Origin of the sequence: Streptomyces cylindrosporus, assembly GCF_022698165.1 — a bacterium.
GTDB lineage: Bacteria > Actinomycetota > Actinomycetes > Streptomycetales > Streptomycetaceae > Streptomyces > Streptomyces cylindrosporus.
In genome coordinates, this window is record NZ_JALDAY010000011.1 from 343180 (window position 1) to 446515 (window position 103336).

Consider the following 103336-nt stretch of genomic DNA (forward strand, 5'->3'; position numbering starts at 1 on the left):
CACTGAATCGGTAATGCGAAACGGGGGCGCGCAGGCGGGCCAGCGGCCTGTCCACAAGCTGCTCTCCTCGCACCCCGACTACTACACCCGCCTGCACCACCTGCAGCCCTACCTCCAGCAGCCGCCGCGCTGACGGGCAGCGCCCGCGCACGCCGAAGGGCGGCCACCCCCGAGGGGTGACCGCCCTTCAACTCAATCTGCCCGCTTACTGGTTGTACGGACCGTAGTCGTAGTCCTCCAGCGGCACGGCCTGGCCGGAGCCCGTGCCGAACGGCGAGTAGTCGATGTCGTCGTAGCCGACGGCCGAGTACATCGCGGCCTTGGCCTCCTCGGTCGGCTCGACCCGGATGTTGCGGTAGCGGGACAGGCCCGTACCGGCCGGGATGAGCTTACCGATGATGACGTTCTCCTTGAGGCCGATGAGCGAGTCGGACTTGGCGTTGATCGCCGCGTCCGTGAGGACTCGCGTCGTCTCCTGGAAGGACGCCGCCGACAGCCAGGACTCCGTGGCCAGCGAGGCCTTGGTGATACCCATGAGCTGCGGACGACCGGAGGCCGGGTGACCGCCCTCCTGCACCACACGACGGTTCTCGGTCTCGAACTTCGAGCGCTCGACCAGCTCACCGGGCAGCAGCTCGGCATCGCCGGACTCGATGATCGTCACACGGCGCAGCATCTGCCGGATGATGATCTCGATGTGCTTGTCGTGGATCGACACACCCTGCGAGTTGTAGACCTTCTGGACCTCGCCGACCAGGTGGACCTGGACGGCACGCTGGCCCAGGATGCGCAGCACGTCGTGCGGGTTGGTGGCACCCACGGTGAGCTTCTGGCCCACCTCGACGTGCTCGCCCTCGCTGACCAGAAGACGGGCGCGCTTCGAGATCGGGTACGCCGTCTCGTCGCTGCCGTCGTCCGGCGTGATGACGATCTTCTTGGTCTTCTCGGTCTCCTCGATCCGCACGCGGCCGGAGGCCTCGGAGATCGGGGCGACACCCTTCGGGGTACGGGCCTCGAAGAGCTCGACGACACGCGGCAGACCCTGGGTGATGTCGTCACCGGCCACACCACCGGTGTGGAAGGTACGCATCGTCAGCTGGGTACCGGGCTCACCGATGGACTGGGCGGCGATGATGCCGACCGCCTCACCGATGTCGACCAGCTTGCCGGTGGCCAGCGAGCGGCCGTAGCACATGGCGCAGGTGCCGACCTGGGACTCGCAGGTCAGGATCGAGCGGGTCTTGACCTCCTCGACACCGTGGTGCACCAGCTGGTCGATCAGGACATCGCCGAGGTCGACGTTGGCCGGCGCGATCACCTTGCCGTCAATGACGACGTCCTCGGCGAGCATGCGGGCGTAGACGCTGGTCTCGACGTCGTCCGCCTTGCGCAGCACCCCGTCGGCGCCGCGGTTGGCGATCCGCAGCTTCAGACCGCGCTCGGTGCCGCAGTCCTCCTCGCGGATGATGACGTCCTGCGAGACGTCCACCAGACGACGGGTCAGGTAACCCGAGTCGGCGGTACGCAGGGCGGTGTCGGCCAGACCCTTACGGGCACCGTGGGTGGAGATGAAGTACTCCAGCACGGACAGGCCCTCACGGAAGGACGCCTTGATCGGACGCGGGATCGTCTCGTTCTTGGCGTTCGACACCAGACCACGCATACCGGCGATCTGCCGCATCTGCATCATGTTTCCTCGGGCACCCGAGTCAACCATCATGAAGATGGGGTTCGTCTTGGGGAAGTTCTCGTTCATCGCCTCGGCGACCTCGTTGGTCGCCTTGGTCCAGATCGCGATGAGCTCCTGAGTGCGCTCTTCCTTGGTGATCAGACCGCGCTCGTACTGCTTCTGGACCTTCTCGTCCTGCGCCTCGTAGCCCTTGACGATCTCCTTCTTCGCCTCGGGAACGACGACGTCGGAGATGGCCACGGTGACGCCGGAGCGGGTCGCCCAGTAGAAGCCCGCCGCCTTCAGGTTGTCGAGCGTCGCCGCCACGATGACCTTGGGGTAGCGCTCGGCCAGGTCGTTGACGATCTCGGAGAGCTGCTTCTTGCCCACCGAGTAGTCGACGAACGGGTAGTCCTCGGGCAGCAGCTCGTTGAAGAGCGCGCGGCCCAGGGTGGTGCGCAGCCGGAAGGTGTCACCGGTCTGGTACTCCGGCTCGCCCTCCTCGACGGCCGGCGGGGTCCAGCCGCGCGGCGGGATGGTGCCCACCGGGAAGCGGATGTCGATCGCCGACTGCAGCGCGAGCTCACCGGCGTCGAACGCCATGATCGCCTCGGCCGTGGAGCCGAAGGACCGGCCCTCGCCCTTGGTGTCACGCAGTTCGCCGTCGGTGGTGAGGAAGAACAGACCGAGGACCATGTCCTGGGTCGGCATCGTCACCGGACGGCCGTCGGCGGGCTTGAGGATGTTGTTCGAGGACAGCATCAGGATGCGGGCCTCGGCCTGCGCCTCCGCGGACAGCGGCAGGTGCACGGCCATCTGGTCACCGTCGAAGTCCGCGTTGAACGCGGTGCACACGAGCGGGTGGATCTGGATGGCCTTGCCCTCGACCAGCTGCGGCTCGAAGGCCTGGATGCCGAGGCGGTGCAGGGTGGGTGCACGGTTCAGCAGCACCGGGTGCTCGGCGATGACCTCTTCGAGGACGTCGTACACGACGGTGCGGCCGCGCTCCACCATGCGCTTGGCGCTCTTGATGTTCTGCGCGTGGTTGAGGTCCACGAGCCGCTTCATCACGAACGGCTTGAAGAGCTCCAGCGCCATGGCCTTGGGCAGACCGCACTGGTGCAGCTTCAGCTGCGGGCCGACGACGATGACGGAACGCGCCGAGTAGTCGACTCGCTTGCCGAGCAGGTTCTGACGGAAGCGGCCCTGCTTGCCCTTCAGCATGTCGCTGAGGGACTTCAGCGGGCGGTTGCCGGGACCGGTGACCGGACGGCCGCGACGGCCGTTGTCGAACAGCGCGTCCACGGCCTCCTGAAGCATGCGCTTCTCGTTGTTCACGATGATCTCGGGCGCACCGAGGTCGAGAAGGCGCTTCAGGCGGTTGTTGCGGTTGATCACACGGCGGTACAGGTCGTTCAGGTCGGAGGTCGCGAAGCGGCCACCGTCCAGCTGCACCATCGGGCGGAGGTCCGGCGGGATGACCGGCACGCAGTCCAGCACCATGCCCTTGGGGCTGTTGCTGGTCTGCAGGAACGCGGAGACGACCTTCAGGCGCTTCAGCGCACGGGTCTTCTTCTGGCCCTTGCCGGTACGGATGATCTCGCGGAGCTTCTCGGCCTCCTCCTCCAGGTCGAAGGACTCCAGGCGCTTCTGCAGCGCCGCGGCACCCATCGAACCGTCGAAGTACGTGCCGAAGCGGTCACGCAGCTCGCGGTAGAGCAGCTCGTCACCCTCGAGGTCCTGGACCTTGAGGTTCTTGAACCGGGTCCACACCTCGTCGAGGCGGTCGATCTCGCGCTGCGCACGGTCGCGCAGCTGCTTCATCTCGCGCTCGGCACCCTCGCGCACCTTGCGGCGCACGTCGGCCTTGGCACCCTCGGCCTCCAGCTCGGCCAGGTCGGACTCGAGCTTCTTGGCGCGGGCCTCCAGGTCGGCGTCCCGGCGGTTCTCGACCTGCTGGCGCTCCACGGAGACGTGCGCCTCCAGGGAGGGCAGGTCGCGGGTACGGCGCTCCTCGTCGACGTACGTGATCATGTACGCCGCGAAGTAGATGACCTTCTCCAGGTCCTTCGGGGCGAGGTCGAGCAGGTAGCCGAGGCGCGACGGAACGCCCTTGAAGTACCAGATGTGCGTGACGGGGGCGGCGAGCTCGATGTGGCCCATCCGCTCGCGGCGCACCTTGGCGCGGGTCACCTCGACGCCGCAGCGCTCACAGATGATGCCCTTGAAGCGGACGCGCTTGTACTTGCCGCAGTAGCACTCCCAGTCCCGGGTCGGACCGAAGATCTTCTCGCAGAAGAGTCCGTCCTTCTCGGGCTTGAGGGTGCGGTAGTTGATGGTCTCGGGCTTCTTGACCTCGCCGTGGCTCCACTGACGGATGTCGTCCGCGGTGGCCAGGCCGATCCGGAGCTCGTCGAAGAAGTTGACGTCGAGCACTATGCGTCAATCCCTCTCAGGGTTGTAAGTCTTTGGTCTGATACGGGGGTCCAGGGGCCGGCCGGAGGGTCCTCACCAGGTCCTCCGGCCGGACTCCCGTCAGACCTCTTCGACGCTGCTCGGCTCGCGCCGGGACAGGTCGATGCCGAGCTCCTCCGCCGCGCGGAAGACGTCCTCGTCGGTGTCACGCATCTCGATGGACATACCGTCGCTGGACAGCACCTCCACGTTCAGGCAGAGAGACTGCATCTCCTTGATGAGCACCTTGAAGGACTCGGGGATGCCGGGCTCGGGGATGTTCTCGCCCTTGACGATGGCCTCGTAGACCTTCACGCGGCCGGTGACGTCGTCGGACTTGATGGTCAGCAGCTCCTGGAGGGCGTAGGCGGCGCCGTAAGCCTCCAGCGCCCACACCTCCATCTCGCCGAACCGCTGGCCACCGAACTGGGCCTTACCACCCAGCGGCTGCTGGGTGATCATCGAGTACGGGCCGGTCGAGCGGGCGTGCAGCTTGTCGTCGACCAGGTGGTGCAGCTTCAGGATGTACATGTAGCCGACCGAGATCGGGTCCGGGAACGGCTCACCGCTGCGGCCGTCGAACAGCCGCGCCTTACCGGTCGGGAGCACCATGCGCTCGCCGTCCCGGTTCGGGATGGTGTGCTGCAGCAGACCCGCCAGCTCGTCCTCGCGGGCACCGTCGAAGACCGGGGTCGCGACGTTGGTGCCGGGGGCGACGGAGTCGGCGCCGATCGCCTGGAGGCGCTGCGCCCACTCCTCCGCGAGGCCGGAGACGTCCCAGCCGCGGCTGGCGAGCCAGCCGAGGTGGATCTCCAGGACCTGTCCCGGGTTCATTCGGGACGGGACACCCAGCGGGTTGAGGATGATGTCGACCGGGGTGCCGTCCTCCAGGAACGGCATGTCCTCGATCGGCAGGATCTTGGAGATGACGCCCTTGTTGCCGTGGCGGCCGGCGAGCTTGTCACCGTCGGTGATCTTGCGCTTCTGCGCGACGTAGACGCGCACCAGCTGGTTCACACCGGGGGGAAGCTCGTCGCCCTCCTCGCGGTCGAAGACGCGGACGCCGATGACCTTGCCGGTCTCGCCGTGCGGCACCTTCAGCGAGGTGTCACGGACCTCACGGGCCTTCTCACCGAAGATCGCGCGCAGCAGGCGCTCCTCGGGGGTCAGCTCGGTCTCACCCTTCGGGGTCACCTTGCCGACGAGGATGTCACCGGCGATGACCTCGGCACCGATGCGGATGATGCCCCGCTCGTCGAGGTCGGCGAGGACCTCCTCGGAGACGTTCGGGATGTCCCGGGTGATCTCCTCGGGGCCGAGCTTGGTGTCACGGGCGTCGACCTCGTGCTCCTCGATGTGGATCGAGGAGAGGACGTCGTCCTGCACGAGGCGCTGCGACAGGATGATCGCGTCCTCGTAGTTGTGACCCTCCCACGGCATGAACGCCACGAGCAGGTTCTTGCCGAGGGCCATCTCGCCGTTCTGGGTGGCCGGGCCGTCGGCGAGGACCTGGCCCTCGACGATCCGGTCGCCCTCGTTGACGATGACCTTCTGGTTGACCGAGGTGCCCTGGTTGGAGCGGGCGAACTTGGCCAGGCGGTACGTGATGTACGTGCCGTCGTCGTTGGCGGTGGTGATGTAGTCCGCGGAGACCTCCTGGACGACACCCGCCTTCTCGGCCTTGACCACGTCGCCGGCGTCGACGGCGGAGCGGTACTCCATGCCGGTGCCGACGAGCGGGGACTCGCTCTTGATCAGGGGCACGGCCTGACGCATCATGTTCGCGCCCATGAGGGCACGGTTGGCGTCGTCGTGCTCGAGGAACGGGATCATGGCGGTCGCGACCGACACCATCTGGCGCGGCGAGACGTCCATGTAGTCCACGTCGTCACCGGGGACGTAGTCGACCTCGCCGCCACGGCGGCGGACCAGGACGCGGTTCTCGGTGAAGCGCATGCCGTCGTCGAGCGTGGCGTTGGCCTGCGCGATGACGAATCGGTCCTCTTCGTCGGCCGTGAGGTAGTCGACCTCGTCGGTGACGACACCGTCGACGACCTTGCGGTACGGCGTCTCCACGAAGCCGAACGCGTTGACGCGGCCGTAGGAGGCGAGCGAGCCGATCAGACCGATGTTCGGGCCTTCGGGCGTCTCGATCGGGCACATGCGGCCGTAGTGGGACGGGTGCACGTCACGGACCTCGAAGCCGGCCCGCTCACGGGAGAGACCACCCGGGCCAAGAGCCGACAGACGGCGCTTGTGGGTGAGACCCGACAGCGGGTTGTTCTGGTCCATGAACTGCGACAGCTGGCTGGTGCCGAAGAACTCCTTGATGGAGGCGACGACCGGCCGGATGTTGATCAGGGTCTGCGGCGTGATCGCCTCGACGTCCTGGGTCGTCATGCGCTCGCGCACGACGCGCTCCATACGAGCCAGACCCGTGCGGACCTGGTTCTGGATGAGCTCGCCGACGCTGCGCAGACGACGGTTGCCGAAGTGGTCGATGTCGTCGGTCTCGACGACGATCGACGTGCCGTTGTCCCCGACCGTCTCGGTCTCGCCCGCGTGCAGCTTCACCAGGTACTTGATCGTCGAGATGATGTCCTCGACGGTCAGCACACCGGCGTCCAGCGGGGCGTCCGCGGCCAGCTTCTTGTTGACCTTGTAGCGGCCGACCTTGGCGAGGTCGTAGCGCTTCGGGTTGAAGTACAGGTTCTCGAGCAGCGTCTGCGCGGCCTCGCGGGTCGGGGGCTCGCCCGGACGCAGCTTGCGGTAGATGTCGAGCAGTGCGTCGTCCTGGCCCTGGGTGTGGTCCTTCTCCAGGGTGGCGCGCATCGACTCGTACTCGCCGAACTCCTCCAGGATCTGCTCGGTCGTCCAGCCGAGAGCCTTGAGCAGCACGGTGACCGACTGCTTGCGCTTGCGGTCGATGCGGACACCGACCATGTCGCGCTTGTCGATCTCCATCTCCAGCCAGGCACCCCGGGACGGGATGATCTTGGCGGAGAAGATGTCCTTGTCGGACGTCTTGTCGATGGAGGAGTCGAAGTAGACGCCGGGCGAGCGGACCAGCTGCGACACGACGACACGCTCGGTGCCGTTGATGACGAAGGTGCCCTTGTTGGTCATGAGCGGGAAGTCGCCCATGAAGACCGTCTGGGACTTGATCTCGCCGGTCTCGTTGTTGGTGAACTCGGCCGTCACGAAGAGCGGGGCGGCGTACGTGAAGTCGCGCTCCTTGCACTCGTCGATGCTGTTCTTCGGAGGCTCGAAACGGTGGTCGCGGAACGTCAGCGACATCGACCCGGAGAAGTCCTCGATCGGGGAGATCTCCTCGAAGATCTCCTCCAGACCGGACTTGGTGGGGACGTCCTGACCGGACTCCAGAGCCTCCTCGACCCGACTCTGCCAAGCGGTGTTGCCGAGCAGCCAGTCAAAGCTCTCGGTCTGCAGCGCGAGCAGGTTGGGAACCTCGAGAGGCTCCTTGATCTTTGCAAAGGAGATGCGCAGCGGGGCAGTGCTGGCGCCGTTGTTCATATTCGCGTTCGAGGCAGTGCGCGAGGCGGCCAAGAGGGGGTCCTTCCGAGGGCTCGGACTCACTACGCGCTCCCCGGCCCCTCACCACCGCACAACGACGAAAGTCCCAGGTCGGAGACGATCTAGTCGACAGTGCTGAGGCGAGGGCAGACCCCTGGTGACGGGCAGGGGACAGCTAACAGGCAGCGCAAAGGGTCAGTGTAGCCACTTGGCGCACTGATGTCCAGCCCCGATTTTCTGTGACCCTCGTTGTCCTCAACGCCCTTGGCATGCCTGCCCATTCAACGCACGTTGATACTGCCCTCTTCGTCGCCGATCCATGCCTCGGATTCGGACCGTTCTGGCGACGCGTCCTGAGAATTGCGCGCTGCGTGCGGTTCGTCAAGGCCCCCCAGCCCGAACCAGGGCTTTCGGGAGACACGACGAAGATCACCATACCCCTCGTGTCCGAGGCCGCAAGGCAACCGTGGCCACGCCTCCAGGAACGCCGAAGAGCGACCACCCGGATGGATGATCGCTCTTCGGTGCTTGCGCGTTACAGCCCTGGGGGCTGCGACTCACAGCCAGAGGCTGTGAGAGGTCTTACTTGACCTCGACGGAGGCACCGGCGCCCTCGAGGGACTCCTTGGCCTTGTCGGCGGCCTCCTTGTTGACCTTCTCCAGAACCGGCTTCGGCGCACCGTCGACCAGGTCCTTGGCCTCCTTGAGGCCCAGGGAGGTGAGCTCGCGCACGACCTTGATGACCTGGATCTTCTTGTCGCCGGCACCGGTGAGGATGACGTCGAACTCGTCCTTCTCCTCGGCGGCCTCGGCGGCAGCGCCACCGGCGGCACCACCGGCGACGACGACCGGGGCGGCCGCGGCGGCGGTGACGTCGAACTTCTCCTCGAACGCCTTCACGAACTCGGAGAGCTGGATGAGGGTCATGTTCTCGAACTCGGCGAGGAGCTCGTCCTGGGTGAGAGCCACGATGGCTTTCCTTCCACTAAATCGGCTGGTGCCGGATGTACATGTCTGGCGGGCGTACGTTCGGCCCGCTACGACCGTTGCCGTGAGACGGGAGGCCTCAGGCGGCGGTCATGATGCGAGCCGAGTTACTCGGCACCGCCCTGCTCGTCCTGCTTGGCGCGAAGGGCGTCCACGGTGCGGACGAGCTTCGACGGCAGCGCCTGGAAGACAGAGGCAGCCTGGGACTGCTTGCCCTTCAGAGCACCGGCCAGCTTGGAGAGCAGAACCTCGCGGGACTCGAGGTCCGCAAGCTTCTTGATCTCGTCGGCGGACAGCGCCTTGCCGTCAAGGACACCGCCCTTGATGACGAGGTTCGGGTTGTCCTTGGCGAAGTCACGAAGACCCTTCGCCGACGTCACCGGGTCACCGGTGATGAAGGCGACCGCCGTCGGACCGTTGAACAGGTCGTCGAGCGTCGAGATCCCGGCCTCGTTGGCCGCGATCTTGGTCAGCGTGTTCTTCACCACGGCGTACTGGGCGTCTTCACCGAGCGAACGGCGCAGCGTCTTCAGCTGCGCCACGGTGAGACCCCGGTACTCGGTCAGCACGGCGGCGTTCGAGCTGCGGAACTGCTCCGTCAGCTCGGCTACCGCGGCAGCCTTGTCGGGCCTTGCCATAGAGCGTCGGCCTCCTTCCGGGTGAATGACGACCGCTCGGAAGGGGCTGGGGAAAACGAAACGCCCCGGCGCAGGCGCACGGGGCGTAGCTCGACCGGGACTCGCATGCCGTACGGCAGCGGATTCCGGGAGCACTTCCACAGTCACCTGCGCGGGTCGTCCGCGGTTCAGCGGATCCTTCGGCCACCGCACCCTCTCGCGAGCGCACGGCAACGACCAGCGGTCTTTGGCTTCTGAAGAAGAGTACGGGACCGGATCGCGGTCAGGCAAATCCGCCCGTACGGCTCAGCTGCTCTGCAGTTCCTTCATCATCTCGGCGAGGTCGGCGGTGTCCTTGGCCGGCGGCGCGGTGACCTTCACCGGCTTGTTGATGTCGAGGAAGGTGATGGTCAGGTCGAGCGGGCCCTTGTCGGCCTGGCCCTTGAGCCGGAACTGCTTGGTGTGGTCGTCACCGTCGACCCACATGTCCATGGTCATCTTGTCGATGCCCATCTTCGTGTACTGGTCGAGGGCCTTCTCGCGCTGCTCGCGGACGTCCTTCTTCTCGTCCTTGAGGGAGGCCTTGAGGTCGGCGACGGTGACCGTGCCCTGGTAGTGGGTGGTCTCGACCCCGTCGACGGTCTCGGTGCCGACCTTCTTGACGTCCTTGGAGCCGGTCAGGAAGGCGGAGTCGGCGGCCGGGTTCTGGTCGGCCGTGCCGGCGCCCAGCTTGTCGGTGTCCAGCCCCGTGTCGGCGCCGGCCGCGGACATGTCGAACTTGATCCAGCTCTTGCCATCCATCTCCTTGGTCATGGCGGCGTTCCCGCCGATGTACATGGCCTTGTCGACGAGGCGGATCTCCACCGGGCCGTCGGCCCCCGCCTCCGCGGCCGTCATCTTCATGCTCATGGCCAGCGGCTTCATGCTCATGGAGGCCTCGCCGGTGACCTTGCCCTCACCCGGGACAGTGCCGGCCATCTTGTAGCGCAGGGACGTGATGTCCGCGCTGTTCTTGGCGGCCTTGGCGACGGCGGCCGCGGGCGTCATCGCGGGTGACGAACCGGAGTCGGACTTCTGACAGCCGACCGCTCCGGCGGCGAGCAGCAGAGCGGCGAGACCGGCACCCGTCGCCCCACGGCGCACCGAACCACGTACAGAAAGGACAGAGCCCATCGATTCCCCCCAAGGAACGCATGGCAGATACACAGAGATGTGCCGTGATCCTAACCCCAAGAGACGGCAAAGCTCTCCCGGTTTCTCATCCGCACCAGGAGACCCACCCGTCTCAGGAGCTGCTTCCCTGCTGCTTGAGGAGCTCCTTGAAGTCCTCGGTGTCGCTCGCCGGCGGCTTGGCCACGGAGACCTTGACGCCGTAGTCGCTGTAGTACGCGGTCTGGGTGTACTCGCCGGACGTCATCCGGCCCTTCTCGACCTTCTTGACCAGCAGGTCCTTGCCGTCGACCCAGATGTCGACCGTCTCCGTGCTCACCCCGGCCTGGGTGAGCTGCTTCTTGAGGCCGGCCAGCTGGCTCGCGGTGAGGTTGGAGTTCTTGCGGGCCAGGTCGGCGACGTCCACCGTGCCCGAGTAGTGCGTGGTGTCCACGCCGCGGACCTTCTCGGTGCCGACCTTCTTGACGTCCCCGGAGGCCAGCAGGAGCTTCACCGACTGGTTCGGGGTGGTGTTCTGCATCTGGTCCTTGAGGTAGGCGCCGGAGCTGCCGCCGAGCTCGGCGAGGTCCTCGTAGCCGTACCGGATCCAGTGCTTGCCGCCCGCCTGCGCGGCGAACTCGGCGCCCATCTTCGCGTAGTAGGCGTCGGGGAGGTAGCGCGCCTCCATGGATGTGGTGCCGAGCTGGCGCATGGTGTCGGCCATGGTGCCGCCGGTGTACTTGATGACGAGGTTGCCGGCGAGGCCGTCGGACCAGCCGAGGGCACCGTCGGCCGTCATGGACATCACGGAGCCCATGGTGGTCGTCGACTCGACCTTGGCGGAGTCCGCGCCGTCGGTGGTCTTCTCGGCGCTGCGCAGGGCCGCTATGGGGCTCAGGTGCGTCACGCCCGTGCCGGACGCCTTGTCGTCCTTGCCGGCGCCCCCGGAGTCCGAGGAACTGCAGGCGGCCGCCCCCGACAGCGCGGCCAGCACCGCCGCGCAGAGACCGATCCGGCGTACGGTCGTGTTCTTCATCCGTCCCCCACCCCTATGTGACTGCTGTGCCTGCACGCTAACGCAGTGCACTGACACTCGTACCGGGAAAGAGGACGGGCCCCGCACCTCGAAAGGTTGCGGGGCCCGTGCCGGGAAAACGCGTACGCGCGACTGCCGTCGGTGTCAGACGGCGGCCGGGTCCTCCTCGACGAGGAGGTTGCGGGTGCGGTTCGGGTCGACCGGGATGCCGGGGCCCATGGTGGTGGAGACCGCGGCCTTCTTGATGTAGCGACCCTTGGCGGCGGACGGCTTGAGACGGAGGATCTCCTCCAGCGCGGCGCCGTAGTTCTCCACCAGCTTGTCGTCGTCGAAGGACGTCTTGCCGATGATGAAGTGCAGGTTCGAGTGCTTGTCGACGCGGAACTCGATCTTGCCGCCCTTGATGTCGTTGACGGCCTTCGCCACGTCCGGGGTCACGGTGCCGGTCTTGGGGTTCGGCATGAGACCACGGGGACCGAGCACGCGGCCGAGGCGGCCGACCTTGCCCATGAGGTCCGGGGTGGCGACGACGGCGTCGAAGTCCAGGCGGCCCTTCGAGACCTCGTCGATCAGCTCGTCGGCGCCGACGATGTCGGCGCCCGCGGCACGCGCGGCCTCGGCACGGTCGCCGGTCGCGAAGACCAGGACCCGGGCGGTCTTACCGGTGCCGTGCGGAAGGTTCACGGTGCCACGGACCATCTGGTCGGCCTTGCGCGGGTCGACACCCAGACGGAAGGCGACCTCGACGGTGCCGTCGAACTTGGTCGTGGAGGTCTCCTTGGCGAGACGGACGGCCTCGAGCGGGGCGTAGAGCTTCTCCCGGTCGACCTTGGCGTCCGCAGCGCGGAGAGACTTGCTGCGCTTGCTCACTACTGCTCCTGTATGTTCTTGAGGAGTCGTGGTACGGGCCGAGCAGGCCCTTCCACTTCTACTGCTGGGGGGTTGGGACTCAGCCCTCGACCGTGATGCCCATGGAGCGGGCGGTGCCGGCGATGATCTTCGACGCGGCGTCCAGGTCGTTGGCGTTGAGGTCGGGGAGCTTGGTCTGGGCGATCTCGCGGACCTGCGCCTCGGTGATCTTGGCGACCTTGGTCTTGTGCGGCTCGCCGGAGCCCTTCTCGACACCCGCGGCCTTGAGGATCATCTTCGCGGCCGGCGGCGTCTTGGTCACGAAGGTGAAGGAGCGGTCCTCGTAGACCGTGATCTCCACCGGGATGACCCAGCCACGCTGCGACTCGGTCGCGGCGTTGTAGGCCTTGCAGAACTCCATGATGTTGACGCCGTGCTGACCCAGCGCGGGGCCGACCGGCGGGGCCGGGTTGGCCGCACCGGCGTTGATCTGGAGCTTGATGAGCCCCGTGACCTTCTTCTTCTTGGGAGGCATTACTCTCCGGGTCCTTTCGATTCGAGTGTGCCCTCGCCCCGGGTCGCGTCCCGGGAGAAGGCATACCGCACAACGATAACGGGTATAGATGCGCGGCTGAAAACCGAGCAGGTCAGGCAAGCTGCGAACAGCTCACCTGACCTGGTCGGAAGCTCTTTCCGGAAGAAGCTAGTTCTTCTGGATCTGGTCGAACGAAAGCTCGACCGGCGTCTCGCGGCCGAAGATCTCGACGAGACCCTTGACCTTCTTCGAGTCGGGGTTGATCTCGTTGATCGTCGCCTGCAGCGTGGCGAACGGGCCGTCGGTGACGGTGACCGAGTCGCCGACCTCGAAGTCCAGCACCTGGACCTCGACCTTGCGCTGCGGAGCGGGCTTGCCCTCGGCCTCGGCGGCCTCGCGGGCGGCCTTCTCCTCGGCCTCCGGGGCGAGCATCTTGACGATCTCGTCCAGGGTCAGCGGGTACGGGTCGTAGGCATTGCCGACGAAGCCGGTGACGCCGGGGGTGTTGCGGACGACGCCCCAGGACTCGTTCGTCAGGTCCATGCGGACGAGGACGTAACCCGGCAGCTTGTTCTGCTTGATCGTCTTGCGGTCGCCGTTCTTGATCTGGACGACCTCTTCCTGCGGCACCTCGGCCTGGAAGATGTAGTCCTCGACGTTCAGCGAGACGGCGCGCTGCTCCAGGTTGGTCTTCACGCGGTTCTCGTAGCCGGCGTAGGTGTGGATCACGTACCACTCGCCGGGCAGCGTGCGCAGCTCCTCGCGGAGGGCCTCGACGGGGTCGACCGGCTCGGTCTCCTCCTCGGCCTCGTCCTCGAGCGCGGCGTCGGTGTCCTCGGAGTCCTCGTCGTCCTGCGCGGAGTCCTCGTCCTCGACGTGCAGCGCGGCTTCCTCGGCCGGCTCGCCCGCCTCGGCGTCGGCAGCCTCGAACTCGTCCTCCTCGTCCGCGCCCTCGACGATGTCGAGCTCGTCATCCAGCGACTCGTCGGGCTCGATGGCGTCGTTCAGGTTCGGGTCAGACACGGTGGCTGCTTCTTCCTGGATACATAGGGGTGGAACACGCGAAAGGGGCGCCGGTAACCACGGCGCCCTTCGCAGTCGGCTCAGCCGAAGACGTACTTGGCGGCGTGGCTGAGTCCATAGTCAATCACGGTCACCAGGGCGATCATGATGACGACGAAGACAATCACCACGGTGGTGTACGTCGTCAGCTGGTTGCGCGTCGGCCAGACGACCTTGCGGAGCTCGGCGATGACCTGGCGGTAGAAAAGGGCAAGCCTCTTGAACGGACCCTTCTTGGCCCGCTTGCCGCCCTTCCGGGCCTTCTTCTTGGTCTCCTGCGCCTCGTCCTGGGCATCAGGCGTGTCGATGGAGCCCACGGCGTCCGCCATTCGTCCTCACCTGTTCCCGGGTCGTGGCCGTGCCGCGCCCGGTCTGAGCCGCACGGCGGTGCATTGCTGTACGTACATGCGCACACATCCTGGCGAAGGTGTGTGTGTTGCAGGGCCGGAGGGACTTGAACCCCCAACCGCCGGTTTTGGAGACCGGTGCTCTACCAATTGAGCTACGACCCTTTGGTGTGTCCCCCAACGTACCGCATCCGACCGGGTGCTCGGTGTGCACCACTTGCGGCGCGGCAGCTGATGGCCAACGAGGTGAGAGTGTACGTGGTCCGGAGCCCCCCGTCGAACAGAAAGCCCGCGTAGGGGGCTTGGCGGAGGAAGATCGGCGGGAAACCCGCGGAAGATCACCCAGGCCATGGCCGGATTCCGGACAGGTGTTCAGTGGCCGGCCCCCGCATGTTCAGTCTGTGAAACCCGCGTGCCCGGCACGTTTCGGGTCTGGAACGATGGGCCCCATGAGCGCTGCAACCCCTCCCACCGAGCGCCGGGTCTCCGCCCGAGTCGGCGCGATCTCCGAGTCCGCCACCCTCGCCGTGGACGCCAAGGCCAAGGCCCTCAAGGCCGCCGGGCGTCCGGTGATCGGCTTCGGCGCCGGTGAGCCGGACTTCCCGACCCCGGACTACATCGTCCAGGCGGCCGTCGAGGCCTGCTCGAACCCCAAGTACCACCGCTACACGCCGGCCGGTGGTCTGCCCGAGCTGAAGGCCGCGATCGCCGCGAAGACGCTGCGCGACTCCGGCTGGGAGCCCGACGTCTCGCAGATCCTGGTCACCAACGGCGGCAAGCAGGCCATCTACGAGGCCTTCGCCGCGATCCTCGACCCGGGCGACGAGGTCATCGTCCCGGCGCCGTACTGGACGACGTACCCGGAGTCGATCCGCCTGGCCGGCGGTGTCCCGGTGGAGGTCGTGGCCGACGAGACGACCGGTTACCGGGTCTCGGTCGAGCAGCTGGAGGCGGCCCGCACGGAGAAGACCAAGGTCGTCCTCTTCGTCTCCCCCTCGAACCCGACCGGCGCGGTGTACTCCGAGGCCGACACCGAGGCGATCGGCCGCTGGGCCGTCGAGCACGGCCTGTGGGTGCTGACCGACGAGATCTACGAGCACCTGGTGTACGGCGACGCGGTCTCCGTCTCCCTGCCGGCCCTGCTGCCCGAGCTGCGCGACAAGTGCATCGTGGTCAACGGTGTCGCCAAGACGTACGCGATGACCGGCTGGCGCGTGGGCTGGGTCATCGGCCCGAAGGACGTGGTCAAGGCGGCGACCAACCTGCAGTCGCACGCCACGTCGAACGTCTCCAACGTGGCCCAGGTGGCCGCCCTCGCCGCCGTCTCCGGCGACCTGTCCGCCGTCGAGAAGATGCGCGAGGCCTTCGACCGCCGCCGCAAGACGATCGTGCGGATGCTGAACGAGATCGACGGCGTGCTCTGCCCGGAGCCCGAGGGCGCCTTCTACGCGTACCCGTCGGTCAAGGCCCTGCTCGGCAAGGAGATCCGCGGCAAGCGCCCGCAGGACACGGTCGAGCTGGCCGCGCTGATCCTGGAGGAGGCCGAGGTCGCGGTCGTCCCGGGCGAGGCCTTCGGCACGCCGGGCTATCTGCGGCTGTCGTACGCCCTGGGTGACGAGGATCTCGTCGAGGGCGTCAGCCGGATCCAGAAGCTGCTCGCGGAGGCCCGGGACTGAGCCCGCCGCCCCCGGAAGCGCCCCCTCCCACGAGGGGGCGCTTTTTTGTGCGAGCAAGACCACTAATGGGGAATCCGCTACCGGGACGCCATGAAGGTGCGGCAGGATCCTGGAATGGAGCGTGTACGTGATGTCTCTGAGCTGCCGAAAGCCCATCTGCACCTGCACTTCACCGGCTCGATGCGCCCGGGGACGGTTCTGGAACTGGCCGACAAGTACGGCGTACGACTGCCCGAAGCGCTGACCGAGGCGCTGACCGGCGGCGAGCCGCCGCGGCTGCGGGCGACCGACGAGCGGGGCTGGTTCCGCTTCCAGCGGCTGTACGACGCCGCGCGCTCGTGCCTCAGGGAGCCGGAGGACATTCGGCGGCTGGTGCGGGAGGCGGCGGAGGAGGACGTCCGGGACGGCTCGGGCTGGCTGGAGATCCAGGTCGACCCGACGTCGTACGCGCCCCGCCTCGGCGGGCTGATCCCGGCGCTGGAGATCATCCTGGACGCGGTGGAGACGACCTCGCGGGAGACCGGGCTCGGGATGCGGGTGCTGGTCGCCGCGAACCGGATGAAGCATCCCCTGGACGCGCGCACGCTGGCCCGCCTTGCGGTGCGGTACGCGGACCGGGGTGTCGTCGGCTTCGGGCTGTCGAACGACGAACGCCGGGGTATGGCACGGGACTTCGACCGGGCCTTCCACATCGCGCGCGAGGGCGGGCTGCTGTCGGCGCCGCACGGCGGTGAGCTCACCGGGCCGGCCTCGGTGCGGGACTGCCTGGACGACCTGCACGCGAACCGGATCGGGCACGGCGTGCGGGCCGCCGAGGACCCGCGGCTGCTGAAGCGGCTCGCCGACCGGCAGGTGACGTGCGAGGTGTGTCCCGCGTCGAACGTGGCGCTGGGCGTGTACGAGAAGCCGGAGGACGTACCGCTGCGGACCCTGTTCGAGGCCGGTGTGCCGATGGCGCTCGGCGCCGACGATCCGCTGCTGTTCGGGTCGCGGCTGGCCGCGCAGTACGAGATCGCGCGCCGTCATCACGGTTTCACGGACGCGGAGCTGGCGGAGCTGGCCCGGCAGTCGGTGCGGGCTTCGGCGGCGCCGGAGGACATGAAGGCGAAGCTGCTGGCCGGGGTGGACGACTGGCTGGCGTGAGGGAATCAGAGGGCTCGGGGATCAGCCGGTGAGCCCGGCGAGCAGTGTCCGGGCCAGCCGGGCCGCGAAGTCGCCCACCGGCGGGCGGCTCTCCGCGTGCGCCTCGTACGCGAACGCCCGCTGGGCGCAGGCGCCGAGGAGGAGTGAGGCGGCGGCGAAGGTGTCGGCGTCGGGGCTGACCCGGCCGGCGGCCTGCTCGGCGCGGAGGTAGGCGGCCAGGCCCTCGATGGGCTTGTGCGGGCCCGTGCCCATCTCGCGCATCACGTCGTCGTGCCGCCGCTTGAGCTGCGTCTCGGCGTACAGGGACGCGGCGATCGGGAAGCTCTGCTCGTAGAACAGAGCGGCCTGCCGGGCGATCTCGGTGAGGTTCTCTTCGAGGCCGGCCCGGCCGGGCTCCGCGGCGAGGCTGCTGAGCAGCGGGGTGAGCTTGGGCAGGCGCTCCGACAGGACGCTGATGAACAGCTCTTCCTTGTTCGCGAAGTACTTGTACAGCGCCGCCTCGGAGCAGTCGGCCGCCCTCGCGATCTCCTTGGTGGTGGTCCTCGCCAGTCCGACGGTGAGCATCAGCTCGTGAGCGGCATCGAGGATGCGGACACGGGCCGGCTTCGTCTGCATGGGGCGTCCAATCGGGCTTGACGGGTGGGTGAGTGTTTACCCACTCTAGTGTCGAGGAGGGGTGAGTGAGTACTCACCCACCAACTTCGAGCACGGGAGTAGCCATGAAACTCACCGTTTTCGGCGCCACCGGGGGTATCGGCGGCGAGCTCGTCCGCCAGGCCCTGGACGCCGGCCACGAGGTCACCGCGGTGGTACGGGATCCCGCGCGGCTGACCGTGACGGGCGACCGCCTTGAGGTGTTCCGCGCGGACCTGACCGACCCGGAGGTGGTGCGCCCGGCGGTGGCCGGACGGGACGCGGTGCTCTCGGGGCTGGGCGCGCGGACGCGCAAGGACGCGGGGGTGGCGGCGCGCGTGACCCGTACGGTCCTGCGGGCCATGGAGGCCGAAGGGGTACGACGGGTCCTGGTGGTCAGCGCCGGGCCGGTCGGCCCCGAGCCGGCGGACGGGGTCGTGGACCGGGCCGCGCGGGGACTGGTGTCGAGGGTGCTGAAGGGCGTCTACGACGACCTGCGCGAGATGGAGGCGGAGCTGGCGCGCAGCGGCACGGACTGGACGTCGGTACGGCCGCCGCGGTTGCAGAACAAGCCGCTGACCGGCACGTACCGCACGGTCGTCGGGGGATTTCCGCCCAGGGGACGCTTCATCGCCCGGGCGGACGTGGCGCACGCGATGCTGAGGATGATCACGGACGAGGGGACGGTGAAGCAGGGCGTGGGCGTGGCCTATTGAGCGTGCGCCGAGGAGCCGCCCAGGGCCTACAGGCTCACGCCCACCGTCACCGGCTCGTTCACGAGCGTCACGCCGAACGCCTCGCGCACCCCGGCGACGACTTCCCGCGCCAGCTCCAGCAGGTCCTCGGTCGTGGCGCCGCCCCGGTTGGTCAGGGCCAGCGTGTGCTTGCCGGAGATACGGGCGGGGCCGGTGCCGTATCCCTTGCCGAACCCGGCCTTGTCGATCAGCCAGGCCGCCGAGGTCTTCGTGTGCCCCTCCCCCGCCGGGTAGGCGGGCGGCTCGGCGTCGTCGCCCAGCCGCGCCCGCACGCGCGCGTGGAACTCGGCGAACTCCGCGTCCGTGAGGATCGGGTTGGTGAAGAAGGAGCCCGCCGACCAGGTGTCGTGGTCCTCGGGGTCCAGGACCATGCCCTTGCCGGAACGCAGCTTGAGGACGGTCTCGCGGGCGGCGGCCAGGGGAACGCGGTCGCCGGGTTCGACACCGAGGGCGCGGGCGGTCTCGGCGTACTTGACGGGGGCCGAGAGACCTCCGGCGTCCTCCAGCTCGAAGCGGACGCGCAGGACGACATGGCGGTCGGGGTCGGCCTTGAAGCGGCTGTGGCGGTACGAGAAGGCGCAGTCGGCGTTCGGGATGGTGACCGTCTCGTGGGTGCGGCGGTCGTAGGCGATGACCTCGGTGATGGTGGAGGAGACCTCCTGGCCGTACGCGCCGACGTTCTGGATGGGGGTCGCGCCCGCGGAGCCGGGGATGCCGGCGAGGCATTCGATGCCGGCGAGGCCGGCCGTCACGGTGCGGGCGACGGCGTCGGTCCACACCTCGCCCGCGGCGAGTTCGAGCCGGGTGCCGGTGAGGGCGAAGCCCTTGGTGGCGATGACGAGTGCGGTGCCGGGGAAGCCCTTGTCGCCGATGACCAGGTTGGAGCCGCCGCCGATGAGAAGGAGGGGCGTACCGGAGGCGTCGGCCTCGCGGACGGCCGCGATGACCTCGTCGTCGGTGGTGGCGGTGATCAGCCGGGCCGCGGGGCCGCCCAGCCGGAAGGTGGTCAGCGGGGCGAGGGGGGCGTCGTGTCGTTCCTGCACGGGCTCAAGAGTACGGGGCGGCCGCGGCGGCCTGTGCGGATGCGCGGGGGCACGCGTCACGCACCGCACGCACCCGGTCTCGTACGAGCGCATTCGTACGTGCGAAACGGCCCCGCCCTCCCGGACGGAGCCGTTTCCCGTGGCCGGTCAGCCTGCGACCGGCTCCAGTGCCGACGCCGTGTCCGCTTGCGACTCGGCCGGCGTCGCCGTCACCGTCGCGGGGCGCCGCCTCGGGATCACCAGCGCCGCCACCGCGGCCAGCGCCACCACTGCCGAGCCGGTGACCAGCGCGGGCTGCAGGCCGTCGACGAAGCGCCGCGCGGACTCGTAGCCGCCCTGGGAGGAGAAGATCGACGACATGATCGCGATGCCCAGTGCGCCACCGACCTCGCGCAGGGCGTTGTTCGCGCCGGAGGCGATGCCCTGTTCCTTGGGGAGGACGCTCGACATGACCAGGTTGGCCGCGGGGGCGAAGTAGAGGGCCATGCCGATGCCGCTGATGATCAGGCCGGGCAGCTGGGCGGCGTACGAGACGCCGGGGGCGACGACCGAGGCCATCCACGCCAGGCCGGCGGCCTGGAAGAACAGGCCGGTGGCGACCACCGGGCGGCCGCCGATGCGGTCGGACAGGATGCCGGCGATGGGTGCGACGAGCATCGGCATGCCGGTCCAGGGGAGCATCCTGAGGCCCGCCTCGGTGGGCGAGTAGCCGAGGACGCCCTGCATGAACTGGCTCAGCAGGAAGATCGAGCCGAACATGCCCAGGAACATCAGCAGGCTGGCCGCGTTGATGCCGAAGAAGGCCCGGGAACGGAACAGCCGCATCGGGAGCATGGGGTTCTTGGCCCGGGTGCTGTAGCCGACGAAGGCCACGAGGAGGACGGTTCCGGCGAACAGGCCGGTGAGGACCAGGGGCGCGGTCCAGCCGTCGGCGGGGCCGCGGACCAGGCCGTACACGATGCCGAACAGTCCGCCGCTGGCGAGCAGGGTGCCGGGGATGTCGAGCGGCGCGCCGGTGCCGTGGGACTCCGCGAGGCGCAGGCGGGCCAGGGGCAGGAGGGCGATGCCGAGGGGGACGTTCAGCCAGAAGATCCAGTGCCAGGAGACGTGTTCGGTGAGGCTGCCGCCGATGAGCGGGCCGGAGGCGACCGCGAGGCCGTTGACGGCGCCCCAGATGCCGTATGCCATGCCGCGCTTGGCGGCGGGGACGGCCGCCGTGAGCAGGGTGAGCGTCAGGGGCATCATGATCGCCGCGCCCACGCCCTGGACGGCGCGGGCCGCGATGAGGGTGTCGATGCCGGTGGCCATGGCCGCGGCGGCGGACGCGCCGGTGAAGACGGTGAGGCCGGCCAGGAACATACGGCGACGGCCGAAGCGGTCGCCCAGGGCCGCGCCGAACATCAGCAGGACGGCGAAGGTGAGCGTGTAGGCGCTGACCGTCCATTCGAGGTCGCCCAGCGCCCCGCCGAGGTCCTTGCGGATGGAGGGCAGGGCGGTGGTGACGACGAGGTTGTCGAGGGCCGCCATGAAACCGGCGACGCTGGTGATCACGAGGGCCCAGACGGTTCCCCCGCGACGGGCTGAGGTTTCGGTTGTGGTCGCGGTTGCGGTCTGCTGTGACATCGCTCCCCCATAGGGCGATTAGTTATTGATTACTAACTTTTGCGGACATGAAAAGGCGGTTGCGGCGCCTTTCCCGACCCTCCTGCGGGCTACTTCTCCAGACGCCCCTTGAGCCGCGCCTCCGGATACAGCCCTTCCCAGACTCTGTGCTGGGGCGGAAAACCCATGGCCACCAGGCAGTTGATGAGCATCCCGTACGCCATGAACGTCGTCGTCTCCTCGATCTCGGCCCCGAGCGGCAGATGCACCGCGTCCCACAGCCGCATCCAGCCCGCCCGCACCTCCTCGCCGAGCTCGTGGTCGCCGGTTTGCTCGGCGGCGGCCACGGTGACGTACATCTGCATCTGCATCAGCAGTTGCTCGGGCTTCTCCGCGATGACCTTGGTGTACGCGTTCGCCATGGCACGCAGGGCCTCCTCGCCCTCCAGGCCCTTGGCGGCCTCCTCGAACGTACGGATGGTGTCCTCCATGCATCGCTGCGCGGTCGCGAGGAAGATCGCCTTCTTGCCCGGGAAGAGCCGGAAGAGATACGGCTGCGAGACACCCACCCGCTTGGCGATCGCCTCGGTCGAGGTGCCGTAGTACCCACCTCGCGCGAACTCCGCGGTCGCCGCCCGAATGACGCTCTCGCGCCTCTCTTCTGCACTCATCCTGGCCATGGAAGTAAGTTAGTACTCAATCACTAACTACGTCAAGGGTGTAGTGGGGCTCACTGGAACCTGCCGGGACCCGACCCGCTGGAACCCACCGCCGCGGTGAGCCGTTGGGGCCGGTAGGGGGCCGCATGCACGTAAGGGGCGCCCCACAATGGAGAACGCCCCTTACAGATCACGCAGATCCCGCCACGCGTACCCTCAGGCCAGTCGTACGACCGCCCGGGACATCCCCAGCACCTTCTGACCGGCGCTCGTCGCGGTGAGGTCCACGCGGACCGTGTTGTCGTCGAGCTTGGCCGCGACCTTGGCGCTGACCTCGATCAGGGCGCCCTGGTCGTCGTTCGGGACGACGACGGGCTTGGTGAAGCGGACGCCGTACTCGACGACCGCGCCCGGGTCGCCGACCCAGTCGGTGACCACCCGGATCGCCTCGGCCATGGTGAACATGCCGTGCGCGATGACGTCGGGCAGCCCGACCTCCTTGGCGAACTTCTCGTTCCAGTGGATCGGGTTGAAGTCCCCGGAGGCGCCGGCGTACTTGACGAGCGTGGCGCGCGTCACGGGGAAGGTCTGCGCGGGCAGTTCGGTGCCGACCTCGATGGCGTCATATGCGATCTTCGCCGTCATCTTCTTGCTCACGCCTCCTCTGCCGCGCGCGCGACGAGCTTCGTCCATGCGGTCACGACGTGCTCGCCCGCCTCGTCGTGGACCTCGCCGCGGATGTCCAGGATGTCGTTGCCCGCGAGGGACTTGATCGCCTCGATGGTCGAGGTGACGGTGAGGCGGTCACCGGCCCGCACCGGGCGGACGTACGAGAACTTCTGGTCGCCGTGGACGACGCGGCTGTAGTCCAGGCCCAGCTGCGGGTCCTCGACGACCTGTCCCGCCGCCTTGAAGGTGATCGAGAACACAAAGGTCGGCGGGGCGATCACATCGGCGTACCCGTGCGCCTTGGCGGCCTCCGGGTCGGTGTAGACCGGGTTGGCGTCCCCCACGGCCTCCGCGAACTCGCGGATCTTCTCCCGGCCGACCTCGTAGGGATCGGTGGGCGGGTAGGTCCGCCCCACGAAGGACTGGTCGAGCGCCATGGGCTCGGCACCTCCTGGCTCTGCTGGCTCTGCTGGCTCTGCGTAGTTGCTGCTCTGCCGGCTCTGCGGGTTGCTCTGCCGGCTGTACGTCGTTGCTCTACTGACCGGTACTGGTCGGCGAAACGACGCGAGGCCGCTCCCGATCTCTCGGGAACGGCCTCGCGTACGAGCCTGATTTATCGCGTCTCGCGGTGCGCGGTGTGCGCGTTGCAACGCGGGCAGTGCTTCTTCATCTCAAGACGGTCCGGGTTGTTACGCCGGTTCTTCTTGGTGATGTAGTTCCGCTCCTTGCACTCCACGCAGGCCAGCGTGATCTTCGGGCGGACGTCGGTGGCAGCCACGTGAGTGCTCCTTGACGAACGGATGGGATGGTTTAACGCATAGAAGAGTAGCCGATCGAAGGACCGACCCCACAATCGGCTACTGTCAGTAGCGGTGACCGGACTTGAACCGGTGACACAGCGATTATGAGCCGCTTGCTCTACCGACTGAGCTACACCGCTGTGATGCGATCCGTTCCCGCCTCGCGACGGGAACCTCACACACCAGAGCCCCAATACGGAATCGAACCGTAGACCTTCTCCTTACCATGGAGACGCTCTGCCGACTGAGCTATTGGGGCGAGCGATGAAGACATTACACGGTCCGCCGCCGTTCACCCAAATCCGTTTCGCGGCCCCCGTCCCGGCCTGTTCCACGGACCGTCACGGCCCGTCCGGGGGCGCCGTCGCGGCCCGCCTCCCGGCTCTCCCACGTGCCACGTAAGCCTCTTGGGTGCTACGGACCACACCGGTACGACTATTGCGCTCCTCCCCGCCGCACGCGTATCGCCACCCTAGGCTCGACTCACTCTGCGTGATCTTGCGTCCGCTGCGCAGCCCGCGCTCCGAGCGCCGGCCCTGTGCAGCCCCGAGCCCCGTGCAGTCCTGAGCCCCCATGAGCCCCCATGCAGTCCTGAGCCCCTGGAGCGCGATGCCCGACAGCCAGCCGCAGCCGCCCCACTCTTCGTCCTCGTCCTCATCCTCATCGTCGTCATCGTCATCCCCTTCTTCGTCGTCGTCCGGGTCGTCCTCGTCGGGGTCGCCGTCCGCTTCGGGGTCCACGGGGTCGTCGGAGTCCACGGGCTCTTCAGGGTCGTCAGGACCGTCGTCGGGGTCGTCGGCTGGGTCGGGGCCTTCCGCGTCCTCCGGGGCCGTCGACCCGGGCGCGCTGTTGCTGTGCGGGGCTCGGCTGACCGATGGGCGGACCGTGGACGTGCGGCTGGGTGGCGGGCGTATCGAGGCGGTCGGTACGGCGGGCAGCCTGGCGGCGGGCGGTACGCGCGCGTGCGGCGCACGCGTGGACCTCAGCGGCTATCTGCTGTTGCCGGCCCCGGCCGAACCGCACGCCCACGGCGACACCGCGCTGTCCGCCGACGGCGACGGCCCTGCCTCGCACGACCCGCAAGACGTGCAACGGCGAGCGACGGAGGCGGCGTTGCTGCAACTCGGGCACGGGGCGACCGCGTTGCGGGCACACGTGCGCGTGGGCGACGTCCAGGGGCTGGGCGCGCTGGCCGCCGTACTGCAGGCACGGCGTTCGCTGCGCGGGCTGACCGAGCTGACGGCCGTCGCGATGCCGCGCGTGCTGACCGGGGTCGCCGGGGCGGACGGGCTCGCGATGCTGCGGGACGCGGTGAAGATGGGGGCGTCGGTGGTGGGCGGCTGTCCGGACCTCGATCCCGATCCGACGGGGTACGTGGAGGCGGTCCTGGAGGTCGCCTCTGAGCACGGCTGCCCGGTCGACCTGCATACGGATGCCGCCGACCCGGCCCGCCTGGCCCGCCTCGCCGCGATGGTCGGCGGGCTGCGCCCCGGCGTGACACTCGGCCCGTGCGGCGATCTGGGCCACCTGCCCGCCGAGGCCGCCGCCCGCGTCGCCGACCAACTGGCCGCCGCCGGCGTGACGGTGGTGTGCCTGCCCCAGGGCGGCTGCGGCGGCACCGACCGACGCGGCACGGCTCCTGTACGGCTGTTGCGGGCCGCCGGGGTACGGGTGGCCGCGGGCAGTGGCGCACTCCGGGACGTGTCCAACCCCGTGGGACGCGGAGACCCCCTGGAGGCCGCCTATCTATTGGCATCCCGTTACGGCTTGCGCCCGGAGGACGCCTACGACGCCGTGAGCACCTCGGCCCGCACGGCACTCGGCCTGCCCGAGGTGCGCGTCGAGGCGGGCTTCCCCGCCGAGTTGCTGGCGGTACGCGGGGATCGGCTGGCCGGGGCGCTGTCGTTGGCGTACAGCCGGATCGTGATCCACCGGGGGCGCGTGGTGGCGCGGACCAGCGCGGTACGGGAGTACTGCAACTCGGCGGCAGCCGCAGAACTGGGGCTTCCTCGGCAGGGGCGGGGGGCGTTGAGTTGAAGGTTGCGTTGAGCGGAGCGGAGCTGGACTGAGCTGGACTGGACTGGGCTGAGTTGTGCTGGGCTGGGCTGAGCCGAGCTGAACGGGGGTTGAGGGTGGGCGCGTGTCGGCGTGAGCCCGCGCGTGCGCTTGCGGTGGGGGCGCATTGAGAGGGAGCGCGCGCTGGGCGCGCACGCTGGTGGCGAGCGCCCGGGGGCTTTTGGGGCGCGCGAGCCAAGCGTGCGCCGGTAGTGAGCGCGCGGAGCTTGCGCGTGGTGGTGCGCGCCAGGAGTGAGCTGAGGGCACGCGCGGTGGTGGTGTGGTGCGCGCCGGGAGGAGCCATGGATCCGCGCGGTGGTGGTGCGCACTGGGAGCGGTCGAGGCCTACGGGCCGGGAGAAGTCGAGGGCCTGCGCGCCGGGACCGGACGAGGACCTGCACGCAGACGAGAACCTGCACGCTGGGGCGGGTGCCCGGATTGGGCGCGCCGGAAGCTCGCATCGAGGGGCGCTCGTGCGCGTCGCGCACGCCTGGGGCGTGCACGCTCGGCTCGCACCACGTTGGCGTGCGCGCTCCGCCCGCACTACGCGAGCGCGCACCACCGGCTCGCGCGCCGGGAGCGTGCGCCATCGGCTCGCACGCCGAGCGCGCACGACCCCCTCCTGCGCGCTCAGCGCATGCGCTCATGCCACGCGCCCCCTGAGGCACCGCTCAAGCCGTGCGGCGGATGCGACCGCCCAGGCGTACGGTCGAAGACATGCGCATTGTCATCGCTGGTGGTCATGGTCAGATCGCGCTGCGGCTGGAGCGGCTGCTCGCCGCGCGCGGGGAAGAGGCAGCGGGCATCATCCGCCACGCCGAACAGGGCGACGACCTGCGGGAGGCCGGTGCTGAACCGGTCCTGCTGGATCTGGAGTCGGCCTCGCCCGAGGAGGTCGCGGCGCATCTGCAGGGCGCGGACGCGGCGGTCTTCGCGGCCGGCGCGGGCCCGGGCAGCGGGACGGCCCGCAAGGACACGGTGGACAAGGGGGCGGCGATCCTGTTCGCGGACGCGGCGGTCCGGGCGGGAGTACGACGACACGTGGTCGTTTCGTCGATGGGCGCGGATCCCGCGCACCAGGGGGACGATGTGTTCGACGTGTACCTGCGCGCGAAGGGCGCGGCCGACGCGTACATCCAGAATCTGGACGCACTGGACTGGACGATCCTGCGCCCCGGGACGCTGACGAACGACCCCGGTACCGGGCTCGTCCGGCTGGAGGCGCACACGGGCCGCGGCCGGGTCTCGCGCGACGACGTGGCCGCCGTACTGGCGGAGCTGCTTGAGACTCCCGCGACGGCCGGCCTGACGCTGGAGCTGATCGGTGGGTCGACGCCGGTGTCGGTGGCGGTGAAGTCGGTGGCCGGGAACTGAGGTGCCGGTGCGGACCGTTGGTCAGAATATTGGTCAGAACAGGGGCATCTGGCCCGGGATCTCGGGGACGACGTAGCCGTCCAAGGACGGCTGGGCGGCGCCGAGTTGGGCCTGGCGGCGGGAGCCGGGGCAGGAGACGAGTTCGCCGTTCTCGCGCGCGCCCGGCGGGTCGTGCCGGGCGAAGCGGCCGGCGACGACGGCGATCTCGCGACGGCATTCGGGGCAGCTTCTGCGACGAGTGGACATGGGGTCAGTGTGCCCCGGGTGAAGGTGTGTTGCGCGGAGTGGAGCGCGGGGTTTCGTTCGGGCGGACGGGAAGCCTCCGTGGTGGTCAGCCGATGTAGGGCGTCGTGCGGGTCGGGTCCAGGGCGTGGTCGATCCGCAGGCGCATCGTCGGGTGGATGTCCAAGGTGGGCAGGTCGGCCGGGGCGACCCAGGCGACCTGGGGCGTTTCGGCGCTCGTGCGGAGCTCGCCGCCCGTGGGGCGCGCGCGGAAGCAGAGGCTGAACTGCTGGCGGACCTCTCCGTCGTCGTAACGCATGACATGGCCGGGGTCGGTGTAGATCCCGGACAGGCCGGTGACCTCGACGTGGATGCCGGTCTCCTCCCCCACCTCGCGCACCACGGTGTCGCTGATGGACTCCCCCACGTCGTGACCGCCGCCGGGCAGCGCCCAGCGGCCGTTGTCGGAGCGGCGGATCATGAGGATGTGTCCCGTGTCGTTGCGCACGAGGGCCACGACCGAGGGCACGACCGAGTTGGCGGGCGGGGCGTCGGGGTCGTACAGGTAGTCGATGCGTGCCATGCAGTCGTACGTACCCCGGGGCGCCCGCGAGGACCCGCGCCGCCGACTGGGCTCACCCCGACCCGACTCGACTCGCCTGGCCCTACTTGCCTGGCCCGACTCGCCCGCCCTACTTGCCTGGCCCTGCTCACCCGGTCCGGCTCACCCCGCTCGACGCACCCTCCCGACCACCCCAACCCCTCCACCGGACCCCCACCGAATCCAACCCTCCTTGCTTAAGTCAATCAACTGACTTAGCGTAATCCTGTCGTGCACACCCGATGCCCCACGCCTACGGAGGGCCGACCATGTCCCACGCACTCCCCCGACCCGCCGACGACGGGGTGGTGTCCGCGGCGCCGCGGGCCAATGCCGTCGTAGCGGTCCTGGCCTTCGGCGGGATCGTGGTCTCGCTGATGCAGACCCTGGTGATCCCGATCGTCCCGGAGCTGCCGAAACTCCTGAACGCCCCGGCGTCCGACACCGCCTGGGCCGTCACCGCCACGCTGCTCGCCGCAGCCGTGGCCGTCCCGATGATGGGTCGGCTCGGCGACATGTACGGCAAGCGCCGCATGCTTCTGACCAGCCTGGTCCTGCTGATCGCCGGTTCGGTGACGGCAGCGCTCAGTGACTCGCTGGCGCCGATGATCGTCGGCCGGGTGCTGCAGGGCATGGCCGGTGGTGTGATCCCGCTCGGCATCAGCATCATGCGGGACGAACTGCCCGCCGAACGGCTCGGTTCGGCCACCGCCATGATGAGCGCCTCGCTCGGCGTCGGCGCGGCGCTCGGCCTGCCCGCGGCCGCGCTGATCGCGGACAACTTCGACTGGCACGTGCTGTTCTGGAGCTCGGCCGGGATGGGTGTCGTAGCACTGCTGCTCGTGCTGTTCGTGGTGCCCGAGTCGAAAGTGCGGACGGGCGGCCGGTTCGACGTCGTCGGCGGGATCGGGATGGCGGCGGGCCTGGTCTGCCTGCTCCTCGCCATCTCCAAGGGCGCCGACTGGGGCTGGGGCAGCGGGACGACGCTCGGCCTGTTCGGGGCGTCGGTCGTGGTCCTGCTGCTGTGGGGCTGGTACGAACTGCGTGCCGCGCAGCCGTTGGTCGACCTGCGCACGACCGCGCGCCGACAGGTCCTGGTCACCAACCTCGCCTCGATCGCCCTCGGCTTCGGCATGTTCGCGATGTCCCTGGTGCTTCCCCAGCTCTTGCAGTTGCCTGAGGCGACCGGCTACGGCCTGGGCAAGTCGCTCCTCACCGCCGGTCTGGTCATGGCCCCGTCCGGCCTGGTGATGATGGCGATCGCCCCGGTCTCCGCGGCCCTGTCCAGGGCGAGGGGCCCGAAGACGAGCCTGATGCTGGGCTCGCTGATCGTGGCCGCGGGTTACGCCCTGCAGATCGCGTTCATGTCGGAGGTCTGGCAGTTCGTCCTCGTCTCCTGCGTCATCGGTTCGGGCATCGGCTTCACGTACGGCGCGATGCCCGCGCTGATCATGGGCGCGGTGCCGCCGTCGCAGTCGGGCGCGGCGAACAGCCTGAACACGCTGATGCGTTCGATAGGTACGTCGACGGCGAGCGCCGTGGCCGGCGTGATCCTGTCCCAGATGACGACGAACCTCGGCTCGGTCGCCCTCCCCTCGGAGAACGGCTTCCGCACGGTCCTGGCGGTCGGCGGCGGCGCGGCACTGCTGGCGTTCGCGGTGGCGTCGTTCATTCCGCGGCATCGGGGGGCGAGGGCTGATGCGGCGATGGTCGGCGCCGGGGCCGATGGCGATGAAGTGCCGGCTGCGGAGGGGGTCGGGGCGGCGGTGGGCGCGAAGGTGCCTGGGGGGATTGCTTCGGGGGTGGCTGCCGGTGCGGAGGCCGGCGCTAGTGCCGGTGCCGGTATTGGCATCGGCACCGGTATCCCGGTGAGCGGGCGGGTCTTCGGCGCGGAACGCATCCCGGTGGCCGGTTCGGCGATCACTCTGATCTCGCTCGGCGGGAAGCAGCTGGGGCGGGCGGTCTCGCGGGCCGACGGTTCGTACGGCGTGGACGCGCCCGGCGCGGGTTCGTACGTCCTGATCGCCTCGGCCGACGGCTACCAACCGCAGGCCTCCACGCTCGTCGTCGCGGACACGCCGATGTCGTACGACGTCCTGCTGAGCGGCACGAGTGGGCTCGCGGGGCTGGTCAGGGGCGCGGACGGCGGGGCACCGGTCGCCGATGCGGTGGTCATCGTGACCGACGTGCGGGGCGAGGTGCTGGCCACGGCGCGGACCGACGTGCTGGGCGAGTTCCATGTCACCGACCTGGTGCCGGGCACCGTGACACTCGCCGTCAACTCCCCCAAGCACCGCCCGCTGGCCCTGCCCGTCGAGGTCGGCGGCACCGGCACCACGCGCATCGAGGTGGAACTCCGCCCCGGCGCCCACGTGCGAGGCACGGTACGCGGGTCGGGTGCCCCGCTCTCCGACGCCCGGGTGACGCTGGTGGACGCGGCGGGCAACGTGGTCGCGACGACCCGGACCGGCCTGGACGGCGCGTACGCCTTCTCCGACCTGGACAGCGGCGCGTACACGGTCATAGCGACGGGTTACCCGCCGCGGGCGGCGACGGTGTCGGTATCGGGCGGAGACGTCGACGAGCACGACATCGAACTGGCCCACAGCGGGGAGTAGTTCGCGAGGGCGGACAGCTTCGGCGCCAGGCAAGGACGGGCGCCACGGCGAGGACAGACGCCACGGCAAGGACAGGCGCGGTGCGAGACCGGGCCTGCGCGGACACCCTGAGCGGAGGGCGTCCGCGCGGGCCCACGCCTGCAATCACCGGCGCATACGAAGAGACCCCCTCCATATCGCGTCTCCGCGAAGTGGAGGGGGTCTTCCCCGAAGTGGCGGCGCCAGGATTCGAACCTGGGAAGGCTGAGTCGGCAGATTTACAGTGGGCTGGAGATCATGGCTCTGAGCTGCGCCTTCCGCTCTGATTCAGTGTCATGGCCCGTGGCTAGCCCGGATCTTGGTCCGTCAGGCCGCTTCTCCGTGTCCTCCCTGGGCATCATCTGGGCCCTCTTCCTTGGCGTGCCGGTCGCCGTCCGGGCCCTCGGCGGAGTCCTCGGAGGGCGGACCCACGCGGTCATCGATGTCGATGCGGACACGGTCAGGGGCGCTGCCGGAGTTGTGCGATGGAGCGCTCGCCTCCACGATCTTGGCGATGCGCTCGTGGAGGAGACCTGCGATCGCTCGGGTACCGAGGTCGGCGTCGGGGTCGTCCTGGACGTCACCGAGCCGGGTCAGGACGGCGACCAGGCTGGGACCTGAGACCTCGACGAGAACGGCATCCGAGGCGTCCTTCACCTCACCGGGGATGCAGAAGTGCCGGTCCCTGCTGGCGTGTTCGACGAGGAACGCCCAGGTGTCACGGTGAGCGTGGATAGTGGCTGCGGAGATGCCGGCCGCGGCCCGAAGAAGCCGGAGGCGCTCCTTGACGTCTTCGAGTTGCAGGACGTTCGCCTCCGGCTCGCCATCATCGCTGACGTCAGGCTCGGCGCTCTCGGTGGCGGGGCGCTCGTCGGAGCCAGGCAGGTCATCGGCAACAGGTTGTTCGGTTTGCTGCGCCGGCTGTGCGTTACGAGTGAGGTCACTGATGCCGCTTCGAATCGCGACGAGTTCGCCGCCGATCTGCGTGAGCGGGTCGCTGATGTTGTCGTTGGTCCGGGTGAGGCCCTCACGAATCACGGCCCGCACTTCGGTGAGTCCGGTGTTGATCGCCGCCGAGCTGTCCTGCCGGATCTGGTCGATCCCGTGCTGCTGGTCCGACATCTGCTGCCGTAATGCCGCGAGCTCGGTCAGCACCTGATGTTGCAGGTCCAGCTTCTCCAGGACCTGCGCCCTCAGGTCCCCTACCTCTCGCTTCAGGTCCAGAATCGCTTGATGTAACCCCTCGATACCAAAGATCTCTACCGCCCCCTCGTGTCGGTAACTGACCTGGTCAGGGTGCGGTCGGGTACATCCAGACAGCAAGGGCGCGATTCGGACAGTAGAGGGATGAACTACGACTGAGTTCGCCGCAGGGAGCCCTCGAACGCGCCCGGGGCCGATCTTGTTCGAAGCGGCCAGTGTTTCCTTACGGCATCAAGGCTCGCTGCGCTCGCTGGTCCGGCCTACGACGGCGCTTGCCGATCTTCGAGCCATAGGCTCCGCCCAGGCGTATCAACGGCCGCTCTGGCCCGCATACCACCGCCACCACGATCCGGCCTCAAGGATGGAAAAGATCAACAGCAGCTAGACCCCAACGCCCAAGTCTCGGGGGCCATCACGCACCCCTTTCCACCCGGTTGCCTACAGAAGTAGGTCGGATCCAACCGAGGGCCGCGCCAAGCGCGGCGGCGCCGGTCGGTCGCCGCCGCGCCGCCTCCATGTCTCCGCCACCGGCGCACGTCGCCGCCCGCCCGTCGCCGCACGCAGCGGCCAAAGTCCAACACGGGCACGGGGGGCGGATGTGATCCCCAACGGTGCAGGTCAAAGACGCTTTGTGTTACCGAAAGAGGCCGGATCGTGGTGGCGGCGGCATGCGGGCCGACGCTGCCAGATACGTAGGCGTTCGAACGGTTCGCTGATCCCGCACCAGGCCACCGGCCGGACGGCGGACGCGGCCATGTGAGGGGGAGAAACCCGCTGTGGCTGGGGCGGTCGGCTCCGCGACTTTAGCCAGCCACTTTGGCGCGAGCCTCGAAGATCATGGCCCCAACGTCGTGCTTTAACGGGCAGGTCAACAGACTGCCCGACGCGCCGGAAGCTTACGGGGCCATGATCACTCGCGCCAAAGCAGCTCCCGGCCAAAGTCGCTACACCGACCTGTCGAAAATAGCGAGACCGAGTTCACTCAGGCGCCCATTCCATATGGGTCCCGCTCTGGTGCGTTCGGGCTACCAAATGCTTCGCGGGAACCAACACGTCGTCGGGAAATGGAAACTCTGCCCAGGGGTTGTCAAACCGAAGAAGGGCTGGAACCTCTTGTGTCACTGGAAGCCATCCGCGCATGAGTACAAAAACGCAACTCAGTCGCCTGTTGCGCCCCTCAGGATGCGCCGCAGAAATCGAGAAGACGCCGTTCCGCCTACGCACCGGGGTTGCAACGCCAGGATTCGTCAAGCTTATGGCTATTGCATCATCACCATACAGGGCATTAATGACGTCTTCGGTGTCGCACAATGTGTCCCGCACGCTTATCATGATGGCGAAAGGTTTTTCACGATGCTCGTACCTACTGCCGGCCTTTTGACTCACGGCAGAGCGCAACCTGCGATCCGACGCCACGAACTTCGTCACTATAGGACCGGCCACCACGATGGGCTCCCGCTCAGTGGGTGACGTTACTCGGCGCCGTGGGACAAACGTGAATTCAATCTCGACTTCAGGAGTCGAATATATGACACACGGATAGTCACTTTGCGCCAGTCCAGGGGCCGGATCTGCAAGATTGCCGATCTCTTCGCGTAGCCACCTTGTAAGATTTTTTAGGCTGGGTTGGCGTTTCCAGTCGTTGATCTCCGGCAACACATACCATTTATCTGGGCGAACTCTACTGTCAATCCCCCTCACCAGCGCATCATTTCTTGAGATTTCGGAACTGAATTCCTTTTCCATGAAGAGCGTCAGTAGCTCCACGCCAGCAATGTAGTCTGACCTTCGGTAAAGCCGAAAGTCTGGACTGTGATCATCTTCCTCGTATCTGACCTGGCAGGTTCTTGATAGAAGGTCATGGGCATAGAGCTCATCCACGGCCTGCAGTACTCCTATATCATCCTCACCCTGAAGACGACTCAGAACCATCGAGTCACGATCACCGAATGTGGAGTACCAGTGATTGATTCTGCGCCTAGCATCATTCGCCTCGGGGGCGCCTGAGGTGCGAAACCATTGGGCCCAGCCGCCGAATGGTCCATCACTCGGCTCTTCGGGGGCAGGGAATACCTGACGTGAGCTCATCCTCCAAGACTATTGGGTCTCAGCTCCCCAGGTGCAAGGCATTTCCATATTGATCATGAGGCGCAGGGCCCGACGACAGTGTGGCGCCGCGCTCGCCCCATCGGCTGGACGCTTCACACGTAGTCCCGGGCAGGGCTCAGCGGTGACCGACTGCCTCATGGGAGCGCTCCCGGATCTCGATTGGGAATTTGACGTATCGCCGGAGTGCGACCCACATCTACCTGATCCTCAATCAAGCTGACCAAACGAACAAAAGCGACGGGAATCTCGTCCTCATCGTATTTCAATGCGGTTTGGACTTCAATCAGACAACCTCGAAGCTCAATGTCATTAACGCTCCCAGCCTGACGGATCAGATGCTCCACGTCTGACAATATTCCGCCGACATCCTCGTCAAGGTACGGAAACTGAGCATATCCCCTAGCCATAGAAGCCATGAGTTCACGAAACGGATTTGCACTAAGCATGACCTCTTCTGCGCGCCAAGATTGGTCATCCCGCCAGTGCATGAACCGAATAATCCTCCTTGGCAATGATCCTAACCATTTTCCCACTTGACGGCGGACCGCCAATACGTCGGCAGTTAGCAGTGTCTTATTCTGCGTGAACTCTGCAACCGCCGTTCCGGAGAGCACGGTAAATCCAACGCTCAGCGCCTCCGTTATGCTTAGATTGAAAACGATATCGCTGGTAATGCCAGTTACCAAACCCGCGACAACGGCCCGAGTCCAGAGCCGCCAGTTTGCATGCTTCTTCCGAATTTCCAAGTCTGGAGTAGAAGGGAGCAGTGCGCGCGTCATCTCCCAACGGGCCTGATTCCATCCTGGATTACCGTGAGGCTCCCCGAGAAGGCCAAGTATTTCCGTGGCGACGGCTACCGCAAAAATGTTAGCTCGCCGCTCAACGCGCGGGTATCCGGCGTGGTCAAGGGCAAATTGACCTTCATCACTTCTCGCTGCGCTTTCTACCCATTCTTGCAGCCTTGTAAAGAAGGTCTCTTCACTCTTCCCCGAATAGTCGGGAAATCTGACACCTCGCGTTACCTTTTCGCGACCCCACCTTGTCGCTTTATTGGATATTTCATTCAACGACTCGATCTCAATACTCGTTTGATCTAGTACGTCACAGAACTTTCTCGCACCCTCGATTACATGTGCATTGGCTAGCGGTTCATCTGCTATACCGCTTCTCAGAGCCCTGGTAACGGCCTCTCGCCTTAAATACTCAAGCCACCCCCTCTGATTCAGGATGATCCGCACGGCATGGAACGTGCGATAGATCTTCCCGACCTCCCGAAGTTCGTTCATGCTCGCCCCCCCAAGTCGAGATCGACAAAGGTACCGCTCAGCTCCTTGGGTCTAGAAGACGTGGGACGGATCTGTCACCCGATCGGTGGACTAGCCCGTGCCCTCCATAGACTGCTTCACGCCGCCTGGCCGGATCCGCGCACTTGCTGACGCTTCATGTACGTGTCACACAGTTGATAACGGGATGTCTCAGGGAGGGGGACTCTGCATGCCTGTGCTGGGCGGCACCAGCGGTGAGCCGTCGGATTGGGCCGTGGAGCGTTTCGGGCGGCATGCCGGCAGGCTCGTCATAGCGATCCCGGAGCAACTCGCCAGGGCTCATGCGCGGGCTCATGCCGTGCACCTCACCGCGAGGCTGAAGAAGCGCAGCCCTTACGGCGTCACCCTGGCCGAGGCCGTGCGCGAGAACCTCGCGGATACGGCTCGCGAGTTGGAGGAAGCCGTGCGGGACGTGCGCGGGTACGAGTACGCCGTCATCAACGACCACGCGCTCTTCCCCTTCAAGTACGCCGACCGGCCCAGGCCTCTCGAACGTGCTCGGCTGGCGGCCAACGCCTCCCCCACTCGCCGTCGGATGCTCCTGAGCCACGGGCCGGAGCCACAAGACGGGCTCTTCCCGCTTGACGACGAGCTGACGACAGAAGAGTACGAGGAGCTGCACGAGACCTTCGAGGCCTTGGGCGCCTCCACGAAGCTCGTGTGTCTGTTCTTCACGGCCGACCCAGAGAACGGCATACATGCCATCCACTGGGGAGACGCCCACCTCGAACCTGACCGCACCTTCACCTGGCTCCACAGTGAACAGCTCCGAGTGGCGGCCCAACCGCTTGAGTGAGCAGTCCCCGCGCTGGGCCGTCCCCGGGCCGTGCGAGGTAACCCGACGCCGACCGACAACGACAGAAGCCCACGGCATCTGAACTGGTCAGAGCCGTGGGCTTCTTCAGCGTCGCTGGTCAGCGAGACTCGTGATCAGTAGACCGGCTACTGATTACCCGCGGCTGCACTTGACTCGCAGTGAGACTCCGCCGACCGCGATGCCAAGATCTGGGTTCAGGAGGCGAGGAAGGCTGCGATCTGTGCTAGGAGCCCGATGGCAACGAGGAACCAACCGAGCACCTGTTCGTGTAGGCCTTCGAGGGCATCACGCTTCGCCTCTTCGTCGAGCGCCGAGATCTGCGCTCCGAGGTCCGAAGCAACTTGTTGATCTCCCTTATCTCGGACCTGCTCCTCCTGCCTCAGGTCATGTTGCACGTCCTGAGCCAACTTGTAGACGCGGTTCAGCCGACGCTCAACCTCTGCCGTGAAGGCCGCCGGCTCCTGCGTCACATCTGGCAAGGGCCCGAACTGAACGAGGCCATGGGCATTCATCGCGGCCTCCACGGACAGAGCTGTGCCGAGGGTGGCCGTGATGGTTGGAGCTGGCCGTCGAAGTGCGCGGCGAACGGCACGGGTAAGACCGGATCGCCAGCGAGTAACCATCGCAACCTGAGTCGCGAACACGCGCCTGAAGAACGGATCATCAGGGGCAGCGACGCTCTTGAACGTTCGGCGAAAGCCGTCGGCAGCATTGAGCAGCCCTAGAGCCGAGGACACAACGCTGATCAAGTTGAAGGTCGTTTCAGCGGACACGGGATCATCATGATGTTGGGTAGCAGGTCAAGTCACGCGGTCAGGGTGCCCAGACACACCGAACCCTGGGCCGTCCGACGCCCCCCGAGGCCACTCAACGACGACCGACAGTGACAGCCGAGCCGCAGCCGCCAGCCGTAAATCAGGCCCCGACGCTGCAGCACCGCAGATCAGCCTCGGAAGAAGCGGCAGATACCCTCAGCTTCCCAAGCTCATGCCCCTGATTAGCGACGCGTAGGGCGACCTGTGTGGGCACCGCCGGACCCTCGCGGTGAGCGCATGGAAGTGCCGTGAGCGCACTGCGAGTACACGTGCCCAGGGAGGGGTAGGCCCTCAAACCGGCCGTCACAGAGGACAAGCCGGAGATCAGCAAGGACCACGGGCGCGTAGGAGGAGGTGCTGGTTGAGCTCACCACGCAGCAGATCGTCTTTGAGCTCTCAAACCGCCAAGCAGGCCGAGGAGGCGATCGCCCGCTCCCTCGCCAAGGCGCCGGCGGGACAGCGGCGTCTTGCTGACGGACGTGATACCCAGGCCACGCTGGTCGGCATGGTTCGTGAGTGGTGTGAGATCAACGGGGGCAGGTTCGAGATCGGAGCCGCCGGTAGCAAGTGGGTTCAACTGTCCGACGACTCCATGGCGATGGGCGACTTCCGCCCCTTGGGTCTCAGTACTGATCTGTGCGCGGTCAGCGATCACGCGGCGGCACGGACACTTGCAGCTGGCTACCGCAAGGCGGTCTTCGGCAGTGCGCCGCCCGTGAGTTATTGGTGCACCACGGCCATTCGAGATGACGTCATACCGATCATGCTGGCCGTCCTGGACCGTGAACTCACCGGGAGCGCGGCGTGCTTGGACTGGTATCTGCAGACTTCGTGCACGCCCAGGCTGTGCCTGCACCACCCAGACGACGACAGCACACCGTTCTGCGGCTCAGCCAGCTGTGCACTGGCGGCACCAAACTCGCCGTGCGATTGCGTATGCGGGGGCGTCAATCACGGGATGGGTGAGGAGGTGTTGAAAGCGCCGCTGCCGGATACACCGGATTGGCCATCCGCCCCGGCGCCCGTCTGGCGACCAGGATCCGGCAGCGTGGAGATCGACCGCACCCATCGGTATATCGCCGGCAGAAGCCCCTACAGCCGGCACGGCACGCGCTTCCGCCCACCCTCCGTTGCATGGACAGCCTCAGATGCGCCGGAGACCGGAAGGGGCTGAAGGAGCGCCCATGGTGGAGAAGGATGCGGCGATCCGTATCGTGGCGCAATTCGCCGACCATGTGCATTGGGTGCGGGAGTGGCCGGACAAGCCGACCTGGCGCGACCGACTCCGCCGTTGGGCGTCCCCCGAGTCCTACCTCTTCGACCCGTCTGCTACCCCGCCGAAACCCTGGGTCGACCGGCCCGCCGGCCGCTATGAACGGGAAGGTTGGCGTATCCGAGCGGCCTACTATAGATCCGACCTGGCTTTCCAAGTCGAGTACGTGGTGTGCGATGAATGCAAGATCGGCTGGGTGGAAGCGCCCTACTCCTATGAGGGGTATAAGCGCTGTGGCCTCGCCTCAGCCGCTCTCCGATCTCTGCGCCGTGCGTATCCAGGCGTCCAGTGGCACACGGCAGGTGGGCACTTCCGGGAGTCCAAGCCCTTCTGGGCTGCCGTCAGCGTGCACGTTCCTGGTGGATACATCCAGCGGGCACGGTGTCATCACGTGGAACCGTGGCGAGCGCGGTGACCTGCGTCGGCAAGCCGCGGCATCCACCGGGTCGATCTCCAGCCCGGTCCGGCGGAGGCACTCCGCGACACCGGCCAGGTCGAAGACCCCACCGACCGGGCGCACGCGCCCGTAGGCCGCAACTCCCGCATGTCCTACGGCAGATAGAGGGCATGCTGATTCGTACGTCCGCGTAGGTCCCGACTCAGCGAGGTCCCATGACAGCCACGGTGCCAGACGGCAAGGTCTGCAGCCGGTGTGGAGCACGGTTAAGCCGCGCGAACTATGGGGTCATGTGCGGGCCTTGCGATCGCGCGATGCGGGAGACGCCTCCGCCGGCGGCATCCAAACCGACGCAGTGGCTGTACGAAGCCGAGGAACGGCACGCACCGCCAGACGGTTCGAACCTGCAGGGGGCGCTGCGGGCATACCGATACACGCACAAGCTGACGCAGCAGGACCTGGCCGACCTGCTCGGGTACGACCAGTCGTACGTGTCGCTGTTGGAGCGTGGGAAGCGGTCGATTCGGGACGTGGATGAACTGCGGCGGATTGCAGGCACCTTGGGGCTCCCCGAAGACGAGTTGGGTCTCCTTCCGGCGGCTATGTCCGGCCGTGACGAGCACGCGCTGCGTCCGGCGGGAGCCGACGCATCGCCCTACGAAGCCGTAGAGGATCAGCGTCGATGGCGGTTGGTGCGCCGCGAGTTGAACCGGCGTCGCAGTGAGCTCACTGCCGCCGCAGCCAGTCTCTATCCGGAGTTCGAGCGTGTGGGGAACAGCCCAGCCCTGACGCGGCCAGGCTGGATGGCGCCCGCGCCGTTCGACCTCGCGGCCGTAGAGCTGTCGTGGCTCAACCAGGTGCCGTCACCGGCCCTGGTCGGTTCGGAGCCGGAAGCCGAAGGTGTCCGGCCTCTCTCCGCCCGCGGCGGCCGATACGACCGTTACTCGCAGGCCATCCGCGCCGTGGACAAGCCGTCGCTCTTCGAGAACCGGCCCAGTTTCCGCCTCATGGACACCGCGTGGGCTGACGCCGACGCTCGGATGGCTTTCGGGTACACGACCTACTTCGACATGGTCGACGTCTGCGAGGGCGTGGCCCATGAGCTGGCCGGCGCATGGCTCGCCGCGGGCAGCGATCCAGCGTGGTTGCAGTCACCACGCTGGGAGGATCTCCCCTTCCGGTCCCTCGTCGGGGACCCGTTCGACCTTGCCCGTCGGCCTCTGCTGCCCTCCATCGACACGCTGACCATCCGGCGCGATCGTGCGGGCGACGCCTCGTTCGTCCTGCACCACCGGTCGGCCGTGAACGTGGCGCTCGCCGGCGGGATCTACCACATCATGCCCGCCGGGGTGTTCCAACCGTCGTCCGTCATGCCCTGGGACCAGTCCAACGACTTCGACCTATGGCGGAACATGCTGCGTGAGTACGCAGAGGAGTTCCTCGGCATGCCGGAGGCCGACGGAAGCAGCGGTGAGCCGATCGACTACGACGGCACCGAGCCCTTCAAGTCGCTCAGCGAGGCTCGACGGGCGGGCAAGCTTCAGGCCTTCACGTTCGGGATCGGGCTCGATCCGCTGACGCTCGCCGGCGAGATCCTGGCCGTCGTCGTGATCGACGCCGACGTGTACGACCGCGTCTTCCACACCATGGTCAGCCAGAACACCGAGGGCGCCGTCGTTTCCGCGAGTGCCGCCGACGTCGCCGCGGGCATCCCGTTCACCGAGGCCAACGTGCGGCGGCTGCTCGACTCCGAGCCTCTGGCCCCGGCCGCCGCCGCATGCCTCGATCTGGCGTGGCAGCATCGGAAGCTGATACTCCCCGGCTGAGGAGGACCCTTGCGCGTACTGGTGACGGGTGCGTACGGCTTCGTGGGCAACGCGGTCGTACGACGGCTCGCCGACGCCGGCCACGACGTGGTCGCGATGACCCATCGTCCCGTCGGCGCATCACTGCCGACCGCTCCCGTCGTCGAAGCCGTGCACGCAGACCTGCTCCATCCCGAGCAGTTGCGCCAGGCCGTCCGAGGCATCGATGCCGTGTGCCACCTGGCGGCACTCACCCGCGTCCGCGAATCCTTCGAGCGGCCCGACGAGTACGAGGCCGTCAACTTGGGTGGCACGGAGGCGCTCGTGGAGGCGTGCCTGGCGGAGGGCGCCAGCGCAGGCCGGCCGCTCCGGATCGTGCAGGCCTCGACCGCGGCCGTCTACGGCGTACCTGAGCGACAGCCCATCGATGAACAGACCCCGCCGCGGCCGACGTCGCCGTATGGCCGGACCAAGCTGGCCGCGGACGAGGCCTTGATCGGGCAAGCAGCCAGCGGGGCGGTCGGCGCCGTGGTCCTGCGGGCGTTCAACATCTCCGGCTCCGTCGCCGGCGTGGGGGACCCGGATCTCACCCGGATCATCCCGAAGGCCGTCGCGGTCGCGGCAGGGCAGGCACTGCACGTGGACATCAACGGCGACGGCTCTGCCGTACGAGACTTCGTCCATGTCGACGACCTGGCCCGCGCCTACGTGCTGGGCCTCCAGGCCTGCGAGCCCGGGACGCACGCGGTCTACAACGTCGGCGCCACCGGGGCGAGCGTCAGCGACATCGTCGCCGTGACCGAGCGAGTCACTGGCCGGCCCATCTCCGTCGTACACCACCCACCCAAGGACGAGCCGCCAACGCTGTTGGCCGACACCGCGCTGGTCCGGCGAGAACTCGGCTGGAAGCCTGAGCGATCGTCGCTGGACGAGATCATCGCCGACGCTTGGACGGCCGTCAGCGCGCCGCGAAGCTGAGGTCGATCAACTGCTGGCCAGGCCGGCTCGAAGCGGCTGCGGCAGTTGCTCGCCCGCCGCGCGCCAGGCCGCCAGGGCGTCTCGCGCCTTGGCCGTGTCCACTGGAAGCCCTTCTGCGATCTCCTGGACGACTTCAGCCAGGCCATGAGCTGCGTCGACCAGCGGCGGGGCCCACGGCGGGGGCGTGATGACGGGCGGGTACTGAGCGAAGACCGCCTTGCCCTGGTGGCCCAGGACCAGGCCCTCGGACCGCAGCACGCTGATGCCGTTCTTCACCACCGTGCTGGAGACGCCGAATTCCTTCATGAGCTCCGCCGCCGACGGCAGGGGCGCGCCGTTCGGGATCTTGCCGCTCTCGATGCGTCCCCGCAGGGTGTCGGCAAGCTGCAGGTACGCCGGCTTGCCCCGGAACTCGGTCATGCACCACACCTTCGCCTAGGCCGTCGCACCTAGTGCATCACACTGCGGCCCAATCCCATCCCGACTCAATCTCGCGAGACCTGTTGCCAGACTTTGTGCACTAGGTGCACCATGATGGAAGTCGGGTGAGAACCCTGCGAGACAACGGCCGTATGACAGGCCGTCATTGGCCTTGTCCGCAGGACAAGTTCCAACCTGGTGAGACAGAACGGCCCCGGCAGATACGGGCTGAGACGTGTTGGCCCACGTCTCTTCCCCTGCCGAGGCCGATGCATCGATTCCCGGTTAGAGGAGTAGAACGATGCTCGACGAGCGTACCGTCGCGTCGACGGTCGTATCCCGGCAGGAAGAGCCGGTTTCGTTTTCCCCGTCCCAGGCACTTCGGCGGCTTGCCGATTTCCTGGACGGCGTCCCCGGGCTTCCGGACGTGTACATCACGGTGTCCGACAACCAGCGCGTGGGACTGCAGATGACCATGCACGGTGCCGAGCCGCAGGAGCGGTCGCTGGCCGTGGCGCGGGTGGCTCAGGCCCTGGGCGTCGAGACGCGGCTGCAGCCGTGTGCGGGTGGTCAGTTCGACTTCGAGGCGCGCGGCACGGCCTTCGGCCTGGCTATGCACGTCTACGCGCCGTACGTCGGCTCCCAGGCCGAATCCACCGCCCCGGGCGTCGAGGGGCATGCGTGATGGCCTCGGTTCCGTTCTACGACGCGCGCCCGGTGTGCGCGAAGTCGCCGTGCCCGCGTTGCCGTCGTCCCGTGTTCGTCTCGCGCTGCCACGCGGCGCGTGAGGAGTGCGGTCACTGCGGCTTCGCGTGGTCGCCGGCGTCCCGGACCGAGCGGGCGGGGGTGCGCTGATGGGCACCTATCTGCGTGGCGTCCACGGCCGGCGGCGGCCGCATCTGCAGCTGGCCGCCTCGCCGGGGGACCGGCTCAGCCTGGACCTGCCCGACCTGGGCGGTGCGGCGTGCCTGGGTGAGGACCCGGAGGTGTTCTTCTCCGAGGCCGACACGAAGATGGCGTACGCGAAGTCGGTGTGCGAGCGGTGCCCGGTGCAAGTCGCCTGCCTGGCACGGGCGTTGGACCGGCGCGAGGAGCACGGGGTGTTCGGCGGTCTGACGGCCGGCGAGCGCCGTACTCTGCGCCGGCGGCAGCGGAGGGGAGCGGCAGCATGAACGACTCCCACCTCCCCGTCCCGTCACAGGCCCGACAGCAGCCGTACGTGCTGACTGATGCGTTCGGCCGTACGTACCTGTCGTCGGCCCCGCTCCCGGCGGTGCTGCCTGGGCAGGCGCCCAACGCCCTGTCCCCGTCGTGTGGTTGCTCGCATGCTCCGGCCGCGCCTTCCCGGACGGCTGGCATGTCGCCCGGCGCCCTGATCGCGGGCGGTGCGGTCGCCGCCGTGGTCCTGGGCGCGGTCCTGGTGGCGCTGCTGCTGTCGGTCGCGGTCGTCGCGGCCTCGGTCGCCGTGGTGGCCGTCTCGCTCGCGGTATGCGCGATGGTGCTGCGGTCGATGACCCGTGACAGCGCGCGCTCGCGGCGCGGCCCGCGCGGCTTCTGACCTCCCTTCTCCCCCTCAACTTCCCTTCTCCATCCGGCTGTCCGGTGCGTCCGGCCTGGCCCGGTGCTGCCTGAACGCGCCCGACAGCCACCCGATTCACGGAGGTTTCCCACCTCATGTCCACCCCTACGCTTCCGCGCCGCCCGCGGCCCACGCTCGCCTCGGTGACCGCCGCCAACGTGCAGTTGCGGCGCCAGCTGGCCGCGCTGTGGCGCGACCACGACGAGCTCCTGGCCGCCGCCCGCACCGCCGTGAGCGCGTTCTACGACGGCGCGCCGCTGCCGCTGGCCGTCTTGATCGACACCCTCGACCGGCTGGGTGCCGCGCCGGAGTACGCCCCGCAGCTGACCGAGGCCGCGCTGGCCGCCGTGGACGGCCAGGCGCCGGCGCTGTCCGGGAGGCGGATCGCATGAGCTCCCGGACCCGTTGCCGCGCCTGCGGCTGGCACCCCGCCTACCGCAGCCAGCTCGCCGGCCGCCGCGCCGCCCGCGCCCACGTCTGCCACCCCAGGTACGCCCGGAGGACCGTGCGATGACCGAGCCCACCACTGCCACCACCGCTGCCGATTCCCGGCTGCGCCGTCTGCTGCGGCTGGCCGTCGACTCCCGCAGGGCCGTCGAGCTGGAGTGGGAGCGCGAGAAGCGCGAGCGCATCGACGCCCAGCGCCGGACGGCTGCACGCGTCGCCGACGACGAGACCTACGCGGCTTTCCCCGACACGCTCGCCCAGGTAGTCGAGAGCGAGGCGTGGGTCGGCTACCCCGCGCTCTACGTCGACGGCTTCGAGGACCAGTGGGCGATCGCGCCGTGCGCGGTGACCTACCTGGACGAAGGTGTCTGGCTGCATCACACCTCCACGCCCGGGCCGGACGGTTACCCGGAGCATCGCTGGACGCTGATCGCGCCGTGCGTCTGCGGCGACTTCCGCGAGGTGCCGGTCGGTGATGACTACGTCCTGGCGCGCGAGTTGGAACACCTGGACGCGCACCGCGACGTCTGCTTCGGCCTGTGCACGCCCAGCGATCTGCCGCCGGCCGCGGCCCGGCTCGACGAACTGCTCCCCGGGCAGCAAGGGGCCGCGTGATGGACGCCTCGCCGCTGCCGACCAGCGTCACCTTCCCGGAAGTGCCGGTCATCCGCCGCCGCGCCTACCTCGCCGTCTGCGTCGGCACCCCGGGCGTCCTGGGCTGTCGCTGGCACGTCTGGCACGCGAACGGCACCTACGCCGGCTACTGCACCGACCCCGGCCTGATCGACCTGACGATCGCCACCTACGAGCGCCGCACCGGCCGATAGCCGCCCGTACCGCCCGGCGCGGTCGAGCCCGCATCCCGCGCCGGGCGGGCCCCCAGCCCCACCAACTCCCCTGCCTCGACAGCCCTGTTGAAGGAGCTCTCTCGTGTCCGCCCCCATCCTGCTCGCCGCCCCGGCCGCAGCCCCCGCGGTGACCATCTCGGTCCTGCTCCTGCTGCTCCTGGTCGCCGGGATGCTCTGCCACCTCACCGAGCACCGCTGGTCGACGCTGGTCCTGGGCGTCCTGATCGGCCTGTACCTGACCGGCGACTTCGCCGACGGCGTCAAGGGCGCCGTGTCCCAGACCGTCATCGCCATCGCCTCCGGCCTCTCCGGCTCCCTGGGGTGAGCGCGATGACCACCGAAGCTCTTGCCGACCCCGCCGCGCCCGAAGTGCCGCGCCGCGACTGGCTGTTGTACGCCGGAATGGGCGCCGTCGGCCTCGCGGCCGCCGCATCGTCGTACGCCGCCCTGCAGGACCTGGCCGTGCGTACCGGCTGGTGGCCGTGGCTGTCCTGGCTGCTGCCGCTGACCACCGACGCCTACGCCATGACCGCCGTACGGGTCTGGCTGGGCCACTCCACCCGCAACGCCAAGGCCCGCGCCTGGGCCAAGGCCAACGCCATCGGCGCGATCGTCCTGTCGGTGGCCGGCAACGCCGTCGACCACGCCATCGCCTCCCACGTGATCGCCATGTCCTGGCCGCTGATCGTCGCGGTCTCCGCCATCCCGCCCGTCGTGCTGGGCCTGCTCGTGCACATGGCGCACCTGCGCACCCAGCCCCCTGCCGACACCCCTGCCACTACGCCCGTACAGCAGACCCTGCCGCCCGCCCCCACGGCACCCCCGCCGCCGAATCCCCCGGCGCCCCCTGCCGAGCCGAAGCGACGGCAGCCCCGCCGCCCGGCCGTGGGCACGACCAAGCGGCAGGCCCTGCCCCCGGGCAAGTCCGACGAGGAGCTGATCGCGGCAGCCCGCGAGCGCGCCGCCACCGGGCAGGAGCCGTCAGCCACCTGGCTGATCAAGACGTACGGCATCGGCACCCGCCGCGCCGGACGCATCCGCGACGCCGCCCTCAACACCCCCGCGCCCGCCCCGGACGTAGTCGACACGCCCGCCGAGGAAGGCGAGTTGGCGCTCACCGGAGGCGAGGCGTGATGGGCACCGCGTACGCCAAGTGCTTCGACCCCACCGGCATCCGGTACGGGATCCCGACCTACCCCTGGCGCATGGCCCCCGACGGCCTCGCCACCCGCCGCCAGCTGCGCGCGAAGGGCCTGCGCCCCGGCGGACAGCACGTGGCCGCCCAAGTCCTCGTCTACACCCGCCACGGCCACCCGCGCGTCGCCTACCTCTACCGCGTCGCTTCCGCCAAGCCCGTACGGCCGATGACCTCGCGCAAGTGGGGCGCCCTCGCGCTGGCGATGCTCGCCCGCCGCACCTGCCCGGTCTGCCACCTGACCTACAGCTACTGCATCCCCCGCTCACTCGGCATGTGCCTGCTGTGCGCCCACCCCAACACCCCTGCCTCCGCCCCGGAGTTGACCCCGTGACCGACCCGATCACCCTGACCGCCGCCCTGCCCCTCGCGGGCTGGGCCGCCCACAGCCTGTGGATGGCGCGCCGCCTGCGCATCGCCCGCACCGACCCGCTCACCGGCCTGCCCACCCGCGACCCGTTCACCGCCCGCGCCCTGCGCACCGTCGCCCGCGGCCGCGCCAGCGTGCTGCTGCTGGACGTCGACCACTTCAAGCACGTCAACGACACCCACGGGCACGCCGCCGGCGACGCCCTGCTCGCCGCCATCGGCGGCCGCCTGCAGGAGTGGAGCAGCGAGTACGGCGGCTTCGCGGGCCGTCTCGGAGGCGACGAGTTCGCCGCCGTCGCCCACCTGGACGACCTCGCCACCCACGCCCTCGACGTCTTGGCGGACCGCCTGCAGCGCTGCGTAGACATCGACGGCCACCTCCGGCTCTCCCCGCGCGTCTCGGTCGGCGTGTGCCGCCCCGACGATCGGCCCGGCCTGCCGCTCGACGCCCGCCTGCGGGCCGCGGACGAGGCCATGTACGCGGCCAAGTCCCTGGGCAGGCGCTGGCGTTACGCCGAGCCGCAGTCCACCCACACCACCACGGCGGGCCGCCGCGCCGGCCGCCGCGGCACCCACACCTCTTTGTCCTCCCGCTGAAAGGCCCGGTCCCGTCATGCCGAATCGATCCCGCAAGGTGCCCTACGGCATCCCGCGCACGGTGCACGTGCCGCGCACCCGCCGCCGCGACGCCCAGCCGATCATCCTGGTCGTCCCCGAACGCCCCACCCTCGCCCAGCGCGCCGCCCGCGCGCTCGGCACCTGGCTGTGGGAGACCCGCCGCAGCTGGGCCCCGACCGGCATAGCCGTCGCCGCCTTGCTCACCACCGCGGTGCTGCACGGCCTGTTCTGGTGGACCGCATTCCTCCTCGCCACCGCCACGTTCGCCCCGTACGGCTGGCTGGTCTGGCTCACCTGGCGCCGCCCCGCCGACGACCGCTCGATCCACCACTGGCGCAAGGCCCTGGCCGCGCTCGCCACCCTCGCCATCGCCTGGGCCGCGCTCGCCGTGTTCTTCGGCCCGCTGGCCGGCCCCCTCGGCCTGATCTGGCTGGCCCTCGCCATCACCGCCCAGGCGCTGTGGCTGCGCACCCGCCGCGCCGCCGCCTCCGCCCCCGTTGAGGAGATCCGCTGATGACCACACCCCCGAACGGCAACGGCAACACCTGGCGTGACGACTTCGCCAACTTCCGCAACGCCACCGGCAAACAGGCCTCCAACGGCGGCGGCCGCGGTGACGGCGGCGCGCGCCGCGGTGGTGGCGACCGGCACTACCACGTCCACGTCGGCGGCAACCCGGACGCCAACGGCCAGGCCAACGCCGGTCCCGGCGGCGGGTTCTTCTCCCGCGGCGCGGGCGGCGGCAACCGGCCCGGCCACAGCCCGCTCGCCGACCCGCAGTTCTTCAACAGCACCGACGTGCGCAACTACTGCGACCAGGCCCGCAGCGTCTTCCTGCAGCTGTCCTTCGAACTCGCCGGCGCCGCCGAGGTCCTGCAGGCCGCCCTCGCCCAGGTCCCCGACCCACAGGGCCGCGGCCGGATGGGCTCCCGCTCCCGGGCCCGCAGGGTCAGCAAGAAGCTCAAGAAGACCGCCGACGACGTCCGCGACGCCGCCAAGAACGCGGTCGCCACCTACGCCGCCTTCCAGCGCGAGTTCGAGCCAGAGCTGGCCCCCTACAACGCCCGCCGCGCCGCCGGCCGCCGCCGCTTCGACTTCACCCTCTGACCCCGCAACCCGCACCTCTGATTCGCGTACGACCAGGAGGACCAGGCCGTGTCCCAGCTCACCCCCGAGCAGCTTCTCGAAGAGCAGTTGCGCGCCGCCCAGGGCGGCGGCGGTGTCGTCGAGTACCTGCTGCACCGCCTCAAGCCGCACCTGCCGCCGTGGCTGGTCGGCGCCGGGGCCGGCCTGGTCTCCTGGCCCGCCCACTGGTACTGGTCCGACAACGCCGCCGCCACCGCCGGACTCACCCTCGCCTCGGTCGCGCTCACCGGCGCGACCTGGTTCGCGGGCAAGTCCACCACCGCCCAGCGCCGCCTGCACTCCGCGATCACGGTCGCCGCGGGCACGGGATGGTTCACTGCGGCCGCCATCGCCGGGCCGAACGTGGGCCCGATGGCCGGCCTGTACTTCATCGGTGCCCCGTCCCTGGCCCTGTCCTGGAACATCCGCCAGATCCTGCGCCGCAACGACGCCACCGGCGCCGACGGCGGCATCTGGGAAAAGGTCGGCCTGGCCAAGACGCTGACCACCAGGGCCGAAGCCGCCCCGAACAAGGCGACCATCGGCTACCAGCTGCCGCGCGGCGAGCTCACCAACGACGACGTCTCCAAGGCCCTGCCCAAGCTCGCCTCCGCCCTGGACGTGCCGCCCAACGCCGTGCGCCACCTGGCCGACCCCGAGTCGGCCTCCCGCGGCCAGATCACGATCGTCCCGCACGATCTGCTCAAGAACACCGTTCCGTGCCCCGGCCCCTCGCACCCCGGCGGCTCGATCGCCGCCCCGGTCCACGTCGGGATCTACGAGGACGGCACCGAAGCCACCATGTACTTCCCCGGCGACCCGCAGGCGGCCCGCAACGCCATGCACCTGCTCGTGATGGGGATGACCGGCTCCGGCAAGTCCGAGGGCGGCCTGACCGCGCTCGCCGAGGTCCTCACCCGCCACGACGTCATCGTCTGGGCGTCCGACCCGGCCAAGGCCGACCAGACCCTCGGCCCGCTGCTGCCCGCCTTCGACTGGGCCGCCCTCGACATGCCCTCCACCAAGGCCATGGTCAAGGCCCTGCACGCGGTCATCCCGGCCCGTACGGCGTGGCTGGCCAAGTACGGCTACAAGCAGTGGGAACCGGCCTGCGCCCGCGCCCAGGCCGACGGCTCCCCCGGCATGCCCTACCTGCTCGCCTGGTTCGAGGAAGCCGCCAAGACCATCCGCGAGACCGACGAGGACGCCTTCACCGGCATCGCCCAGGAAGCCCGTTCGGCCGGTGTCTCCCTGGTCGTCTCCATGCAGCGCGCCTCCCACAACCAGATGTCCACCGACACCCGCGCCTCCCTCGGCTCGTCCTGGTGCCACGGCGTCCGCAACGACACCGACGCCGGCTTCGCCCTCGACGACGACGTCCTCGACGCCGGCGCCAAGCCCCAGGTCTGGAAGGACAAGAAGCCCGGTTACAGCTACCTGGTCGCCAACGGCATCCCCGAGACCTTCTGGGCCACCCCGCTGCGCGACTACCTCACCGGCCGCGAATACCTCGAATGGGTCGTCGTCGCGTTCGCCGACATCCGCCCGGCCGCCGATCCCGTCACCGCCCAGACCGCGGCCAAGGCCGCAGGCCGCCACTACGCCCAGCGCACCCGCCACCCGCTGCCCGGCACCACCGACCCCCAGCCCGCCCAGGAGGACCCCACCATGCCCGACCACCCCGCGCGCGGCCTCGCCCAGGACGACGACCAGGCGCCGGCCTTCACCGCGTACGACGGCTACAGCAACCCGGACGACGACTACGACGACGAGGACCTGGACGCCATCGACCCCGAGCAGGAGCTCCCGCGCCCCACCACCGTGGTGCAGTTCGCCGAACGGCCGCCCGCCCAGCCGAAGATCCAGCTCACCCCCAAGCAGGCCCGCCAGGCCATGGAAGACCTCCTGGACGAGTTCGAAGCCGAGGGCCGCACCATCCTCAGCCCCCACGACTTCATGGAGCACTGCGACCGCCACGGCCGCTCCCGCTCCTGGGTCTCCGGCCAAGTCGCCCAGTTCGTCATGGCCGGCCGCCTCGCCGAGACCGACGAGACCGGCGTCTACCGCATCGTCCGCGACGACGAGGACGAGGCCGCCTGACGGCTCTGACGCGTCAGACGCGTCTGACACCGCTGTCGCCGCCGGCCTCCAAACGCCCAGGTCACACACGCGCGCGACCCCCGTCAGACGCGTCTGACACCACCGCCCTGACACCCCTGACACCCGCCGTCCCGAACCTCGCTCGCCCCGGGTTTCTGGACTTTCTGGATCGCCCTACGCGGGCGCGCGCGTGGCGGCCCGGGCCCCTCCCCGCGGCGAGGTGTCACAAATTTCGGCGGCTGACGTTCCAAGACACGACCGCCACTGATCAAGACCGACCCGAGACGCTCTGAACCGGGCACACCTGAAGGGCCAGTCCGTGAACGAACCGCACCACCCCGCCCACGCCGCCGCGTTGGCCCACGCCCTGCGCGCCGCCGACCGCGGACTGGCGGTGATCCCCCTCAGCCGCACCAAGCTCCCCGCGGTCCGCTCCCCGCACCGCGCCGAGCCCCGCCGCATCCGCTGCCACGGCGAGTGCGGGCAGATCGGCCACGGCATCCACGACGCCACCACCGACCCCACCGCCGTACGCGCCCTCTTCGCCGCCGCCCCCTGGGCCACCGGCTACGGGATCGCCTGCGGCCGCACCCCACACCACCTGATCGGCATCGACCTGGACGTGAAGAACGACGTCGACGGCATCGCCAACTTCGAGGCCCTGGCCGTCGACCGCGGCTTCGCCGTCCCGGCCTCGATCACCGTGGCCACCCCCAGCGGCGGCCGGCACCTGTGGCTGCGCGGCCCCGCCGATCGCACGGTCCCCAACTCGGTCGGCCGCCTGGCCCCCGGCATCGACGTCCGCGGCACCGGCGGCTACCTGGTCGGCCCCGGCTCGACCACCAACCGCGGCACCTACACCCTCGCGCCCGGAACCGAGCACCAGGCGCTCGCCGCCGTACCGGACGCCCTGCTGCAGCTGCTCGCCCCACCCGCCGTAGCGTCGCACCGCTCGATGCCGGCGCTGCCGATCGCCGGACGCCAAGCCGTCGCCCTGGTGCAGTTCGTCCTCGACGCCCCCGACGGCCAGCGCAACGACCGCCTCTACTGGGCCGCCTGCCGCGCCCACGAGACCACCGACGCACCCGCGCTCGCCGCGGCACTCATCGAGGCCGCCGTACGCATCGGCCTGCCAGAGCCGGAGGCCCGTGCCACGGTCACCTCCGCCGCCCGCCGCATCTCCGCGCGAGGCGCCCGATGACCCAGCACGTCAACGGCCACACGCCGCACAGCCCCTCCGCCGCGATGGCCAAGGAGATCCTCACGGCCAACGGCGTCGACCCGGACAAGAAGGGCCCCTCCCAGGCCACCCAGCTCGTGGCCCTGGCCCGCGAACGCTACGACCTGTTCATGTCCGACGACGGCCGCCCCTACGGCGTCAAAGTCGACGGCCCCAACCTCGCCCTCCCCCTGCGCGGCAAGGCCGGCCTTCGCTCCCAACTCGCCCGCATCTACACCGACGTCAACGGCGGCACAGTGCCCTCCCAGTCGGCCCTCGCCGACGCCATGACCGTCCTCGAAGGCCTCGCCGCGAACGCCGACCCGCGCACCCCGCACCTGCGCGTCGCCCGCCGCGAGGACGACAGCATCCTGATCGACCTGGGCACCAGCGACGGCCGCTGCGTGCACGTCACCCCGGACGGCTGGCAGATACTCCCCGACTCCCCGATCGTCTTCCGCCGCTCCGGCGCCATGAAGCCCCTCCCCGTCCCGATCAGGGACGGCGACGGCCTGGCCAAACTGCGCGACCTGCTCAACACGACCGAGGAAGGCTTCCACCTCCTGGTCGCCTTCCTGCTGGCCGCGTTCATCCCGAACCTGCCGCACCCGATCCTCGCCTTCCGCGGCGAGCAGGGCACCGGCAAGTCCAAGGGCGCCGCCATGGTCATCGGCATCATCGACCCGTCGGGAGCTCCCAAGCGCACCGCGCCGCGCGACCTGAAGTCCTGGTCGGTACAGGCCTTCAACTCCTGGGCCATCTGCCTCGACAACATCTCGATCATCCCCGACTGGCTCTCGGACGCCCTGTGCCGCGCGGTCACCGGCGACGGCGTCGTCGACCGCGCCCTGTTCACCGACGACGACGTGGTCGTCCTCGAATTCCGCCGCGTCCTGGCGATGACGACCATCGACGCCGGAGCCCTCGCCGGCGACCTCGCCGAACGCCTCCTCACCATCGAGCTGCAGCTCATCCCGGACCACAGGCGGCGCGAGGAAGCCGAACTGGACCGCGCCTACGCCGACGCCCACCCGGCCATCCTCGCCTCCCTCTTCGACCTGCTCGCCCAAGTCCTCAAAGCCCTCCCCACCGTGGAGCTGACCGAGCGCCCGCGCATGGCCGACTTCGCGCGCGTCCTGGCCGCCGTCGACCACGTCACCGGCTGGCACACCCAGGCCTCCTACAAAGCCACCGCCGCCGACGCCGTAGCCGACGTCCTGGACGGCGAGCCCTTCGCCCAGGCCGTCGTCGACCTCGTCCGCGCCTCCGGCCCCGACGGCCTGACCGTCACCGCCGCCCAGCTCCTGGAGAGCGTCACCGCCCCGGAAAAGCTGCCGAAGAAGTGGCCCAAGGACCCCACCCGCGCCGCCGGCCAACTCAAGCGCCTCGCCCCCGCGCTACGCACCATCGGCATCGACGTCGACGACTCCAAACGCCAGCCCGACGGCAACCGCTCCCGCCTCTACCGCCTCACAGCATCAGAGAAGCACCGCATTCCAGCACCCGGAGCGCCCGCAGCACCCGAACCCACCCCTGACCAGCACCAATCTCCGGGCGCTAACACAAACCCCAGCACCCGCACGAGCACCCACAGCACCCGCGAACCCACGCCCCCGGGTACTGCGGGCACTGCACCGGGCGCTGCCCCACTCCCAGCACCCGGTCACCACACCACCCCTGACCAGCCCGAACACCCATCTCCGGGTGCTCCGGGCGCTCCGGGCGCTGATTTGCACCTCTTCTCTGCTCCCACGCCCACCTGCCAGGGCTGCGGCGACCCCATGGACCCCTCCCTCGCAGCCGCCGGCGAATCCACCCACCCCGGCTGCCACCCCACACCCACCACCAGGAGCTGACCCATGCGCATCCGCCTCCACGGCACCGAAGCCGAAGTGACGGCCACCGCCGACCACCTCGCCCACGTCCTGGACGTCCTCGACACAAGCCGCCTCTACCCGGACCGCCCACCAAGCCGCCTGGTCCGCCTCTACCTCACCGTCACGCCGCCCACCGCCAACTACACCAACTCCGAGATAACCAAGGGGGCCTGATCACCTTGCGCCGCGAACCCCACATGAAGCTCACCGACGTCCTGGACGAACTGGACATGTCCCGCGCCGCCTTCTACCGCATGCGCGCCCGCGGCAAGGCCCCCAAGTGCCTGAAGCTCCCCAACGGACAACTCCGCTTCCGCCGTGCCGACTTCGACGCCTGGCTGCAGAACTGCGAGGAGAACAACGCCTGATGGGCTCCAGCTACAAGGTCCACTTCTGGGCAATCCGGCAGCGCACCGGCCGTAGAAAGCCCTACGAGGTCCGCTGGCAGGTCAACTCCCGCGAGAAGTCGGAGTCCTTCACCACCAAGGGCCTCGCCGAAAGCCGACGCTCCGAGCTGATGCAAGCGGCCCGTCGTGGCGAACCCTTCGACGAGGAAACAGGCCTCCCTGCCTCCGAACTCCGGGCGCAGCTGCAGAGCATCACCTGGTACCAACACACCCGAGACTTCATCGAGAAACGCTGGGAGGGAGCGCCCGCGAAGTCCCGCCGCAACTTCGCCGACGCCCTGGCCACCATCACCCCGGCCCTCGTGAAGTCGGAGGCCGGCCGCCCCGACTCGCGCGTACTCCGACGCGCCCTCTACAGCTGGGCCTACAACAAGTCGGCATGGGACCAAGCACCACAGCCGGACTGGCACAAGGCACTCGACTGGCTGGAACGCAACTCAGTCTCCATCGTCGACCTCGAAGACCCTCAGATCCTCCGCAAGGCACTGGACGCCCTGGGCAAGAAGCTGGACGGGAAACCTGCGGCAGCGCGAACGGCACTACGCAAACGGGCCTGCCTGAGCGACGCGCTGGGGATGGCCGCGGAAGCCAAGTACTTCACGACCGCAGTGAATCCCCTCCAGTCGGTGCAGTGGACCGCCCCCCGCACAGCTGAGGAAGTCAATCCGGAAACCGTCGCCAACCCGCGCCAAGTCCGCCGCCTACTCACCGCCGTACGCGACCAGGGCGACCGAGGCGAACGCCTCGAAGCCTTCTTCAGCTGCCTCTATTACGCTGGCATGCGCCCAGCCGAGGTCATCCACTTGCAGAAGTCACAGTGCTGCCTACCCGACAAGGGATGGGGAACCCTGACCCTCCGAGGCGGCATGGTACGGGCCGGCCAAAGCTGGACGGACGACGGCAGCGCCCACGAACAGCGAAGCCTGAAGTGGCGAGCCCCCGAGGACTCGCGCCCAGTCCCCATCCCGCCGGCCTTCGTCCGCCTACTCCGCTCCCACATCGAGCAATTCGGCACAGCCCCAGACGGCCGCCTCTTCCGCACAAACCGCAACGGCCTCGTTCAAGAGAGCGGCTACGGCGAGGTCTGGGCAAAGGCCCGCGCAACCGCCCTGACGCCCGAAGAAGTCGCAACCGCCCTCGCCCGGCGCCCATACGATCTGCGCCACGCGGGCATCTCGTTCTGGCTCAGTTCCGGCGTCGACCCTGCCGAAGTAGCCCGCCGCGCCGGCCACAGCCTCCCCGTCCTCTTCCGCGTGTACGCCAAGGTCCTCGCTCAGTCACAGGACAGAGCGAACCAGCGCATCGATGCAGCACTCAAAGAATGGGCCGAGCCGCACGAACTGTGAATCGTGTCAGCCTGCCAACCGTGCTCATCGATCACCGCCGCCGAACACCAGCACAGAGCCTGGCCGGGGCGCCGTTCTCATGAGAAGGACGGCGCCCCGCATTCTCGACTCGGGTTGAGATCCTGCCAACCCACAGTGCGCTAGATGTGCCGTCTCATGAGGTTGGTGCCACAGCCGTGAATTCTAGCGCCGGGACCCGATGCTCCCTAAGCTCCTCGCGTGCCGCTCAATCCCTAACTGGCCCACTACCGATCGGTGCCCAGCGCCCTTCGGGCTGTTTCCTGGAAGGCCCGTTCAGGTACTTGCTTGGCAACGATCGCTGCCGTGAACGGGGCGTCGAACTCTTCGTAGCATCCCAGGCCGGACCTCTTTATCTCCTGAAACCAGCTCGTTCCAATCCAGTCCCACTCGCGCATCGCCTCGCGCAACTGGTCTACCGCGTCAACCGCTTCCTGCGGTCCGGCGACCGCCACAGAGGCGACTGCGCTGCTGAACTGAGCCCAAGCAGTGAGAGTTGCATCGAAGCAGACTTGGCATTCCGCCGGGGTGCTCGCCTGATCCCGGAACTGGTGTGCCGCGGCCCGCCATGCTGAAGACAATTGCTTCGTACTCGCGATGCACGCGTTGTAGGCGGCTTGGCGTATGCCATACCGCCAGCGTTCGAGCTCGCTCAGTTGCTGCTGCTGTTGCTGCCGGGACTGCCCGATCACGGACAGCCAACCACCCCCCAGTCCGCCGACCGCCCCCACCGCTGTCCCAACTACCGCCGCCAAGCCTGCGTCCATAGAAGTCCATTACAGCGCAGGACAATCGTGTCGGATAGGGCCCTCGACTGGGGGGATCGCACGCGTGCTGTCACGTCTTCGTCGGCCAAGTGCCCCGCCGCCTCCCGCCAGCAAATTTGGCCGCTGCACTTTCTGGAAACCCCGTGGCACCAACCTCATGGGATGGCACACCTAGACCATCAAAGCGACTTGCATGCCTTCAGGCAGCAGCAACGAACGGAACAGCCAGAAGACCGACCCCGGAAATCCGCATCCACAGCTGCGGAGGGTGATCCAGGTACGTGACCCCGGGGAGCGAGAATCGAACCGCTTCATTCGGTTCGAGGACGGCTTGCTCCATCACCAAACCGTCACCGGACCGACCAGGAAGCCCACGACTCATCACTGAGACCTCGATTGCCCCCTGGTCGCTCACATTCCGAAGCTCACATTCGTCATCCTGTTCAATGAGCAGCTTCAGGCGGTCTCGCGCGGCTTCCGCCCTGCGAGCGCGTCGCTCGTTCCGCACGGCGAATGCCGTAGTGACCACCAAGGTGCACAGGCTGATGGCCACAGCCAGCACGCTCGTCACTGCAACAACTGTCATGCCTCACGTAACTGAACGCACTCCCCGTGGGTACGCCACCGGCCATCAATCATCCGAACGCGGTATGACCGTCAAGCTTCCATTGACCCACTACAGTCTCGCCCGCTCTCGCATCACGGCGCATGACCACTCGATCTGGCAAGCCGAACTGCCTCATTCGCCGCCTCCTCGGCCCGCCGGGTCGCCTTCACGCTTCTGGCGGTTGCCCTACTCGCCATGCCCAGCAGAACAAGGGAAGCAACTGCGGTACTGACGGCGACTAGTACGACGATTGCACTAACTTCGCTGCCCATAGGCTCCATCCCAGTCCGTCCATGGTTACCCCCCTTAGTCCCTGCTTTTGGCAGCTAGAACGGCGGATTAACCACGCTCGTCACCCGTAAGGACTACAACGAGCCGCACCCGCAAGGGTTACGCCGTTGACTCTTCCTTGGAGCCTGCAGCAGCCATAGGGACCTTCGTGGAGCCGATCCACGGTCATATCGCCAGAGGACCTCTCCCCATAGCCGATGGGCCGAGCCGTCGCTGAACTGCGCGGGCTCGTGTGGCACTGATGGACCGACATTGCCTAGTCGTTGCGCCCTCAAGGTCTCTCAGGGATGTCCGACGCCGTTAGTTGACCTTAACGATCTGACTCACTTACACCCCACGAGACGAGGCCGGCCAAAGTCGGAGAACGGCGCCAGCCCCCAGCCCTCAGTCTGCAGCCCGCTAGGCGACGCCTACCATCGACAGCTGAGGCACGACTTCGACTGAAGATCCTCAGTTCAGAGCTTCCGAACAGGTAGGGGGCCATCTCACGCCTGGCGTCAGGGGGGACGGGGCGTTTTCCGGTGCACCGTCAGCTGACCCTCGTCCAGGTAGTACAACCGGTCGTCGTGAACGCTTTATCAGTGGAGGCGATGGTGACGGTTGCCTGCCCCTTCGATGTCCCGTTGGCGATGATGTCCTTGACCTCACCGGAGGTACTGCTCAGCCGAGCCCAGTAGCAGTCCGAGATGAGTCCACCCTGCGGACCATTGGTGCGATACGTGCCCGGCTTGATGTCCGTGCCGACCATGTATGTTCCGTCTCCAGGGATCTCCCCGGCACGGGGACGTTTGATTGCCCCAGAGTCACTGACCGAGGGGGTCTCCACGCCTGTGGACGTCACCGTTACCGTCGCCTTCGGCGTCGGAGCCTCTGTTGAGTCACCCGCTCCGGCGTAGCCAGCAACAGCTCCAATGGTGAACCCCAAGACGGCGACTCCGGCGTGCGTCAGCAAGCCTGTGCTGAGCCGCCCGTGTCGATGCGCCGAGGAGTCGCCGCCCCATCGCGCTTCTCGCCGTAGGGGGCCTTCCGGAGGCCCTGAAGGATCACCGGCGTTCATGCCCTCAGCGTGCGCCCACAGAACGCCGGCCGCATCTCGCCCGCAGAGCTTCGATGTACCGGTTGCAGACCGGACGACACTGCAGCCAACACGATCGCCGGCGTCCCAACTTGGCCCGCGTATGGCCCGAAAACCCTGACCAGCCCCGGGATCCACGCGTCACAGCGTGAGACAAGTCACCCAGTTTCGATTCCACTCGAAAGATCACCCTGGAGCACGCAGAAACCCCCTCCGCGCTGCGTTTCCGCAGTTCGGAGGGGGTCTTCCCCAAAGTGGCGGCGCCAGGATTCGAACCTGGGAAGGCTGAGCCGGCAGATTTACAGTCCCCTCAAGATCGCTCATAAGTCCGTGCCTTGACCTGCTGTTTTCCGCATCAATCGCACGAACCTACTGAATCTGGTCCACGTACCGTCCTGATCTTGGAATCGTCGACCGAACCTTGGACGTGCTATCGCCCGCCCCATGTCGTTCCCGCTTCATGGGGACTAACCCGCCCCAACTTGCCGATTCGGCAACGGGATGGAGGCCGACCCTGTAAAACAATGGCATGACAGAACCTGCCTGGCCCACCTGCCAAGCCGATACACACTGTATTGGCGTTCAGACCCCGCCGTACAACCGCTGCGTTGCCCACCTGGCGAGTCACGAACGATCCAGTTTCTTGGACGGGCTTGACACCGGGGACCCTGTTGACTTCCGAGGAGTCGAATTCACCGCTTCACTCACGGAAGAACTACAACAAGCAATCGTGCGATGCTCAGCTTTCGGTGAGGCGCTATTCACACGCTGCCACTTTCTAGCACCTATCGACTTCAAGCGCTTCGGCTTTCAGGGCGCCACCTGGTTTGATGACGCATCATTTGAATCCGCAGACTTTACCCACGCCGTTTTCCACGAATCTGCCTGCTTCCTTAGGGCTACCTTTAACTCAAGCGTGACATTTCAGTCCGCCACGCTCGGTAAGGCGGCAAATCTATCTAGGGCCCGATTCAAGGGTGAGGCGAACTTTTCCACCCTGGAAAGATGGCCGTCACTAAACTTCGATGAGTGTATTTTTGAAGACTTTGCAACCTTTGAAATGTCCAACCTCGACAATGCCTCATTCAGCAAAACGCAGTTTCAGGCGACACGATTCCGCGGGGCCGCCTTCATTAATCAGCCATATTTTCGCAACGCAAACTTCAGCGACCTCGCCAACTTCGAAGGAGTCAACTTTGCCAAGGGCGCTAACTTCCGGTACAGCAAGTTTCCAAATGGCGGCATATTCGCAGAAACCATCTTCGACGGGCTGGCAATGTTCTCCGGAGCCCGGTTCGGGAAGCTCTCTGTATTCACCGGGGTTAAGTTTCAGAACGAAGCTGATTTCAGCGGCGCCGTTTGCCAGGGTGGTATCAGTTTCAAAGGCAGCCAATTTGCTGACCTATTTCACGGGCCGATTAGCGCAAGGGACGTCAATCTGGGATACGCACACTTCGAACGTTCCGTACGTTTTGAAGTAAGTACAAGGAATCTTGTACTCGCTCGGGCAACATTCTTGGCGGCAGCGACCTTTAGCGTCCGCTTCGCTAAAGTGTTCCTTACTGACGTGCATCTAAGTTCGCCCTTGACCATCTCATCCCATCGTCACCAGTTCACACTGGGTGACCAAGTGGTTCCCGATCCTGAAGCGGGAGACTTGAACCCCCTTAGCAAGGTATTCCAACTTGCGGGGGTCAATGCGGCGCTTCTCGTTCTGAACGATGTAGACGTGAGCCAGTGCTCCTTTAGCGGGGCGTATCATTTGGATCAGATAACCCTCGAAGGGGAGTGCCGCTTCGCCACTCCACCACGCGGAATACAATGGGGTCGATCCATCGTTCCTCTCCGACGGTGGTCACCGCGTAAGACGCTTCGGGATGAGATCTATTGGCGATCGCGACGCTCAACAAAAGACCTAGAAAGGAAAGGCTGGGACGCAGGCGACGGAAACACTGACGAACCGCCCAGCGCTCAGAATGTCGCCGCAATTTATCGTCAAATTCGCAAAGCGTTTGAGGATGGTTCAAACGAGCCGGGAGCAGCAGATTTCTACTACGGCGAAATGGAGATGAGGCGGCGGAGTGAGAACGTGAGCCGAAGCGAACGTGGCCTCCTACACGCCTACTGGGCACTGTCTGGTTTCGGCCTCCGGGCATCACGCGCCGTTACTTGGCTATTGATCGCAATGACAGTCACCATAGTACTTATGATGGGGTGGGGGCTTCCTGATCACTTGGCGAAGCAAACAGCCACCGGAGTCATTTCCAGCCCTGGAAGTGAAACAACGCTAATGATCGAAGTTCCCAAGCAGCACCTATACTTGCCTTTCGATGAACGCTGGACACTGAGCCGCCTGGAAAGATCCGGCCGCGTAGTTGTGAATTCGGTTATATTTCGCTCAAGCGGCCAGGGTCTAACAGCTCCCGGTATCTGGATAGAGATGATCTCTCGCTTCACAGAACCAATCCTGCTGGGCCTCGCAATTTTGGCTATTAGAGGGCGCGTGAAACGCTCATGACCTACTATTCTCAGGTGTCAAACCTGACAACCGCTCAGCAGCTAGACTGACTGCCCTCGATCTCAAGTATGCCCACTCACTCTGTTGCTGACGTTTCCGGATCAGTGCCGCGCATTCTCTGACGAATGCGTTCAGCATGCTCCAAATCGGCCGCCGCAAGTTGCGCACGTATTTTTCTGCTCGTCGCCGAGTTTGGCTCCCGATTCGCCAGTTCCACAAGTCTCTTGCGTTGAGTGTTGAACTGCCAGTTCTTGAGACTGTCATCGAGGTAGTTTATGACGGTCGCCATCATCATTGGCAGAAATAGAACTAACCAAGGCGCTGCCCAAATGCATGCCCTCCCTGGCCAAGTATTTGCTCCTATGTTCCATCCGATGGTAACGACTAGAGTCGCAACACTTGCCCCGCTGATCTTGTCTGCCGTGATAACCGGCTTGCGTTCAGGTTTCTTTCCCTCCAGTTCTCTATTTGTCATGGTTCCGCTCCGAATTCGAATCAGAATCCGGGTTTCCGACCACCCACCACTCGTCATCTTCGTCGTCGGTTACGTCCCACATATCCTCAGGATCCTTGGGGCCAGGAGGATTGACTTCCTCCAACTGTCCCCCTAGCGCAAGTCTTCTGAGAACCACCTCGAATCTTTTCTCCCGCGAGAGATAGCGCAAGAATAGCTGTCGCGCCATGGTCGTCAGAAGGGTGGCCCCAATAACCACAACTGCAAGCCACGGCACATTGACCAAGGCATGTATGCCCGAGCTAAGGGCTTGTTGAATGTTGCGGATTAATTCTTCCACCCTCACATCGTAGCCAAGCCGTAGGGAAAATTCACCTGCCTCTCGACAGGTTGTTCCTCTTAAGCGTTATCGATCAAGGTGAGGATAGCTTTGGCGATTGGCGTCATTCGTCGTTCGAATGAAGAGCACCACCACTCGATAAGTGCAGCTCCCGCCTTGACGTGAAACAGGACATGGGTGTCCAGGCCGGGGGCGGTGCGGTGCCCACCCGCTACGCTGGTGCACACCACTGCAGAACGGAGAGTGCTCCGCGGATGGGACCGAAGACGACCAAGGTCTACGAGGCGCTTCGCGCACGGCTCGCCGCCGGCGAGTACGCCCCCGGCGACAAGTTCCCCTCGGAACGCACGCTGGTCGACGAACTCGGGATTGGCCGGACCGCTCTCCGGCAAGTGCTGACGCGGCTCGTAGTTGAAGGCGCCTTGGAGGTTCGCGGGCGAAGCTCGTACCGGGTACCGGGTGCCGTCAGTGTGAAGGCTCCTGAGGGTCTTGAGCCGTGGCAGATCCACGGCGAGCGCGACCTATACGACAACGAGTGGGTCAAGCTCCAGCTCTGGGACGTGGAGCCCCCCGGTGTCGAGCGCTTCGAGCACCACGTCGTGAAGCTGCACCACGTCGCCATCACAGCGGTGTTGGACGATCAAGACCGCGTGCTCATGATGTGGCGGTACCGCTTCGTCCCGCAGCAGTTCGGTTGGGAGCTCCCCGGCGGCATCGTGGACGAAGGGGAGGAGGCCGCGGACACGGCGCTTCGGGAAGTCGTGGAAGAGACCGGCTGGCGGCCGAAGTCACTTGAGCACGTCGTCACCTATCAGCCCATGGTCGGTATGGTCGACTCGCCTCACGAAATCTTCGTGGGTCACGGAGCTGAGCAGGTCGGTTCACCGACGGATCTCGAAGAGGCCGCGCACATCGAGTGGGTTCCGTTGGCCGACGTTCCGGGGCTCATGGCGCGCGGTGAACTGATGGGCTCCGGCACCCTGGTTGGCCTGCTTCACATCCTGGCGAGCCGCAGCAAGCCAGGCGTCACAGCCGAGCACTGAGCAAGTCGACGCGACGGCGCTGCCGTACCGAACCCGTGCGGCTCGCCAAGAGGCGAGCCTGCCTCAAGTGGGTGTGCGCGTCGTCGTACTCGGCTCGTGCCACGTGAGCTTGTGCGAGATCGGTGTGCAGACCGGCTTTTGCCCGTACGAACGTCGGATCGGCGACTTCTAGAGCGCTGTAGAGGCTGGTCACCGCGTCGTCGTCCCCCAGTAGAGCCAGGACGTTGCCCTGCCACCGCGTCAAGTGAGCGCCGTTCAAGAAGATGCTCAACATGTCCGGGTCTCGGTCCTCGGAACCGGGCGGGATGGTGGCCATGGCCGTATCGAGCGCTCGCCGGCAGTCGTCTGCCATTCCCGGGACGTGAGCGCACAGCTCAGCTTCAGCGGCGTACAGCCATGCCCGGAGGCGAGGCGATCCGTCCTGGCCAAGGGAGCGTTGGGCATCGCGAACCAGCTCCACGCCCAAGGCCGGCCGACCAGCCTCGCAGAGTACGTACGCCTGCTCTGCCATGGCATGCGCTAGGTACATCGGAGCCTCAGCGTCGTGCGCCGCACGCTTCGCCAACTCGTAGTGCCGCCATGCTCGTTCGACGGCTCCCGAGTCGATCGCCTGCCACGCAGCCAGGGTCGACGCTCCCGCGAGCGCCAGGGCCACGGGGCGACGCGTGCTCGGCAGGACTGCGAAGTTCAGTGCGTCCTCGAGTGCGGCCAGGTGGCCCGTCATCTGGTCCACCAGGCCCGCTGCGCCCAACTGCCGGTCCATGGTGCGCAGTAGCTCGGTCTGGGCGTTGAACGCCTGCACCATGGACTCGCCGACGCTGCTGGCTGAATCGATCCTGCTCAAGAGTTCGTCATACCCGTCCGCCACGGGCAGGGCGACAGCGTCCGCGCCGCCCCTCAACTCGACATCGGTGACGCCAAGGAGTCGGCGCAGGATCTCCGCGTAGCGATCCGAGATGGTGCGCTTGCCGTTCTCCCACTCGGACACGTACACCCGCAAACTCGCCGTTGAGGCCACGTCAGTGACATGCCGTCGGGCGTACTGCTCGATCTCGCGAACCAGTCGTTCCTGAGACCAGCCGCGCGCCGTTCGCGCACTTCGAAGTCCTGTGCTCACAGACCACCGTCCGGCGATACGTCCACTCACTGACTCCCCCAGGATGCCTCACATTGCCGCAGGTCAACAGGGGTTAACAGGACGGGGGTTAAGCCCTGTTGGCTACCGGATCCCCTGTCTCGAACGGTCTCCTTGAGGTGCACCGCGAGGGGCGATCGCCCTCCCGAATCGGCGAGAGCCCTTGACTCTGGTGCGCACCAGTTGCACTCTACTGGTGCGCACCAGATTTCCGAGTCGCATCGGAGCGTGGTGTGTGCAAGGCGCAATTCGATCTTTGACAACCGAAGATCTGCTGTGTCCCGCTGGTGACGACTCCGCAGTCGATGCGGAAGGTGACAGCGGCTGAGCCGGCGGATCCGCTAGGTCGGGTCCGGGGCGAGCAGGGCAGATCGGAACGGCGCTCGGGGAGGCCAGAACATCCCCGAAAACGTGGCTGGTGGCCGCTTCTGGGTGACACCGGAGCGGCCGGCCAAGCGAGCGGTTCATCCCCGTACCCGTAAGGGCAGACGGGCGCGACGACCGAGGCGAACTGGCCACGTGGCAACAAGGGCGGCACACGGACACCTGGAGAGGGTTCGTCGGAATGCCGCACCTGCGAGTGCAGACGGGAGTGATGACCCGGACTGCCGCTCGTCATGCAGGCAGGGCGCAGGCGTCACGTCGGTGGCCTGCCCGTTTGATGAGGACTTCGAGGGTCCTACCCCGCACCGCATCCGGTGCGGATCTTCCCCAAGGCACGCGCTCCGTCGAGGCAACTCCGGGGCGTTGACGGGCCGTTCCCTGTGAGGAGAGACCTCCATGAAGTGCATCGTTGCCGGTCATCAGGCCATCACCGCGACGGAGTTCGCGGAACTCGCGCTCGGCACCCCTGTTGAGTTGTGGCTCGGGGTAGAGGGCGAGACCGATGAAGAGCGGGCGGCGCGGCTGGACGCGGCGCGCGACATCCTCGCTCACCCCGAGTACCGCAACCTGCCCGATGATCTGATTCGCCTCGCCGCGCGCATCGTCGACGATCGCCCGGACCTTTTCGACGTGGTTCCGCTGGCCCGCCCTGCCCGCCACCGTGCGGCGCGCAAGGGAGTTGCGGCATGAGCGACGGTCTGACGCTGGACGACTTGTCCGTGCCGCTGCGGGCGCTGCGCCTGCTGGCTGTCGACTTCGGGCACCTGCCGGCCCCCGCGGTGCGGGTGACCACTATCTGGCCCGACCGGCTTGAGCTGGACTTCCACGAGGACTTGGCCGGCTTCGAGGCCTGGCGCGACGCGCTGGGCATCGTCCCGGACGCGGTAACCCACGACACGCAGAGCGGGGGCCGTACGCGCGTGCTGCGTACGACGACGGAGTACGCGGGCGCCACGCTCGAACTGGTCGGCTACGGCCACATCCCCACCCCCGCCCCGGCGGTGGCCGGAGCAGTGGCCTGATGTCGGGCGCGTTCGGCAAGTGCTTCGACCCGACCGGCGCCCGCCACGGCATCCCTACCTACCCCTGGCGCCTGGCCCCCGACGGCCTAGCCACCCGCCGACAGCTCCGCACCCGCGGCTTACGGCCCGGCGGCCAGCCGATCGCCGCACAGGTGATGCGGGTCAACCGGCGTGCCGGCGGGGTGCGGGTTGGCTACCTCTACCGCATCGACCGCGCCAAGCCGGTCCGCCCGATGACGTCGCGCAAGTGGGGTGCGCTCGCGCTGGCGATGCTCGCCCGACGCACCTGCCCCCGCTGCCTGCTCGATGTCGGCTACTGCATCCCGCGCTCGCACGGCATCTGCGGCATGTGCATCACCGCCGAGGAACAGCGCGACGCCTGAACTCCCCTTCGACGACAGGAAGATCCGATGTACGAGACCCGAGAACGGGCCCTGAGCTGGGGCCAGATCATCGTGTTGGGAGCCGCCGCGGTACCCATGGTCGCGTTCGGCGGCTTGGGCGCGGTCGGCACCTACAGCAACATCACCTCCGTCTTCCACCGCTCCGCCACCGCGCTCGGAGTGATCGCCGCCGGGGAGGGCGCCACCCTGGTGCTCGCGCTGGTCCTGGTGGGCCTGACCATGCTCGGACAGTCCGCCCCTGCGGCCGTCCGGCTCGGGCTGTGGACGCTGCCCGCGGTGGCCTCCCTGACCGGTGCCGCGGTCGCCAACACCGTGACGGAAGCGGTGGTGTTCGCCGTCACCCCGCTGGCCATGTGCGTGTCGGCGGAGGGCATGGGTCTGCTCGCACGGCGCATCGTGGTCTACCGCACCGGCGTGGACGTCGAGGCCCAGCGCCGCAACGCCGCGGTCGTGCAGCGCCTCGCCTACCACCGCGCCCGCGCCGCCAACCACCCCGACCAAGGCGCCCGCGAGGACTCCGAGCGCGCGTCGTGGAAGCTCGCCAAGAAGGTCGGTACCGGCGATGCCCTGCTCGGGGCGCGCTTGGTCGACGTGCAGCGCGAGCGCATGAGCGACGGCGCGGACGCGGCGCTTGCGGGCATGTTCGCCCTGCCCGTCACGGCCCCCGCCGCGGCCGTGACGGCAACCCCCGAGCGGCCCGCCGTCGAGGCCTCCGGCAAGGAAAGCGTCACACCCCCCGTGACGGCGGAAGACACGCAGGTCACGGCCGAGTTCGAGACCGTTCCGCCGCAGGCCGTCACGCCCGTGACGCCTCCGGCCAAGCCGCCCGTGACGCTGGACGAGATCGCGGGCGTGGCCGGCGTGCCCACCCCGCAGCCCGGGGAGCCGCTGGACGACGTCCAACTCGTGGTCGTGCTCCGGCACCTGCGCTACACCGACGACCCGCCGCTCTCCTACCGCCAGGCCGTCGCCGCGTTCCGCGAGGCAGGGTTCGTGGGCGGGGAACAGCGCGTGCGCAAGGCGTGGGGCTCGCTGATGTCCCACGAGGAATCCGAAGCCTGACCGTCGTCCGGCACGACGCAATGAAGGCCAGCCCAGGGCAATTGGGCTGGCCTTCGTCGCGACTGCCGGAAGCAGTCGACCGCACCAGTGAAGCAGACCCGGTGAGACCCGGTGAGCGACCCCCTCGCAGACCCGGCGCGCAGACCCGGTGAGCTGGCCCTGGTGCCCTGGCCTGGCACGAATCAAGGAGGCTCCCCCGTGGGGACCAACAACAACGCGTGGACGCCGGAGATGCTCCGTACCTCCGAGGGGCGCCGGATCCACCTTCAGCAGCGACGGCAGCAGATACAGCCGGTCGTCGACGACCTGCGCCGCCTGGCCCGTGAGCTTCAGGCGGACCTGGCGGAGGACGGGCGCCTGTTCGGCGACATGCCGTATCAGGACCGAATCCGGGCGTGGTCGACGGTCCGGCCCATTTTCCAGGCGGTTGACAGCCTGGAAAGCGCGCTGACGTCCCTGGTGACCGTCAACAAGCGATACGAGAAGAACTACGAGGCCCTGCCCGCGAAGCGCGAGGCAAAGGCCCTGGAGAAGAAGCGCGCGAAGGAGTTGAAGGCGCAGGGCGGTAAGGCGGCCCTGAATTCGGCTGACAACGTCCGCCACTTGGCTCCGGGAATGGCGCCGAATTCGGCTCCGGCGCTCCGCAACGGCGACGACGGGCCGTCGTTCATGGACTACCTATCGAGGGAGGCCTGAGCGGTGGCAGAGGGCTCGCTGCGCAGTCGCCAGCTGAAGGCGGAGCGCTGGAAGCAGCGGCAGGAAGCGGCGACGACGAACCGTCAGCGGGCCATCGTCCTGGTTGACATGGCCCGCGCCTACGTCGGCGACGACGACCCGCTGTGGGCCGCCCTGGTCCGCCTGCTGCACGAGCGGCTGTCGTCGGTCCTGGGGTAACGCTCCGCGCTCATCATCCTCACCGCCCTCCGGGTCCGTCCGGGGGCCACAGGCGCGCGTCACGCGCGCGTAAGGCATCACCTCCCATCACGTCAAGTAGTCGTAGAGAGGAGGGGACATGGCCGACGATGACGGCCCGGGGAGGGTCATTGACCTCCCCTTGGTGCGCCTGGCCGATCCCCCGTCGCCGACGCCAACGGATCCCGGCGGCGGCACCCCGGAGGGCGCGGGACCCTTCCCGGTCCTTCCGTCCACACCGGACGCCGTACCGCCATCGCATCTCTCCCTGCCCGATCCGGTAGTTCCGGGCGGGGAGGACGGCGACGGGGACGATTCGGAAGTGGATCACGCCGCGATGGTGCATTCCGTCGTCGATCCGTCGGATCGTCCGGTACGGAATGTGGCTGCCATGACGATGGTGATGGCCGCCGGTATTGCTGTGGCCGCTCTGCGGGGCGCCTTCCACATCGCCGAATATCTGAAGGCTCGCGCGGATCACCACAAGGCAATTGCCGCACAGACGCGACCGGATGACCGAAGGGAAAACCGGCGGGCCCGGATACAGTCCGGCCCCGAATTCGGCCGGTCGGTGAGAGGGAACAGCGGACGCCTGCCCGCGTTGCCGCGGGCCGCTGCCGCTCCGCGGGGAGCGGCGCCCGCATCCCGGGGCGTGCCGGCGGCCCTGCGGCCGTCCAGTACGCCGGCCCGGCGGCCCGCGGACGCTCTCGCTGGTGGCCGTAAGGGCGTCGCGAGCCCTGCGGACCACCGCCGGGCCAGGGACGCCCGCAGGGAAGCCCTCCGCAGCGCAGGGCACCGCCCGGACGCGCTCGCCCCGGCGCACCGTCGGGGGCCCGGCATCCGTGCAGCCGTCCGCGACCGCGCGGCCGACCGGATCCGTAACGGCCCCGCGCACCGGGCCGATTCGGCGGGCCGGACTCCTGCGGGTTCCGGCGGTTCCCGGCCCGATTCGGGCCGTCGTACGCTGCCGCAGGCCATCGCGAAGGAGGCCCGGCGCAGGCTCAAGAAGCGGCGCCGAAACCTGGATCCGCCGGTCATCAGCACCGCCAAGACGCCCACGGCGAAGACCGGAGCGGGCGTGGCGGTACCGGCCAAACGGGGGCCTGCGGCGGTCAGTTCGGCCAAGCGGCCCGGCAAGCCGGGAGCGGGCGGCGCGTCGTCTGTCCGTACGCCGGGCGGAGCTCCTGGCTCGCGTCCCTGGCGGGGCCGCGGCGCCCCCACGACCGGCCCGACGGCCACCGGCTCCAAGCGCCGGCGCAAGCGCAAGGGAGGCCGCAAGCGGCCCGGAACCCGGACCAGGACGCGGCGCACCAGGACCCGGCGCCCGCGGCAGCAGCCGACCGCAGGCCCCTCCGGGGCGCCCCGCTCGGGTGGCGAGTGGCTGAAGCCCCCGCCGGGGTGGGTCGTGGACTACACGGTCACCGTCGAACGGGCGGACCGGCCGTCCCCGGGGCGCACTCCGGCCGCGGTGACGACCGGCCAGCGAGCGCTTTCGGCGGCTCCCACCCCGTACACCCAACGGCCCGGCACCACGGCGCCGACACCGCGTCCAGTACCGACGGGAGGTCTCATGACCGCACCGGTCAAGCGCACGCAGTACACCGACAGTGACCTGACGGTCTATGACGTCATCGAATCCGACGCCGACATGGCACAGGAGATCCTGGCCGGCGCCGACCACGCGCGTCTCGCCGCCGAGAAGTGCGAAGCGATGTCGGACCGCCTGGAAGCCCTCTACTCCAAGATCCTGGACCTGAAGGTTCCCGGCCTCCTGGCGGGCATGGTCGTACGGCTCATAGAGAAGGCCGAGACGGTCAAGAACCGCGCCGAGGCCGTCGCCGAGACCCTGCCGCGCGCCTCCGAAGCCATCGCCGCCGCGGGGCAGAAGGCGGCGGCCGAGGACAAGCACGTGGCCGACGCCGTGAAGGACGCCGGGCACGTCGCCCCCGCCAAGCGCGAATACCACGAGGAGTAGGGCCCATGTCCGAACTCGTCCCCCGCCCACGGGGCGTCCTGGCCACGACCACGGAATACATCGGCGAGGCCGTGCGTTACACCGTCCTACTGACCCAACTCGCCGCCGCAGGCGTCGCGTTGGGTCTGCTCTCGGAGGCCGTCCGATCGGCCTACCGATACGTGGAGGGATGCGCCGCCTCCGTCGACCGGCTCGCCGACAAAGCCGCCTCCCTGCACGTGGATGGTGACGTGGTGGCCGCTCACTACGACGCGGCCAGCGTCATGCGCTCGGTTCTGGAAGAGGCCGACGCGATGGCGGAAGCCGCCTCCGACCTGTCGGTGATGTTCCAGCAGACGGCCGACGCGCACCGCGCCGACTACGGCCCGGTGGCCGACGCCATGAACTCCAAGGACGGCCAGGTGGCCGACCGCGAGTACTACAGCAACCGCTAGATCAACCAGCGCGCACGAGGACGGCCCGGAAGCAATCGGGCCGTCCTCCGCTTGTTTCCCTCCCGCGGAAGGACCGCCATGCTGCCCCTGCGCACGTACATCGCCGTCGCCCGCAACTACACGGGCCGCGCCGCCACCCTGGCCGGATCGGCGGCCCTGACCTGCGGCCTGTTCACCGACGACTTTGCCGCACCGACCGCGCTCGCCACCATCGCGGCGACCGGCGCCGGTCTGCTCTTCGCCACCGCCTTCAGCCTCGCCCACCGGTTCGTGACGATCACGGCGCGAGCCCTGTACGTGACTCCCGGCGCCGGTCTGCTGGCCATCCTCGCGGCCGAACGCATCGTTCCCGGCACCCATTGGGCCGAGGCCCTGGCGGTGGCCGCGTGGACGGCCGGCGTGTGGTTCACCCGACCCGCGCGCCTGGCCCGCTCCCTGCTCGGCAGGGAACCCGCCCCGGCCGTCGTCGCCACGGCACCCGCCGTGGTCGTCGAGGCGCACCCGTTGTCGCGGTGGTGGGCCGAGCGCGTCGGCGTCGAGGGCGGCATCGCCCCCGGAACTCGCCTGATCGACCCCAAGCAGACCGGCCCCGACTCGCTGCAAGCGGTCATCGCCGCTCCGGAGGGTCAGCCGGTACCGCCGATCTCGCTCGCGCACCTGTCCGCTCTCATGGACGTCCCCGAAGAGCTGATCGCCATCACGACCGTGCCGGGCCGCGGGGCGGGTCTCAAGCGGCTCACCGTCGGCCAGGCGCCGACATCCAGCGACCCGCATGCGGCATGGGCCGAACACATCGCCGCTCAGGTGCTGCCCGGCACGGAGTTGCTCAAGGTCACCGCGATAGACGTGGACAAGGAACTGACCTGATGGGCCAGTTGTACGAGATCGAAATCGCCACTCCCTACGGCGGGTTGGGCCGCTACGACCACATGGCATTGTGCGCGGCCCTGCGGGTGGACGACCCCGCGCGGGTCGTCGTCGAGCAGGACGGCATGAGTCGCGCCCTGGTTACCGTCTACCCCTCCAACCCGCTCGCCGCCACGCCCGCGCCGACCGACCACGACCTGACGATGGACCGCAAGGGTCGGATCGTCATCGGCCGGTACCACAACGGCCGCCCGGTCCACCTGCGGCTGTACGACATCCTCACGGGCAGCGCCCAGCGCATCGCCCTGTTCGGCACGACCGGCGCCGGCAAGAGCCGAAGCCTTCAGCTCATCCTCGCGGCCCTCAAGCGCAACGGCGCCGTCACGTGGCTCGCCGACCTGAAGTCCGGCCAGTCCGTACCGGAGGCCAAGGGGCAGGTCGACTGGCACGCCACCACGCAGGAAGAGGCCTTCCACATGCTCCGAGCGGCCGTCGCGGTCGCCGAAGAGCGGATGCGCCGCTACGCCTCCCTGGGACGCACCGCGTTCCTCAAGGACGACCCCGACCCGCTGCTGTTCGTCTGGATCGACGAAGCGAACCGCCTGCTGGAGAAGGGCGCCCCGTACCGCGACGAAGCCACTGCCCTGGTCAAGGAATTGGGGCGTACGGGCCGCTCGGTCGGCGTCGGCGCCGGCCTGGCCGCGCAAGCCTCCCACCTGGAAGAAATGGGCGGCAGCGACACTCTGCGCGGCATGCTCAAGGAAGGCGAAGTGATCCTGCTGCGCTGGTCGTCGGGCATGATGCGGCAACTCGTCTCCGACGGTCTGCTGCCGACCGGCGAACAGCTTCAGCCGATCCCGAAGTACCTCGGAGTGCGCACCCTGCGCTCGCGGCTGGACGCGGACGCCGATGATGACCGCCCCGGCACGCAGGGCATGGCCTACCACCTCACGGGCGAACACCCCACGGCCATGCTGCGTTTCTCCCGCGTCGGCTCTATCGCCCCGACCCCGGGCCTGGACCCGGAGATCGTGGAGTTGTACGGCGACGGCCCCGTGCCCGCCCTCGAAGCGACTTCCGTGGACTTGGCCGGCGAGCAGTACGCCGTACGCGGCACGGGCGTCATCCTGCCGCTCTACGACGACGAGAGCGGTGACGGGACGTCAGCACCGGCACCTTCGGGGGCCGCCTCACCGGGCCGCTCGCTGCGCCTGCCCGACCGGATCATCGCCGCACTGAGGAACGGCCCGCTGGACACGTACGGCGTGCTGGAAGCCGTCAAGACGGACGGCGGTAAGGCCGTCAAGCCCGGATCCGTCCGCAACGCGCTCGGAGATCTGAAGGCGGACGGCCGGATCACCTCCGACGGCGGCATGCACACGCTCGCCGACTAGTCCGGGGTGGCGTTCGTCGCGCCGCAGTTCCAGCAATCCCACTCCGCTGGCACTTCGACGAGATCGCAGCAGTCGCAGCCGTCGCCGTGGACGACGTTCTCTTCGCCGCAGTGCCAGCAGTCGAAGTGCAGGTGCGCCACCGGTTCCCCCCTTCCGACCAGTCCTCCACTAAACCACCGCCAACCAGCGGCAGGCAGCCCCAACAGCCCTTTCCTGCCACGCCAGATGGGAGTACGTCATGCATCCGACGGACCCGCCCGGGATCCTCGCCCCGCACATACCCGCCGATGCCTATCGCCGCGCCGAAGCCACCAGAACGCCAGTCGTCATCGTCGTCCACAGCACAGAGCGCACGGGCGTCCCGTGGCAGCGGCTCCTTGTTCCGTTCGCGGTTGCAGGCGCCGCCGCGCTCGGCACGTGGGGCGTGGTCGCCGCCCTGTGCTGGCTCATGGACGTCGCCTCGCACACCGCGACCATCATCGCCGGCGCCGCCGGACCCGTCGGCGCCGGCGGGATCACCCTCAAGCTCGCCCGCTCCAAGTAGTCCCAAGGAGAGCTGTGTTCGAGATCCGCGTGATCTGTGAGCCGGACGACGCCGACCGCATCGGCCAGACCCTGGCCGCCGCGTTCGACACCGGCCCGGCGCGCCAGTACCCCGCCCGCGATGGCAAGCGCGTCCGCCTGTACTTCACCGCCGCTGACCGACCCACCAACCCCGAAAGCGAGTGATCACCATGTCGTTCGGAGAGACCCCGATCACCATTATCGGCAACCTGACCGCCGACCCCGAGGTCAAGGTGACCGAGTCCGGCCAGGCCCTGGCCCGCTTCACCGTCGCCTCCACCCCGCGCATGTTCGACCGCGAGTCGAACCAGTGGAAGGACGGATCGTCCACGTTCTTCCGCTGCACCGCCTGGCGCGCGCTCGCCGAGCACGTCGCCGACTCCCTGACGAAGGGCTCGCGCGTGGTGCTGTCCGGGCGGATCCGGCAGCACGACTGGAAGACCCCGGAGGGCGAAAACCGCTCGATGCTCGCCGTCGAGGTCGACGAGATCGGCGCGTCCCTGCGCTTCACCACGGTCACGATCAACGGCAAGCACGGCGCGCTGCCGGATAGCGCTTGGACCGCCGAGGGCAACAGCTCAAAACCCCCGTTCTAAAGCATCTCCTCGTTCATATGACGCAACAACGGTTAACACGATGCGACGGACCAGCTCTGATCGCGGTCCCCAGGGTGGCATGGGTCTACAGCAATCGCTGAGCTTCGAGCGCCAAGGCGCTCACTGCTTGTGATCGAAGGATCTTTGCAATATTGCGCGGCTTCATGCGCCTGCACACGCATGGAGTCGTGCGAGTTTTTCCTCAGATGGCCTGCTGACCCATCACCCACGGACAGCCCAGAGCGTCGCACCGCCTGCGAGCAGGAGTTCTATTTCGTCAACGAGTAGGGCCTCCCCTCTCGTCGCGCTAGCCGCATCAAACCGGAGTCTCGCACACCCATAGGCAATGCCACGGCAGCAGTGATCCTGTTAATTATTTCACATACAGGCGCGAAGGGATGGTTCGCGCGCCCCCGGCGCACAACGCCATCTTAAATATCATGGAGATCGCCAACTAAAACGGTCGCCAACAGGGCATCATAGCGACGTGACATGCCAGTAAGAGACATATCGATACATAGTATAAAATGGAGGTAAAAGTGACTGCTCGTGGAAGCAGATACCTGGAAGGTGATGTCGGCCACCACATCCAGGCGAGACACTTGATCGATTACAGGGGTACCCATGGCCGATGTTCCTCCATCCCATCAGGAGGCGCCGGAGCCGAGTAGCGGAAACGCGAGCATCCCCCACCAGCTGGGGCAGGAACCGCCCCTTGGCGGGCCGTCGGTCCCATCAAACGGACAGGCAAATGGATCGCTTCCCGCCCCGCCCGAAGCTCCTAACGGGTCAACGACCCCGGAGCCTTCTACGTCACCAAAGAATAAGAGAGTGGCACTCGGAAAGTTAGGGATGTGGTTCGCTTTTGCAGTTCTTTTCGCCGTCCTGCCGACACTCGGAGAGTTCTTAAGTACTCGACAAAAAAACGGGCCTCACAAGTTCGACTTCTTCGAATTGGCAGCCAGGGCCGATCTCTACGTGGTAGCTATGGGACTGGCCGCATCCGCGCTCGCGCAAACCCTAATGCGCACAAAGAATTCGGTCACCCCTCCGGTGCTGAAGTTTTGCGGAGCGGTCAATATTCTCATTCTGGCACTAACAGCTCTACTTGCTGCAACATCGAATGGAAGCGACATGAACTCAAAAACTGTCGGACAGCAGTCGCTTATTCTGCTGATCACTACTCTACTGAGCTGCGGATCCAGCACCTATATCTGCGAACTGGAGAATTCGGAAGAATGAACACAACACTCTGGGTGGGAACATCCGTGGCTCTCTTAGGCGGAGTCCTCGGAGCGCTGGCTGCCATCTTCGGGAAGACCGCCAACGCTCTGTGGCAGTGGATTCTCAATCTGATGGGCGTAGCCAGCCCTTCTAGTTCCACTCACCACGCCCGAGATAAGACGCCGTCGGGTTGAACCAAGCGATCATGTGAATAGCACTGCGGCTTAGGAATTTCCCACCAAAACCTAGCCTCGCGATTCACGAAACGGACTGTCCGACGGGGTGACCATGGTGGGACCAAGCCAGATGTGATGCCGCGTTCAGCTCGGTGTCCAGCATCCGTACGGCTACTGACACACGTCGCCCTGGTTCCCGTCCCTCTAAGGATGCCGAGCGGTCAATTTCGAGCAGGAGCCAAAGCTCAGCCGACTGATTCATAGCGACGGTTCTCCCACAACGAACCGAATGCTCAACTCCTGCGTCCGCAATGGCTAATAGGTCCGACACCTCATTGAGCCACCCACGTAGCTAAGCGTCAGCCCGATGCGTGTTCCAGTGCGCCGCGAGCCACAACCGATGCTCTGGCCGCACATCGAAGACGAGCGGCTTGCCGTGCAGTTCGGCGTAGACCGGATAGGCATTCAACCCCGGGTCGGTGTCAAGCAAGCCCGTTTCCGGGTCGACGGCGATGCGCCCCTTATCAAACAGGGTGTGCAGGTCCCGGCGCAGCAGCAGGCCGCCGAAGTCGTGGTGTTCACCAGTTTCCGCGTAGCTGTACAGGTGCGCCGCTTCCAGCACTTCCGCGGGGGCAGGACCGCTGATGGCGCACTGCTCGCCCTGCTCGTCCAGCAGCGCGGCCCGAAACGCCGCCTGTCCGACCCGGGTGCGGACCTTCGCGAACCGGTGCCCGCCCACGATGGGCGTCCGCCGGTGGCGCTGGTTGGCCAGCCCGGACACGGCATCCGCGTTCAGCCGTCCGGTCGCCAGCAGCGCGTCCAGCAGCTTCTCCCAGCTGGTCGTACGCATGCTCAGCTGCGATCCCGGCGAGTCGCATAGGGCACGCAACTGCGGTCCGCCCAGCAGGCCGCGCCCGTCGACCCAGCGCCGGCCGTAGCGGGCCAGGTAGGTGGTGACCGGCTCGACCCGCTGCCCTGGTGTGTCGAAGGTGGCCTCGCACTGGTTGCAGCGGCAGGCCGGAGTCATCCGCACCCGCCGCTTGAAGTCGGCTTTCCTGCAGTGGGGGCAGAAGTACCGCGTCTTGTCCTCGGTTCCGGTCTCGATGGTGTCGATTGCCGAGACGCCGATCAGTTCTCGTTTGTCCCACAGTGCGACGACGTCTCCCACTGCCAGACGGGCGTGGTTGGGAACCGTGCTGTCCCAGCGGTAGTACTCGCGCGGGTTGTCCTCGTAGCCGTCGTTCCCGCCGTGCTGGCGGGCATCCCCCACGGCCAGCAGCAGCCACGCACTCGTCATCGTGCCCCCGTCCTCATCCCACAGACCGGGGCAGCCGCTCTCTCGGCAAAAGACCGCGGCTGCCCCACACCCCAGCTCACCAACAGAACTGGAGAGGTCAAGCATGACCCAACCCACTGACATCCGGCACCGGAGCGGCCAACTCCCGCGCCTGCTAGACGCGTTCTGCTGTCAGGGCGGTGCCGGCATGGGTTACCACCTGGCCGGCTTCGACGTCACGGGCGTCGACATCCACCCGCAGCCGCGCTACCCCTTCGCCTTCGTCCAAGCCGAAGCGGTCGCCTTCATCCGCGAGCACGGGGCCGAGTTCGACTTCATCCACGCCTCCCCGCCGTGCCAGCACCACAGCGACTGCCAGCGCATCCGCGGTAACCAGCATCCCGACCTGATCGCCCCCACCCGTGCCGCGCTGAAGTCGACGGGGCTGCCATGGGTGATCGAGAACGTCTCCGGCGCCGTACCCAAAATGCACGCCCCGGTGATGCTGTGCGGGGCCATGTACGGGCTGGCCACGTACCGACACCGGTACTTCGAGACTGGCAGCTGGCTGCTCCCGCAGCCAGAGCACCGCGCCCACCTAGTGCCGCAGGCCAAGATGGGCCGCCCCATCCCGCCCGGCCACTACGGCCAGTTCGTCGGCAACTTCTCCGGCGTCGGCCACGCACGCCGCGTGATGGGCGTGAAGTGGATGAACCGCGACGGCATCCGCGAATGTGTACCCCCCGCCTATACCCGGTGGCTCGGCACCCACGCCCTCGCGGCGCTGACCTGCGAGGCGGTGGCCACATGAGCGCGCGCGTGCTGCCGCTGAGGCGACCCAACGGCCTGCGCCTGCTGGACCTGTGCTGCGGCGCCGGGGGCCTGTCCATGGGCTACCACCTCGCCGGATTCGACGTCACCGGCGTCGACAACCGCCCGCAGCCCAACTACCCCTTCCCCTTCCACCAGACCGACGCCCTCACCTTCCCACTCGACGGCTTCGACCTGGTCCACGCCTCTTGGCCCTGCGAGCACTTCGCCAAGGTCACCGCCTGGCGCGGCAGCCGCGACAACCACCCCGACCTACTCACCCCCCGACGTGAACGATTCCAAGCCTCGGGGGTGCCGTGGGTCATCGAGAACGTGACCGAGGCTCCTCTGAGGCCGGACTACTTGCTGTGCGGCACCCAGTTCGGGCTCAGCATCCGCCGACACCGCGTCTTCGAAACGTCCTGGGGCGGCGGTGGAGATCTGATCCCGCCCTGCTGGCACCACAAGGGCCTGCTGGCGTTCGCGCACAAGGGCGAGCGCGCTTACGCGGACGCCATGGGCTGCACCTGGATGACCAACCTCGAAGCCCGCAAAGCCGTACCGCCCGCCTACTCCCACTGGATCGCCACCCAGTTCCTCGCCCTGCAAGGGAGGACCGCCGCATGACCCCATCCCCAACCCTGCTGGATGCTGCGCTGACGGCCGCCACGCGCGGCTGGCGTGTCCACCCGCTGCGCCCCGGCGGCAAGGCCTCAGCCCTGCACGGCGAACGCGCCTGCCCCCACATCGGCGAGTGCGCCGCCGACCACGTGAAGTGGGAACAGCGCGCCACCACCGACCCTGACCGCATCCGCGCCGCGTGGACGGCGGGCACGTTCAACGTCGGCATCGCTCCGGGCCCCTCCGGCCTGGTCGTCATCGACCTGGACGTGCCCAAGGAAGAGAAGCGGAAAGGCAGTTCGGCCGCGCCTGACGGCGCGACGTCCTTTTCGGCGCTCTGCGAGCGCGCCGAAGTGCCGTGGCCGACGACCTACACGGTGCGGACGCCCTCCGGCGGCCTGCACCTGTACTTCGCCACCCCGCCGGACATCCGCCTGCACAGCACCGCCCGCACCGTGGCCCCCAATATGGACACCCGCGCGTGGGGTGGCAACGTCGTCGCCGCGGGCAGCAGCACTCCGCAGGGCGCCTACATAGTGACCGACGACGTACCGGCAGCGGTTCTGCCCACCTGGCTGCTGCATCACCTCCAGACCCCTCCTCCACCGATCGTGGCAGCCGCCCCGCTCCTCATCCCGGGCCAGGCCACCCGCCGCGCCACGGCGGCCCTGGAACGCGAGACGGCCGCCGTCCGCGGCACTTCAGAGGGCGGCCGGAACAACCGGCTCTTGGCGGGCGCCCGCTCGCTGGGACGGTTCGTCGCCTGGGGCGAGATCCCCCGGGACGCGGTCGAGGAGGCTTTTCAGGCGGCCGGCGAGACGGCCGGACTGCCGACGGCCGAATGCCGCACCACCATCCGCAGCGCCCTGGACTGGTCCATCCGCACGTGCCGACCGAGGGAGGCCGTATGAGCCCCCAGCGCGGGCCTGAAAAGCCTCCCTACCTCAAGTCGGGGCGCCCGCGCCTGTCTCCGGCTGCCCCGGACGGCGGCCGTGGCACGAAGAGCGACGGCCGACAGGCCGTCCTTTCAGCCATTCCCCCCGGTCAGAACTCCAGCGATCCGTCCGCCGGTGACGGCCGGTACTTCGTGGCCTGGCTGCACATCTGCGCGCCGTACGGCGCCACGCCGACGGCCACTTCGACGTGCCTGTGTGGCCGCGACCGCAGCGCCGTCGGCCACCGCAAGGTGTTGGCCCTGATCGCTGACCACCAAACCCACCGCGACGAGTGCCCGCTCCGCACCACCCAGGAAAGGAGGAACGCCGCATGACCAGCACCACCACGCCTCCGCCGCCCATCGACGGCGCGGCCCTGCTCGATGAGGTCGAAGCGTTCCACCGCCGCTTCAACGTCTTCCCCACCGAAGCCGCGTACGTCGCCGTAGCCCTCTGGGATGCCCACGCGCACCTGATCGACGCGTTCGACGGCACCGCCCGCCTCGCGTTCCTCTCCCCTGAACCCGGATCGGGCAAGTCGCGCGCGCTGGAGATCGTGGAGACGCTCACCCCGAACGCCGCGATGACGGTCAACGCCTCCGCCAATGCGCTGTTCCGGCTGGTGGACGCCACCGAGGGCACGCCCACCCTGCTCTTCGACGAGATCGACACCGTCTTCGGCCCCAAGGCCGGCGACAACGAACCTGTGCGCGGCTTCTTGAACTCCGGCTACCGGCGCGGCGGGCAGGCGCTCCGCTGCGTCGGCGACGGCGCCAACCAGACCGCGGGATGGTTCTCGTCCTTCTGCGCCGTGGCCATGGCCGGACTCGGCTCCCTGCCCGACACGATCCTGACCCGCTCGGTCATCATCCGCATGCGCAAGCGCGCCCCCAACGAGAAGGTTGAGGGATACCGCCGCCGCACCCACGAGAAGCAGGGCCACGCGCTGCGAGACCGGCTCGCCGAGTGGGCCGACACCGTCCGCGAAGCCGTCGCAGAGGCTTGGCCGGAGATGCCGGATGGAGTCTCCGACCGCCCGGCGGACGTGTGGGAACCTCTGCTGGCCGTCGCCGATGCGGCTGGTGGGCACTGGCCCGAGCGGGCCCGCGCGGCCTGCCTTGAACTGGTCCACGCCACGCGAGGAGGCGAAGAAGCCTCACTCGGGATCCGGCTCCTGACCGACCTGCGCGACAAGGTGTTCTGCGGTGCGGACCGCATGCCGACCGCGGTCATCCTGGAATGCCTGCTGAACATGGACGACGCGCCCTGGGGCGATCTGGACGACAAGCCCATCAACTCGCGCACGCTGGCCAAGCTGTTGGGCCAGTACGTCACTTCGGCGAACAAACCGATCAAGCCCCGTGGCATCCGTACGACGTCCGGCACCTTCCCCAAGGGCTACTACGCCGAAGACCTGCACGACGCGTGGGAGCGGTACTGCCCGCCTCCCCCCGGAGAGTCCGCCACATCCGCCACGGCCGCCACAACGCAGGTCAACGACGGTGAGAGCGTGGCGGATCCGCCTTCCGACATCCGCCACACGCTCTCGGAAGCCGACACGCGCCGCTTGAAGAGCGTGGGCTGACCAGCACAGATGTCCAGTGCCGCCGCGCGACCGTGCGGCGGCATCCATCCGCCACATCACCGCCCACCGCCACGATTACAAGCCGCTGACCTGCGGTGTGGCGGTGTGGCGGACGTGGCGGATCCACAGAAGGGGCCGCAGACGGCCCCGGGAGGGGTGGCGCGGCCCCTTCCGCTGTCTGTTCCTCCTTCTGTCTTAGGAGATCTCAACATGGCCAGCCCTTCCCGTCGCCGGCGAGCGCCCAAGGACGAACTCCTGCCGCTGAGCGACGTACTGGAAGAGATCGGCATCACCCGCGCCACCTGGTACCGGTGGCGTAACCGCGGCATCGGGCCGGAAGCGCAGCGCACGCCCTCCGGCCGCATCTGTGTGCGCCGAAGTGTCCTGGACGCCTTCAAGGACGAATTGGAAGCCGCGTGACCGACTGGACCTACGACGTCAAGATCTGGACCATCCGCAAGCGTGAAGGCCGACGGAAGCCCTATCAACTCCGCTGGAAGGTGGGCGTCCGTCCGCATTCGGAGTCGTACCAGACCTCGGGCCTGGCGGACAGCCGCCGGGCCCAGCTCATCACAGCCCAGCGCGCGGGCGAGCCGTTCGACATGGACAGCGGTCTGCCGAAATCCCTGGTCGACAAGAACCGAGACATCTCGTGGTACGAGCACGCCCGGAACTACATCGAGATGAAGTGGGGTGACTCGCCCGGCAATACGAGACGGACGCTGGCGGAGGCCATGGCAACGGTGACGCCCGCGTTCGTGAAGGACACCAACGGGATGCCAGACACGAGAGCCGTCCGACGCGCCCTCTACAGCTGGGCGTTCAACAAGAACCGGTGGGATGAGGAGACCCCTGCCGACGTGGTCAAGACGCTGGATTGGTTCAAGCGCAAGTCGCTCCCCATGTCCGCGCTCTCCGACCGTCTTGTCGTACGCGCCGCTCTGAGCGCTCTGTCGAAGAAGCTGGACGGTACGACCGCAGCAGCGGGGACGATCAGTCGAAAGCGCGCGATCTTCTACAACTCTCTCGAATTCGCGGTCGACGCCGAACTGATCAGTGACAACCCGTTGGACCGGATCAAGTGGACGGCACCCGAGCAGGTCGTAGAGGAGGTGGATCCGGAGTGCGTGCCGAACCCCGCCCAAGCGGCCCAGCTCTTGGCCGCTGTGCGCGATCAGAGCCAGCGTGGTCGCCGTCTCGTGGCGTTCTTCGGATGCATGTACTACGCGGCTGCACGGCCGGCTGAAGTCATCGGACTGCGGGTCGGGGACTGCGACCTACCCCGCCGCGGGTGGGGCCTGCTCCGGCTCCGTGAGACCCGCCCGCGCTCCGGCACTGCCTGGACGGACAGCGGGGAGGCACACGAGAAGAGGGGGCTGAAGCATCGCCCACGCAAGGCAGTGCGGCGCGTGCCGATCCCCCCAGAGCTGGTGGCGCTGCTGCGATGGCATCTCACCGCGTACGGCACGGCGACCGACGGGCGGGTCTTCCAGACGATGCGCGGTGGACTGGTCCAGGACACCGGATACGGCGAGGTCTGGGCTGAGGCTCGCTCGCGGGCCCTGACCCCGACAGAGTTCGAGTCGGTGCTGGCCAAGCGGCCGTATGACCTTCGCCACGCGGCGGTGTCCACCTGGCTCAGTTCGGGAGTCGAACCTCAGCTCGTGGCTGAGCGCGCCGGCCACAGCGTGGCCGTCCTGTTCCGGGTCTACGCCAAGTTCCTCAGCGACGGAGACGAGGCCGCGAACGCCAAAATCTCGGTTCGTCTCGGACAGCAGAGCTGACGGGCCAAGATCTGGTCCACGTCTGGTCCACACGGTTCGAGATGAGGCGTTCGAACGCGAGACAGCACGAGACAGTACCTTGATCGTCAAGGCGCACGACAAAGGCCCCCGACCTGCTTAAACAGCAGGTCGGGGGCCTTTGTTTTCCGTGTGGCGGCGCCAGGATTCGAACCTGGGAAGGCTGAGCCGGCAGATTTACAGTCTGCTCCCTTTGGCCGCTCGGGCACACCGCCGGGGTTGCTGCCGTTCGAACCGCTTTTCGGCGGTGCTCCGTGGCAACGACGTAAACAATACCCGATGCCGAGGGGTGCTTCGCCACCCGATTGATCTGCGCTCGGGCGACCACGGGTAGCTAGGCTTGTCCGGATGCGGCCCGGGTTCACGCCGGGCTCGGCGGCCACCCCCACGCCCGCCGATACGCACCCCACACGCACCCCGATACAAGGAGCCACAGGACATGGCCGACTCCAGTTTCGACATCGTCTCGAAGGTCGAGCGGCAGGAGGTCGACAACGCCCTCAACCAGGCCGCCAAGGAGATCTCGCAGCGCTACGACTTCAAGGGCGTGGGTGCCTCGATCTCGTGGTCCGGTGACAAGATCCTGATGGAGGCGAACTCCGAGGACCGCGTCAAGGCCGTCCTCGACGTCTTCCAGTCCAAGCTGATCAAGCGTGGGATCTCGCTGAAGGCGCTCGACGCCGGTGAGCCGCAGCTGTCCGGCAAGGAGTACAAGATCTTCGCTTCGATCGAGGAGGGCATCTCCCAGGAGAACGCGAAGAAGGTGGCGAAGATCATCCGCGACGAGGGCCCCAAGGGCGTCAAGGCCCAGGTGCAGGGTGACGAGCTGCGCGTCAGCTCGAAGAGCCGTGACGATCTGCAGGCCGTGATCGCCCTCCTGAAGGGCAAGGACTTCGACTTCGCGCTGCAGTTCGTGAACTACCGGTAGGACGCCTGCCGACAGGCAGGACGGTCGTACGAGAAAGGGTGGGCACCCGTCGGTGCCCACCCTTCTCGCCTGCTGGCTGCGGTCCGGGGGTGTGCTCTGCCGTGCTCAGTTGCGCGAGTTGCCGAACAGGATGCGGTAGGCGACCAGGAGGACGAGCGAGCCGCCGATCGCCGCGGCCCATGTCGCTCCGTCGTAGAAGTCCTTGGTGATCGGATGGTCCAGCCAGCGGGCCGAGATCCAGCCGCCGATGAACGCGCCCGCGATGCCGATGAGCGTCGTGCCGATGAAGCCGCCCGGGTCGCGGCCCGGCAGCAGGAACTTGGCGATGGCCCCGGCCAACAGCCCCAGGATGATCCAGCTGATGATCGTCATGCCGAGAACCTGCCCCTTCACGCTGTGCTTGCACTGTCCGAACGGTGAGATTTCGGTGCGGACAGGCTGTGCATCTCTTGACGTTCGCCCGTGCTGCGCCGCGTGCGCCGTCCGGCCTGAGCTGCCTGAATCGCCTGTACTGCTCGTACGGCCCGTGCGTCGCGCGCTTGTCGTGCTCTGTTGATGGACAGGACGTCACGATGGCACTCCTCGGTTGCAGGGATCAGTAGGGTTCGGGCCATGACACAGCCCGGTTCCGCCGCCGAACTGCGCCGCACCCTGGGGGTCGGGGACGCCGTGGTCATCGGGCTCGGCTCGATGATCGGGGCAGGCATCTTCGCCGCCCTGGGTCCCGCCGCACGCGCGGCCGGCTCGGGGCTGCTGCTCGGCCTCGCGGTCGCCGCCGTGGTCGCGTACTGCAACGCCACGTCCTCGGCCCGGCTGGCCGCGCTGTATCCGGCCTCCGGCGGCACGTATGTGTACGGGCGCGAGCGGCTCGGGGCGTTCTGGGGTTATCTCGCGGGCTGGTCGTTCGTGGTCGGGAAGACGGCCTCCTGTGCGGCGATGGCGCTCACCGTGGGCGCGTACGCCTGGCCGGCTCAGGCGCACGCCGTGGCGGTCGCGGCCGTGGTGGCGCTGACCGCGGTGAACTACGGCGGAATCCAGAAGTCCGCCTGGCTGACTCGGGCGATCGTGGCGGTGGTGCTCGCTGTCCTCGCTTGCGTGGTGGTCGTGTGTCTGGGGTCCGGGGCGTCCGACGCCGGGCGCCTGGACGTCGGGACCTCGGGCGGCGTGGGCGGAGTGTTGCAGGCGGCCGGCCTGCTGTTCTTCGCCTTCGCGGGGTACGCGCGTATCGCGACCCTGGGCGAGGAGGTACGGGATCCGGCGCGCACCATCCCTCGCGCGATCCCCCTGGCTCTGGGCATCGCGTTGGCCGTGTACGTGTGTGTGGCGGTGGCTGTCCTTTCCGTGCTGGGGGCCGACGGTCTCGGGCGCGCGGGTGCTCCGCTGGCCGACGCGGTGCGGACGGCCGGGGTGCCGGGGCTGGTGCCGGTGGTGCGGGTGGGCGCTGCCGTGGCCGCGTTGGGCTCGCTGCTCGCCCTGATCCTGGGCGTCTCGCGCACGACGCTGGCCATGGCCCGCGACCGGCATCTGCCCGGCGCGCTCTCGGCCGTGCATCCGCGTTTCCAGGTGCCGCACCGGGCCGAACTGGCCGTGGGTGCGGTGGTCGCCGCCCTGGCCGCCACGGTGGACGTCCGGGGCGCGATCGGGTTCTCCTCCTTCGGTGTGCTGGCGTACTACGCCGTGGCCAACGCCTCGGCCTGGACGCTGAGTTCGGCTCCGGCCACGCGGGTGCTGCCGGCCCTGGGGCTGGCCGGGTGCCTGGTGCTGGCGTTCTCGCTGCCGGGGGTCTCGGTGGTCGTGGGGGCCGGGGTACTGGCAGTGGGTGTGTTGGCGTACGGCTTGCGGCGGTGGGTGACCGGGAGACGGCGGGCGTAGGGCGCCGTGCTCCGCGAGGCGGTCCAGCACTCCACGGGCCGGCCCGGCCGTGCCCGCCTGCACGGGCGAGCGGTAGGGCGCGACGCCGTACAACTCCGTCGCCCGCAACGCCGTACGAGATGGACCGCGTCCGTCAGGACGCCTGTGCCTGTGTCGTGCGTATGCGGAAGTCGTCCCAGGGCGGCAGGTCCATGCCCTCGTTGGTCTCCTCGTACCAGCCCGTGCCGGTTGTCCAGGTGTGCAGCCAGTCGGTGAGGCTCGGGGCGTCGACGTACCAGGCGTGGTCGGCTTGGCCCGCGTTCGGCTCGAAGAGCAGGACGGGGGCTTCCGGGGTGTGACAGTCCACGCACGCGTACATCGCGCAGCCCCAGTGGGATATCGGCAGGACTCCCTCGGGCCAGGGCCATTCGGGGTCCTGGAGGGCGTCGGCGCGGTTGGTGAGGTACTGGACGACGGCGGCGGGCTCTCCGGCGGGTGGGCTGTCCAGCAGGGGCAACAGGCCGTACTCCGGGCCGAATCCGCCGTCGCCTATCCGTAGGTACAGCTCGGCGAGCAGCGGGGGCAGGGGGAATCCCAGGGTGGCCTCGGCGCGGGCCAGGGTGGCCGCGTCGACGGGCGCGGGAAGGGAAGTCCAGCCCCATGGGCGGGTGTTGCGTGCCTTGGCGGCCACCCGTGCCAGCAACTGCTCGTTCTCGGTCATGGGTTCATGATGCAAGCCGCCACTGACAACCGGGACAGCCTGTGGACAACCGCCTGTGGACAACCCCCGCAGGGCTGGTCAGCGCGTTGCGAACGGCTGGTCCGTCGGCACGATCTCGCGGCCGAGCGGCAGCAGCGAGACCGGGATCAGCTTGAAGTTGGCGATGCCGAAGGGGATTCCGATGATCGTGATGCACAGCACGATCCCGGTGACGATGTGCGTGAGCGCCAGCCACCAGCCGGCCAGGACCAGCCACAGGACGTTGCCGATGCAGGAGGGGGCTCCGGCGTCGTGGCGCTCGACCGTCGTGTACCCGAAGGGCCACAGGGCGTAGATGCCGATGCGGAACGCCGCGATGCCGAACGGGATGCCGATGATCGTGATGCAGAGGATGACGCCCGCGGCGAGGTACCCGAGGAACAGCCAGAAGCCGCTCAGGATGAGCCAGATGATGTTCAGGATGGTTTTCACTGGGGGCGACCTGCCATCTTCTCGAGCCGGGCGATGCGTTCCGCCATCGGCGGGTGCGTCGAGAACATCTTGGACAGTCCCTGGCCGGGACGGAAGGGGTTCGCGATCATCATGTGGCTCGCGGTCTCGATGCGCGGCTCGGGCGGCAACGGGAGCTGCTTGGTGCCCGCTTCGAGCTTGCGCAGCGCGCCGGCGAGGGCGAGCGGGTCGCCCGTCAGCTGGGCGCCGGACGCGTCGGCCTCGTACTCTCTGGAACGGCTGATGGCGAGTTGGATGAGAGTCGCCGCGAGCGGGCCCAGGATCATGATGAGCAGCATGCCCAGAATTCCGGGGCCGTCATCGTCGTCGGAGCGGCCGATCGGGATCAGCCAGGCGAAGTTGACCAGGAACATGATCACGGAGGCGAGCGCGCCGGCCACCGACGAGATGAGGATGTCGCGGTTGTAGACGTGACTGAGCTCGTGACCGATGACGCCGCGCAGTTCGCGCTCGTCCAGGATGCGCAGGATGCCTTCCGTGCAGCACACGGCGGCGTTGCGCGGATTGCGGCCCGTGGCGAAGGCGTTGGGCGCCTCCGTCGGGGAGATGTACAGGCGGGGCATGGGCTGGCGGGCCTCGGTGGAGAGCTCGCGGACCATGCGGTAGAGGGCGGGGGCCTCGAATTCGCTCACCGGGCGCGCGCGCATCGCGCGTAGCGCCAGTTTGTCGCTGTTCCAGTACGCGTACGCGTTCGTGCCCAGTGCGACGAGAACCGCTACGACGAGCCCCATGCGGCCGAAGAAACTGCCGATGACGATGATGAGGGCGGACAGTCCTCCGAGGAGTACTGCGGTCCTTAGCCCGTTGTGCCGGCGGTGCACGGTACGCCCTCCAAATCGTGCAGCAGGGGAACCCTTTGCTTGCGGTCTTGCTTGCTTTCTCCGGTGCCACTGGTGCCGTGGTGTCACATCCAGTGGACCCTCCCGTACTGGTCAACGCCAGGCGAGGACCACTAGTTCCCTTGTGCGTACGGCCGCAGGGGTGGGCCGGCCGGGTGACGGGCCGGGGCGAGCGCTCAGAAGAGCCCGGTGTCGGCGAAGCGCAGGACGAGCTGGGGTGCTCCGGAGAGAGCGATGCCGGCGACACCGGTGAGCGTGATCGCCGCCGTGAGGGGCGCCGGGAGGCGGTGCGCGACGGCGTCGCCCTCGGGGGCGCGGAACAGCAGGGCGGTCCACTGGAGGTAGTAGAAGAGCGCGATCACCACATTGACGGCCATGATCACGGCCAGCCAGCCGAGGCCCGCGTCGACGGCCGCCGAGAAGACGGTGACCTTGGCGAACAGGCCGATGATGCCCGGCGGCAGTCCGGCCAGGCAGAGCAGGAAGAAGGCCATCAGGAGGGCGGCGAGCGGGTTCGTCGCGTACAGGCCGCGGTAGTCGGTGATGCGGTTCGCGGCCTTCGTACGGCCCACCAGTGCGGCCACCGCGAACGCGCCGAGGTTCACGGCGCCGTACATGAGGGCGTACGCGACCGTGGAGCCGATGGAGTGCTCGGCGTCGTCGGAGTAGGCGGCCGCGGCGATCGGTACGAGGAGGTAGCCGGCCTGGCCCACGGAGGACCAGGCGAGCAGGCGTACCGCGCTGTACGCGCGCGTGGCCTGCTGGCGCAGGGCGCCGACGTTGCCGACCGTCATGGTGAGCGCGGCCAGCGCCGCCAGTGCGGGGCCCCAGACGTCGGCGTACGACGGGAAGGCGACGACGGTGACGAGAATCAGGCCGGAGAAGCCGACCGCCTTGCCGACGACCGACAAGTAGGCGGCGATCGGGAGGGGCGCGCCCACATAGGTGTCGGGCACCCAGAAGTGGAAGGGCACGGCGGCCGTCTTGAAGGCGAAGCCGACGAGGGTGAGGACGACGCCGGTCTGGGCGAGCGTGTGCAGTTGTCCGTCGACGTGCTGGATGCGGTCGGCGACCTGGGTGAGGTACAGGGTGCCTGTGGAGGCGTACACGAAGCTGATGCCCATGAGGCTGACGGCTGTCGCGGTGACCGACGACAGGAAGAACTTCAGAGCGGCTTCGGAGGACTTCCTGTCGCCGTACCGGAGGCCTACGAGGGCGAAGGCGGGCAGGGAGGCAACCTCCAGGGCGACGATCAGGGTCGCCAGGTCCCGGGAGGCGGGCAGAAGGGCCGCGCCGGCCGCGGAGGAGAGCAGGAGGAACCAGTACTCCCCTTCAGGGAGTTTCTTGCTCTCGTCCTTGAGGGCCGTCACCGACAGGAGGGCGGCGAGGAGGGCTCCGCCGAGGACCAGGAACTGCATGACCAGGGTGAAGCGGTCCGCGGTGTAGCTGCACGCGTGCGTGCTCACGCAGAAGGTGCTGCGGTCGCCGTCCAGCAACGGCAGGAGCAGCAACGCCGCCGCGGCCAGGCCCGCCACGGAGACCCAGCCGAGGAGGGGCTTGCGCGCCTCCGGTACGAACAGGTCGGCGACGAGGACGACGAGCCCCACGACCGCGGCGAGGGTGGGCGGCGCGACGGCCGTCCAGTCGACGGACTGGACGAGGTACAGGGCGGGCGCCTGGGCCAGGGAGCTCATCGGGTGCCTCCTGCGAGGAGCTGCTGCACGGCCGGGTCGGTCAGGCCGAGGAGGGCCTTGGGCCACAGCCCGGCGACGACGGTGAGGGCGACGAGCGGCGTCCAGGCCGCGAACTCGTAGGTGTGCACGTCCGCGAGCTGCGGCGCTTCCTGCGGTACGGCGCCCATGCAGACGCGGCGGACCACGACGAGCATGTACGCGGCCGTGAGGAGGGTGCCGAAGGCCGCGATCGCCATGAAGGTGAGGAAGGCGGGACGGCTGAGGTCTTCGGCCGGTCTGAACGCTCCGAACAGCGCGAGCATCTCGCCCCAGAACCCGGCCAGACCCGGCAGGCCCAGGGAGGCGACCGCGCCGAAGGCGAGCAGGCCGCCGAGGCGGGGGGCCTTGCCGTAGAGCGCGGCGCCGGTCTCCTCGGCGAGGGTGTCCAGGTCGGTCGTGCCCGTGCGGTCCTTGAGGGCGCCGACCAGGAAGAACAGGAGGCCGGTGATGAGGCCGTGGGCGATGTTGGCGAACAGGGCGCCGTTCACGCCGGTCGGGGTCATCGTGGCGATGCCGAGCAGGACGAAGCCCATGTGGCCGACGGAGGAGTACGCGATGAGGCGCTTGAGGTCGCCCTTCGCGCCCTGCTTGGCGAGGGCCAGGCAGGCCAGTGATCCGTAGATGATCCCGACGACGGCGAAGGCGGCGAGGTAGGGCGCGAAGGTGTGGAAGCCGTCCGGCGCGATGGGCAGAAGGATCCGGACGAAGCCGTACGTACCCATCTTCAGCAGGACGCCGGCCAGCAGGACCGAGCCGACGGTCGGCGCGGCGGTGTGGGCGTCCGGCAGCCAGCTGTGCAGGGGCCACATCGGCGTCTTGACCGCGAGCCCGATCCCGATCGCGAGAACGGCGATGACCTGCACGGATGTGGTCAGCGACCGGCCGTTGTCAGTGGCGAGTGCCACCATGTCGAATGTGCCCGCCTTGATCCCGATCAGGAGCAGGCCGAGCAGCATGACGACTGAACCGAGCAGCGTGTAGAGGATGAACCGCCAGGCGGCCTGGGTCCTGCCCTCGCCGCCCCAGCGGGCGATGAGGAAGTACATCGGGATGAGGACCATCTCGAACGCGAGGAAGAACAGCAGCAGATCGAGGACGGCGAAGCTCGCGAGGGTGCCGGACTCGAGGACCAGCAGCAGTGCGACGAAGGCCTTCGGGGTCGGGCCCGCGGGCATCTTGAAGTACGTGTAGAGCGCGCAGAGGAAGGTCAGCAGCGCGGTCAGGACCACCAGGGGGAGGGAAATGCCGTCGATGCCGAGGTGGATGCGCACGTCGAGTGCGGGGATCCAGCTGATGTCGGTCGTGGCCTGCATCCTCGACGGATGGTCGTGGTCGAAGCCGAGTGCCAGGACGATCGCGGCGATGAGGACCGCGCCGGTCACGGTCACGCCGTGCCGCAGCACGGCCTGCTCGGGTGACTTCCCCTTCAGCCCGGGCGGGGCGGGCAGGAGAGCGGCGGCGGCACCGAGAAGCGGCACCACGACGACGAATGCCAGAAGGAACTGCATCACGGACTCGCTGATATCGATCACGCCTGCTCACGCTCCCGTGGCGACGAGGAGGGCGGCGACCGCCAGGACGACGGTGCCGGCGAGCAGCGCGCTCACATAGGTCTGCACATTGCCGGTCTGGGCGCGCCGGACGGCGGCCCCGAGCAGGCGGGGCAGGGCGCCCGCGCCGCGCACGTAGGTCTCCACGACCTCGCGGTCGAGGAAACGGACGAGGCTCGCTCCGGCCTGGACCGGGCGGACGAACAGGGCCGCGTACACGGCGTCGAGGTGGAATCCGACGGCCGCGTGCCGGTGCAGTGGACCGAGCAGCAGCCGCCCGGGATCGGACGGGTCGGGCGCGTAGGCCACGTCGCCGTACACGGGCGCGTGGCTGGCGATCGCCTCGGCCTCGACCAGTCCGGCGTCCCCCTCGGGATGGGCCGCGACCGCCCCCAGCGGGGCGCGGGCCGCGAGGGCGGAGGTGTGCCGCCAGGCCGCGTAGGTGACGAGGCCGCCGACCAGGGCGACACCCGTGCCGAGTACGGAGGTGGTGAGCGTCGGGGTGAGGTCGTGGCCGTCGAACCAGTCGGGCAGCGAGCGGTAGGCGAACCCGCCGAGCGCGAGGGACGGCACGGCGAGCACCCACAGCACCACGGTCATCGTCAACGGCTGACGACCGTGGTCGGCGGCCTCGACGCCCTGGCCGTGGAAGGCCAGCAGCCACAGGCGCGTCGCGTACGCGGCCGTGAGTACGGCGGTGAGCAGGCCGGCGACGAGGGTGATCCAGCCCGCGGCACCGGGGGCGTGCCCGGTGTGGCCGGTGGCCACGTGTTCGGCGGCGCCGAGGACGGACTCCTTGGAGAAGAAGCCGCTGAAGGGCGGGATCGCGGCGAGCGCGAGGAGCGCCACGGTCATCGTCCAGTACGCGTCCGGGATGCGGTCGCGCAGGCCGTGCATGCGGGACATGGCGGCCAGTGAGTTGGTGCCGGCGGCGTGGATGACCACGCCGGCCGCGAGGAACAGCAGCGCCTTGAAGGCGCCGTGGGACAGGAGGTGGAAGACGGCGGCTGAGCGGTCGCCCACGGCGAGGGCGCCGGTCATGTAGCCGAGCTGGCCGATCGTCGAGTAGGCGAGGACGCGCTTGATGTCGTCCTGCGCGAGGGCGGCGAGTCCCGAGCCGAGCATCGTGACGGCGGCCATCACCGCGAGGACCACCATCGCGGCCCGGGAGGCCTCGAAGACCGGGAGGAGACGAGCGACGAAGTAGACGCCGGCGGCGACCATGGTCGCCGCGTGGATGAGCGCGGAGACCGGGGTGGGACCCGCCATCGCGTCGGGAAGCCAGGTGTGCAGCGGGAACTGCGCCGACTTGCCTGCCACGCCCGCCAGGAGCAGCAGGGCGATCAGGGTCGGGTGGTCGAGTCCGCCGTGCGCGACGGCACCCAGGATCGTCGTGATGCGGAAGGAACCGGTGTCGGTGGCGAGGGCGAACAGGCCGATGAGGAAGGGGACGTCACCGAGCTTGGTCACCAGGAAGGCCTTGATGGAGGCGGCGCGCGCCTCCGGGGTCTCCCAGTAGTGGCCGACCAGGAAGTACGAGCAGATGCCCATGATCTCCCAGCCGACCAGCAGCACGATCAGGTCGCCGGAGTAGACGACGAGCAGCATCGCGGAGGTGAAGAGGGAGACGAGAGCGGCGTACGAGGGGTAGCGCGGGTCGTCGCGCAGGTAGCCCGTCGAGTAGATCTGCACGCAGGTGGCGACGAGACCGACCAGGACGGCGACGAGGGCGGCGAAGCCGTCGATGTGCAGGGCGAGTTCGACCGGCACCGAGCCGGTGGGGGTGAGCTCGGTGTGGGCGTCGACGGCCTGGTCACCGCCCTGGCGTACGGCGACCAGGGCGGCCAGCACGAGGGCGGTGAGGGTCGGCAGGACGGCGAGCGGGCGGACGAACCCGGGGGCCGTACGACCGAGCAGCAGTCCGGCGGCAGCCCCCAGGAACGGCAGGAGGGGTACGAGGACGGCGAGGGTGGTCGTGGTCACGCGGCGGCCTCAGCCTTCCCGGCCCGGTCGGCCTGCGCGGCCGCGGCGTCGCTGTCGGGGCCGTCGGCCTCGGGCCCCTCGGCGGTGTCGCGGAGCTTGTCGATGTCCGAGGTGCCGCGGTTGCGGTGGACGGCGAGGACGATCGCCAGACCGATGCCGATCTCGGCGGCGGCGATGGCGATGGTGAACAGGGTCAGGGCCTGGCCGGAGTGCAGGGTGTCCTGGGCGGCCTCGCTGAGCCAGACGTCGAAGGCGACCAGGTTCAGGTTCACGGCGTTGAGCATCAACTCGACCGACATGAGGACGAGGATCGCGTTGCGGCGGGCGAGGACTCCGTACAGGCCCGTGCAGAAGAGGAGGGCGGCCAGGACGGCGGGATAGGCGAGGTGCATCAGGGGGCGCCTTCCTGCTTGGCGGGGCCGGTGGCGGGTTCGGCCGGGCTGCTGCCGGGTTCAGCCCCGTCGGCAGCGGCTTCAGCCGGGCCGCTGCCGGGTTCAGTCGGAACGCTGGTGACGTCAGCCGGACCACTGGCGACTTCAGCCAGGTCGGTGGCGGTCTCGGCCGAGCCGGTGGGCTTGGGCTTGGCCGGGCTGGCGGGCTTGACCTGGCTGGCGGGCTTGGGCACGGCCGGGCCGGTGGTATTGGCCGGGCTGATCGCCTTGACCGGGCTCGTCGCATTGGCCTGGCTCGTGGCCACGGCCGAACCGGTGGCCTTGCCGGGGCTGGTCGCCTCGACCGGATCAGTTCCCGAAACCGAACCTTTTCGCCCGATCGAGTGATTACGGGAATTCGGGACGGTTGGGGAACCACCGGGCGTGGCCCGGGAGTTCACAGGGGGAGAGCTCGACTCCGCCTTCGCCTTGCGGGACAGGACGATCGCCCCGACCAGGGCCGCGAGGAGGAGGACGGAGAGGGCCTCGAAGGGGAGCACCCAGTTCTGGAACAGGCTCGCTCCGGTGACGGCGGTGGAGCCGGCGGCCGGGCCGTCCAGGTCGATCCAGGTGGTGCGGAAGGCGTCGACGACGACCCAGACCAGGGCCGCCGCGGCGGCGACGGCCACGGTGAGCGCGGCCCAGCGGTTGCCGGAGTCGGCGTCCGGGGAGCGGCCGATGGGGGCCTTGGTGAGCATCAGACCGAACAGGAGGAGGACGACGACGGAACCGACATAGATGAGGACCTGCACCCAGGCGATGAACTCGGCCGTGAGCAGGAGGTATTCGACGGCGAGGCCACCGAGGGCGACAACCAGCCACAGGGCGGCGTGCACCAGCTGCCGGGTGGTGACGGTGACGAGGGCGGCGCCGAAGGTGACCAGGCCGACGAGGAGGAAGGCGATCTCGACACCGGTCGGGGAGAGGAAGCCGTGGGTCTCGGCGGCAGCGCCGGTGAGGGCGGTGTGGGCGGTGTGGGCGGGCGCTGCGGCGGTGACTCCGGCGACGGCCGCTGTGGCTACGGCGAGGGTCACGACGCGTCCCCCTCGGATGTGTCCGGCCCGGACTGCGGGTGGGTTGGACCGGGCTGCGGCTCGGCCGGTCCGGAGCTCGGGTTGGCCTGTCCGGTCGAGGGCCCTGGCTGCGGGTCGGTCGGTGCCGCCGGAGATTCGGACTGTGCCTCGGTCGGTCCCGCCGGGGATCCAGACTGCGACTCGGCCGACCCCGCCGACGATCCAGACTGCGACTCGGCCGCTCCCGCCGGGGCCGTGGACTGCGGCTTGGCCGCTCCCGTCGGGGAGCCGGACCGTGCCCGGCCCTGCTCCGTCTGCGTTGCCGCCAGCTTGTCGGCGGTCTTGCGGGCGGCGGCGATCTCCTTGGGTTCCTCCGCGCCGGGGTCGAGGGCGGGCGGGGCCGGCACGGTCCACATCCACTCGCGGAGCTTGTCGCGTTCGTGGGTGAGATCGCGGATGTCGGTCTCGGCGTACTCGAACTCCGGGGACCAGAACAGGGCGTCGAAAGGACAGACCTCGATGCAGATACCGCAGTACATGCACAGGGAGAAGTCGATGGCGAAGCGGTCGAGGACATTGCGGCTGCGCTCGCGGCCGCCGGGCGTGACCGCCGGGATCGTCTCCTTGTGGGAGTCGATGTAGATGCACCAGTCCGGGCACTCCCGGGCGCAGAGCATGCAGACCGTGCAGTTCTCCTCGAACAGGCCGATGACACCGCGGGTGCGGGGCGGGAGGTCGGGCTGCATCTCGGGGTACTGATCGGTGACCGTCTTCCTGGTCATCGTGCGGAGGGTGACGGCCAGGCCCTTGGCCAGGCCGGCGCCGGGGATGGGGGCCACGGTTACTGGATCACCACCTTGACGATGCCGGTGAGGGCGATCTGAGCGAGAGAGAGGGGGACGAGGAGGGTCCAGGAGAGCTTCTGCAACTGGTCCTCGCGCAGGCGGGGGTAGGTGACGCGGAGCCAGATCACGACGAAGGCCAGGACGGCGGTCTTCAGCAGGGTCCAGACCCAGCCGAGGCCGTCGGCGCCCCAGGGCCCGTGCCAGCCGCCCAGGAAGAGGACGGTGGTCAGGCCGCACAGGACGACGATTCCGGCGTACTCGGCGAGGAGGAACAGGGCGAAGCGCAGTCCGGTGTACTCGGTGTAGGCGCCGAAGATGATCTCCGAGTCGGCGACGGGCATGTCGAAGGGCGGGCGCTGGAGTTCGGCGAGGCCGGCGACGAAGAAGACGATCGCGCCGACGATCTGCCAGGGCAGCCACCACCACTCGAAGGCGTCGAGGATGCCGGGGAGGGAGACCGTGCCGGCCGCCATGGCGACGGAGGCGGCGGTGAGGAGCATGGGGAGTTCGTAGGCGAGGAGCTGGGCGGCGGTGCGGAGGCCGCCGAGAAGGGAGAACTTGTTGGCGCTGGCCCAGCCGGCCATGAGGGAGCCGAGGACGCCTACGCCCATCACCGCGAGGACGAAGAAGATGCCGGCGTCCAGGACCTGGCCGACGGCGCCCTCGCCGGGGCCGATGGGGATGGCGAGCAGGACGATCAGGTACGGGAGGAGGGCGACCGCGGGGGCTAGCTGGAAGATGCGGCGGTCGGCGCCGGCCGGTACGACGTCTTCCTTCTGGGCGAACTTCACGCCGTCGGCGACGAGTTGGGCCCAGCCGTGGAAGCCGCCGGCGTACATCGGGCCGAGGCGGCCCTGCATGTGAGCCATGACCTTGTGTTCGGTCTGGCCGACGATCAGGGGGAAGGTGAGGAAGACGACGAAGACGATCAGGAGTCGCAGGGTGACGTCGAGCGCGTCGTTCACTGCGGGCCTCCTGAGGGGTTGTCGGGGTTGGGTCGGGTGGGTGTGTCAGAGGTGGGGCCGTCGGAATCCGTGGCGGCCTCGGAGTCGGCAGGCTGCTCGGAGTCGGCAGGCTGCTCGGAGTGGGCAGGATGCTCGGATTCCGACTCCTGCCCGGACTCCGGCCGCGACTCAGACTCCGGCCGCGGCTCGGACTCCGACAGCGGCTCGGACTCCGGCTCCGGCTCGGGAGCAGGAGCGGAGGCCGCTTCCGGGTCGAGCTGCTCCGGTGCCGGGGGCTTCGACCCGGTCCGCTCGGCAGAAGCGGACGGTTTGGGCGCTGGGCTCTCCGACGTGCGCTCCTCGACAGCGGGCCGTTCAGTCACCGGCTGCTCGGCCGCAGGCTGCTCGGCCACTCCCTCCGGCTGGTCGGGCTCGGGCCTCTCCACTGCCCCTTGCTCTTGCTCTTGCTGAGACGCGAGTTGCTCAGGCGCAGACTGCCCGGGGGCTGAAGCCGGCGTCGGCTGCTCGGTTTCCGGCTCGGGCGATTCCTCGGTTGGGCGTGTGTCAGGGCCGGGTCGAGGTTCGGGTTCGTCGAAGGCCGGGCGGGCGTGGTGCCACGGCGCGTCCGAGCTGCGCGGGGCGGTACGCGCCTTCGGCGGGGGCGTGCTTCCTGCACCTGGGGACGCGGTGTCCGCGCCCTTGTCGTCGGCAGACGGTTCCGCAGCGGACGCGGCCCGCTGGCTCGCGGAGCCCTGCGACGCCGTACGCGCCCGTCGGGACCCAGCCGCCGGAGCGGACGCCGCCTGCTGGCCGGCGGCCCCCTCGGCAGCCGACCGCACACGCCGCGGCCCAGCCCCCGAGGCACCCTCGGTACCCCCCTGACTGGCCGAGCCTTCGGCCGCGGATCGGGCCCGCCGAGCAGCCACCGAAGCATCCCCGGACGCCGCAGCCCCCGTCTGGCTCACCGAACCTTCAGCAGCCGACCGAGCGCGCCGAGCCGCGCCCGGAGTCGCCGCAGCCCCAGCTCCGGTCGTCCCCGTCTGCTCCTCCGGCTCCCCCGCTGCCGTCTGGCTCGCCGAGCCTTCCGCCGCGGATCGGGCCCGCCGGGCAGCTACCGGAGCGTCCCCGGACGTCCCCGCCGCCGCCTGACTCGCCGAACCCTCCGCCGCCGACCGAGCCCGCCGTACCGGACGTTCGCCCGCCGCGCGGGCAGGGCGCTCTCCCGCCGCGCGGGCCGTTGCTCGCGCCGGGCGGGCAGGGGCTGTGGGGAGTTGGCCCTTCAGGGGGCCCCATTCGTTGGGGTCGGGTACGCCTGGGGGGAGCATCTGGCGGCGTTTGGGGGCGCCGTGGTCCGACTCGCCCGGTTCCTTGGCGCCGGGCCAGGCCTTGGCCACGCGGGCCGCGAGGACGAAGTCCTTGCGGAGGGGGTGGCCTTCGAAGTTCTCCGGGAGGAGGAGGTGGTCCAGGGACGGGTGGCCCTCGAAGGTCACGCCGAACATTTCGTGGGTCTCGCGTTCGTGCCAGGCCGCACCGGCGTAGACGTCGACGGCGGACGGCAGGGTCGGCGCCTCGTGCGGGACCGTCGTGCGGAGCAGGAGGCGGCGGACCGGGGAGAGGGCGACGACGTGCGCCGAGACGCGGAAGCCCGTGCCCGGTTCGTCGACCGCGCTCAGCCAGTCGAAGTAGGTGCAGGAGAGGGTGGTGCGTGCCGTCTCCAGGGACGTGATCCAGGAGGCGGGCGGGACGTCGACCGTCAGGACCTCGTACGACTCCTCGGCCGTGGCCTCCGTACCGAACAACTCCTCGACAGGGGCGGGAAGCCAGCCCACCGTGCCACCCGCCGTGCCGCCCGCCGCGCCCTCCGCCGCGCCGTTCATCGCCCCTCCTCGGAAGGAGACGTAGGAGGAGACGCGGGTGGAGACGCAGGCGTGCCGTTGGCCGGCGTCGGGCCCTTCACCAGGCCACTCTGCAGCGCCCCCACCGAAGGTCGGCCCGCCGCCACCCCGTACCGCTCCCCCAGCGACTCCCGGGCGATCTTCTCCTGGAGCTTCAGGATTCCCTGGAGGAGGGCCTCGGGGCGTGGCGGGCAGCCCGGGACGTACACGTCCACCGGGATGATCTGGTCGACGCCCTTGGTGACGGAGTACGAGTCCCAGTACGGGCCGCCGCAGTTGGAGCAGGCGCCGAAGCTGATGACGTACTTCGGTTCCGGCATCTGCTCGTACAGGCGCTTGACCGCGGGGGCCATCTTGTCCGTGACCGTGCCCGAGACCACCATCAGGTCGGCCTGGCGCGGGCCCGGCGCGAAGGGGATGACGCCGAGGCGGATGAAGTCGTGGCGGGCCATCGACGCGGCGATGAACTCGATCGCGCAGCAGGCGAGGCCGAAGTTGAAGACCCAGAGGGAGTACCGGCGGCCCCAGTTGAGGATGACCTTCATCGGCTCGGGGGCGAGGCGGGCCAGGGCGCCCAGGCGTTTCGGTTCCGGCAGGAACACCTGTTCCGTCGGCTGCCCATGGGGGTCTGGCGTCGTCACATCCATGCCAGGACGCCCTTCTTGTACGCGTACAGCAGGCCCACGGCCAGGAAGCCGAGGAAGATGAACATCTCGACGAGGGTCGTCGCGCCGTAACCCGGGTCGGCGAAGACCGTCGCCCAGGGGAACAGGAAGATCGAGTCGACGGCGAAGACGACGTACAGGAAGGCATAGACGTAGTAGCGGACCTGGGTGTGGGCCCAGCCCTCGCCGACGGGGTCGACCCCGCACTCGTACGTCAGGAGCTTCTCGGGCGTGGGTACCACCGGCCGCAGCAGTCGGCCCGCGCCGAAGGCGACGGCGACGAAGAGCACGCCGACGACGGCGAGCAGTCCGACGACCGAGTACGACTGGAAGTAGCCCGCCGCGCCGACGACGGTCGGTTCCCGCACGTCCGTCCCCTCACTCGCAGCTGTTTCGATGGTCTGTACGCAGACGATCTGTACGCACGGGAGTCTAGGCCCTGATAAAGAGACGGTAAGCAGCCCGTCGCCGCTTGAGATGACTGCTTGAGATGTCTGCTTGAGATGTCTGCTTGAGATGACTGCTTGAGATGTCGCCGATATGTGGGGTGGGGTTTTCCCCCGCACACGGGGGCGGCCGACCTCATGGCGCCGCCGTCCGGCGCGCGGCACGCTAGCCCATATGACCGAACGACTCTCGCTCCCGAACAGGGCCCCGGAAGGGGACGGCGACCGCCTGCCGCCCGCCCGTCTCGCGTACGACCGCCACACCTGGAAGGAGATCGCGCATCTCCTGGTGAACCTTCCGGTGGCACTGGTCGGGTTCGTCTACAGCGTGACGGTGCTGACCACCGGCTTCTGGCTGGCCGTCACGGTGATCGGGTTCCCGTTGCTCGCGGCCGGGCTGATCGGCGCCCGAATGCTGGGGCGGATGGAGCGGGCCAGGGCCCGGGCGCTGCTCGGGGTGCGGGTCGACGAGCCGAGCCCGCTGCCCAGCAGGCGCAGCGCGGGCGGCTTCCTGCCCTGGCTGTGGATGGCGCTGAAGGACTCGGTGGGCTGGCGGACGGTGCTGTACGACTTCATCCGGCTGCCCTGGGGCATCCTCACCTTCGTCACCACGCTGACCTCGCTGTTCGTGCTGTGGCCGGTGCTGCCGTTCATCGCGCGGGGTCTGGCCAACGCCGACCGGGCGATGGTGCGCGGGCTGCTGTCGCCGAGCGACGAGCTGGAGCGGCGGATCGCGGAGCTGGAGTCGGACCGGGGGGTCGTGGTCGACACGGCCAACGCGGATCTGCGGCGCATCGAGCGCGACCTGCACGACGGCGCGCAGGCCCGCCTGGTCAATCTGGCCATGGGGCTCGGGCTCGCGAAGGAGAAGCTGCTGGAGGATCCCGACTCGGCGGCGGAGATGGTCGCCGAGGCGCACGGCGAGGTGAAGCTCGCGCTGCAGGAGCTGCGCGACCTGGCCCGGGGCATCCATCCCGCCGTACTCACCGATCGCGGTCTGGACGCCGCGCTGTCCTCGGTCGCCTCGCGCTGCACCGTGCCCGTGAAGGTGACGGTCGACCTCGTCGAGCGACCCGCCGCGGCCATCGAGGGGATCGCCTACTTCACCGTCTCCGAGCTGCTGCAGAACATCAGCAAGCACAGCGGCGCGAAGACCGCGTCCGTCGAGGTGTGGCGGGCCGACGAGCGGCTGCTCATCCAGGTCGAGGACGACGGCCGCGGCGGCGCGCGCCTGGACGGCGGTACGGGGATGCAGGGGCTGGCGGAGCGGCTGGACGCGGTCGACGGGCTGTTCGTCCTCGACTCCCCGCAGGGCGGTCCCACGACCGTGACGGCGGAGCTGCCCTGGCGGGACCGCGGACCGGCGTAGGCCCGTTGGCCGCCGGCCCCGGGGGTAGGGAAAACCCCCCTTCCAAGAGGCCGACGGACTCCATGGTTCGCGGACCTGCGGCGCAGGAGTGTGGAGGTACGGCGGGACAGCCGGCCGCAGCACGCGGGAGAAGCGGACGAACGAGTAGAAACGGACGACGCCGATGGCCACGGAGTACGGACAGGGCTACGGGCCTGGTTACGAGTACGACAGCGGGTTCGGGGCCCCCGAGGGGGCGCGGCGGCACCGGCTGCCCGCCGGGCTGCGGGCGCCGTTCGAGGCCCGTAGCTGGCGCGAGTTCGGGTACGTGCTGCTCAGCCTGCCCATCGGCATCATGCTCTTCACGTACGCCGTCACGATGGTCGCGCTCGGCGCGGGCCTGCTGGTGACGTTCCTCGGGATTCCGGTGCTGGCGGCGGGGCTTGCCGGCTGCCGGGGGTTCGCGGCGCTGGAGCGGGCGCGGGCGCGCGGCCTGCTGGACCTGGACGTCGCCGACCCCGAGCCGCTGCGGATGCGGAAATCCGGCGTGATGGCCTGGATGGGCGCGGTCCTCAAGAGCGGCACGTCCTGGCGGACGCTGCTGTACGCGGTGCTGCAGTTCCCGTGGTCGGTGTTCTCGTTCGTGGTCGCGCTGAACTTCTGGGCGTACGGCTGGGCGCTGCTGACGTATCCGCTGTGGTTCTGGGTCTTTCCGGTGTACGCCGGTCAGGGCGGGATCCAGTTGTACGGCGACGGGCAGCACTCGATCTACCTGGACAACCCCTTCGAGATCACCGTCACCGCGCTGGTGGGGCTGCTGTTCACGCTGGCCACGCCGTGGATCGTGCGGGCGCTGACGATGGTGGACCGGCTGCTGGTGCACGGGCTGCTCGGGCCGTCGCGGCTGTCGGCGCGGGTGGTGGAGCTGGAGTCGGACCGCGGTGTCGTGGTGGATACGGCGGCTGCGGACCTGCGGCGCATCGAGCGCGACCTGCACGACGGCGCGCAGGCCCGGCTGGTGGCGTTGGCCATGGATCTGGGGTTGGCGAAGGAGAAGCTCGCGGAGGATCCGCAGGCGGCGGCGCGGATGGTGGACGAGGCGCACGGTGAGGTGAAGACGGCGCTCCAGGAGCTGCGGGATCTGGCGCGGGGGATTCATCCGGCGGTGCTGACGGATCGGGGGCTGGACGCGGCGCTGTCCGCTGTCGCCTCGCGGTGCACGGTGCCGGTGCAGGTGGAGGTGGATCTGGCGGAGCGGCCGGCGCCGGCGATCGAGGGGATCGCGTACTTCACGGTGTCCGAGCTGCTGCAGAACATCAGCAAGCACTCGCGGGCCACGTGGGCGGCGGTGGATGTGTGGCGGGTGGAGAGTCGGCTGATGGTGCAGGTGGTGGACAACGGGGTGGGCGGTGCGGATGCCTCCGGCGGTGGGTCGGGGCTTGCGGGGTTGGCGGAGCGGTTGGATGCGGTTGACGGGATTCTGGTGGTGGACTCGCCGGTGGGGGGGCCTACGCGGGTTACGGCGGAGTTGCCTTGGCGGGGGGAGCGGGCTCTGGGCTGACCTGTGGGTTCTCGCCCCCGCCGCCCCTACCCGTCCCATCCCCAGGGGCTTCGCCCCTTCGACCCCACCAGGGGGCTCCGCCCCCTGGACCCCCGTCGGCCTGAACGGCCTCGTCCTCAAACGCCGGACGGGCTGAAAGATGCCGGCCCGCGCCGACAAGGCACCGGCCCCCCTCCCGGCCGAAAAACCCTCGTGCAGTGCGCGTTTTCCCGTTGATTCGCGTCTCGTCGGGGCAGGGCGATCCGAATGCTGGAATGCTGGACTACTGGCAGACGGAGTCGGGCTGGGGGGCCGGAGATCGTGGAGGACAGGGTGCGGGTGGTCATCGCCGAGGATTCGGTGCTGCTGCGGGAGGGGCTGACGCGGCTGCTGACCGACCGTGGGCACGATGTCGTCGCCGGCGTCGGGGACGGCGAGGCGCTGATCAAGACCATCACCGAACTGGACGGGCAGGGCGAGCTGCCGGACGTCGTCGTCGCGGATGTGCGGATGCCACCGACGCACACGGACGAGGGCGTGCGGGCCGCCGTACAACTGCGGAAAGCGCATCCGGGACTGGGTGTCCTCGTCCTGTCACAGTACGTGGAGGAGCGGTACGCCACCGAACTGCTGGCCGGTTCCAGTCATGGGGTCGGGTACCTGCTGAAGGACCGGGTGGCCGAGGTCCGGGAGTTCGTGGATGCCGTGGTGCGGGTGGCCCAAGGGGGTACCGCGCTGGACCCCGAGGTCGTCGCGCAGCTCCTCGGGCGCAGCCGTAAGCAGGACGTACTGGCCGGGCTGACGCCGCGGGAGCGGGAGGTTCTCGGGCTGATGGCCGAGGGGCGGACCAATTCGGCCATCGCCCGGCAGCTCGTGGTCAGCGACGGTGCCGTCGAGAAGCACGTCAGCAACATCTTCCTGAAGCTCGGGCTGTCGCAGAGTGACGGGGATCACCGGCGCGTTCTCGCGGTCCTCACCTATCTCAACTCCTGACGGGCTGACACTGGGTCAGTAGCCGCACATTTCAGCCGTCGGTCCAGCGCCGATCAAGCTCCAGCCCAACGAACGTCAGCCCTAGAACCGAACAATTGCGGGGAGCGTCTTCAAGGGAAGCGCCGGGGGGCGAGAAATCATGACAAGTCAGGGCGTCCAACCGTCTCAAAAGCGTGTCCATCATGCGAATGGCCGAGGGAAGGCGACCCTAACGGACGTAGGGTTGATTTTGGGACGGTCTGCGGGAAGGCCGGTCCCCGACAGCCGCCTCGAGGGAGGTCCAGTTCAGTGACCAGCCAGGTCAGCAGGACAGCGGAGCAGGCAGACACGGATCCGGACGACGGAGCCGTCGTGGGAGAACAGCGCAGGCCGGCCGGGACCAAAGACGTCCGCAGGCTGGACCGGGTCATCATCCGGTTCGCGGGAGACTCCGGTGACGGCATGCAGCTCACCGGCGACCGCTTCACCTCCGAGACGGCGTCCTTCGGGAACGACCTGTCGACCCTTCCGAACTTCCCCGCCGAGATCCGCGCCCCCGCCGGCACCCTGCCGGGCGTCTCCTCCTTCCAGCTCCACTTCGCCGACCACGACATCCTGACGCCGGGCGACGCGCCGAACGTGCTCGTCGCGATGAATCCGGCGGCGCTCAAGGCCAACATCGGCGATCTGCCGCGCGGCGCGGAGATCATCGTCAACACGGACGAGTTCACCAAACGGGCGATGCAGAAGGTCGGCTACGCCGCCTCGCCCCTGGAGGACGGCTCGCTCGACGGCTACAGCCTCCACCCGGTGCCGCTGACGACCCTCACGGTCGAGGCGCTCAAGGACTTCGACCTGTCCCGCAAGGAGGCCGAGCGCAGCAAGAACATGTTCGCGCTCGGGCTGTTGAGCTGGATGTACCACCGGCCGACCGAGGGCACGGAGAAGTTCCTTCGGGCCAAGTTCGCGAAGAAGCCGCAGATCGCCGAGGCGAACCTGGCCGCGTACCGCGCGGGCTGGAACTTCGGCGAGACGACCGAGGACTTCGCGGTCTCGTACGAGATCGCCCCGGCGACGACCGCGTTCCCGCCCGGCCTCTACCGCAACATCTCCGGGAACCTGGCGCTGGCGTACGGCCTGATCGCCGCCTCCCGCCAGGCGGACCTGCCGCTGTTCCTCGGCTCGTACCCCATCACCCCGGCCTCCGACATCCTGCACGAGCTCAGCAAGCACAAGAACTTCGGCGTACGTACCTTCCAGGCCGAGGACGAGATCGCGGGCATCGGCGCGGCCCTGGGCGCGGCCTTCGGCGGCTCGCTCGGCGTGACGACGACCTCCGGGCCGGGTGTCGCGCTGAAGTCGGAGACGATCGGGCTGGCGGTGTCGTTGGAGTTGCCGCTGCTGGTCATCGACATCCAGCGGGGCGGGCCGTCCACCGGTCTGCCGACCAAGACCGAGCAGGCCGACCTGCTGCAGGCCATGTTCGGGCGCAACGGCGAGGCGCCGGTCCCGGTGATCGCGCCCAGAACCCCGGCGGACTGCTTCGACGCGGCGCTGGAGGCGGCCCGCATCGCGCTGACGTACCGCACTCCGGTGATGCTGCTCTCGGACGGCTACCTGGCCAATGGTTCCGAGCCCTGGCGCATCCCGGAACTGGACGAACTCCCGGACCTGACCGTGCAGTTCGCGCAGGGCCCGAACCACACCCTCGACGACGGCACCGAGGTCTTCTGGCCGTACAAGCGCGACCCGCAGACGCTCGCCCGCCCGTGGGCCATCCCCGGCACGCCCGGTCTCGAACACCGCATCGGCGGCATCGAGAAGGAGGACGGCACGGGCAACATCTCGTACGCCCCCGCCAACCACGACTTCATGGTCCGCACCCGGCAGGCCAAGATCGACGGCATCGACGTACCGGATCTGGAGGTCGACGACCCGCACGAGGCGCGCACGCTGGTGCTCGGCTGGGGATCGACGTACGGACCGATCACGGCGGCGGTACGGCGGCTGCGGACGGCCGGTGAGTCGATCGCGCAGGCGCATCTGCGCCACCTCAACCCGTTCCCGCGGAATCTGGGCACGGTGTTGAAGCGTTACGACAAGGTGGTGATCCCCGAGATGAACCTCGGTCAGCTCGCCACGCTGATCCGGGCGAAGTACCTGGTCGACGCCCACTCGTACAACCAGGTGAACGGCATGCCGTTCAAGGCTGAGCAGCTCGCCACGGCTCTCAAGGAGGCCATCGATGGCTGAGACGTCCACGGAAGGCACGGGCACGATCGAGGCGCTCTCGCTCGTCCCCAAGGCCGAGGCCCGCCAGTCCATGAAGGACTTCAAGTCCGATCAGGAAGTGCGCTGGTGCCCCGGCTGCGGTGACTACGCGATCCTCGCCGCCGTCCAGGGCTTCATGCCGGAGCTCGGCCTGGCCAAGGAGAACATCGTCTTCGTCTCG

Annotated in this window: 105 protein-coding genes, 4 tRNA genes and 2 pseudogenes (1 of these 111 cut by a window edge); 60 read left to right on the top strand and 51 right to left on the bottom strand. The window is 68.4% G+C overall.

Going from position 1 to position 103336, the window contains the following annotated elements:
• A protein-coding gene (locus tag MQP27_RS34540; RefSeq protein ID WP_242772547.1) for a M48 family metalloprotease crosses the window boundary here: on the top strand, positions 1-133 show its 3' end. It extends 695 nt beyond the left edge of the window; the window shows 133 of its 828 coding nt (coding positions 696-828); the start codon falls outside the window, past its left edge; it ends in the stop codon at positions 131-133.
• A gap of 72 nt (positions 134-205) precedes the next feature.
• On the opposite strand, the gene MQP27_RS34545 is transcribed toward MQP27_RS34540, so the two are convergent.
• The 11 genes from MQP27_RS34545 to MQP27_RS34595 form a co-directional block, all read right to left on the bottom strand.
• Positions 206-4105, bottom strand: coding sequence for a DNA-directed RNA polymerase subunit beta' (locus MQP27_RS34545; protein WP_242772550.1), 3900 nt, complete (start codon positions 4103-4105; stop codon positions 206-208).
• A gap of 99 nt (positions 4106-4204) precedes the next feature.
• The gene (rpoB, locus tag MQP27_RS34550; protein WP_242772552.1) at positions 4205-7690 is read right to left on the bottom strand and encodes a DNA-directed RNA polymerase subunit beta; all 3486 of its coding nucleotides are present in this window, start codon (positions 7688-7690) and stop codon (positions 4205-4207) included.
• Positions 7691-8239: 549 nt separating this feature from the next.
• The gene (rplL, locus tag MQP27_RS34555) at positions 8240-8629 is read right to left on the bottom strand and encodes a 50S ribosomal protein L7/L12 (RefSeq protein WP_242772780.1); all 390 of its coding nucleotides are present in this window, start codon (positions 8627-8629) and stop codon (positions 8240-8242) included.
• A gap of 122 nt (positions 8630-8751) precedes the next feature.
• Positions 8752-9282, bottom strand: a complete 531-nt coding sequence (gene rplJ / locus MQP27_RS34560; protein ID WP_242772555.1) for a 50S ribosomal protein L10 — start codon at positions 9280-9282, stop codon at positions 8752-8754.
• Between the two features lie 285 nt (positions 9283-9567).
• The gene (locus MQP27_RS34565; protein WP_242772558.1) at positions 9568-10434 is read right to left on the bottom strand and encodes an SCO4651 family lipoprotein; all 867 of its coding nucleotides are present in this window, start codon (positions 10432-10434) and stop codon (positions 9568-9570) included.
• Positions 10435-10546: 112 nt separating this feature from the next.
• Positions 10547-11446, bottom strand: coding sequence for an SCO4651 family lipoprotein (locus MQP27_RS34570; protein ID WP_242772561.1), 900 nt, complete (start codon positions 11444-11446; stop codon positions 10547-10549).
• Between the two features lie 144 nt (positions 11447-11590).
• The gene (gene rplA, locus MQP27_RS34575) at positions 11591-12316 is read right to left on the bottom strand and encodes a 50S ribosomal protein L1 (protein WP_133043305.1); all 726 of its coding nucleotides are present in this window, start codon (positions 12314-12316) and stop codon (positions 11591-11593) included.
• Positions 12317-12395: 79 nt separating this feature from the next.
• A complete protein-coding gene (rplK, locus tag MQP27_RS34580) occupies positions 12396-12830 on the bottom strand; it encodes a 50S ribosomal protein L11 (RefSeq protein ID WP_037858373.1) in 435 nt (144 codons plus the stop codon).
• A gap of 168 nt (positions 12831-12998) precedes the next feature.
• Positions 12999-13853, bottom strand: coding sequence for a transcription termination/antitermination protein NusG (gene nusG / locus MQP27_RS34585; protein ID WP_242772564.1), 855 nt, complete (start codon positions 13851-13853; stop codon positions 12999-13001).
• Positions 13854-13933: 80 nt separating this feature from the next.
• Positions 13934-14221 carry a preprotein translocase subunit SecE gene (gene secE / locus MQP27_RS34590; RefSeq protein ID WP_242772567.1) on the bottom strand — a complete coding sequence of 96 codons (288 nt, stop codon included), beginning with the start codon at positions 14219-14221 and terminating at the stop codon, positions 13934-13936.
• A 110-nt stretch (positions 14222-14331) separates the two neighbouring features.
• Positions 14332-14404: transfer RNA gene (locus tag MQP27_RS34595), tRNA-Trp, on the bottom strand.
• A gap of 284 nt (positions 14405-14688) precedes the next feature.
• Between MQP27_RS34595 and MQP27_RS34600 the strand changes: the two genes are divergently transcribed.
• Both MQP27_RS34600 and MQP27_RS34605 read left to right on the top strand, forming a co-directional pair.
• Positions 14689-15915, top strand: a complete 1227-nt coding sequence (locus tag MQP27_RS34600; protein ID WP_242772570.1) for a pyridoxal phosphate-dependent aminotransferase — start codon at positions 14689-14691, stop codon at positions 15913-15915.
• Between the two features lie 114 nt (positions 15916-16029).
• Positions 16030-17058, top strand: coding sequence for an adenosine deaminase (locus MQP27_RS34605; RefSeq protein WP_242772572.1), 1029 nt, complete (start codon positions 16030-16032; stop codon positions 17056-17058).
• Between the two features lie 21 nt (positions 17059-17079).
• Here the strand turns inward: MQP27_RS34605 and MQP27_RS34610 are convergent, their stop codons facing one another.
• Positions 17080-17673, bottom strand: a complete 594-nt coding sequence (locus MQP27_RS34610) for a TetR/AcrR family transcriptional regulator (RefSeq protein WP_242772574.1) — start codon at positions 17671-17673, stop codon at positions 17080-17082.
• A gap of 104 nt (positions 17674-17777) precedes the next feature.
• On the opposite strand from MQP27_RS34610, the gene MQP27_RS34615 reads away from it, so the two are divergent.
• Complete coding sequence (locus MQP27_RS34615) at positions 17778-18407, top strand: NAD(P)-dependent oxidoreductase (RefSeq protein ID WP_242772576.1); 630 nt, start codon at positions 17778-17780, stop codon at positions 18405-18407.
• A 26-nt stretch (positions 18408-18433) separates the two neighbouring features.
• Here MQP27_RS34615 and MQP27_RS34620 read toward each other — a convergent pair whose 3' ends face one another.
• The 9 genes from MQP27_RS34620 to MQP27_RS34660 form a co-directional block, all read right to left on the bottom strand.
• Positions 18434-19489, bottom strand: a complete 1056-nt coding sequence (locus MQP27_RS34620) for a UDP-N-acetylmuramate dehydrogenase (protein WP_242772578.1) — start codon at positions 19487-19489, stop codon at positions 18434-18436.
• Between the two features lie 147 nt (positions 19490-19636).
• Positions 19637-21112 (bottom strand): DHA2 family efflux MFS transporter permease subunit, encoded by a 1476-nt coding sequence (locus MQP27_RS34625; RefSeq protein ID WP_372511390.1) that lies wholly within the window; start codon positions 21110-21112, stop codon positions 19637-19639.
• An 89-nt stretch (positions 21113-21201) separates the two neighbouring features.
• On the bottom strand, positions 21202-21771 hold the full coding sequence (locus MQP27_RS34630) for a TetR/AcrR family transcriptional regulator (RefSeq protein ID WP_242772580.1): 570 nt from the start codon (positions 21769-21771) through the stop codon (positions 21202-21204).
• A 195-nt stretch (positions 21772-21966) separates the two neighbouring features.
• Positions 21967-22395, bottom strand: coding sequence for a MaoC family dehydratase (locus MQP27_RS34635; protein WP_242772786.1), 429 nt, complete (start codon positions 22393-22395; stop codon positions 21967-21969).
• Positions 22396-22403: 8 nt separating this feature from the next.
• Entirely contained in the window at positions 22404-22856 is a 453-nt protein-coding gene (locus tag MQP27_RS34640; protein ID WP_242772582.1) for a MaoC family dehydratase N-terminal domain-containing protein, read from the bottom strand.
• Between the two features lie 176 nt (positions 22857-23032).
• Complete coding sequence (gene rpmG / locus MQP27_RS34645; RefSeq protein WP_003948671.1) at positions 23033-23197, bottom strand: 50S ribosomal protein L33; 165 nt, start codon at positions 23195-23197, stop codon at positions 23033-23035.
• A gap of 89 nt (positions 23198-23286) precedes the next feature.
• A tRNA-Met gene (locus tag MQP27_RS34650) sits at positions 23287-23359 on the bottom strand.
• Between the two features lie 46 nt (positions 23360-23405).
• Positions 23406-23478: transfer RNA gene (locus MQP27_RS34655), tRNA-Thr, on the bottom strand.
• 82 nt (positions 23479-23560) lie between these two features.
• Entirely contained in the window at positions 23561-23977 is a 417-nt protein-coding gene (locus MQP27_RS34660; RefSeq protein WP_242772585.1) for a hypothetical protein, read from the bottom strand.
• Between the two features lie 127 nt (positions 23978-24104).
• Between MQP27_RS34660 and MQP27_RS34665 the strand changes: the two genes are divergently transcribed.
• Both MQP27_RS34665 and MQP27_RS34670 read left to right on the top strand, forming a co-directional pair.
• A complete protein-coding gene (locus tag MQP27_RS34665; RefSeq protein WP_242772588.1) occupies positions 24105-25256 on the top strand; it encodes an amidohydrolase family protein in 1152 nt (383 codons plus the stop codon).
• A gap of 735 nt (positions 25257-25991) precedes the next feature.
• Positions 25992-26648 carry an SDR family oxidoreductase gene (locus MQP27_RS34670; RefSeq protein ID WP_242772592.1) on the top strand — a complete coding sequence of 219 codons (657 nt, stop codon included), beginning with the start codon at positions 25992-25994 and terminating at the stop codon, positions 26646-26648.
• A gap of 33 nt (positions 26649-26681) precedes the next feature.
• Here the strand turns inward: MQP27_RS34670 and MQP27_RS34675 are convergent, their stop codons facing one another.
• Complete coding sequence (locus MQP27_RS34675) at positions 26682-26894, bottom strand: hypothetical protein (RefSeq protein ID WP_242772595.1); 213 nt, start codon at positions 26892-26894, stop codon at positions 26682-26684.
• 85 nt (positions 26895-26979) lie between these two features.
• Positions 26980-27453, bottom strand: coding sequence for an NUDIX hydrolase (locus MQP27_RS34680; protein ID WP_242772598.1), 474 nt, complete (start codon positions 27451-27453; stop codon positions 26980-26982).
• Positions 27454-27740: 287 nt separating this feature from the next.
• Between MQP27_RS34680 and MQP27_RS34685 the strand changes: the two genes are divergently transcribed.
• Positions 27741-30089 (top strand): MFS transporter, encoded by a 2349-nt coding sequence (locus MQP27_RS34685; RefSeq protein ID WP_242772601.1) that lies wholly within the window; start codon positions 27741-27743, stop codon positions 30087-30089.
• A 345-nt stretch (positions 30090-30434) separates the two neighbouring features.
• Here the strand turns inward: MQP27_RS34685 and MQP27_RS34690 are convergent, their stop codons facing one another.
• From MQP27_RS34690 to MQP27_RS34700, 3 genes are all read right to left on the bottom strand, one after another.
• Positions 30435-31430 carry a hypothetical protein gene (locus tag MQP27_RS34690; protein WP_242772604.1) on the bottom strand — a complete coding sequence of 332 codons (996 nt, stop codon included), beginning with the start codon at positions 31428-31430 and terminating at the stop codon, positions 30435-30437.
• Between the two features lie 858 nt (positions 31431-32288).
• Positions 32289-33242: a hypothetical protein gene (locus MQP27_RS34695; RefSeq protein WP_242772607.1), complete on the bottom strand. Its 954-nt coding sequence runs from the start codon at positions 33240-33242 to the stop codon at positions 32289-32291.
• Positions 33243-33553: 311 nt separating this feature from the next.
• Complete coding sequence (locus MQP27_RS34700) at positions 33554-34705, bottom strand: hypothetical protein (RefSeq protein ID WP_242772609.1); 1152 nt, start codon at positions 34703-34705, stop codon at positions 33554-33556.
• Positions 34706-34913: 208 nt separating this feature from the next.
• Here MQP27_RS34700 and MQP27_RS34705 point away from each other — a divergent pair, with 208 nt between their 5' ends.
• Positions 34914-35540, top strand: a complete 627-nt coding sequence (locus MQP27_RS34705) for a hypothetical protein (RefSeq protein WP_242772611.1) — start codon at positions 34914-34916, stop codon at positions 35538-35540.
• 215 nt (positions 35541-35755) lie between these two features.
• On the opposite strand, the gene MQP27_RS34710 is transcribed toward MQP27_RS34705, so the two are convergent.
• Complete coding sequence (locus MQP27_RS34710; protein ID WP_242772613.1) at positions 35756-36334, bottom strand: BAR domain-containing protein; 579 nt, start codon at positions 36332-36334, stop codon at positions 35756-35758.
• A gap of 403 nt (positions 36335-36737) precedes the next feature.
• On the opposite strand from MQP27_RS34710, the gene MQP27_RS34715 reads away from it, so the two are divergent.
• From MQP27_RS34715 to MQP27_RS34725, 3 genes are all read left to right on the top strand, one after another.
• Positions 36738-37550, top strand: a complete 813-nt coding sequence (locus tag MQP27_RS34715; RefSeq protein ID WP_242772615.1) for a hypothetical protein — start codon at positions 36738-36740, stop codon at positions 37548-37550.
• Positions 37551-38360: 810 nt separating this feature from the next.
• The gene (locus MQP27_RS34720) at positions 38361-39872 is read left to right on the top strand and encodes a helix-turn-helix domain-containing protein (RefSeq protein WP_242772617.1); all 1512 of its coding nucleotides are present in this window, start codon (positions 38361-38363) and stop codon (positions 39870-39872) included.
• 9 nt (positions 39873-39881) lie between these two features.
• Entirely contained in the window at positions 39882-40829 is a 948-nt protein-coding gene (locus MQP27_RS34725) for an NAD-dependent epimerase/dehydratase family protein (protein WP_242772619.1), read from the top strand.
• Between the two features lie 6 nt (positions 40830-40835).
• On the opposite strand, the gene MQP27_RS34730 is transcribed toward MQP27_RS34725, so the two are convergent.
• Positions 40836-41249: a winged helix-turn-helix domain-containing protein gene (locus MQP27_RS34730; protein WP_242772621.1), complete on the bottom strand. Its 414-nt coding sequence runs from the start codon at positions 41247-41249 to the stop codon at positions 40836-40838.
• 301 nt (positions 41250-41550) lie between these two features.
• Between MQP27_RS34730 and MQP27_RS34735 the strand changes: the two genes are divergently transcribed.
• The 19 genes from MQP27_RS34735 to MQP27_RS34820 all read left to right on the top strand — a co-directional run bounded on the left by MQP27_RS34735 (position 41551) and on the right by MQP27_RS34820 (position 54379).
• Positions 41551-41934, top strand: coding sequence for a hypothetical protein (locus tag MQP27_RS34735; RefSeq protein ID WP_242772624.1), 384 nt, complete (start codon positions 41551-41553; stop codon positions 41932-41934).
• Between the two features lie 169 nt (positions 41935-42103).
• Complete coding sequence (locus MQP27_RS51120; RefSeq protein WP_278196878.1) at positions 42104-42421, top strand: WhiB family transcriptional regulator; 318 nt, start codon at positions 42104-42106, stop codon at positions 42419-42421.
• Positions 42418-42807 (top strand): DUF6251 family protein, encoded by a 390-nt coding sequence (locus tag MQP27_RS34745; RefSeq protein ID WP_242772627.1) that lies wholly within the window; start codon positions 42418-42420, stop codon positions 42805-42807. The genes MQP27_RS51120 and MQP27_RS34745 overlap by 4 nt, the downstream gene beginning before the upstream one ends.
• 116 nt (positions 42808-42923) lie before the next feature.
• Complete coding sequence (locus tag MQP27_RS34750) at positions 42924-43220, top strand: hypothetical protein (RefSeq protein ID WP_242772630.1); 297 nt, start codon at positions 42924-42926, stop codon at positions 43218-43220.
• On the top strand, positions 43217-43342 hold the full coding sequence (locus tag MQP27_RS51125; RefSeq protein WP_278196879.1) for a hypothetical protein: 126 nt from the start codon (positions 43217-43219) through the stop codon (positions 43340-43342). The genes MQP27_RS34750 and MQP27_RS51125 overlap by 4 nt, the downstream gene beginning before the upstream one ends.
• Complete coding sequence (locus MQP27_RS34755) at positions 43339-43890, top strand: hypothetical protein (protein ID WP_242772633.1); 552 nt, start codon at positions 43339-43341, stop codon at positions 43888-43890. The genes MQP27_RS51125 and MQP27_RS34755 overlap by 4 nt, the downstream gene beginning before the upstream one ends.
• Complete coding sequence (locus MQP27_RS34760; protein WP_242772636.1) at positions 43890-44102, top strand: hypothetical protein; 213 nt, start codon at positions 43890-43892, stop codon at positions 44100-44102. The genes MQP27_RS34755 and MQP27_RS34760 overlap by 1 nt, the downstream gene beginning before the upstream one ends.
• 103 nt (positions 44103-44205) lie before the next feature.
• Complete coding sequence (locus tag MQP27_RS34765; protein ID WP_242772639.1) at positions 44206-44448, top strand: hypothetical protein; 243 nt, start codon at positions 44206-44208, stop codon at positions 44446-44448.
• A gap of 5 nt (positions 44449-44453) precedes the next feature.
• Positions 44454-45257, top strand: a complete 804-nt coding sequence (locus MQP27_RS34770; protein ID WP_242772642.1) for a DUF2637 domain-containing protein — start codon at positions 44454-44456, stop codon at positions 45255-45257.
• On the top strand, positions 45257-45652 hold the full coding sequence (locus tag MQP27_RS34775; RefSeq protein WP_242772790.1) for an RRQRL motif-containing zinc-binding protein: 396 nt from the start codon (positions 45257-45259) through the stop codon (positions 45650-45652). Before MQP27_RS34770 ends, MQP27_RS34775 begins: the two co-directional genes overlap by 1 nt.
• A complete protein-coding gene (locus MQP27_RS34780) occupies positions 45649-46284 on the top strand; it encodes a GGDEF domain-containing protein (RefSeq protein ID WP_242772645.1) in 636 nt (211 codons plus the stop codon). The genes MQP27_RS34775 and MQP27_RS34780 overlap by 4 nt, the downstream gene beginning before the upstream one ends.
• Before the next feature lie 16 nt (positions 46285-46300).
• A complete protein-coding gene (locus tag MQP27_RS34785; protein ID WP_242772647.1) occupies positions 46301-46819 on the top strand; it encodes a hypothetical protein in 519 nt (172 codons plus the stop codon).
• Positions 46819-47412: a plasmid transfer protein TraA gene (traA, locus tag MQP27_RS34790; protein WP_242772649.1), complete on the top strand. Its 594-nt coding sequence runs from the start codon at positions 46819-46821 to the stop codon at positions 47410-47412. The genes MQP27_RS34785 and traA overlap by 1 nt, the downstream gene beginning before the upstream one ends.
• Positions 47413-47460: 48 nt before the next feature.
• Complete coding sequence (gene traB, locus MQP27_RS34795) at positions 47461-49530, top strand: plasmid transfer protein TraB (RefSeq protein ID WP_242772651.1); 2070 nt, start codon at positions 47461-47463, stop codon at positions 49528-49530.
• A gap of 319 nt (positions 49531-49849) precedes the next feature.
• Entirely contained in the window at positions 49850-50731 is an 882-nt protein-coding gene (locus MQP27_RS34800) for a bifunctional DNA primase/polymerase (protein ID WP_242772653.1), read from the top strand.
• Positions 50728-52605, top strand: a complete 1878-nt coding sequence (locus tag MQP27_RS34805) for an AICE element replication initiation protein (protein ID WP_242772794.1) — start codon at positions 50728-50730, stop codon at positions 52603-52605. The genes MQP27_RS34800 and MQP27_RS34805 overlap by 4 nt, the downstream gene beginning before the upstream one ends.
• Before the next feature lie 3 nt (positions 52606-52608).
• Positions 52609-52800 (top strand): hypothetical protein, encoded by a 192-nt coding sequence (locus MQP27_RS34810; protein WP_242772655.1) that lies wholly within the window; start codon positions 52609-52611, stop codon positions 52798-52800.
• 23 nt (positions 52801-52823) lie between these two features.
• Entirely contained in the window at positions 52824-52994 is a 171-nt protein-coding gene (locus tag MQP27_RS34815) for a helix-turn-helix transcriptional regulator (RefSeq protein WP_242772792.1), read from the top strand.
• A complete protein-coding gene (locus MQP27_RS34820) occupies positions 52994-54379 on the top strand; it encodes a tyrosine-type recombinase/integrase (protein WP_242772657.1) in 1386 nt (461 codons plus the stop codon). The genes MQP27_RS34815 and MQP27_RS34820 overlap by 1 nt, the downstream gene beginning before the upstream one ends.
• A 245-nt stretch (positions 54380-54624) precedes the next feature.
• Here MQP27_RS34820 and MQP27_RS34825 read toward each other — a convergent pair whose 3' ends face one another.
• The 3 genes from MQP27_RS34825 to MQP27_RS51945 all read right to left on the bottom strand — a co-directional run bounded on the left by MQP27_RS34825 (position 54625) and on the right by MQP27_RS51945 (position 57119).
• Entirely contained in the window at positions 54625-55089 is a 465-nt protein-coding gene (locus tag MQP27_RS34825) for a hypothetical protein (protein WP_242772660.1), read from the bottom strand.
• Between the two features lie 274 nt (positions 55090-55363).
• Positions 55364-55735 carry a hypothetical protein gene (locus MQP27_RS34830; protein WP_242772662.1) on the bottom strand — a complete coding sequence of 124 codons (372 nt, stop codon included), beginning with the start codon at positions 55733-55735 and terminating at the stop codon, positions 55364-55366.
• Positions 55736-56591: 856 nt separating this feature from the next.
• Positions 56592-57119, bottom strand: coding sequence for an Rv1352/Rv1906c domain-containing protein (locus MQP27_RS51945; RefSeq protein WP_504979092.1), 528 nt, complete (start codon positions 57117-57119; stop codon positions 56592-56594).
• 661 nt (positions 57120-57780) lie between these two features.
• Here MQP27_RS51945 and MQP27_RS34840 point away from each other — a divergent pair.
• Entirely contained in the window at positions 57781-59655 is a 1875-nt protein-coding gene (locus MQP27_RS34840) for a pentapeptide repeat-containing protein (RefSeq protein WP_242772666.1), read from the top strand.
• A gap of 76 nt (positions 59656-59731) precedes the next feature.
• Here the strand turns inward: MQP27_RS34840 and MQP27_RS34845 are convergent, their stop codons facing one another.
• Both MQP27_RS34845 and MQP27_RS34850 read right to left on the bottom strand, forming a co-directional pair.
• Complete coding sequence (locus tag MQP27_RS34845) at positions 59732-60130, bottom strand: hypothetical protein (RefSeq protein WP_242772668.1); 399 nt, start codon at positions 60128-60130, stop codon at positions 59732-59734.
• Positions 60120-60449, bottom strand: coding sequence for a hypothetical protein (locus tag MQP27_RS34850; protein WP_242772670.1), 330 nt, complete (start codon positions 60447-60449; stop codon positions 60120-60122). The genes MQP27_RS34845 and MQP27_RS34850 overlap by 11 nt, the downstream gene beginning before the upstream one ends.
• 254 nt (positions 60450-60703) lie before the next feature.
• Here MQP27_RS34850 and MQP27_RS34855 point away from each other — a divergent pair, with 254 nt between their 5' ends.
• Positions 60704-61492, top strand: coding sequence for an NUDIX domain-containing protein (locus tag MQP27_RS34855; protein WP_242772672.1), 789 nt, complete (start codon positions 60704-60706; stop codon positions 61490-61492).
• On the opposite strand, the gene MQP27_RS34860 is transcribed toward MQP27_RS34855, so the two are convergent.
• A complete protein-coding gene (locus tag MQP27_RS34860) occupies positions 61476-62486 on the bottom strand; it encodes an NsdA family TPR-like regulatory protein (RefSeq protein WP_242772793.1) in 1011 nt (336 codons plus the stop codon). The genes MQP27_RS34855 and MQP27_RS34860 overlap by 17 nt on opposite strands.
• Before the next feature lie 921 nt (positions 62487-63407).
• On the opposite strand from MQP27_RS34860, the gene MQP27_RS34865 reads away from it, so the two are divergent.
• The 10 genes from MQP27_RS34865 to MQP27_RS34910 all read left to right on the top strand — a co-directional run bounded on the left by MQP27_RS34865 (position 63408) and on the right by MQP27_RS34910 (position 71081).
• The gene (locus tag MQP27_RS34865; protein WP_242772674.1) at positions 63408-63701 is read left to right on the top strand and encodes a hypothetical protein; all 294 of its coding nucleotides are present in this window, start codon (positions 63408-63410) and stop codon (positions 63699-63701) included.
• A complete protein-coding gene (locus MQP27_RS34870) occupies positions 63698-64033 on the top strand; it encodes a hypothetical protein (RefSeq protein WP_242772676.1) in 336 nt (111 codons plus the stop codon). Before MQP27_RS34865 ends, MQP27_RS34870 begins: the two co-directional genes overlap by 4 nt.
• The gene (locus MQP27_RS34875) at positions 64033-64416 is read left to right on the top strand and encodes an RRQRL motif-containing zinc-binding protein (RefSeq protein ID WP_242772678.1); all 384 of its coding nucleotides are present in this window, start codon (positions 64033-64035) and stop codon (positions 64414-64416) included. Before MQP27_RS34870 ends, MQP27_RS34875 begins: the two co-directional genes overlap by 1 nt.
• Positions 64417-64443: 27 nt before the next feature.
• The gene (locus tag MQP27_RS34880) at positions 64444-65499 is read left to right on the top strand and encodes a hypothetical protein (protein WP_242772680.1); all 1056 of its coding nucleotides are present in this window, start codon (positions 64444-64446) and stop codon (positions 65497-65499) included.
• Positions 65500-65697: 198 nt separating this feature from the next.
• Positions 65698-66195, top strand: a complete 498-nt coding sequence (locus tag MQP27_RS34885) for a hypothetical protein (RefSeq protein WP_242772682.1) — start codon at positions 65698-65700, stop codon at positions 66193-66195.
• Positions 66196-66198: 3 nt separating this feature from the next.
• Positions 66199-66393, top strand: coding sequence for a hypothetical protein (locus MQP27_RS34890; protein ID WP_242772684.1), 195 nt, complete (start codon positions 66199-66201; stop codon positions 66391-66393).
• Between the two features lie 670 nt (positions 66394-67063).
• A complete protein-coding gene (locus MQP27_RS34895; protein WP_242772686.1) occupies positions 67064-68386 on the top strand; it encodes a hypothetical protein in 1323 nt (440 codons plus the stop codon).
• Between the two features lie 5 nt (positions 68387-68391).
• On the top strand, positions 68392-68820 hold the full coding sequence (locus MQP27_RS34900) for a hypothetical protein (protein ID WP_242772688.1): 429 nt from the start codon (positions 68392-68394) through the stop codon (positions 68818-68820).
• Between the two features lie 78 nt (positions 68821-68898).
• Positions 68899-69687 carry a hypothetical protein gene (locus tag MQP27_RS34905; RefSeq protein ID WP_242772690.1) on the top strand — a complete coding sequence of 263 codons (789 nt, stop codon included), beginning with the start codon at positions 68899-68901 and terminating at the stop codon, positions 69685-69687.
• Positions 69687-71081 (top strand): transfer protein, encoded by a 1395-nt coding sequence (locus MQP27_RS34910; protein WP_242772693.1) that lies wholly within the window; start codon positions 69687-69689, stop codon positions 71079-71081. Before MQP27_RS34905 ends, MQP27_RS34910 begins: the two co-directional genes overlap by 1 nt.
• Here the strand turns inward: MQP27_RS34910 and MQP27_RS34915 are convergent.
• Positions 71078-71221 carry a hypothetical protein gene (locus MQP27_RS34915; RefSeq protein ID WP_242772696.1) on the bottom strand — a complete coding sequence of 48 codons (144 nt, stop codon included), beginning with the start codon at positions 71219-71221 and terminating at the stop codon, positions 71078-71080. The two genes, MQP27_RS34910 and MQP27_RS34915, sit on opposite strands and share 4 nt — an antisense overlap.
• Positions 71222-71319: 98 nt before the next feature.
• On the opposite strand from MQP27_RS34915, the gene MQP27_RS34920 reads away from it, so the two are divergent.
• The 4 genes from MQP27_RS34920 (at position 71320) to MQP27_RS34935 (ending at position 73483) form a co-directional block, all read left to right on the top strand.
• Positions 71320-71625, top strand: coding sequence for a hypothetical protein (locus MQP27_RS34920; protein ID WP_242772698.1), 306 nt, complete (start codon positions 71320-71322; stop codon positions 71623-71625).
• Positions 71626-71639: 14 nt separating this feature from the next.
• Positions 71640-71810 (top strand): hypothetical protein, encoded by a 171-nt coding sequence (locus MQP27_RS34925; RefSeq protein ID WP_242772700.1) that lies wholly within the window; start codon positions 71640-71642, stop codon positions 71808-71810.
• 5 nt (positions 71811-71815) lie between these two features.
• The gene (gene ssb, locus MQP27_RS34930) at positions 71816-72241 is read left to right on the top strand and encodes a single-stranded DNA-binding protein (RefSeq protein ID WP_242772702.1); all 426 of its coding nucleotides are present in this window, start codon (positions 71816-71818) and stop codon (positions 72239-72241) included.
• Positions 72242-73072: 831 nt separating this feature from the next.
• Complete coding sequence (locus tag MQP27_RS34935; protein ID WP_242772704.1) at positions 73073-73483, top strand: hypothetical protein; 411 nt, start codon at positions 73073-73075, stop codon at positions 73481-73483.
• 510 nt (positions 73484-73993) lie between these two features.
• Here MQP27_RS34935 and MQP27_RS34940 read toward each other — a convergent pair.
• Positions 73994-74938 carry an HNH endonuclease signature motif containing protein gene (locus MQP27_RS34940; protein WP_242772706.1) on the bottom strand — a complete coding sequence of 315 codons (945 nt, stop codon included), beginning with the start codon at positions 74936-74938 and terminating at the stop codon, positions 73994-73996.
• Between the two features lie 103 nt (positions 74939-75041).
• Here MQP27_RS34940 and MQP27_RS34945 point away from each other — a divergent pair, with 103 nt between their 5' ends.
• The 7 genes from MQP27_RS34945 (at position 75042) to MQP27_RS34975 (ending at position 80652) form a co-directional block, all read left to right on the top strand.
• On the top strand, positions 75042-75728 hold the full coding sequence (locus tag MQP27_RS34945) for a DNA cytosine methyltransferase (RefSeq protein ID WP_242772708.1): 687 nt from the start codon (positions 75042-75044) through the stop codon (positions 75726-75728).
• Positions 75725-76354 carry a class I SAM-dependent methyltransferase gene (locus MQP27_RS34950; RefSeq protein ID WP_242772711.1) on the top strand — a complete coding sequence of 210 codons (630 nt, stop codon included), beginning with the start codon at positions 75725-75727 and terminating at the stop codon, positions 76352-76354. The genes MQP27_RS34945 and MQP27_RS34950 overlap by 4 nt, the downstream gene beginning before the upstream one ends.
• Positions 76351-77259, top strand: a complete 909-nt coding sequence (locus MQP27_RS34955) for a bifunctional DNA primase/polymerase (RefSeq protein ID WP_242772714.1) — start codon at positions 76351-76353, stop codon at positions 77257-77259. Before MQP27_RS34950 ends, MQP27_RS34955 begins: the two co-directional genes overlap by 4 nt.
• Positions 77256-77618, top strand: a complete 363-nt coding sequence (locus tag MQP27_RS34960) for a hypothetical protein (protein WP_242772717.1) — start codon at positions 77256-77258, stop codon at positions 77616-77618. The genes MQP27_RS34955 and MQP27_RS34960 overlap by 4 nt, the downstream gene beginning before the upstream one ends.
• Positions 77615-78868 carry a DUF3631 domain-containing protein gene (locus MQP27_RS34965; RefSeq protein ID WP_242772719.1) on the top strand — a complete coding sequence of 418 codons (1254 nt, stop codon included), beginning with the start codon at positions 77615-77617 and terminating at the stop codon, positions 78866-78868. Before MQP27_RS34960 ends, MQP27_RS34965 begins: the two co-directional genes overlap by 4 nt.
• A 210-nt stretch (positions 78869-79078) precedes the next feature.
• Positions 79079-79288: a helix-turn-helix transcriptional regulator gene (locus MQP27_RS34970; RefSeq protein ID WP_242772721.1), complete on the top strand. Its 210-nt coding sequence runs from the start codon at positions 79079-79081 to the stop codon at positions 79286-79288.
• Complete coding sequence (locus MQP27_RS34975) at positions 79285-80652, top strand: tyrosine-type recombinase/integrase (RefSeq protein WP_242772723.1); 1368 nt, start codon at positions 79285-79287, stop codon at positions 80650-80652. The genes MQP27_RS34970 and MQP27_RS34975 overlap by 4 nt, the downstream gene beginning before the upstream one ends.
• Before the next feature lie 151 nt (positions 80653-80803).
• Here MQP27_RS34975 and MQP27_RS34980 read toward each other — a convergent pair.
• A tRNA-Tyr gene (locus tag MQP27_RS34980) sits at positions 80804-80885 on the bottom strand.
• Positions 80886-81109: 224 nt separating this feature from the next.
• Here MQP27_RS34980 and MQP27_RS34985 point away from each other — a divergent pair.
• A complete protein-coding gene (locus MQP27_RS34985; RefSeq protein ID WP_019756392.1) occupies positions 81110-81598 on the top strand; it encodes a YajQ family cyclic di-GMP-binding protein in 489 nt (162 codons plus the stop codon).
• A gap of 105 nt (positions 81599-81703) precedes the next feature.
• Here MQP27_RS34985 and MQP27_RS34990 read toward each other — a convergent pair whose 3' ends face one another.
• Positions 81704-81970 (bottom strand): GlsB/YeaQ/YmgE family stress response membrane protein, encoded by a 267-nt coding sequence (locus tag MQP27_RS34990; RefSeq protein ID WP_242772725.1) that lies wholly within the window; start codon positions 81968-81970, stop codon positions 81704-81706.
• Positions 81971-82210: 240 nt separating this feature from the next.
• On the opposite strand from MQP27_RS34990, the gene MQP27_RS34995 reads away from it, so the two are divergent.
• Positions 82211-83470: an APC family permease gene (locus tag MQP27_RS34995; protein WP_242772727.1), complete on the top strand. Its 1260-nt coding sequence runs from the start codon at positions 82211-82213 to the stop codon at positions 83468-83470.
• A 133-nt stretch (positions 83471-83603) separates the two neighbouring features.
• Here MQP27_RS34995 and MQP27_RS35000 read toward each other — a convergent pair whose 3' ends face one another.
• The 13 genes and pseudogenes from MQP27_RS35000 to MQP27_RS35060 form a co-directional block, all read right to left on the bottom strand.
• Positions 83604-84170 carry an SMI1/KNR4 family protein gene (locus MQP27_RS35000; protein WP_242772730.1) on the bottom strand — a complete coding sequence of 189 codons (567 nt, stop codon included), beginning with the start codon at positions 84168-84170 and terminating at the stop codon, positions 83604-83606.
• Positions 84171-84248: 78 nt separating this feature from the next.
• Entirely contained in the window at positions 84249-84641 is a 393-nt protein-coding gene (locus tag MQP27_RS35005; RefSeq protein WP_242772732.1) for a YccF domain-containing protein, read from the bottom strand.
• Positions 84638-85501, bottom strand: coding sequence for a zinc metalloprotease HtpX (htpX, locus tag MQP27_RS35010; RefSeq protein WP_242772735.1), 864 nt, complete (start codon positions 85499-85501; stop codon positions 84638-84640). Before htpX ends, MQP27_RS35005 begins: the two co-directional genes overlap by 4 nt.
• Before the next feature lie 194 nt (positions 85502-85695).
• Entirely contained in the window at positions 85696-87213 is a 1518-nt protein-coding gene (locus MQP27_RS35015) for an NADH-quinone oxidoreductase subunit N (protein ID WP_242772738.1), read from the bottom strand.
• Complete coding sequence (locus tag MQP27_RS35020) at positions 87210-88784, bottom strand: complex I subunit 4 family protein (RefSeq protein ID WP_242772740.1); 1575 nt, start codon at positions 88782-88784, stop codon at positions 87210-87212. The genes MQP27_RS35015 and MQP27_RS35020 overlap by 4 nt, the downstream gene beginning before the upstream one ends.
• A 6-nt stretch (positions 88785-88790) precedes the next feature.
• Positions 88791-90785 carry an NADH-quinone oxidoreductase subunit 5 family protein gene (locus MQP27_RS35025; RefSeq protein WP_242772742.1) on the bottom strand — a complete coding sequence of 665 codons (1995 nt, stop codon included), beginning with the start codon at positions 90783-90785 and terminating at the stop codon, positions 88791-88793.
• The gene (nuoK, locus tag MQP27_RS35030; RefSeq protein WP_242772743.1) at positions 90782-91177 is read right to left on the bottom strand and encodes an NADH-quinone oxidoreductase subunit NuoK; all 396 of its coding nucleotides are present in this window, start codon (positions 91175-91177) and stop codon (positions 90782-90784) included. Before nuoK ends, MQP27_RS35025 begins: the two co-directional genes overlap by 4 nt.
• A 308-nt stretch (positions 91178-91485) precedes the next feature.
• Positions 91486-92250: pseudogene (locus tag MQP27_RS51760) on the bottom strand (NADH-quinone oxidoreductase subunit J family protein); the annotation flags it as partial.
• Complete coding sequence (locus MQP27_RS35040) at positions 92247-93068, bottom strand: NuoI/complex I 23 kDa subunit family protein (protein WP_242772744.1); 822 nt, start codon at positions 93066-93068, stop codon at positions 92247-92249. The gene MQP27_RS35040 and the pseudogene MQP27_RS51760, both read right to left, overlap by 4 nt.
• Positions 93069-93070: 2 nt before the next feature.
• Entirely contained in the window at positions 93071-94039 is a 969-nt protein-coding gene (locus MQP27_RS35045) for a complex I subunit 1/NuoH family protein (protein ID WP_242772745.1), read from the bottom strand.
• Entirely contained in the window at positions 94036-95895 is a 1860-nt protein-coding gene (locus tag MQP27_RS35050) for an NADH-quinone oxidoreductase subunit C (RefSeq protein ID WP_242772746.1), read from the bottom strand. The genes MQP27_RS35045 and MQP27_RS35050 overlap by 4 nt, the downstream gene beginning before the upstream one ends.
• On the bottom strand, positions 95892-96560 hold the full coding sequence (locus MQP27_RS35055) for an NADH-quinone oxidoreductase subunit B (RefSeq protein ID WP_242772747.1): 669 nt from the start codon (positions 96558-96560) through the stop codon (positions 95892-95894). Before MQP27_RS35055 ends, MQP27_RS35050 begins: the two co-directional genes overlap by 4 nt.
• The gene (locus tag MQP27_RS35060) at positions 96551-96976 is read right to left on the bottom strand and encodes an NADH-quinone oxidoreductase subunit A (RefSeq protein ID WP_372511394.1); all 426 of its coding nucleotides are present in this window, start codon (positions 96974-96976) and stop codon (positions 96551-96553) included. Before MQP27_RS35060 ends, MQP27_RS35055 begins: the two co-directional genes overlap by 10 nt.
• A gap of 223 nt (positions 96977-97199) precedes the next feature.
• Between MQP27_RS35060 and MQP27_RS35065 the strand changes: the two genes are divergently transcribed.
• The 5 genes and pseudogenes from MQP27_RS35065 to MQP27_RS35085 all read left to right on the top strand — a co-directional run.
• A complete protein-coding gene (locus tag MQP27_RS35065; RefSeq protein ID WP_242772751.1) occupies positions 97200-98393 on the top strand; it encodes a sensor histidine kinase in 1194 nt (397 codons plus the stop codon).
• A gap of 163 nt (positions 98394-98556) precedes the next feature.
• The gene (locus tag MQP27_RS35070) at positions 98557-99933 is read left to right on the top strand and encodes a sensor histidine kinase (protein ID WP_242772752.1); all 1377 of its coding nucleotides are present in this window, start codon (positions 98557-98559) and stop codon (positions 99931-99933) included.
• Positions 99934-100245: 312 nt separating this feature from the next.
• Positions 100246-100905 carry a response regulator transcription factor gene (locus MQP27_RS35075; protein WP_277751740.1) on the top strand — a complete coding sequence of 220 codons (660 nt, stop codon included), beginning with the start codon at positions 100246-100248 and terminating at the stop codon, positions 100903-100905.
• A 288-nt stretch (positions 100906-101193) separates the two neighbouring features.
• Entirely contained in the window at positions 101194-103137 is a 1944-nt protein-coding gene (locus MQP27_RS35080; RefSeq protein WP_242772753.1) for a 2-oxoacid:acceptor oxidoreductase subunit alpha, read from the top strand.
• Positions 103130-103336: pseudogene (locus tag MQP27_RS35085) on the top strand (2-oxoacid:ferredoxin oxidoreductase subunit beta); the annotation flags it as partial. The gene MQP27_RS35080 and the pseudogene MQP27_RS35085, both read left to right, overlap by 8 nt.

What these genes read in the sequence shown, in the direction of transcription:
- rplJ (WP_242772555.1), bottom strand. Translation starts at nt 9,282, where the DNA reads ATGGCAAGGCCCGACAAGGCTGCCGCGGTAGCCGAGCTGACGGAGCAG.
- MQP27_RS34565 (WP_242772558.1), bottom strand. Translation starts at nt 10,434, where the DNA reads ATGGGCTCTGTCCTTTCTGTACGTGGTTCGGTGCGCCGTGGGGCGACG.
- MQP27_RS34570 (WP_242772561.1), bottom strand. Translation starts at nt 11,446, where the DNA reads ATGAAGAACACGACCGTACGCCGGATCGGTCTCTGCGCGGCGGTGCTG.
- rplK (WP_037858373.1), bottom strand. Translation starts at nt 12,830, where the DNA reads ATGCCTCCCAAGAAGAAGAAGGTCACGGGGCTCATCAAGCTCCAGATC.
- secE (WP_242772567.1), bottom strand. Translation starts at nt 14,221, where the DNA reads ATGGCGGACGCCGTGGGCTCCATCGACACGCCTGATGCCCAGGACGAG.
- MQP27_RS34600 (WP_242772570.1), top strand. Translation starts at nt 14,689, where the DNA reads ATGAGCGCTGCAACCCCTCCCACCGAGCGCCGGGTCTCCGCCCGAGTC.
- MQP27_RS34605 (WP_242772572.1), top strand. Translation starts at nt 16,030, where the DNA reads ATGGAGCGTGTACGTGATGTCTCTGAGCTGCCGAAAGCCCATCTGCAC.
- MQP27_RS34610 (WP_242772574.1), bottom strand. Translation starts at nt 17,673, where the DNA reads ATGCAGACGAAGCCGGCCCGTGTCCGCATCCTCGATGCCGCTCACGAG.
- MQP27_RS34615 (WP_242772576.1), top strand. Translation starts at nt 17,778, where the DNA reads ATGAAACTCACCGTTTTCGGCGCCACCGGGGGTATCGGCGGCGAGCTC.
- MQP27_RS34625 (WP_372511390.1), bottom strand. Translation starts at nt 21,112, where the DNA reads ATGTCACAGCAGACCGCAACCGCGACCACAACCGAAACCTCAGCCCGT.
- MQP27_RS34630 (WP_242772580.1), bottom strand. Translation starts at nt 21,771, where the DNA reads ATGGCCAGGATGAGTGCAGAAGAGAGGCGCGAGAGCGTCATTCGGGCG.
- MQP27_RS34635 (WP_242772786.1), bottom strand. Translation starts at nt 22,395, where the DNA reads ATGACGGCGAAGATCGCATATGACGCCATCGAGGTCGGCACCGAACTG.
- MQP27_RS34640 (WP_242772582.1), bottom strand. Translation starts at nt 22,856, where the DNA reads ATGGCGCTCGACCAGTCCTTCGTGGGGCGGACCTACCCGCCCACCGAT.
- MQP27_RS34670 (WP_242772592.1), top strand. Translation starts at nt 25,992, where the DNA reads ATGCGCATTGTCATCGCTGGTGGTCATGGTCAGATCGCGCTGCGGCTG.
- MQP27_RS34675 (WP_242772595.1), bottom strand. Translation starts at nt 26,894, where the DNA reads ATGTCCACTCGTCGCAGAAGCTGCCCCGAATGCCGTCGCGAGATCGCC.
- MQP27_RS34680 (WP_242772598.1), bottom strand. Translation starts at nt 27,453, where the DNA reads ATGGCACGCATCGACTACCTGTACGACCCCGACGCCCCGCCCGCCAAC.
- MQP27_RS34685 (WP_242772601.1), top strand. Translation starts at nt 27,741, where the DNA reads ATGTCCCACGCACTCCCCCGACCCGCCGACGACGGGGTGGTGTCCGCG.
- MQP27_RS34695 (WP_242772607.1), bottom strand. Translation starts at nt 33,242, where the DNA reads ATGGTTCTGAGTCGTCTTCAGGGTGAGGATGATATAGGAGTACTGCAG.
- MQP27_RS34700 (WP_242772609.1), bottom strand. Translation starts at nt 34,705, where the DNA reads ATGAACGAACTTCGGGAGGTCGGGAAGATCTATCGCACGTTCCATGCC.
- MQP27_RS34705 (WP_242772611.1), top strand. Translation starts at nt 34,914, where the DNA reads ATGCCTGTGCTGGGCGGCACCAGCGGTGAGCCGTCGGATTGGGCCGTG.
- MQP27_RS34720 (WP_242772617.1), top strand. Translation starts at nt 38,361, where the DNA reads ATGCGGGAGACGCCTCCGCCGGCGGCATCCAAACCGACGCAGTGGCTG.
- MQP27_RS34730 (WP_242772621.1), bottom strand. Translation starts at nt 41,249, where the DNA reads ATGACCGAGTTCCGGGGCAAGCCGGCGTACCTGCAGCTTGCCGACACC.
- MQP27_RS34735 (WP_242772624.1), top strand. Translation starts at nt 41,551, where the DNA reads ATGCTCGACGAGCGTACCGTCGCGTCGACGGTCGTATCCCGGCAGGAA.
- MQP27_RS51120 (WP_278196878.1), top strand. Translation starts at nt 42,104, where the DNA reads ATGGGCACCTATCTGCGTGGCGTCCACGGCCGGCGGCGGCCGCATCTG.
- MQP27_RS34745 (WP_242772627.1), top strand. Translation starts at nt 42,418, where the DNA reads ATGAACGACTCCCACCTCCCCGTCCCGTCACAGGCCCGACAGCAGCCG.
- MQP27_RS34750 (WP_242772630.1), top strand. Translation starts at nt 42,924, where the DNA reads ATGTCCACCCCTACGCTTCCGCGCCGCCCGCGGCCCACGCTCGCCTCG.
- MQP27_RS51125 (WP_278196879.1), top strand. Translation starts at nt 43,217, where the DNA reads ATGAGCTCCCGGACCCGTTGCCGCGCCTGCGGCTGGCACCCCGCCTAC.
- MQP27_RS34755 (WP_242772633.1), top strand. Translation starts at nt 43,339, where the DNA reads ATGACCGAGCCCACCACTGCCACCACCGCTGCCGATTCCCGGCTGCGC.
- MQP27_RS34760 (WP_242772636.1), top strand. Translation starts at nt 43,890, where the DNA reads ATGGACGCCTCGCCGCTGCCGACCAGCGTCACCTTCCCGGAAGTGCCG.
- MQP27_RS34770 (WP_242772642.1), top strand. Translation starts at nt 44,454, where the DNA reads ATGACCACCGAAGCTCTTGCCGACCCCGCCGCGCCCGAAGTGCCGCGC.
- MQP27_RS34775 (WP_242772790.1), top strand. Translation starts at nt 45,257, where the DNA reads ATGGGCACCGCGTACGCCAAGTGCTTCGACCCCACCGGCATCCGGTAC.
- MQP27_RS34785 (WP_242772647.1), top strand. Translation starts at nt 46,301, where the DNA reads ATGCCGAATCGATCCCGCAAGGTGCCCTACGGCATCCCGCGCACGGTG.
- traA (WP_242772649.1), top strand. Translation starts at nt 46,819, where the DNA reads ATGACCACACCCCCGAACGGCAACGGCAACACCTGGCGTGACGACTTC.
- MQP27_RS34805 (WP_242772794.1), top strand. Translation starts at nt 50,728, where the DNA reads ATGACCCAGCACGTCAACGGCCACACGCCGCACAGCCCCTCCGCCGCG.
- MQP27_RS34810 (WP_242772655.1), top strand. Translation starts at nt 52,609, where the DNA reads ATGCGCATCCGCCTCCACGGCACCGAAGCCGAAGTGACGGCCACCGCC.
- MQP27_RS34815 (WP_242772792.1), top strand. Translation starts at nt 52,824, where the DNA reads ATGAAGCTCACCGACGTCCTGGACGAACTGGACATGTCCCGCGCCGCC.
- MQP27_RS34820 (WP_242772657.1), top strand. Translation starts at nt 52,994, where the DNA reads ATGGGCTCCAGCTACAAGGTCCACTTCTGGGCAATCCGGCAGCGCACC.
- MQP27_RS51945 (WP_504979092.1), bottom strand. Translation starts at nt 57,119, where the DNA reads ATGAACGCCGGTGATCCTTCAGGGCCTCCGGAAGGCCCCCTACGGCGA.
- MQP27_RS34845 (WP_242772668.1), bottom strand. Translation starts at nt 60,130, where the DNA reads ATGACAAATAGAGAACTGGAGGGAAAGAAACCTGAACGCAAGCCGGTT.
- MQP27_RS34855 (WP_242772672.1), top strand. Translation starts at nt 60,704, where the DNA reads ATGGGACCGAAGACGACCAAGGTCTACGAGGCGCTTCGCGCACGGCTC.
- MQP27_RS34865 (WP_242772674.1), top strand. Translation starts at nt 63,408, where the DNA reads ATGAAGTGCATCGTTGCCGGTCATCAGGCCATCACCGCGACGGAGTTC.
- MQP27_RS34870 (WP_242772676.1), top strand. Translation starts at nt 63,698, where the DNA reads ATGAGCGACGGTCTGACGCTGGACGACTTGTCCGTGCCGCTGCGGGCG.
- MQP27_RS34875 (WP_242772678.1), top strand. Translation starts at nt 64,033, where the DNA reads ATGTCGGGCGCGTTCGGCAAGTGCTTCGACCCGACCGGCGCCCGCCAC.
- MQP27_RS34880 (WP_242772680.1), top strand. Translation starts at nt 64,444, where the DNA reads ATGTACGAGACCCGAGAACGGGCCCTGAGCTGGGGCCAGATCATCGTG.
- MQP27_RS34900 (WP_242772688.1), top strand. Translation starts at nt 68,392, where the DNA reads ATGTCCGAACTCGTCCCCCGCCCACGGGGCGTCCTGGCCACGACCACG.
- MQP27_RS34905 (WP_242772690.1), top strand. Translation starts at nt 68,899, where the DNA reads ATGCTGCCCCTGCGCACGTACATCGCCGTCGCCCGCAACTACACGGGC.
- MQP27_RS34910 (WP_242772693.1), top strand. Translation starts at nt 69,687, where the DNA reads ATGGGCCAGTTGTACGAGATCGAAATCGCCACTCCCTACGGCGGGTTG.
- MQP27_RS34920 (WP_242772698.1), top strand. Translation starts at nt 71,320, where the DNA reads ATGCATCCGACGGACCCGCCCGGGATCCTCGCCCCGCACATACCCGCC.
- ssb (WP_242772702.1), top strand. Translation starts at nt 71,816, where the DNA reads ATGTCGTTCGGAGAGACCCCGATCACCATTATCGGCAACCTGACCGCC.
- MQP27_RS34940 (WP_242772706.1), bottom strand. Translation starts at nt 74,938, where the DNA reads ATGACGAGTGCGTGGCTGCTGCTGGCCGTGGGGGATGCCCGCCAGCAC.
- MQP27_RS34945 (WP_242772708.1), top strand. Translation starts at nt 75,042, where the DNA reads ATGACCCAACCCACTGACATCCGGCACCGGAGCGGCCAACTCCCGCGC.
- MQP27_RS34950 (WP_242772711.1), top strand. Translation starts at nt 75,725, where the DNA reads ATGAGCGCGCGCGTGCTGCCGCTGAGGCGACCCAACGGCCTGCGCCTG.
- MQP27_RS34955 (WP_242772714.1), top strand. Translation starts at nt 76,351, where the DNA reads ATGACCCCATCCCCAACCCTGCTGGATGCTGCGCTGACGGCCGCCACG.
- MQP27_RS34960 (WP_242772717.1), top strand. Translation starts at nt 77,256, where the DNA reads ATGAGCCCCCAGCGCGGGCCTGAAAAGCCTCCCTACCTCAAGTCGGGG.
- MQP27_RS34965 (WP_242772719.1), top strand. Translation starts at nt 77,615, where the DNA reads ATGACCAGCACCACCACGCCTCCGCCGCCCATCGACGGCGCGGCCCTG.
- MQP27_RS34970 (WP_242772721.1), top strand. Translation starts at nt 79,079, where the DNA reads ATGGCCAGCCCTTCCCGTCGCCGGCGAGCGCCCAAGGACGAACTCCTG.
- MQP27_RS34985 (WP_019756392.1), top strand. Translation starts at nt 81,110, where the DNA reads ATGGCCGACTCCAGTTTCGACATCGTCTCGAAGGTCGAGCGGCAGGAG.
- MQP27_RS34990 (WP_242772725.1), bottom strand. Translation starts at nt 81,970, where the DNA reads ATGACGATCATCAGCTGGATCATCCTGGGGCTGTTGGCCGGGGCCATC.
- MQP27_RS34995 (WP_242772727.1), top strand. Translation starts at nt 82,211, where the DNA reads ATGACACAGCCCGGTTCCGCCGCCGAACTGCGCCGCACCCTGGGGGTC.
- MQP27_RS35000 (WP_242772730.1), bottom strand. Translation starts at nt 84,170, where the DNA reads ATGACCGAGAACGAGCAGTTGCTGGCACGGGTGGCCGCCAAGGCACGC.
- MQP27_RS35015 (WP_242772738.1), bottom strand. Translation starts at nt 87,213, where the DNA reads ATGAGCTCCCTGGCCCAGGCGCCCGCCCTGTACCTCGTCCAGTCCGTC.
- nuoK (WP_242772743.1), bottom strand. Translation starts at nt 91,177, where the DNA reads ATGCACCTCGCCTATCCCGCCGTCCTGGCCGCCCTCCTCTTCTGCACG.
- MQP27_RS35050 (WP_242772746.1), bottom strand. Translation starts at nt 95,895, where the DNA reads ATGAACGGCGCGGCGGAGGGCGCGGCGGGCGGCACGGCGGGTGGCACG.
- MQP27_RS35055 (WP_242772747.1), bottom strand. Translation starts at nt 96,560, where the DNA reads ATGGATGTGACGACGCCAGACCCCCATGGGCAGCCGACGGAACAGGTG.
- MQP27_RS35065 (WP_242772751.1), top strand. Translation starts at nt 97,200, where the DNA reads ATGACCGAACGACTCTCGCTCCCGAACAGGGCCCCGGAAGGGGACGGC.
- MQP27_RS35070 (WP_242772752.1), top strand. Translation starts at nt 98,557, where the DNA reads ATGGCCACGGAGTACGGACAGGGCTACGGGCCTGGTTACGAGTACGAC.